A 112,496-nucleotide genomic window follows, 5' to 3' on the forward strand; every position below is an offset into this window, starting at 1 on the left:
GAGCCGGTCCACATGCCGGCGAGCAGCGGCAGCGCCAGAATCAGCAGGATGGTGATCACCATGATCACCGGATCCACGGCGATGTCCGCGAGCAGCCGTCGGGTGTCCGGGTCCAGCGCCGCCCAAAAGGTGAGGTTGAACGGCGTCATGAACATGGCGGCGGTGCTGGTCACCGCCGTCATGCTCACCGAGAGCGCGGCGTTGCCCTTCGCGAGCCATACCAGGAAGTTGGAGACGTTGCCGCCCGGGCAGGCCGCGATCAGCATCATGCCCAGCGCCACGCTGGGGATCGGGTCGATGAGTTGCACCAGCAGGAAGGTGGCCGGCGGCAGCAGCAGGAGCTGGGTGGCGATGCCCACGAGCGGACCCCGCGGCGCCTTCGCCACCGCCCGGAAATCCGACAGGCGCAGATCCAGCGCCACCCCGAACATCAGCAGCGCCAGGATGATGTTGAGCGCGAGCAGACTGGCGGGCTCGAAGTCCAGCCTGATGGCGTCGAGGGCGGGATCCACGCGGGCGGCTCAGCCGCTCAGCCTACCGGCTCCCCGTGCATCTCCTTGAACTCGGTCAGCCCCGGCGCCATCAGGTGGGCCATCGGGTCCACGTCCACGTGGATCACCGCCGGCCGGCCGGACTCCATCGTGCTCCGGAGCACGCCCTCCAGCTCCGCCGGGTCGGCCACGCGTTCGCCGATGGCGCCCATGGCCTTCGCGACATCGTCGAAACGGGTTTCCTCGAAATCCGTGTTGATGGTGGAATCGGCGTCGATGCCCATGGCCTGGCGCAGCTGGCCGATGCCCACCGTCTGGGTGAGCTTCACCATCCCCCACTGCTTGTCGCAGAGCACCACGTACACCAGCGGCAGCTTCTCGCGCACCGCGGTCTCGACCTCCTGCATATGCATGGCCATGGCGCCGTCACCGATGATGCAGACCACCGGACGATCCGGGCACGCCGTCTTCACGCCGAGCGCCTGGCCGACGCCGGCACCGAGCATGCCGAACTTGAAGGTGGAGTAGACCGCATCCGGCCTCGCGTTGCGGTAATAGTGCGCGCACCAAACCGCCGTGTTGCCGCCGTCGATCACCAGCATGCCGTCGTCGCCGAACACTTCCCGCGCCTTGGCCGGCACGTGGGCCGGATGCATGGGCGAGGTGTCCGAGGCGAGCACGGCGTCCAGCCCGGCGCGGACTTTCGCGCGTGCCTCGGCGAGTTCCGCGATGGCCTGACCGCGCGCGGTGATCAGGCGATCGGTCACCGGCTCGCGCTCGAGCTCCTCGGCCAGGGCCTGCAGGAATACCTTGACGTCTCCGACGATGCCCAGGTCCACCGGCCGGTTGCGGCCGATGATTTCCGGGTCGATGTCCACCTGGATGGTGCGCTTGGGCACCTCCGGGTCCGAGCCGCCCCAGAAGCGGCCGCGGCCCCACCAGTCGGTCTCGCCGACCCGGGAACCCAGGATCAGGAACAGGTCGCTGCGGCCGCGTGCCTCGCGGGCCACATCCAGAGTGCTGTTGGGGATGGCGAGCGGGCTGGACTCGTCCAGCGCGCCGCGGGCGCCCCAGCTGACCGTGACCGGCGCCTGCAGCAGATCGGCCACGGCCTGCAATTCTTTGGCGGCTTCCGCGTGCACGATCCCGGTGCCGCCGTGGAGCATCGGCAACCGGGCTTCGCGCAGCATGTCCGCCGCCGCGCGCACCTGATCGGGATCGACCGCCAGCGGCGTCACCGGCCGATAGCTGGGCGGCTCGCGCAGGAAGTCGGCGGGATACTCCGCCGGCCCGTTCATCAGGTTCTCGGGTACGTCCAGGTGGACGACACCGGGACGCCCGATCCAGGACATGCGGAACGCCTCCCGCGCCAGTTCCGGCAGCCGGTCCGGTGTGGCCACCGCGCCCGACCACTTGCTCATGGGCGCCGTCGTTCCCACCTGGTCGAAATACTGGAACGTGCCGCCCCGGTCGGGGTAGGCGAGACCGGTGCGCCGGCAGCTCGTGATCAGCAGCACCCGGTTGCCCTCGCCCTGCTCCACGGCCACACCGGGCAGGATGTTGGCGACGCCGGGACCGTTGCTGGCCATGCATACGCCGAGCCGGCCCGTGGCGCGGGCGTAGGCGCCGGCCATATGGGCCGCCGTGGATTCATGCCGCGGCGAGACCAGGCGGATGCCGTACTTCTGGAACGCGGTGTAGAAGCCGAGATAGGTGCCGTCCACGATGCCGAAGATCGTGTCCACCCCCTCCTTCGCCAGCATGGCGGCGAGCACCTCGCCGCCGATCATCTGTTTCGTCGCGGGTGATTGCGCGTCGTTCATTGTGTCCCCCTAAATAATTCATGTAGGAGGGCCTTCAGGCCCGATTGTCTGATGGATCGGGCCTGAAGGCCCTCCTACAGCCCGATATCGAATCGGGGATAAATCCCCTCCTACAGCCTTAGCGCGCCGTCCACCTCGATGCAGCGGCCGTTGACGTAGTCGTTCTCCAGGATGAACTGCACCGCGTGGGCGATCTCGTCCGGGTCGCCCACCCGGCCGGACGGTATGCCTCTCGTCAGCTTCTCGCGGGCCTCCGGCTTCATGGACATCACCATCTCCGTACCGATGAAGCCCGGCGCGATGGAGGCGGCGCGGATGCCGTAGCGGGCGAACTCCTTGGCCCACACGACGGCCATGGCCTGCACGCCCGCCTTGGTGGCCGAGTAGTTCACCTGACCCATGTTGCCGGCGCGGGAGATGGAGGAGATGTTGATGATGCAGCCCTTCGACCCGGTGGCGATCATCTTCGCCGCTGCCTCCCGGCCGCACAGGAACACGCCGGTCAGGTTCACGTCGATGACCAGCTGCCACTGATCCAGGGTCATCTTGGAGACGAGTTCGCCGTCCTTGACCTTCAGCGTCAGCGCGTCCCGGGTGATACCCGCATTGTTCACCAGCCCGTGCAGCGCGCCGAAATCGCTCCCGATGTCCTCGAACAGCGCCACCACCGACTCCTCCTCGGCGACATTGGCCTTGTACACGGCTACCCGGGACGAGCCGGCCTTCTCGCATTCAGAGGCGGTCGAATTCAGGGCGTCCTCGTCCAGGTCCACCAGCGCCAGCTTCGCGCCGCGGGCAGCCAGGCGGAGAGCCATCGCGGCGCCGAGTCCGCGCCCGCCACCGGTGATCGCAATGGTCTTGTCTTTGAGGTCCATGGGGATGATTGCTCCTCGTTGTCGTTATCGAATGCGTGTGGTTCAGCCGAAGACGTACTCGCCGGGCGCGTCGCGCAGCGGGCGGTAGCCCTTGCGCGGTGCGCCAATGGACGGCGGCTTCACCCGGCTGGTGGTCTGCGCGTCCAGCCACGCGTCCCACACCGGCCACCAGGAACCGTCCTCCGGCGGCGTCTCGGCCAGCCAGCGATCCGGCGCGATGTAGCTCTCGCCCGGTGCGTGGGTGCGCAGGCGGTAGCGGCGCCGCGGATGGCTGGGGCCGCTGATGATACCTGCATTGTGGCCGCCGCTGGTGAGCAGGAAGGTCACCTCGGCATTGGTCAGCCGGTTGATCTTGTAAACCGACTTCCACGGCGCCACGTGATCGGTCTCCGTACCGACGACGAACAGCGGCACGTCGACGGCGTCGAGGTGCACCTTCTCGCCCTCCACCTCGAAACGCCCCTCGGCCAGATCGTTGTCCAGGTACAGCCGGCGCAGGTACTCGGAATGCATGCGCGGCGGCATGCGGGTGCCGTCAGCGTTCCAGGCCATGAGGTCGTTCAGCTGCGGCTCCTTGCCGAGCACGTAGCGATCGACCGCGGGCGCGTACACGAGATCGCTCACCCTGAGCGCCGCGAAGGCGCCGCCCATGTTCTCGACGCCGAGATAGCCCTGCTTCCACATGAAGCTGTCGAGGAACGAGACGATGCTGTCGGAGAGGAACAACCGGATCTCGCCCGCCTCGCTGAAATCCGCCTGCGCGGCGAAGATGGTCAGCGACTTCAGCCGCTCGTCGCCGTCCCGGGCCATCTTCGCTGCGGCGACATAGGCCAGCGTGCCGCCGATGCAGTAGCCGACCAGGTGGATCTTGCGCCGCGGCACGACGGCGCTCACCGCATCCAGCGCTGCCATGATGCCGAGATTCAGGTAGTCGTCCATGCCCAGGTCCCGGTCGGCTTCGGTCGGGTTCTTCCAGGAGATCATGAACACCGTCTTGCCCTGCTCCACCAGGTAGCGGACCAGCGAGTTCTTCGGCGAGAGATCCAGGATGTAGTACTTCATGATCCACGCGGGCGTGATCAGCACCGGCTCGGCGCCCACCTCCCCGGTCTGCGGCGTGTACTGGATCACCTCGATCAGGCGGTTCTCGTAGACCACCTTGCCCGGGGTCACGGCCACACTCTCGCCCGGCCGGTAGGCCTCCACGCCCGGCGGTGGCTGGTTGCGCGCCTTGCGCAGCTGATCGTCGACCAGGTTGCGCGCGCCGCGCAGCAGATTACGGCCGCGTTCGGCGACGGTGGTCTGGATGACCTCCGGATTCGTGAGCGGCACGTTCATCGGCGAGGCCAGGCTCAGTATCTGCTGTGCCATGAACGCGACCAGCTGCTCGCGGGACCGGTCGACGCCGTCCACCCCGGTGGTGGCCTCGTGCCACCAGTCCTGGCTGAGCTGATACCCCTGGGCCATCACGTTGAACGGCCAGCGCTGCCAGGCCTCGCCCTGCATACGCCGCTCCGTGATTCGCGCCGGCGGCTCACCGCCGCGGCCGAACATGGCCTTGAGATTGTAGATGCCCAGCTGGACGGTCTTGCGTATGAAGCTCTGGGTGAGCAGCGCGACCTTCCCGGGCGAGAGCGAGAGATGCACCAGCCAGTCCAGATACGCCAGCGAGAGTTCCACCGGCGACATGCCCCGCGTGGCCCGGGCGATCAGCGAACGCACCTCCCGGTCCAGTTTCTGAGCGTCCTGCCTGCCGAGCGGCTGATATTCCCTGACGAAATCGTCAAGTGATGCCGCGAGCGAGGTCCCTTTTTCTTCTTCGCCACCGTTGTTCGCCATGGTCCCGACCCCCGGATCGTGCACAAAAAGGCTCGCCCGATGCTACAGGCTTCTTGCGCTGCAGCAAGTCGGGTAAACCGAAACGTGTTCTCTTATGGCCGTCATGCGGTGGCGTGAAGGGGCTGCCGGTCAGCGACGCCTGCTGACTGGTGCCAGACCTACCGGCTACGGGCGCGTCAGCGGATGGGTAAGGGTTGTGGGGTCGTCCTTGATGCAGCGGAGGCATCGATGGGCATGTAGGAGGGCTTCAGCCCCGATCAGCGCTCGACCAGCTCAGGCGAAGATCGGGCCTGAAGGCCCTCCTACGTGGTTATTTCACCGTGTGGCGGGTGCCTGGTTCGGGCGGGTCCTCCGGCGGGCCGGCGAAGCACTGCGCCATGGCCATCCAGCGGACGGCGGTCTCGCCCTTCACGTCGAGACTCGTGTCGGCCACGTTGCGGGTCTGGGTCACCACCTGGCAAAACTCGGTGGCGTCACCGGCCACGTAGTTCACGTCGCTCGGCTCATTGAATTCCCAGACGGCGCCGGAGGGTGCATCGAGGCGGACGAAGGGCGGCTGCTCCGGTATCTCCAGGCCCCGGTTGCGGAAGGTCCAGCCGAAGGTGTTGACGCCGAGGACGGCGATGTTCCTGATGCCGTCGGTATCCCGGCGCACGACGCCGAGTTCGTCGTAAACCTCCTGGCCGTGAGCCCAGGTTTCCATGTGGCGGGCCGTGATGGCCGAGCGCACGCTCATGTCCGGCCCTGCCCATTGCACCCGGGCCTTCGGATCGGCCTCGCCGAAGCGCTCGCACATGGGCAGGTAGAACTCCCGCCAGTCCTCCAGCAGCGCGCGGCCGGCCAGCTCGCCGCGCCATTCCCGCTCGAAGGCCCGCATGCCGCCTTTCTGTGCCGCGGCCATCACTTCGGCCAGGAACTGCCGGAACGCCTCCGGGTCCGCCAGCGACAGCGCCGCCGCCCGGTTCCAGAGGTGCAGGTGGCCGATGACGTCGTCGATGGTCCAGTCCTTGAACTGTGTGCGCCGCGCGAATTGCTCGTCGGCCAGCGGCGCCAGCAGCTGGTAAAGCGCCTCGCTCTCGTCGCGGAAATCGATCACCTGCTGGAACATGACTGCCTCCCCGTCGCCGGTTGCCTTCAGTTGTCCAGGAAATCGCCGAGCCGCTCGTAGGCGGCGAGGAAATCCTCCTGAAACTCCTGTACCACGGCGCGCACTGACTTCTCCTGATTCATGAGTCCGACGCCCTGGCCCACCCAGTAGGTGGCGAGCTCGCCCGCGCCGGCGTGACCGCCCTGGGCCAGCTTGTCCAGCTTCCTGAGCGCCGGCTCGCTGACCAGGGACTGCAGTGGCATGGGCAGGGGCGGCGGGCTGTCGCCGGACTCCCAGGCGTCGGTCCACGGCGAGCGCAGCTGACGGGAGGGTTTGCCCGTGCGGCTGCGCGAGCGCACGGTATCCCGGGAACTCGCCTTCAGCATCTTCTCCTTCACCACCGGGTTGGTCTCGGCCTCGGCCGTGGTCAGCCACACAGAGCCGGTCCAGGCGCCGTCCGCGCCCATAGCCATGCAGGCGGCCATCTGGCGCCCGGTGACAATACCGCCGGCGGCCAGGATGGGCACGTCGCTGATGGGGCGCACCGCCTCGCAGACCTCCGGCACCAGCACCAGGGTGGAGACGTCGCCGCAGTGGCCGCCCGCCTCACCGCCGGCCACCACGAGGATGTCGACACCGGCGTTCACCTGGCGGATGGCATGCTCTTTCGCGCCCACCAGCGCCGCGACGGCCACGTCATGCTGCTTGCCCATGTCGAGCATGATCTGCGGCGGCACGCCCAGTGCGTTGGCGATGAGCTTGATGGGATGCGAGAACGCCACTTCCAGCAGTTCGCCGGCGCCACCTTCCTGCAGATTCTTCGCGAAGCGCACGTGCTCGCGGCGCCCGTCCTCGAGGTCCTCGGTGGAGATGTCACGGCTCGCGAGCAGGCCTGCGGCGAACTGTTTGTGCGCGTCGGGCACGGCGGCGAGCAGCTGGTCCTCGTCGACGGCCTGACCCTTGCCCTCCACCTTGTTCGGCACGATCAGGTCCACACCGTAGGGCTTGCCGTCGACGTGTTCGTCGATCCAGGACAGTTCCTCCTCGAGCCGGTCGGGCGGTAGCGTCACCGCGCCGAACACGCCCATGCCGCCGGCACGGGAGACGGCCGCCACCACGTCGCGGCAGTGGCTGAAAGCGAACAGCGGGAATTCGATACCGAGTCGCTCGCACAGGGCTGATTTCATAGATTCCTCCAGTAAAGCAAGGGTCGCCGGCGGCTCAGGCCGCGTCGTCGTCCGCCGGCTCGATCTCCAGGATCAGTTCGTCGGCCGCCACCTGCCGCCCGGCCTCGCAGTGCACGGCGGTCACCACGCCGTCGATCTCCGCGCATACCTCGTGCTGCATCTTCATGGCTTCCAGCACCAGCAGCCGGGTACCCCGCGTGACCGTCGCGCCGGGCGCAACCGCGACCTCGGTGATCAGCCCGTGCATGGCGGCGGTGACCCGGCCGCCGCCGGACTCCTCTGCCGCCGCGACGCTCTCTCTCAGATTCTCGAACGCGGCGGCGCGACCGTCCACCGACAGGTGGATGAACCCCGGTCGGGACAAGTGGAACAGCACGTCGACGATGCGGTGGTCGATGGCAATACGCGCCCGGTGCGCCTCGCGCTCAAGGATGCGCAGGCGCCACTCTCCGTTCGCGCCGGTCACCGTCACAGTGCCCTCGGGTGAGGAGCTGACGGCGAGATCGACCGGCTGGCCTTCCAGCTCGTAGCGGTAGCGCGATACCAGCCGGCCAGCGCTCGACCAGCCGAGCAACTTGGACGATACGCCGACGCTGGCCGCCAGCGCGGCCTCACCGGCAAGGGTGTATTCCAGCAGCGCCGCGACGGCGGCATCGACTGGCCGCGGACCGCCGCCGAAGACGCCCTCGCCCTGCTCCTCGAGGAAGGCCGTGGTGGCCCGGCCCTCGGCGAAGTCCGGCTGCCGCAGCACCTCGATCAGAAAGTCCCGGTTGTTCGCCACGCCGAACAGGGCCGTGCCCTCCAGCGCGCGGATGAGGTTCATACGGGCGGCGTCCCGGGTTTCGCCATGGCTGATGATCTTGGCCACCATCGGGTCGTACCAGGGCGAGATCTCCGAGCCGGTCGCGACGCCGGCATCCACCCGGATGCCCTCGCCCGACGGCGGCAGCCACAGTTCGATGCGGCCGGTAGACGGCATGAAGCCCCGTGCAGGGTCCTCGGCGTACAGGCGCACCTCGATCGCGTGACCCTGCAGCGCGACCTCGTGCTGCTCGACACCGAGCGCGCGCCCCTCGGCCACCCGCAACTGCAGCGCGACCAGGTCCAGGCCCGTCACCATCTCGGTCACGGGGTGCTCTACCTGCAGCCGGGTATTCATCTCCAGGAAGTAGAACTCGCCGGACGCGTCCAGCAGGAACTCGACGGTGCCGGCGCCCCGGTAGTCGATGCTGCGGGCCGCGTCCGCCGCCGCGGCGCCCAAGGCCTCGCGCAGTTTCTCCGTCATCACCGGACAGGGCGCCTCCTCCACCACCTTCTGATGGCGGCGCTGTACGGAGCAGTCCCGCTCGCCGAGATGGATGACGGCATCGTGGTCGTCGGCGACTACCTGTATCTCCACGTGCCGGGCGTCGACCACCGCCTTCTCCAGGATCAGCTCGCCGGAACCGAAGGCGCTCTCCGCCTCGCTGCGGGCCAAGGAGAGGGCGGATGCCAGGTCCGCCTCGCGCTCGACCCGACGCATGCCACGGCCGCCGCCGCCGGCGGCCGCCTTCACCATGACGGGATAGCCGATGTCACGGGCGGCGGCGGCGAAGGCTGCATCGCCCTGGTCCTCGCCCTCGTAGCCGGGTACGCACGGCACACCCGCTTCGATCATGCGCCGCTTGGCCGCCGCCTTGTTGCCCATCAGTTCGATGGCCTCCGCCGGCGGCCCTATGAATGTGAGTCCCGCGGCGGCGCAGGCACGGGCGAAGTCCGCGTTCTCCGCCAGGAAGCCGTAGCCGGGATGCACGCCGTCGGCCCCGGCGGTCTCCGCCGCACGCAGAACGGCCTCGATGTTCAGGTAGGACTCGGTAGCGGGTCCCGCGCCGATGCACTCGGTGACGTCTGCCAGGCGCACGTGGGGCGCGTCGGCATCCGCCTCGGAGTACACTGCGACGGCCCGGCGCCCGGTCGCCTGCACCCCGCGGATGATGCGACAGGCGATCTCGCCCCGGTTGGCGATGAGGATGCGCTCGAGCGTCACGGCGACCAACCCGGTTTGCGCTTCTCGACGAAGGCGGCCACGCCCTCGCGGCCCTCGTCCCCCAGCATGCACTCGGCGAAGCGCCGGGCGGCGAGATCGGTCATGGCCTCGGGGTCCAGCCTGACTGCCGCCCGCGCCAGTTCCTTGGTCACGGCGATCGCGCCGGGCGCGCAGCGCAACACGTCGGCGCGGATCACGGCCTCCAGGGTCTCGAGTTCGTCGGCGTCGTTGGCGAGGAAATCCGCGATGCCGATGTCCCTGGCGCCGGCTCCGTCGAATTCCGCGGCGGTCAGCATGATGCGCCGCGCGGCGGCCAGACCAATCCGCCGCACGACATAGGGCGCGATCTGTGCCGGCGGGATGCCGAGACGCGCCTCGGTCAGCGCAAAGCGGGCGTCCCGGGTGACCACCACGACGTCACCGCCGCACACTATGCCGAGGCCGCCGGCGACGGCCGCGCCCTCCACCAGCATCACCACCACCTGGGGCATGGAGTCCACCAGCGCGAACAGCTCGCCGCCCCGGCGGCTGGCCGCGGCCACGTCGTCGGCGCTCTGGCCGCCGCCCTGGAATACCGCGCGGAAGCCTTTCACGTCGCCGCCGGCGCAGAACATGCCGGCCCGGCCGCGGACGGTGATGCCGCGCACCGCACGGTCATCGCGCACCGCTTCCAGCACCGCGATCAGCTCCTCGATCATCTCGGCGGATAGCGCGTTCCTCGCCTTCGGCCGGTTCAGCCAGATGGTGAGCCAGCCGCCGGCGAGTTCCAGGTCGAGGTTTTTCGTATCGGGCAGGTCGCTCATGGTTACATCCTCGCGATACCGAAGCTGTTGGGTTTCACCGTGCGGTTCCTCGCCTCCCACACCGTCTCGAGCATGAAGCCGAGCGTGCGGCGGCTGTCCCGGGGATCGATCATGCCGTCATCCAGCATGTGGCCGGAGGTGTAGAAGGCGCTCGACTGGGAATCGAAGTGCTCGGCCAGGCGCCGCTCCTGGGCCTCGACCTCCGCCGGGTCCAGTTCCCGGCCCTTCGCCTTCGCCGCCGCCCGGGTGACGATGGACATGGTAGTGGCGGCCTGGTCGCCGCCCATGACGCCGGTGCTCGCGTTCGGCCAGGTCATCAGGAAGTCCGGGTCGAGGCCGCGGCCGCACATGCCGTAGTTGCCGGCGCCGTAGCTCGCCCCGATCATCAGCGTCAGACGCGGCACCGAGATGTTGGTCACGGCCTGGATCATCTTCGAGCCGTGCTTGATCATGCCGCCCTGCTCGTAGTGCCTGCCCACCATGTAGCCGGTGGTGTTCTGCAGGAAGACCGCCGGCAGGTCGGACTGGTCGCACAGCTGCAGGAACTGAGTGGCCTTGGTGGCGCCGTCCGGATCGATGGGCGCATTGTTGGCGAGGATGCCGCAGGCCTGGCCGTGGATCTCCGCCTGCACGCAGACCGTGCCCGCGCCGTAGCGGGGCTTGAAGTCCAGGAAGTCCGAGCCGTCGACGATGCGGGCGATGACTTCCCGCACCTCGTAGGGCCGGCGGTAGTCCAGCGGCACGATGCCGGCGATCTCGTCCGGGTCGTACAACGGCTCGGCGCCATCGCGCGCCGGCGGCCGCGCGCAGCGGTCGTTCCAGGCGAGGCGGGCCACCACCTCGCGGGCGATGAGCGCGGCGTGGGCATCGTCCTCGGCCACGTACTCGACCAGGCCCGATACCGTCGAGTGCATCTCGGCGCCGCCCAGTTCCTCGTCGGTGGCGATCTCGCCGGTGGCGGCCTTCAGCAGCGGCGGCCCGGCCAGGAATGCCTTCGCCCGGCCGCGCACGGCGATGACGTAGTCGCTCAGGCCGGGCATGTAGGCGCCGCCGGCCGTCGACGAGCCATTCAGGATGTTGACCACCGGGATGCCGGCCGCGCTCAGGCGCGCGAGATTCGCGAAGAAGGTGCCGCCGCCCAGGAAGCCACCCACCTTGTACTGCATGAGGTTCGCGCCGGCGCTCTCGACGCTGTGCACGAAGGGCAGCTTCTGGGCCAGCGCGATCTCCTGGCCGCGCAGGATGCGGTAGGCAGTGGGCTCGGTGAGCGAGCCAGCCTGGATGCCGGAATCGCTCACCGAGACCACGCAGCGCACGCCCGCGATGAAGCCGATGCCGACGATCACGTTACCGCCGGGCAGCGACTTGTCCTCTTCGCTCGTGTCGTAGAGGTAGCCGGCGATGTTGCCGATGGCGAGGAACGGCATACCGGGATCGAGCATGGCCGACAGGCGTTCCCGCGGCGTGAGCTGGCCGCGTTCCTCGAAGCGGGGCCGGCGCTTTTCCGAGATTGCCGCGCCGCGCGCGTTCAGCGCCTCCAGCTTTTCGATCAGGCCGAGCATGCCGGCACGGTTGTCGGCATAGCCGTCGGCGGCGGTGTCGATGCGGGAGTGATAGAGGGGCATGTCAGAGCGTCTCCGCCAGCGTGGCCGGCACGGGGATGGGGTGATCCAGCAGGACCTGAGCGTAGCCCTTGCCCTGGGGGTCGTTCCGGAGGCTCGCCACGCCGCCGCCGCCGAGCACGTCGTGTAACAGGAAGTTCACGGCGCTCGAGCCGGGTAGCAGGAAGCGCTCGACCGGGCCCGTGAGGAAGTGGGCAAAGCGGGCCGCGACCGCCTTCTCGGTGAGGGCCGCCCAGATGTACGGCAGGTGCTCGGGCCGGCGGGCGATGATGCCGATGTTGGCCTTGTCGCCCTTGTCGCCGCTGCGGCCCCAGGCGAGCTTCACCAGCGGCACGTCGACGGTGTCGCCGGCAAGATCGGGCGCAGCCGGCCACGCCGGCCGACGAATGGCATCGGCATCGAACGGGCCGCCGGGCGGCGGTTTCACGCGACCGGTGGCGCCGTCGACGTCGACGGTGACGGGCACGTCGCTCTTCGGGTAGAGGAAGGAGTACAGGCGCACCACGGGAGAGGGCTTCGGCCGGCCGCCGCCGGAGAACAGCGTGAGCCCCGGCGGCGCGCTGAGCGCCGCGCCGATGGTTTCCTGCAGCAGCGCGCCGACGCCGCGCGGGTCCGCGTGTTTCGCGGCGATCTTCAGCGTGACCTCCCGGGCGCCGGCGATGCGCCGCGCGGCGCCGTAGTGGCTCTCGTCGCCGAAGACTTCCACGAGGGTCTCGGTGTAGTCGTCCATGCCCTGTTGCTCGAGACGGCTGCGGGCGCGGGCGAGTGCGGCGTCCGCATAGGCGCGTGCCTTGCGCTCCGCATCGAAGCCATAGAAGAACAGGAGCTGGCCGCCGCGGTAACCGTCGGCGTAAGTCGCGCTCACCTTGTAGGTGTCGCTCGGCGGCCTGCCGCGGGCGCCACTGACACGCACCCGGTCCGGGCCGGCCTGCTCGAGGGTTACACCGGAGAAGTCGCAGATCAGGTCCGGCAGGACGTAGGCCTGCGGGTCGCCGATCTCGTAGAGCATCTGCTCGGCGACGGTGCCGATGCTGACCAGGCCGCCGGTGCCGTCAGGCTTGGTGCAGACGAAGCTGCCGTCGGGCGAGATCTCCGCGACGGGATAGCCGATGTCCGCGATGCCGTCAGCCACCTGTTCCCAGTCGGTGAAGTTGCCACCGGTGGCCTGGGTACTGCATTCGAGGATGTGACCGGCGACGCTGGCGCCGGCCATGGCGTCGTAATCGTCCGGCGGCCAGCCGAACTCGTGCAGGCAGGCAGCCAGCGTGACGGCGCTGTCGACCACGCGGCCGGTGACGACGATGTTGGCGCCGGCGTCCAGCGCGGCGGCGATCGGCAGCGCGCCGAGGTAGGCGTTCACGCTGGCGATACGCTCGGCCGGCGGCAGCGGCGCGCCGGAGAACATTTCGCGGATGTCTATTTCGGCGAGGTCGGCGATGCGGTCGGTGAGGTCGTCGCCGCGCACGACGCCGACCTTGAGATCGAGGCCCGCCTCTTTCACCAGCGCACGAATGGCATCCGCACAGGCATCCGGGTTCACGCCGCCGGCGTTGGAGATCACTTTCACGCGCCGGCGCCCGATCTCGGTGAGGTTCGGCCGGATGACGGCGGAGACGAAGTCGCTGGCGTAGCCGCGCTCCGGGTCGGCGCCACGGGCACGGGCCATGATCGACATGGTGATCTCGGCGAGATAGTCGTAGACGAGGTAGTCGACCCCGGCGGCGAGCAGCTGCGGGGTGGCTATCGAGGTCTCGCCCCAGAAGCCGACCGCACCGCCGATGCGCAGGATGTCCTTCGCCATAAGCCCCTCTGTCCGGCGCTCTGCAGCCGGCTCCGGTTGACTATGAAAGCAATTCAGTATAAATGAGTCAAGTTCATTATTGCTTTTTCAGGCTGGATGCGAGCATGAGTGACGCCGAGCCAAGGACGCGCCGTGAGCGGGTGGAAGCGCGCGAGGAGGCCATCATCGTGGCGGCGCACGAGGTGTTCCGGGAACACGGCTTCGACGGCGCACGCATCGCGGAGATCGCCAGGCGGGCGGCGGTCGCCGAGGGCACGATCTACCTCTACTTCAAGAATAAGGAAGCGCTCCTGCACGCGGTGGTAGGCACGTTCTACGAGCGGCTGACGGCGAGTGCGGAGGAAGGCGTGCACGGGCTCGCGGATACGCGCAAGCAGCTCGAGTTCCTGGCCCGCCATCACATGATCAGCTGTCTGTCGGAGTGGCGCATCATCGAGCTTGCGATGGCGACCTACCGGCAGATGTCGGAGTACGAGAGCTCCGGGTATCTGCAGTTCAACAAGACCTATGTGGCCGTGTTCGACCATGTGATCCGCGAGGGCATGAACCGAGGCGAGATCCGCAAGGACATCCCTATCTGGAATATCCGTGACCTCTTCTACGGCGCGCTCGAGTACTCGTGCCGCACCTACCTGCTGCGGGGGCACGCGGCCGATGACCTGGTTGAGATCGCGAGGAACGTCCAGCGCCTCATGCACATGGTCTGGCAGGGCATCGCACACGTCGGCGAAGAGCCGGCCGGCCACGCAGACCTGGAGGCGATCACCCGCCGTCTGGAAGCCATAGCCACCCGCCTGGAATAAGGAATAGGTGCCGGACCGAACTTTTGCAACTTTTCCAAGTTATTCCGGAAAGGCGTCTGGCGCCCCGAAGAACGCTCCGGCTCCAGAGAAACGCAAGAAAGTTGCAAAAGTTCGGTCCGGCACCCTCTACTTCTTGATTTCGCGTTTCAGGGTTTTTTGCAGCGTGTCGCCGTAGGGCGGTCGGATGCCGATTAGCTTCGCGACGCTCACCTTCGCCTGGCGATAGATCGCCTTGCGGTGGCTGAACTCCCGGAAGCCGTCGATCCCGTGATACGCACCCATGCCGCTCGGACCCACGCCGCCGAACGGCAGGTCCTCGTGACCCACGTGCCAGATCACATCGTTCAGCGTCACGCCGCCCGACGTCGTGCGCTCCAGCACCTCCCGCTCCTCGTCCCGGTCGCTGCCGAAGTAGTACAGCGCCAGCGGCCGCGGATGATCGTTCACATAGTCGATGGCCTCGTCGATCCCCCCGTACGTCATCAGCGGCAGCAGCGGGCCGAAGATCTCGTTCTTCATCACCGCCATATCGTCGCTGACCTGCTCGATGAACATCGGCGGTATCTTGTGGCTGCCCTGCTGGTGCGCGAAGTCCTCGCCCGCGGGATTCAGCTCCACGATCTTCGCGCCCTTCTCCTTCGCGTCCGACACATAGCCCTGCAATCGCGTGTGGTGCCGCTCGTTTATCACCGACGTGTACTCGTCGTTCCCGAGGATCTTCGGATACATGTCGACGGCCACCTCCTGCATCGTCTTCAGCAGCTCGTCGTGCCGGGACTCCTGCACCAGGATGTAGTCCGGCGCCAGGCAGATCTGACCGGCATTCATCAGCTTGCCGAGCATCACATTCTCCGCCGCCTGGCGGATATCCGCCGTCTTCGAGATGATCACCGGCGACTTGCCGCCAAGTTCCAGCGTCACGGGCGTCAGGTTCTTCGCCGCGGCCGCCATGACGTGGCGCCCCACCTCCGTGGCGCCGGTGAACTTCAGGTGGTCGAAGGGCAGCGTGGAGAACGCCTTGCCCACCTCCGGGCCGCCAAGGAAGAACGCAAGCTCGGTCTCGTCGAAATACTTGGCGGCCAGCTCCGCCATCAGGGCCGAGGTGCGCTCCGTGAACTCCGACGGCTTCACCATCACCCGGTTGCCGGCCGCGAACATGCCGGCCAGCGGCATGAAGGTCAGATTCACGGGGAAGTTCCACGGACTGATGCAGCCGACGACGCCCTTCGGCTGGAAATGCACCCTCGCCTTCGCGCCCAGCAGCGGCAGCGGGAAGTCCAGCTTCCGCTTCTCCGGCTTCATCCACTTCTTCACATTCTTGCGCGCATGCTTCAGCGCGCTCACCGACGACATGATGTCGGTCATCATCGACAGCGGCCGCGGCCGGCCGCCGAAGTCCGTATCCATCGCGGCCACCAGATCGTCCTTGTTGTCGATCACGAGATCGATGGCGCGGTTCAACCGATCGATACGGGTCTCGACGGGAACGAAGCCCTCCTCGAGGAAGGCGCGGCGTTGTTTCTCCAGGACCGCGAGCATGTCCTCACGGGTGGGCTCGGACGTCTTGGCACGGATCTGATCTGCGACGGCGCTCATGAGTTCTCTCCTGTTGCGGCCAGTAGCGAGGAGGTGTGGCCAGTCGCCGCAGCTGGCGGCGAGTCGCGGCGAGTTGCGTGCCGGCGACGCCCGCGGCGGGTGCCGGCGGCACCGTTCCCCTGCATCGGCACTACCCCTCTGTTACTCCGATCATACCGCCCGAGCCACCGCTTTTCAGCTGCGCGGCCGATGGCAGCGGCGAGACGATGCGCTAACATTGCGCCCCGTTCCGGAACGAGCGAGAGCAGACAGTGCCCCAGGACAGAACTCCCGTCATCGTCGGTGCCGGCCAGTACACCCAGAAAGACGTGGCTCCCGAGGACGCCCTGCCGCCTGTGCGCATCGCCGCCGAGGCAGCCCGCGCCGCCCTGGCCGCCGCGGGCGCGAAGGGCAACCTGGCCGCCGCCCTGGATACCATCGCCGTCACCCGCACCTTCTCCGACTCCACGCCCCGGCGCAGTCACGACCACGGCCGCGCCACGAACCCGCCCCGCAGCCTTGCCCGGCACCTCGGCGCGGATCCCGCGCGTGCCGTCTACTCCGAGGCAGGTGGCGAGGTACCCCAGCGCTACGTCAACGAGTACGCCGGGATGATCGCCAGCGGCGAGGCGGACGCCGTGCTGCTCGCCGGCGGCGAGGCGATGGCCACCGAGAAGGCAGCGCGCCGGGCCGGCCTCACCCTGAACTGGCAGGAAGAGGTGGAAGGCCAGCTGGATGACAAGGGCTTCGGCGTCATGTTCGTCGACCCCCGGGAACTCGCTCACGGGATCGGCTTCCCGGTGCAGACCTATCCCCTGTTCGAGCAGGCCATCCGCGGCCGGCGCGGACACCGCATCCGCGACCACCTGGCCGCCATGGGACGGCTGCTGAGCCCGTTCACCGCGGTGGCCGCCGACAACCCCTACGCCTACTTCCCGCGCCGGCGCAGCGCGGAGGAGATTGCCACGCCGTCCGGCGAGAACCCCTTCATCGGCTTCCCCTACACGTTGCTGATGAACGCCCGTGACGGCGTCGACCAGGGCGCGGCGCTGGTGCTCACCTCCGCGAGCAAGGCCGACGAACTCGGCATCCCGGAGGACAACCGCGTGTACCTGCACGGCTGCGCCGACCTGCGCGACAAGCTGCTGGTGGGCGACCGGGTCAACTACCACAGCTCTCCCGCGATCCGGCTGGCCGGTACCGAGGCGCTGGCGATGGCCGGCATCGGCATCGACGATATCCGCTATCTCGACCTCTACAGCTGTTTCCCGTCCGCGGTGGAGGCGGCGGCCGAGGCATTCGGCATCGCCGAAGAAGACTCGCGCGGCCTCACGCTCACCGGCGGCCTCCCGTACTTCGGCGGCCCGGGCAACAACTACACCATGCACGCCATCGCCGAAGCCTGGGCGCGCTGCCGCGACAACCCGGGCGAGTACGCGCTGGTGAACGGCAACGGCGGCTATCTCACCAAGCACTCCATCGGTGTCTACTCCACCCGGCCGATCGAGCGCGGCTGGCAGCGACCGGATGCCGCCCCCCTGCAGCAGGAAATCGACGCCATGGAGAGCCCGGGCCGGGAGCACAGACCCGAAGGCAGGGGCACCATCGAGACCTACACGGTGGTGTTCGGGCGGGAGGGCGCCGAGCGCGGCATCGTCATCGGCCGACTGGATGAGAGCGGTGCCCGATTCATCGCCAACACGCCGGCCGATCCGGCACTGCTGACGCGCATGGTTGACGAGGAGTTCCTGAGCCGGGGCGGCAGCGTGTCCGCGGGCGACGTGGTCAACACGTTCACGCCCGACTAGTTCACGTGCGGCTGACAGCGCCCGGCAGGGCGGGTTAAATCCTGCTCATCGGCCGTCGGGTGCGGTCGCGCGAAACACGGTCGCCGGCGCTCCGGTCCGCAGCGAGTACGACACCCCGGCAGGCGCGAAAAGGCTCTCGCCGCGGGCGAGTCCGAGCAACCTGCCGCCGCTCTCCAGCGTGAGGTCGGCATCCGCGGCAGTCACGATCAGGATGTCAGCACCGTGCGCGCGTCCGCCGTGCCACTCGCCGCCGGACGGCAGGTCGATGCGGCGCAGCTCGAACTCCTCGGCCGGCGTGCGGTAGACCGCCTCCACGCCATCCCGCTCGCCTCGGATCACCTCCGCCTCGCCGCCCTCGAAGGTGACCACGTCCAGCAACTCGTCCACGTCTACATGCTTCGGCGTCAGCCCGCCGCGCAGCACGTTGTTGGAATTGGCCATGAGTTCCATGCCGGTGCCGCGCAGATAGGCGTGCAGGTTGCCCGCCGGCAGGTAGATGCCCTCGCCGGGGGCGAGCCGTACCAGGTTCAGCAGCCACAGCGAGAACAGCCCCCGGTCGTGATGGCCGTCCCGCGAGAACTGCCGATCCGCCTCCAGCGTCCAGTAACCACGCTCGCGGGGATCCGACGGGGCCTCGCGGCGCAGCCGCTCCAGGAGCGGCGCCAGCGCGGCATCCACGACGCCCTGTCCCGAAGTCATCAGCCGGCGGTAGAGCGACTGCAGCCCGGCGGACGTCGGCTCGAACTCCGTGAACAGCGGCGCGAACTCGGGCACCTCCGCTGGCAGAGCCGCGATCTCCGCCAGCGGCCGAAAACCCCGCAGCGCAAAAAACTCCGTCAGCGCCACCAGGGCCTCGGGCTTGTGGTTGGTGTCCTTGTAGTTGCGATGGGGCGCCGAGAGGGGAATCCCGCAGGCCTCCTCGCGCGCAAAGCCTTCCTCGGCCTGCGCCCGCGTCGGATGCGCCTGGATGGACAGCGGCACCGCCGCAGAAAGTACCTTGAACAGATAGGGCAGCTCGCCGTAGCGACGCGCCGCGGCCTCGCCGAGCACCCGGCCGGGGCAGGCGGCCACCAGGCGGTCGAGCCCAACAGTGCCGGAGCCCAGTTCCACCTTGGAGGGCAGCTCCGGATGGGCGCCCAGCCAGAGCTCGGCGTAAGGCTTGCCGTCCGCGTTGGGCTCGCCGATCAGGCCCGGGATCAGATCGGTGCTGCCCCAGGCATAGTGCTGCACGCCGCCGTGCAAACGCAGGACGCCCGGACCCTGGCAAAAATCAGTCAGGTCTCTCATCGCCGGCGCTCTTGCCACCGCTCTTGCCACCGCCATTGCCGCCACTCTTGCCGGCAGCCTTGCCAGCGGCCGCCGGCTTCTTCGCGGACTCGTCCGCGGGCTTCGTGTGCAACCGGTTCATCGCCTGCTGCATGCCCTTCTCGAACAGCGTCGGCATCACGTCGGCGGCCCGGTCGACGGCCTCACGGATCAGCCGCTCCTCACCGGCCGGCGCGCGCCGCAGTACGTAGTCGGTGACCTCGTCCCGGTGGCCCGGGTGGCCGACGCCGATGCGCAATCGCGGATACTCCGGACCGATGTGCCGGGAGACATCCCTGAGACCGTTGTGGCCGCCGTGGCCTCCACCCTCTTTCAGCCGCACGTTGCCGGGCGGATGGTCCAGCTCGTCGTGGGCCACCAGGATCTCGCCAGGCTTCAACCGGTAGTAGTCCATGAAGGCGCGCACCGGCCCGCCGCTGCGGTTCATGTAGGAGTGCGGCTTAATCAGCCACAGCTCGCCGCCGTCCACCCGCACGCGGCAGGCCTCGGCGTCGAAGCGCTTGTGATAGGCGAAGCTGCCGCCGTGGCGCCGGGCCAGCTCGTCGACGAACCAGAAGCCGGCGTTGTGGCGGGTGTCTGCGTAGCGGTCACCCGGATTGCCGAGACCGACGATCGCCTTCACGGGAGGATAGTCCATGACTTCGGCATGTTAGCGCGATTCCCCCGGTGCACAAGAAGTACGCACAAGAAAAAGGCCGCACGCAGCGGCCTTTTCCGTGGAGACGAAGTGAGCGGATCAGTCTTCCTTCGAAGACCCGCCCTCGTCCTCGTCCTGTTCCTCTTCGCCGACGCGCGGCACTTCGCCCGCCTCCGGCTCTTCGCCTTCCTCGCCTTCCTCGCCTTCCTCTTCCTCGATGACCTGGCGCGGCATGTGGATCGAGACGATCACCTGGTCCTCGGCGTCTTCCTGGGCCAGCTCGACGATCTCGACACCCTCGGGCACCTTGATGTCGGAGAGATGCAGCATCTCGTCCATGCCGAGTTCGGCCACGTCCACGTCGATGTACTCGGGCAGGTCCTTCGGCAGACAGCTGACCTCCACCTCGTTGTACTGGCGGAACAGCACGCCGCCTTCCAGCTTCACGCCCTTCGCCGACTCCTCGTTGAGGTAGTGGATCGGGACGTTCATGCGGATGGCCTCGCCGGCGACGATGCGCTGCAGATCCAGATGCAGGATCTTGTTCTTTGCCGGGTGGCGCTGGATGTCCTTGAGGATGACTTCCTGAGCCTTGTCACCCACCTTGACGGTCAGCACGCTCGAGTAGAAACGCTCGCTCTCGGACTGCTGCAGGACCTTGTCGTGGTCCAGGGTGATGGCCCTTGGCGGCCGGTCGCCGCCATATACGATTGCGGGGAGCTTACCTTCGCGACGCAGGCGGCGGCTCGCACCTTTTCCCTGGTCTTCCCGGTAGTCCGCAACCAGATCGTACTCTTCGTTCATGAGCTTTCTCCGGTCGGATGAAAATTCGCCGGTAAGCCTTGCGACCAGGCCCGCCGGCGGACCCCTCCACGAGGGGCCGCGAATAATACCGGAAGCCGGGAGCTTTGTGTAGGAGGGCCTTCAGGCCCGACCTCGCTAGTCGAGGTACAGCGAGCTCACCGACTCCTCGTCGCTGATGCGGCGGATGGTCTCGGCCAGCAACTCCGCCGTGGAGAGCTGGCGGATGCGGGTGCAGGCGGCGGCTTCCTCGGACAGCGGGATGGTGTCGGTGACCACCATCTCGTCCAGTTCGGAGTTGGAGATGCGCTCCACCGCCGGGCCCGAGAGTACCGGATGGGTAATGTAGGCGACCACACGCACGGCGCCCTTCTCCTTCAGCACCGACGCCGCCTGGCACAGGGTGCCGGCGGTATCCACCAGATCGTCGATCAGCACGCAGGTCTTGCCGTCGACGTTTCCGATGATGTTCATCACCTCGGCCACGTTCGCGCGCGGCCGGCGCTTGTCGATGATGGCAAGATCCGTGTCGTCCAGCCGCTTGGCCAGGGCCCGGGCGCGGACCACGCCGCCGACGTCCGGCGAGACCACCACCTTGTTCGGGTATTTCTGCTTCCAGGCGTCACCGAGCAGGATGGGCGAGGCGTAGACGTTGTCCACCGGGATGTCGAAGAAGCCCTGGATCTGGTCGGCGTGCAGGTCCACGGTCAGCACCCGGTCCACGCCGGAAGTGGCGATGAGTTTGGCCACCAGCTTGGCGGTGATCGGCACCCGCGAGGCCCGGGGCCGGCGGTCCTGGCGGGCGTAGCCGTAATAGGGGATGACGGCCGTGATACGCGACGCCGATGCCCGGTGGCAGGCGTCCACCATCACCAGTAGCTCCATGAGGTTGTCGTTGGAGGGTGGGCAGGTGGGCTGGACGATGAATGTGTCCCGGCCGCGGATGTTCTCGAGTATCTCGACGCTGGTCTCGCCGTCGGAGAACTTGCCCACGTGGGCCTTCGCCAGGGGTATGCGGAGATGACGTGCGATATCGGCCGTCAGCTGGGGATGCGCGTTCCCGGAGAACAGCGCCATACTGCGAATATCCACCCGATCCTCCCTTTGCCCGTCTGTGACTCTTTGTTATTGCTCTTGTTGACGGGCGCAGTGCCTCTATGCCCGGCGACGATGGCTGGGGTGGCAGGATTCGAACCTGCGAATCACGGGATCAAAACCCGTTGCCTTACCGCTTGGCTACACCCCAGAAACCCGAACGCCGCCGGCCGCGCCGACGCGCGCATTGTCCCGAGCCTCCCCGGGGGTGTCAACGCGCCACCTCAGCGCACCGCGCCGGCGCCGAAATTCCACTCCTTCACCACGATGGTGAGGCGGATATCCGCGCTGCGGGCCCGGATCCGATAGGGCAGCATCACCCCGGCCGCGGCGCGGTAGTCCGGATACTCCACCCGCCAGCCGGCCTGCTCCAGCCGGGCCAGCCATCCCTCCGCCGCCACCTCGGTGTCCGCCGGGCGGGCCGGGTCCGGCAGTCCCCGGAGCCACCAGGACAGGCTCGCCACGGGGATGGACCAGCCGTAAATCTCGCGCAGCTCCTCCTCCGGCCGGGTCAGGGCCACGGTGCTGCCGTCGGAGGCGGTCAGGATCAGCCCGTACGGGCCGCCTTCCAGCCGGATGCCGCCGGCGCCGAGCGGACCGCGGATGGACACCGTGACGTCGCCATTGTCCTGACGCCAGTCGAGACTGCCGCTCTCGGCCTGGTCGCCGGCCACCAGCGCGATGCGCCCGCCGGCACGCCAGGTGTCCACCGCACCCAGCACCTCCCGGCGCTGCTCCCAGCCCTCCAGCGGCGGCAGGGTCAGGGTCGGCCGGGCCGCACAGCCCGACAGCAGAACGCCCACGATGCCGAGCGCAGCCAGTGCGGGCAGACGGGGCACGGCGGGATCAGCTCTCCGTGGACTCGGACGCTTCCATCAGACGCTGCAGCGTGTCGCGCAACGGTTCGCTGCCGGGGAATTCGTCGTAGGCCTCCTGCAGAATCTCGCGGGCCTCCGCACGCCGGCCGAGGACCCAGAGAGTCTCGCCGAGGTGGGCGGCCACCTCCGGGTCGCGGATCATGTCCCAGGCCCGTTCCAGATACGGCAACGCTGCCTCGGGCTCGCCCTGGCGGAACAGCACCCAACCCATGCTGTCGATGATGGCGGCGTTTTCCGGCTCCTTCTCGAGAGCGCGCTCAATGAGTTTGCGCGCCTCCTTCAGCCGGTCGGTGCGGTCCGCCAGCGTGTAGCCGAGCGCATTCAGCGCCGTGGCGCTCTCCGGGCGCAGTGCCAGCGCCTCCCGATAGCCCTCGACGGCGGCATCCGTCTCGCCGCGGGCAAGCTCCACCTCGGCGCGGCTCAGCAGCAGCCCGAGTGACGGCGGTTTGGCTGCCAGTATCTCGTCGTAGGCGTCCAGCGCCTCCTCGTAACGCTCCATGGCTTCCAGCAGCTGGGCTTCGGTGAAGCGCACGTCCAGCGCCTGGCGGGGATTGCGCCGGGCGAACCGCTCCAGCTGGGACAGCGCGCCGTCCGCCTGACCCAGACGGGTCAGGATCACACTCACCCGCTGCTGGGCGGCGAGTTGCAGGCCGCCTTTGCCCACCTGGGCGTACAGGCGCATGGCCTGCAGCCAGTCCTCGCGTTCCTCGGCGATCGTGGCCAGATAAAAGAGTGCCTCGTGGGTGTGCTCGCCACTCTTCAGCACTTCCGAGAAATCCGTCCAGGCGGCTTCGTAGTCACCCTGCTGCAGGCTGATGAGTGCCGTGGCACGCCAGGCATCGGCCTGCCCGGGCTCGTCCTGCAGCATCCGGTTCACTACGGTGCGCGCCTCGTCGGGCCGGTCCGCGCCGGCGAGGAACAGGGCGTAATCCAGCCGCAGGTCCAGATCTTCGGCATCGGCCAGCGGCGCGGCGGTCTCCAGCGCCGCCTCGGTCTGCTCGTCCGCCTCCAGCGCGCGGGCCAGCAGCAACGTGGCGCGGGGTTCCTCCGGCGCGAGTCCCCGGGCCCGCCTGGCGTAGGCGATCGCGGTCTCCGCGTCATCGGCGCGCAGGGCGGCGCTCGCCGCGGTAGCCTGGGCGTAGGCATTGTCTTCGTAGGCGTCGGCGAGGCGTTCGGCCACCGCGAACGCATCCTCGGGGTGGCCTTCCTCCATCAGTACCGTGACCAGCTCGCGGAACGCGGCATCGTCGGCGCCGTCGGCGGCCGCAGCCTCTTGCAGGTGCCGAGCCGCCTCTTCCACCTGCTGGTGCTGCAGCGCCAGACGGCCGGCGCAGCGCCGGGCCTCGGCGTCCTGCGGCGCGAGCTCCACCCAGCGCCGCGCAGCCTCGTAGGCGACGCGATCGTAGCCGTAGTCGAAGGCCGTCCGGGTCGCCTGGCTTGCGGTCTCTACCGACTCCCCGGCCCGTGCCGCCTTCAGGTATTCTTCGACCCCCGTGGCGTTCTCGCCCCGCTGCAGGGCGATCTCGGCCATGAGTATGTGGTAGGTTCGATCCTGCCCGTCGGTGGACTCGGGGGTCGGTTGCGGGGTGCCGGCGCAACCCGCCGCAAAGGCGGCCAGAAACAGAATCTGCAGCGTGGCGAGGGCCGGGACCCCGCCTCGACGCGGGAGGGTATGTGTGTCTAGCATTCGGAAATCCCTGTCGGTGACCCGGTGGGCCGCTTCGGGCAGATCACCGGCAGTTCGCTTATCATAAGCGCTGCGTGAACCAATCCGAATTATTGATTCCTTCAGATGCCGTTTTTCATCCTGGGCATTAACCATAACACGGCCCCGGTCGATATCCGTGAGCGGATCGTGTTCGACGAGACCGTGCTGCCCGATGCGCTGAGCGAATCGGGTTCGCTGCCCGGCGTCCGCGAGAACGTGATCGTCTCCACGTGCAACCGCACGGAGATCGTCTGCGACCTGGAGAGCGAGGCCGAGATCGGTCTCGTCGAGTGGCTGCACAACTTCCACGGCATGGACGACCGCCTGGCAGAGTGCCTGTTCCAGGCTCGGGACGACGCCGCCGCCCGGCACCTGTTCCGCGTGGCCTGCGGGCTGGACTCGGTGATCCTCGGCGAGCCCCAGATCACCGGTCAGCTGAAGGACGCCTTCCGCCACGCCCAGGGCCATGGCCGCGCCGGGCCACGGCTCACCCGGCTGTTCCAGCACGCGTTCTCGGTGGCGAAGAAGGTACGCACCGACACCACCATCGGCTCGAGCCCCGTGTCGGTGGCCTATGCCGCCGTGTCGCTCGCCCGCCAGATCTTCTCCCGCTTCGACAAACACACGGCGCTGCTGGTGGGCGCCGGCGAGACCATCGAGCTGGTCGCCCGCCACCTGCACGGCCACGGCATCGGCCGCCTGTTCATCGCCAACCGCAGCCTGCCGCGGGCGCGCGCGCTGGCCGCCGAGTTCGGCGGCTTCGCCCTGCCGCTCTCCGAGCTGCCCGGCACCCTGCCCGAAGCCGACATCATTATCAGCTCAACGGCGAGCCCCGACCCGCTCATCACGGCTGCCGATATGAAACGGGCGCTGGAACTGAGGAAGCGCAAGCCTATCTTCGCCTGCGACATCGCCGTGCCCCGGGACATCGAGCCAGAGGTCGGAAATTTCGAGGACGTCTATCTCTACACCGTCGACGACCTGCAGGGCGTCATAAACGACGGCCTGCAGAGCAGGAAGGCGGCCGCCGACGAGGCCGAGCGCATCATCGAATTCGAACTGGAGCGCTTCCGCAACGCCGAGCGGGTGCTGGATGCCGTGCCCATCATCAAGTCCATCCGCGGCCGCGGCGAGGAGCTGAAGCAGGAGGTGCTCGAGCAGGCCATTCGCCGGCTGTCGAATTCGGGCGACCCGGAGGCGGCGCTCCGGTATCTGGCCTCCACGCTCATGAACAAGATGCTGCACAAGCCCAGCGAGCGGCTGCGTCAGGCCGGCGAGGAGTCCGACGAGGCCATCATGCTCTCGGCCCGCGAACTCTTTGGTCTGAACGACGACAAGAAGAATCGCTCCTGAGGCCGGCCGCAGCGACGGCCGTTCCCCGTGAAAGACAGCATCGAACAAAAGCTCCAGGGTCTCGCCGACCGGTTCGAGGAACTCGCCGGACTGCTCGCCGACCCGGACGTCATCGCGGCACAGGACCGCTTCCGTGACTACTCCAAGGAGTACGCGCAACTGGAGCCGGTGATGTCGTTGTTCCGCAGCTACCGTGAGCTCGTGGACGACCTGACCGCCGCCGAGGAGATGGCGAAGGACGCCGACGCCGACATGCAGGCGATGGGCCGCGAGGAAATCGAGCGCCTGGAAGAGGAACGAGAGAGTCTGGAGCGCGAACTCGAGCTCGCCCTGGTGCCGAGAGACCCGAAGGACGAGAGCGACGTCTACCTCGAGATCCGCGCCGGCACCGGGGGCGACGAGGCGGCCATCTTCGCCGGCGATCTCTTCCGCATGTACTCCCGCTACGCGGAGGACAAGGGCTGGCGCGTCGAGGTGCTCTCCGCCAGCGAGGGCGAGCACGGCGGCTACAAGGAGATCATCTGCAAGGTGAGCGGCCGCAACGTCTATGCGCAGATGAAGTTCGAGTCCGGCGCCCATCGGGTGCAGCGGGTGCCGGAGACCGAGTCCCAGGGGCGCATCCATACCTCCGCCTGCACCGTGGCCGTGCTGCCCGAGGCGGAGGAAGTGGGCGAGATCGACATCAACCCCTCGGAGCTGCGCGTGGATACTTACCGGGCGTCGGGAGCCGGTGGCCAGCACGTGAACAAGACCGACTCCGCCGTGCGCATCACCCACCTGCCCACAGGCATCGTGGTGGAGTGTCAGGACGAGCGCTCCCAGCACAAGAACCGGGCGCGGGCGCTGTCGCTGCTGCAGGCGAAACTGGTGGCCGCCGAGGAAGAGGCACTGGCCACCGAGCGGGCCGAGACCCGCAAGCTGCTGGTAGGTTCCGGCGACCGCTCCGAGCGCATCCGCACCTACAACTATCCCCAGGGCCGGGTGACCGACCACCGCATCAACCTGACTCTCTATAAACTGGACGAAGTGCTGCAGGGCAGCCTGGACCCGATCATCGACCCGCTCACCCGGGAATACCAGGCCGACCAGCTGGCAGCCCTGACGGAACACTGAGGAACCGCATCGCCATGGACGCGCGGCAGCTCATCGACGCCATCGGCACCACGCCGCTGATCCGGCTGAATCGCGCGTCCGAGGCCACCGGCTGCGAGATTCTCGGCAAGGCCGAATTCATGAACCCGGGCGGCTCGGTGAAGGACCGGGCGGCGCTCGGCATGGTGCGCCGCGCCCAGGCCACGGGGGAACTCAAGCCCGGCGGCACCATCATCGAGGGCACCGCCGGTAACACCGGTATTGGATTGGCCATGGTCGGCAATGCGCTGGGCCATCCGAGCATTATTGTGATGCCGGATACCCAGAGTAGGGAGAAGATCGACGCGCTGCGCGCCTACGGCGCCGACGTTAGGCTGATCCCCGCCGTGCCTTTCCGCAACCCGAACCACTTCGTCCACGTCTCCGGCCGCATGGCCGAAGACATGAACGCCAAGGAACCCGGCAGCGCCTTCTGGCCGAACCAGTTCGACAACACCGCCAACCGTGACTACCACGCCGAGACCACCGGCCCGGAGATCTGGGACCAGACCGACGGCGAGGTGGACGCGTTCATCTGCGCCGGCGGCACCGGCGGCACGCTGGCCGGCGTCTCGCAGTACCTGAAGGCCTGCAAGCCGGAGGTGAAGATCGGGCTCGCCGACCCCGGCGGCTCCGGGCTCTACCACTACTACACCGAAGGCGAGATCCGCATCGAGGGCAGCTCCATCACCGAGGGCATCGGCAACTCGCGCATCACCGCCAACCTCGAAGGCGCCGAGATCGACCTGGCCTACCGGATCATGGATCAGGTGGCCATCCCGCTCGTCTACGACATGATCCGCGAGGAAGGCCTCGTGCTCGGCGGCTCCAGCGGCATCAACGTGGGCGGCGCCATGGCCATGGCGCGGGAGCTGGGCACCGGCCACACCATCGTCACGGTGCTGTGCGACGGCGCCATGCGCTACCGGGAGCGGCTGTTCAACCGCGCGTACCTGGAGTCGAAGGGCCTGTCATTGCCTGACTGGCTGGAGACCCTGTAGGAGGGCCTTCAGGCCCGATCCCGATTATGAACTACGCCTGGCACGACCTCATCGGCAACGCAGGCGTCGCGCTCATCATCCTCGCCTACCTCCTGCTGCAGCTCGACCGGCTGAGCAGCACGGCGCTCACGTATTCGGTGATGAACGCGCTGGGCGCCGCGCTGGTCATCATCTCGCTTTATTTCGACTTCAATCTGTCCGCATTCGTCATCGAGGCGTTCTGGGTGGTGATCAGCCTGGTCGGAATCGGACGCTGGTGGATGAAAAAGGCAGGCGAGGCACCCTGACGGATCGTAAACTGTGACGAGAACGATCGCGCGATACTCAGATCAGCTCCGGGGACGATGATCTGCGCGATGAGTGTGAGTCAGTAGCGCCGCACAGGATGCGGTCTGGCCCGTGACCGCGGCAGTTGCCGGGAGGTTATCGCCATGCAAACACACGAGAAGATCAGCTACGTCGAGTTTCCCGCCAGGCATCTGACCGCCACCAAGGCATTCTTCGAACGGGTGTTCGGCTGGTCTTTCGTCGACTATGGCCCCACCTACACATCGTTTTCGGCGGCAGGTCTCGACGGCGGGTTCTACGAGGCTGACGTCGCCGCATCGACGGACAACGGCAGTGCCCTGATCGTCCTCTACAGCGAGCGTCTGGAGGAGACCCAGGCCAAGGTGGAGGCGGCAGGCGGTCGAATCGTCAAACCCATATTCTCTTTTCCCGGGGGGCGCCGGTTCCACTTCACCGAGCCTAGCGGAAACGAGTTCGCGGTCTGGGGAGAGGACGCGGACGCGTGAAGGTCATCTTCTACGTCGCTGCGACTCTGGACGGATATACCGCCGGACGGTCCGGCAGCTTGGACTGGTTCGCGTGCGTGCAGGGTTCGTGACCCGGCGCGTGATGCCGCTCTGCCTCCACCCATTATTCGTAGCTTGTGGTACTTTTTGCCTATGGCGCACTTGGTTTCCTCATAAAAGTACTTTGATCCGGCTTCGGGCCAATTTGAGGATGACGATGGATCCGTGAAACTCCTCGGCCATAACAAAGTGCAAGCCGATGATCTACTCGTTGCTGCGATACTCGGTGCATTGAAGAGCGAGGCAGCATTTTCTGATGTTGAATTGAGGCAAATACTTGATGAGTGGTCATCAGAGCCACTTTATTTGCGTTCACCTTTCCAGGAGGAGTCAATCATGAAGAACTTCAAAACAGTAATGTTGTCCGTTATGTGCATCGTCGCTGGATACTTTCTACTGCTACCGACACAAGGGTATACGCATTGCCAGATTCCCTGTGGAATATACGATGACGCTGCCCGGGTTCAGTCAATGCTTGAAGATGCAGCTACCGTTGAAAAATCCACTAAGTTGATTGCAGAGTTGTCCGGAAAGTCTGACGCGCAATCTCGAAATCAAATGGTTCGCTGGATCATGAACAAAGAGCAACATGCTCAAAAGATTATTTCTACGATCAGTGATTATTTTCTGACGCAACGTGTAAAAGCCGATCAAAAGGATTATGCAGAGCGTTTGGCAAAACACCACGCTGTCATAGTTGCGGCAATGCAAGCCAAGCAGAACGCGGATGGCAAATACGCGAAATCTTTAAAGGAGAGTATCGAAGCCTTGCGAACATACTATCCTGAGCATGAACATGCCGAATAACCCGTAGTCGACCTCGACTAACTTTGATTCTCCCTCTCGGATCTGCAGCTCCAGCGGCGTACTGACGGCAATCACCCGTAAGCTATACTCTGCGCTCGCAGGGAGAGAGGGATCGGCCCATGTCCGCCGACGGAACGGTACTGCACAACCTGATGCACCGGCGCGTGCCGCAGATCGTCGGCATGTACATCGCGGCGTCGTGGCTGGTCATCGAGCTCGGCGACTGGGTCACCGAGCGTTCCGCCCTGCCGCCGAGCCTGACCTCCTACGTGTTCGTCGCCATGCTCGTGATGCTGCCGGCGGTGATCCTGTTCGCCTACAACCACGGCGCACCGGGCAAGGACCGCTGGACTCGTACTGAGCAGGTGTTCATTCCGCTGAACGCCGCGGTCGCCGTCGGCATACTCTACTTCACGGGGCCTTCGCTGCTGGTGGAGGCGGCGACAGAGACGGTGCAGGTCACGGACGAGACCGGAGCCGTCCGCGAGTTCGAGGTGGCCCGGCAGGGCTATCACCGGGAGGTCGTCGCATTCTTCTGGGAGAATCAGTCCGGAGACAGCGAGCTGGACTGGCTGAGCTACGGCCTGCCGTTCATGCTCGCCCACGACATGAACCGGGTATCACCGGTAATCACCGTGGAAACGCCGCTCGACTCCACCTCCATGAAGAGCGAACTCCGGGACCGCGGCTACGACACGCTGCGCGACGAGCCACCCGCACTGCGGGTACAGATCGTGAGAGACCGCCGCAGCGCCGCGTTCGTCACCGGCAGTTTCAGGACCGACGGCGATACGCTGATCATCACAGCCACGCTGATCGACGCCGAGTCCGGCGACGAGATCGGCACCCACACGGTGTCTGCCGACGACTGGCTGGCCGGCGTCGACGACGTCAGCGAAGCCCTGCTTGATTACCTGGACGTCTCGCCGGGCGAGAACCGCAGCGACGACCCGATCGCGCAGCATCTCAGCGACTCACTCGAGGCGGTGCGTCACTACACCACCGGCCTGGTCGCGATCGGCCTGAACAACGACTTCGAGCAGGGCATCGCCGAACTGAGCCAGGCCCTCGAGGATGACCCCAACTTCGCCGAGGCCAGCGGCGAACTCTCGGTGTCCCATTACCTGGCAGGCGACATCGAATCCGCCCGGGCAGCGGCCGCAGCGGGCCTCAGGAACAGCTACCGTCTCTCTGAGGCCAGCCGCTTCGTGCTGAGAGCCAACCGTTACGTCTTCGACGGCGATTACGAACGCGCCCTGCGGGTGCTCGACATGTGGACGGAGGTGCAGCCGAACAGCACCAAGGCCTACGAGCAGCAGGCCCGGCTGGCACGGCTGCAGGGCGGCGACGCGGGGCTCGCGAAGGCGCGAGCCGCCTACGACCGGCTGCTGGAACTCGACCCGCTGGCAGTCGGGGTCTATCGGCAGATGGCCGGCCTGGAGCAGCAACGAGGCGACTACGAGGCAGCCGCAAATTACCTGCGGCTGTACCTGGAGAGCCGGCCGGACAGCGCCGGCGCCCACCAGCAGCTGGCCGCCGTCTACCAGGCTGCCGGCGAGCTCGACAAGGCCCGGGCATCGCTCGAGGATGCCGCCGTGCTGGCGGACGACCCCCGCGCCTCGGAGCTGGCGCTGGCCCGCATCGAGGCGGCCCGGGGCGACTACGCCGCGGCGGAACAGCGTCTCGCCGCGCAACTGGGCGACTCGCTCAACCCGGAACAGCGGGTCGAAGTGCTCAGCGCCCAGACGGAGATCGCGCTGGTGCGCGGGCAGATCGAACGTGCGCTGGCGCTGCACGCGGAGATCATCGAACTCAGCAGGACATTCGTGCCGCCGATGGTGCGCCTGATCAACCTGGAGAACCAGCGCTCCAGCCTGCTGCTGCTGCTCGGACGGTTCGACGAGGCGCTCGCGAACGCCGACGCGATTTCCGCACAGCTGCAGCCGCCCTTCGACTCGTTCATGAACTTTACCTACACGGAAATCCACGCGCGCACCGACGACCGCGAGGCGTTCCGGGAGCGTGCGGCGATGAGCCGGCAGTCGATAGGCCAGTACCCCGAGGTCTTCAAGTCGTTCATCGCCACCGAGACCGCGAAGATCGCGATCTGGGACGGAGACTTCGAGACGGCCATCAGGGAAGTGGACCGCGCGCGGGAACTGCTGGACAAGTCCATCCTGCAGGTGCTGGTCGGCAACCTCAGTTCGTCGTCGGTCTACGTCGCCATCGCGGAGCTGTACCTGGAGGCTGGTGCGCCGGATAAGGCGCGCAACGTACTCGAACGAGTGCTGAAGGTATTCCCTGCCTACGGTTTCGCCAAACTGACGCTCGCCAAGCTCCATATCGGCGAAGGTGACCCGGCGACCGCGAGGCCTCTGTTGAAATCCGCGCTCGAAGTCTGGTCGGCTGCCGATGCCGACTACGTGCACCGGCAGGAAGCGGAGGAGTTGCTGGCTGCGCTGTGATCCCCGGTGACGCTGAGCGTTCCGCGCCGCGCCACGATCACGAACTGCGCCGCGCAGTCCCGGCGTGAGGTGCGCATAGAGCAAGTTCGGCTGACCGGCCAGGCTGCACTCGACATCCCGGTCAGCCACGTGGAGCGATGACCGACGGTGCTGAGACTGGCACTATCCCGACAATGAGCCTCATCGAGATACTCGCCCTCTTCGGCATCATGGCGTCGCTTGCCGCCATACCGAGCGCCAGTGTCGCACTCGTCGTGACGCGGTCGGCGACGTTGGGTGTGGGTAATGGGGTAGCGGTTTCCGCGGGAATCGTTCTGGGTGACCTGGTCTTTATCGGGCTGGCGGTGTTCGGTCTGTCCGTACTCGCAGAGACCCTCGGCAGCCTGTTCCTGGTCATCAGGTATCTGGGGGCGATATACCTTCTCTGGCTTGGCTTTTCGCTGCTGAGGACGAAACACGGGACCACCGTGCCGGCAAACACCGGTAACGCACGTGCAAGTCTCGCCGCCAGCGTTCTCGCGGGCTTTGCTCTGACCCTGGGAGACGTCAAGGCCATCCTGTTCTATCTCAGCCTTTTTCCCATTTTCGTTGACTTGTCTGCGCTTCAGGCCGGAGACGTGGCGACGATCATGTGCATCACGGTCGCGAGCGTCGGCGGCGTGAAGATGCTGTACGCGCTATCGGCGCGAAAGCTCGCGATGATGGCGAAAGAACTGAAGTTCGAGAGCGCCGCCAGGAAGACGGCGGGAACCATCATGGTCGGGGCCGGGAGCTATATCATTGCGAAAGCGTGACTGTGCGCAGCGGGCGCGCCCGTCCGCGCCCTCATGCGGGGCGGATGTGAATGGACGCTGAGTACAGCGCGATAGCCCGTCGCCTCGGCATCGGATCCGTATCACTCGTCGCAGCCTTGCTTCTGATGTATGCCATCACGCTCGCTGCCGGCTTCGCTTCGCTCGAGTCCGCTGACCAGCCGATCGGCGATCCGTATTTCACGCTGCTGGAGGTTCTGATCCTCCTGATGACGCCTGCGATGGTCCTGCTGATGGTCGCGGTTCATGCTTGGGCGCCCGCGCGACGGAAGGCGCTCAGCCTCGCAGCGGCGATCTTCATGGCCATTGCGGCGGCGCTTACCTGCGCGGTGCACTTCGCGATCCTGACTCTGAGTCGGCAGGCGGAGTTTGCGGCGCACGAGACTCTGCCGCTCCTGCTCTCGTTCGAGTGGCCTTCGCTGGCATACGCCCTGGACATCCTGGCGTGGGACGTGTTCTTCGCGCTCTCGATGCTGCTCGCCTCCACCGTGTTCAGCGGGAGTCCGCTGGCGCTCTCGATCAGGGCGGCCATGCTGCTGAGCGGGGGCCTCGCCCTGGCGGGTCTGAGCGGTGTCGTGACCGGCAATATGGCGCTCCGCAACATCGGCATCGCGGGCTATGTGGGCGTGTTCTTCATCGTCGTGCTGCTGCTGGGCGGACTGTTTTACCGCAGCGTAACGGTGCAGGCCGAGGACACGCGACGGCCCGGCGCCGAAGCGTGACGTCCTCCCGCAAGGTAAGCTGGGGCGTCCGTCCCGCTGTCGGGGCCGCTCGAGGAGACACGTCATGAAAATTCTGCGCGTGATTCTTGCCGTCGCCGCCGGTGTGTTCATCGGCGGAATCGTCAACATGGCGCTGGTGATGCTGGGATCGGCGATCGTGCCGGCCCCCGCAGGCGTGGATGTCACGAATGCCGAGTCGGTCGCGGCATCCGCTCACCTGTTTCAGCCAAGGCATTTCCTGTTTCCCTTCCTCGCGCATGCCGTCGGCACGCTGGTCGGCGCCATCGCGGCGCATCTCTTCGCCGGCAACCACCGCAACGCCGCCGCGTGGGCCGTCGGCGCGGTGTTCTTCGCGGGCGGCATCGCGGCGGCGCGGATGATACCGGCACCGACCTGGTTCGTGGTCGCCGACCTCGTGCTGGCGTATTTCCCGATGGCGTTCGCGGCGACGAGGATCGGTAGCGCCGTCAAACAGGCGGTATGACTGCACGCCGCCGCGTCCTCGCCTTCGCGGTCGACTGGCTGGTCGTGGTCATGTGGGCCGGCGCCCTGTTCGGCGCGGTCATGGTCGCGAGCGATTTCGCGCCGCCGCGCCCGGCCGATCCCTGGGCCGCCCAGATGATCGGCTTCGTCACGATGACACTCCCGGTAACGCTCTACTTCGCCCTGTGCGAGAGCTCGCCGATGCAGGCGACCCTCGGCAAACGCGCGCTCGGGCTGCGGGTGGAGAGCGGGTCCGGCAAGCGGCTCTCCGTCGGCGCGGCCCTGCTCCGCAACGCCGCCAAGTTCGCGCCCTGGGAGTTCGGTCATACCGTGGCGCAACAGGCCGTCTATTCCGGGGAAGGCGGCTTCCCGGCCTGGGTGTGGGTGCCGGCTGCCGTGGCAGTGGCCGGGCCCGTCTGGTGGCTGGTCACGCTGTCGACCAGCGGACGCACGCCCTATGACCGCTGGTCCGGCGCGCGGGTGTTGCCACGGTAACCGCTCACTGGCCGCCGTTCGCCGGGGACAAACGGATCCTCCTGACCTCCGGTAACGGTCCGGCCTGTCCGCAACGGGGTATACTCGGGCACACGCGGCACCTGATCGCTCAGGCGCCGGGCAAAATAATCAACAACAAACAGGGACTAATCCTATGCATATTCGCAAGTTATCGCCGGCGGTATTGCTGGCTTTCGCCTTCGCCCTGCCGCTATCCGTAGCGGCAGACAATCACGAATCACCGCCGCCGCTGACCGATGTCTGGATCATGGTGCCGAAGCAGGGAATGGAAACGAAATTCGAGGCGGCTCTCAAGGCCCATGCACAGTATCGCGTGGACCAGGGTGAGTCCGCCGAGTGGACGATCTATACGCCCGTCGTCGGCGACAAGATGAACATGTACCAGATCCGCTCCTGTTGCCACGACTATGCCGGCATCGACACGATCAACGCCGAGGCGATGGAGAAGGGCCTGTCGGCGCACTGGAACAAGAACGTGCACCAGTACGTGGACCACTATCACCACTACCTCGAGCGCAACGACTGGGAACACAGCCACATGCCCGAGGACGCCGGCCCATTCCGCTACTATTGGGTCACCAGCTGGAAGTGGAAAGTCGGCGCGGGCCAGGGTCCGGACGATGCTCGCAAGCGCTTCAGTACCATCGCAAAAGAACAGGGCTGGGCCGATGAGGATCATCAATGGCTCTGGCTGTCGCGGATCGGCGGTGAACCGACTCTGATGCTGGTCACCCCCGCGGAGAACTGGGCGGATATGGAACCGTCGGATCCGTCCTTCTACGAGTTCCTGGCCGGGAAATTGGGCTCGTCGGAGGCCGCCGACGCTCTGTTTGCCGAGTTCGAGTCGGGATTCACCGATTCCAGCGATACGGTCTGGATGGAACGCGATGATCTGAGTGCATCTGCCGAGGACTGATCGACCGGACTGACCAATCCACTGGCATCGCCGGGAGCCCGTACCGTGCCGTGACGCAACATACGGCAATCCACGCGGTACCGCTCCCGGCGAGTCTACCTTGGGAGCCGACAGCGAGGCCATGTTCGAGTGACGAGGCCGGACGACAGGATACTGATCTTCGGCAACTCCGGCTCCGGCAAGTCGACGCTGGCCCGGCAGCTGGCCGATGAGGGGGGCCTGGCGCATCTGGACCTGGACACCCTCGCCTGGCTGCCGGAGCCTCCCCCGCGGCGGGCGCCACTCGCGGATTCTGCTCGGCAGATCGAGGCATTCATCGGCCGTCATGCCGGCTGGGTCATCGAGGGCTGTTATACGGACCTGCTGGAGGTGGCCGCACCGTTCGCCGCCAGGGCGGTGTTCCTGAACCTCGACGTGGAGCGGTGCGTGGCCAATGCGAGGAATCGCCCGTGGGAGCCGCACAAGTACGAGAGCAAGGCAGCGCAGGATGCGAACCTCGACATGCTGATCGGCTGGATCCGGGACTACACCGAACGGGACGACGTGTTCTCCTACCGCGCGCATCGGGATTTCTACGAACGCTTCGCCGGCGAGAAGCGGATGTATACCGACAATCTGCGACGGGACTTGCCGCAACCGTAGGCTGATGACTACCCGCAACTATCGGATTATCGCCGTCGCGGTCCTCGGGATATCCCCGGGCCTGCTGATCGCGCCGCCGCAGCCGACGGCAGCCGGCGAAGCGGACAAGACGGTCACTGCCGAGCGTTCCTACCAGCGCTGGAGCCGTGCGTATCAGCTCAGGCCCCGACGCCCCACGGACCCGCTGCGCGAAACGAACATCTCGGACAACGAGGTGCGGCAGATCGAGCAGGCGACGAGGGCGGTCTTCCCGACCGCACTCGTCAACATCTCCGGCGTCACCAGCGGGTGTCCGTGCGAGGACGGACCGGACTGCACCGACCAGGTCTGGGTCGTGGCATGGCACTCGGAGGAGTCTCACGGCCTGAAGCTTTCCCTGATCGGCGGAGAATGGGTCATCGGCCCCGTTCAGCGCTGGTGGCTGCAGTACGAGTCACTGGGAGACCGATACGATGCACTCGGCGCGCTCGACACCGAGGAGAAGTGGGCCGCCGCGCGCGGCCTCATGCGGGAGCGCATGAGCCTGATCGAATCCTTCCCCGAGTGCGAACCCGGACCGGCTCGGGCCGGGGAACAAGATGACCGGGGATAGCGCGAACCGGGTGCGACTCAGGCTGAAGGTGGTACCCGGCGCCAGCAGCGCGGGCGTCGTCGGCTGGCTGGGTCCGGTGCTTAAAGTCCGCGTGACGGCACCGCCCGAGAAGGGCAAGGCGAATGCCGCCGTGACCGCACTGCTCGCCGCGCAACTCGGCCTGCCCCCGGCCGGCCTCAGGATCGTGTCGGGTGGCGGCTCGCCGAGCAAGGTCGTCGAGATCGAGGGGGCGAGCGAGGCGGATGTCCTGCGGCAGCTCGGCAAGGCCGGCGACTGAGCAGCCGTTCAGTCGGGCTCGCCCCGTTTCCGCTTCAGCGCCGTGACCTGCCTGACCTGTTTGGCGAATTCCCGGTCACTGCGCCGAGTCTCCGCGAGCGTAGCCGTGTGGCGTGCGCTCTCGCGCTGCAGTTTCCGGTAGTTCTCCAGCCGGCGCTCGTCCAGCTGCCCGGCCGCGATCGCGTCACGCACTGCGCAGCCGGGTTCCGACCCGTGGCTGCAGTCGGCGAACCGGCATTGCCGGGCCAGCGACTCGATTTCCTCGAACACCGCGCCCAGCGCGCCACCGACGTCGGCGACCTTCAGCTCTCTCATGCCTGGCACGTCGATCACGACGCCTCCGTCCGGCAGCCGATACAGCGACCGGGAGGTTGTCGTATGACGCCCCTTCTTGTCGTCTTCACGGATGGTTGCCGTCGCCGCCACACCCCCGCCCATGAGCGTGTTCAGTATCGTCGTCTTGCCGACACCGGACGATCCCACCAGCGCCACCGTCGTCCCCGGCTCGATCCAGGCACGGAGTTCGCCGAAGGATGCTGCATCCAGCGCGTTCAGCGTGACGACGGGGATGCCCGCCTGCACGCTCCGGGCCCGGACCGCGTAGGAATCCGCATCCTCCGCGAGGTCCGTCTTGGTCAGCACGACGACGGGCTGCACGCCGGCCTCCCTGGCGAGCGCCAGATAGCGCTCCAGGCGTGATTCCCTGAACTCTTCGTTGCAGGAACTGACGACGAACAGGATGTCGACGTTCGCGGCGATCAGCTGCAGCTCGGCCTTTGCGCCAGCGGCGACGCGCCGGAAGAGGCTCTTGCGCTCCAGCACGCGGTCGATCCTCGATCCGCCGCCGGAGAGCACGACCCAGTCCCCGACGGTCGGCCGGTCCTCCGGTGGAGCCGACGGGTAGTCGGCGGGCAGCGGCAGCGTCTTCTCGCCGGCACCGTCCACGACTCGGAGCACCGACCGCTGCACCTGAGAGACCCGCGCGATGCGGCCATCCTCCAGTTCCTCCACCGTCGTGTGGGCGACGAAGAAGGGGGTCAGGCCGAGGTTCTGCAATTCGCTGTTCATGGGAAGTCCCGGGATAATGGCGGCATATTAGCGCTTGTGCGATGCTCCCGACACACAGGCCGGGGACCCGATGATCGAATTCAGAGACCTGCGCGCATCGGACCAGTCGGCCCTCTGGGACTGGCTGCACATCGCTTTGTGGGACCCGCCGCCGGCCGGCCTGCGGCCCAGCGAGGTGCTCGACGATCCCGGCGTGCGCATCTACGCCGAAGACTGGGGGCAACCGACCACCGATATCGGCGTCGTCGCGGTGGTGGACGGCAGCGACGCCGGCGCCTGCTGGATGCGCGTGCTGCCCGAGGGCGTCGGCCTGGCTTCCATCGACGACACGACGCCGCAGCTCGGCATCGCGCTCGAACCGCCGTATCAGGGCCGAGGCCTCGGTGAGCCGCTCATGCGCGAAGCACTCGGCCGCGCGTGGCGAGCGGGCCACGAAAAGGTATCCCTGACCGTGCATCCCGAAAACCCGGCCATCCCGCTCTACGAGCGCTGCGGCTTCGAGAAGGTCGAGATCCGCCGCGGCTATCACCTCATGGTCGTGACCCGGCCGTAGTCACGTCATCACCAATGGAGGAGTCCATCATGCACACCGGATCCTGCCTCTGCGGCGCCGTCACCTTCGAGGTGGCCGGCGAGCTCGCCACGCCGGAAGCCTGCCACTGCTCCCAGTGCCGCAAGCAGTCGGGCCACTACTGGGCGGCAACCGAGGTCCCGAGCAGCCGTGTCACCCTCCGCGGCGAGGACCACCTGACCTGGTACCAGGCCTCGGAGAAGGCGCGGCGCGGCTTCTGCTCCAGCTGCGGGTCGTTCCTGTTCTGGGACGCGATCGGGAAAGAGGAATTCGGCATCGCCATGGGTGCCTTCAACGGCCCGACCGGCGTGAAACTCGGCCTGCACATCTTCGTGGCCGATAAGGGCGACTACTACGAGATCGGCGACGGCCTGCCGCAGAATCCGCAATGACTACCACGCTGACGGGCTTCGTCTGCCCGGATGCCGGTAAGTAGTACTCCGGAGTTTGTCGGTGGCGGCGGCCTTCTAGACTTTTCGGTGCAATTCACCGTCAAGGCAAGGAGTCGCTTCACATGGAAACGAAATGCTTACCGATCGCGACACTCCTCCTGGGATTCGCTGGCGCCGCCACGGCCCAGACGGCCGACGAACCCGTCGAACCCATCCGCCCGCCGCAGGAGATCAATCTCGCCCAGGCCGAGCTCGGCAAAAAGCTGTATTTCGATCCGCGACTGTCGAAGTCCGGTTTCATCTCCTGCAACTCCTGCCATAACCTCAGCATGGGCGGTACCGACAATCTCAAGACATCCATCGGCCACGGATGGCAGGAAGGGCCGATCAACTCGCCGACGGTGTTGAACTCCAGTCTGAACGTCGCCCAGTTCTGGGATGGGCGCGCGGCAGACCTCAAGGAGCAGGCAGGCGGCCCGATCGAGAATCCCAAGGAGATGGCGTTCAGTCATACGCTCACTGTCGACGTGCTGGCTTCGATCCCCGGGTATGTCATCGAGTTCGAGCAGGTATTCGGTAGCGAGAAGATCACAATCGACCAGGTGACTCAGGCGATCGCAGAGTTCGAGAAGACGCTGGTAACGCCGAATTCGCCGTTCGACCTTTGGCTGCTGGGGGAGGAGGACGCGATCACCGAGTACGAGTTGTCCGGGTACCAGCTGTTCAAGCAGAGCGGCTGTGCCGGCTGCCATTACGGCGAGGCCATGGGCGGCACCTCGTTCCAGAAGATGGGTATCGTGGAGCCTTATATGACCGAAAATCCTGCCGTTGGACGTGCCGCGGTCACCGGCAAGGATGCAGATCGATTCCTGTTCAAGGTGCCGACCCTGCGCAACGTGGAACTGACGTATCCGTACTTCCACGACGGCGAGGCGGAGACGCTCACCGAAGCCGTCGACATCATGGGCCGGCTGCAGCTGGGTCGGAAGTACACCAAGGACGAGAACGCCAGGATCGTCGCTTTCCTGCGGACGCTGACCGGCGATCAGCCTTCATTCCAGCTGCCGAACCTGCCGCCGTCCACGGATGAGACGCCGAAGCCCACGCCGTTCGAAGATTGAGGGTAGGAGGGCCTTCAGGCCCGAAAGCGTATCGCGCCTGAAGGCGCTCCCACAGGGTGCCTGTAGGAGGGGCTTTAGCCCCGATTCTTCTAATGTATCGGGCTAAAGCCCCTCCTACGAGTCCCTCCTACATCGTCAGCGCCTGTTTCAGGTCCGCGATCAGGTCGTCCACGTCTTCGACGCCCACCGACAGCCGGATGAGGGTGTCGCTGATGCCCAGCGCCTCGCGCTTGTCCTTCGGTATGGAGGCGTGGGTCATGATGGCCGGGTGCTCGATCAGGCTTTCCACGCCGCCCAGGCTCTCGGCCAGGGCGAACACCTCGCAGCGCTCGAGGAATCGGCGGGATTCCTCCAGGCCGCCCTTCATGAAGAAGGTGACGATGCCGCCGCCCCCGCGCATCTGCCGCACGGCCAGTTCGTGCTGGGGATGGCTCGCGAGCCCCGGGTAGACCACCTCTTCCACTTCGCCGCGGCCGACCAGCCACTCGGCGATGGCGCTCGCGTTGTCGTTGTGACGCTGCATCCTGAGTGCCAGCGTCTTCACGCCGCGGAGCGCGAGAAAGCTGTCGAACGGTCCCGCAATGGCGCCCACCGAGTTCTGCAGGTAGGCGAGGCGCTCCGCCAGCTCGTCGGTCGCGGCCACGGCGATGCCGCCCACCATGTCCGAGTGGCCGCTGAGGTACTTGGTGACGGAGTGCACGACGATGTCGCAGCCGAGTGCGAGCGGCTGCTGTCCCCAGGGCGTGGCGAAGGTGTTGTCAGCCACCAGCAGGCAGTCGTGTTCCCGGGCAATTGCCGCCACCGCCTCGATGTCCACCAGCTTCAGCAGCGGATTGCTGGGGCTCTCCAGCCACAACATGCGTGTCTCCGGCCGGACGGCGGCGCGGATGGCGTCGCAGTCGGTGAAGTCGACGAAATCGAAGTCGAGATTCGCGGAGCGCTTGCGCACGCCGTCGAACAGCCGGAAGGTGCCGCCGTAAAGGTCGTCCATCGCCACTACGTGTGAGCCGGCATCCAGCAGTTCCAGCACCGTGGCAATGGCTGCCATGCCCGAGGCGAACGCGAATGCGCCCGCGCCGCCTTCCAGGTCCGCCATGCAGCGCTCCCAGGCCGCTCGGGTCGGGTTCTGGGTGCGCGAGTACTCGTAACCCTGGTGTTGGCCGGGGCTCGATTGCACGTAAGTGGAGGTGGCATAGATCGGCGGCATGATGGCGCCGGTGGAGGGATCCGGCGACTGGCCGGCGTGGATGGTCCGCGTCGCGAAGCCGTGCTTCCTGTCGCTGCTCATGTCGTCGCCACCTGTCCGCTCTGCTTGCGCAGGTAATTGAGTACGTCCGATCGGGTGATCAGGCCCAGGAACTCGTCGCCGTGGGTGATGGCCGCGTAGGGCTGCACCTGCAGCATCGCCACCAGATTGTCGACGCTGGTGTCCTTGTCGAGCCGGATGAAGGCAGTCTGCATGGCGTCAGCCACCGCCGCATGCATCAGCTCCGGATGGCCGAAGACAAAACGGATGATGTCGTCCTCCGTGAGCACACCCACCAGCCTGCCCTCCTCCATCACCGGCAGCTGCGAGATGCCCGCGTTGCGCAGCCGGTTGTGGGCGGTGGTGACCACGTCGGATGGACCCACCGTGATGGTGGCCTGCTCGCCGTGCAGGCGGCCGACGAGGTCCCGCAGGTCGCCATAATGTTCCCGGCTGATGAAGCCGTTGTCCTCCATCCAGAAGTCGTTGTAGAGCTTGGAGAGATACTTGTTGCCGGTGTCGCAGGCGAAGGCGACGACACGCTTCGGCCCGGTCTGCGCGCGGCAGTAACGCAGCGCAGCCGCCAGCAGCGTGCCGGAGGACGACCCTGCCAGGATGCCCTCCTGCAGCAGCAGCTCTCGGGCCATGGCGAAGGACTCGGCATCCGGGATGGTATAGGCCGCATCCACGTCGGAGAGATCGCAGATGGACGGGATGAAGTCCTCGCCGATGCCCTCGACCAGCCAGCTGCCTTTCTCGCCCAGCTCGCCTGTCTCCACGTAGTCCGCCAGCACGGAGCCCTCGGGATCGGCCAGGATCATCTTCACGCCGGTCTCGTGCTCACGGAAGTACTTCGACATGCCCGAGATCGTGCCGCTGGAGCCGACACCCACCACGACCGCGTCGAGGTCGCCGTCCATCTGCTCCCAGATCTCCGGTGCCGTCGTCCGCTCGTGGGCCAGTGGGTTGTCCGGATTGCCGAACTGGTTGATGAAGTAGGCACCCCGCTCGTCCGCGATACGCTTGCCGAGGTCCTGGTAGTACTCCGGGTGGCCCTTGCCGACGTCCGAGCGGGTGAGTATGACCTCGGCGCCCATGGCGCGCAGGTTGAAGATCTTCTCCTGGCTCATCTTGTCCGGCAGCACCAGCACCAGGTGATAGCCTTTCTGGGCGGCCACCAGCGCGAGCGCGATGCCCGTGTTGCCCGCCGTCGCCTCCACGATGGTGTCGCCGGGGTTCAGGTCGCCGCGCTTCTCGGCCTCCTCGATCATGGAGATACCGATGCGGTCCTTGATGGAGCCGCCGGGGTTGGCGAGTTCGAGCTTCAGGAACAGCCGGCAGGGGCCGGTGTCGAAACGGCTCACCTCGAGCATCGGCGTGCGGCCCACCATTTCCAGCACGTTCGAATAGATTTTCATCAGGGCTTCCCCTTCCGGAATGGGCGCCATTCTACGCCATGAGTACGCGGCGGCTAGCCGGCCGGCCGCCCGGCCGGTAGCATGCGCCGCCAGAGCGGGAGCGCGGCGGACACCGCGGCCGGGGTGGCACATGAAAGAGCGCATGAACAATGGGGCGGACGACATCGGCGGCTGGCTCAGGCGCGCCCGGGCGGCACTGACGGACGTCTCGGACAGCCCGGCGCTGGACGCTGAGCTGCTGCTCGCACGCGCCCTCGGCCGCGACCGCAGCTGGCTGATTGCACATCGGGACGATGCGCCCGACGCCGGGGCAAAGGCACAGGCCGATGCGTGGCTGGCCCGTCGCCTCAAGGGCGAGCCGCTGGCCTACATCACCGGCACGCGGGAGTTCTGGTCGCTGGAACTCGCGGTGACGCCCGCCGTGCTTATCCCGCGCCCGGACACCGAGATCCTGGTGGAACGAGCGCTGGAGCTTATCCCCCCCGACGAAGGCTGCCGGGTGCTTGACCTCGGCACCGGCAGCGGCGCAATAGCCATCGCCATCTCCAGCGAGCGGCCAACGGCCGAGGTGACGGCGGCGGATGCCAGCGCGGAGGCGCTTACCGTCGCCCGGCGCAATGCAGCCCGGCTCGTGCACGGGCGCATCCGTTTCGTCGAGAGCGACTGGTTCGAAGGCCTCGGCGACGAGCGCTACGACCTGATCGTCGCGAACCCTCCCTATGTCGAGGAACACGACCCGGCCCTTGCCGACGCGGGCATCGCCTTCGAACCCCGGCGCGCACTCGCAGCCGGCGCGGACGGGCTGGACGAAATCCGGCGCATCGCGACAGGCCTGCCCGCCCACCTGGCATCCGGCGGACGGGCCCTGATCGAGCACGGTGCCATGCAGGCCGCGGGCGTTGCGGGTATGCTCCGGGCCGAGGGTCTGGAGGTCGTCGCCTGCCGGCGGGACCTCGCGGGCGCCGACCGCGTCACGGAAGTGCAGCTCCCGGACGCCTGACAACCAGCAACAGGAGAGAGCGAGTGGTCATTTTCGAGACGAGTCTGGGCGACATCCGGATAGAGCTGATGACGGAGGAAGCACCCGTCACTACGGAGAACTTCCGCCGTTATGTGGAAGAGGGCTTCTACGACGACACCATCTTCCACCGCGTCATCCCCGGCTTCGTCATCCAGGGCGGCGGCCACACCGAGGACATGAGCCGCAAGCCGACCCGCGACCCGATCACGAACGAGGCCGACAACGGCGTGAAGAATCTGCGCGGCACGCTGTCGATGGCCCGAACGCAGGACAAAGACAGCGCCACCTCCCAGTTCTTCATCAACCTCAAGGACAACGCGTTCCTGGACCACGGCTCGCGCGACTTCGGCTATGCCGTGTTCGCGAAGGTGGCCGACGGCATGGACGTGGTAGACAAGATCGCGGCCGTCGAGACAGGCAACCGGGGCGGGCACAGCGACGTGCCCGTGGAGCCGGTGAAGATCGTCTCGGCGCGCCTCGAAGGCTGAGGACCAGGCCTTGAGCACACCGCTGCGTTACGCGCGGCACCTGCCGCTCACCGGGTTCGGTGCCGAGGGGCAGCGACGGCTCGCCACCACCCGAGTGCTGGTGATCGGCATCGGCGGCCTCGGCTGCCCGGTCGCGACCTATCTCACCTCCGCAGGCGTCGGCCAGCTGGTGCTGAACGACTTCGACACCGTCGACGAAACCAACCTCGCCCGCCAGTTCCTCTACAGCGCTGACGACATCGGCAAGCCGAAGGTGGAGATTGCCGCCGCCCGACTGCACATCATCAACGGCGCCGTGCGCCACGAGATGATCGACCGGCGGCTGGAGGGCGAGGCACTGGCGACTGCCGTCCGGGACGCAGACGTGGTCGTGGACGCCAGCGACAATTTCGCCACGCGTTTCGCCGTGAATGCGGCCTGCGTGGCCGCGCGAACGCCGCTGGTGAGCGGAGCCGCCATCCGCTACGAAGGTCAGCTGGCCGTCTTCACGGACTACGACAACCAGCCCTGCTACCGCTGCATCTACGAAGAGGCAGACGAGTCCCTGGAGGACTGCCAGGGCAACGGCGTGTTCTCCCCGGTGCCCGGCTTCATCGGCCTGGCCATGGCCGGCGCCGTCATGAAACTCGTGGCCGGCCTGCCCGTGCACGCCGGCGAGCTGGCACTCTACGACGCCATCACCGAAGAATGGCGGCGCATCCGCCTGCGCAGGCGCCCCGACTGCCCGGTGTGCGGCGGCCTCTGACCGACCCCGCAGCGGAACTCGTTGGCGCCTAGTCGGCGGCTTCGATCGCGGCCTCGAGCTGTTTCCCGGCGTCCGCGACGGCCCGTTTCACGCAGCGGGCGGTGCCCTGCACGCCCTCGCGCGTGACGGGGAACATCTGGTTCAGCCGCTCGCAGGCCCGTTCCGCGGTTTCCCGAATACGGCCGCGCAGCTGCTCGACGTCCTTGTGCCGGGTGAGATCGAGATCGGCGAAGCTCACCTGCCGGCTCAATTCGATGATTTCGGTCTTGGGCTGGCCGGGTCCGGCGGGCTCGACGGTGCGACGCTCGATCGGCGCCCGCACCACCACGATCTCCTCGATCACGTCGGCTTCATCGCCCTGGGCATACGCCGGCGTCACGACGGCGCCCGTCGCCAGGACTGCCGCTGCCGGCAGCAGCGCGCTCAGTGTCAGATACCGGTGAATCCTCATCTTTCCCTCCTTGGGGTTGGTTACTGCCCCTCATCTCCACTGTAAGTCCGGGAGCGCGATGAGGGTCAATAGGGGATACTGACTAGGCACCGGTTCGGCACGGTATACTGCCGCCCTTCCAATGAGCCGAACACCGGAGGAATTCATGCTTCGTCGTCGCCTGCTGCCAGTATTCGTTCTCGTCGCAGCCGCCGCGGCCGGCGTTCCTGCCGCCTCTGTCGCCGCCACCAAACTCGTCCACGCCGGCACGCTGCTGGCGGTGCCCGGCCAGCCGCCGGAGCGCGAGCGGACCCTCGTGATCGTCGACGAGCGTATCAGCGAGGTGAGGAACGGCTACGCAGACCCCGCCGACTTCGAGGGAGAAGTCGAGGTGGTAGACCTGAAGGACTATTTCGTGCTGCCCGGCCTGATGGACATGCACGTACACCTGCAAGGCGAGCTCGGCCCTGAGAACGACAGCGAGGCGCTGCGTCTCTCGCCCCAGCAGTTACAGATGCGCAGCGTCATGTACGCCATGCGCACCCTCGAGGCCGGTTTCACGACGCTGCGCGACGTCGGCAGCTCCGAGCAGGAGATGTACGCGCTACGCGACGGCATCGAGAACGGCTGGATCGAGGGGCCGCGCATCATCGCCGCCGGCGGCGTCGGCATCACCGGCGGACACGCCGACGTGAGCGGCATGAAGCCGGAACTGATGGAGTTCTACACGGATGCCTCGATTTGCGACGGCCCCTACGACTGCCGCCGCGCCACCCGCGATGCCATCAAATACGGCGCGGACCTGGTCAAGATCACCTCGACGGGCGGCGTGCTGACCGACCGCGCCACCGGCACCGGCCAGCAGATGGAGATGGACGAACTCCGCGAGGTGGTGCAGGCCGCCAACCGCATGGGCCGCAAGGTGGCCTCTCACGCCCACGCGGCCGAGGGCATCATCGCCGCCCTCGAAGCCGGTGTGGACAGCATCGAGCATGGCACCTACGTCAACGACGAGGCCATCGCCCTGTTCCGCGAGACCGGCGCCTACCTGGTGCCCACGCTGCTGGCCGGCGCCACGGTGAAGCAGATGGCCGAGGAGTCGGATTTCATGCGTCCTGCCATCCGCGAGAAGGCCATCCGTGTCGGCCGGGAGATGAAGAAAAACTTCGGCAAGGCCTACCGGGCTGGCGTGAAGGTGGCCTTCGGCACCGACAGCGGGGTATCCAGGCACGGCGACAACGCGCAGGAAGCCGTGCTCATGGTGGGGGCCGGCATGAGCGAGGAAGACGTGATCGTGGCCGCCACCGTCAACGCCGCGGACCTGCTCGACATGACGGACGACCTCGGCACGCTCGAGACGGGAAAGTACGCCGACATCATCGCGGTTGACGGCGCGCCGCTGGACGAGATCGCCGAACTGCTGGACGTCGACTTCGTGATGAAGGGCGGCAAGGTATTCAAGACGCCGTAAGCGACTGTCCGGCGAGATGTGGCGCCGTTACCGCATGGTGACCGCGACCTTGCCCGTCGCCTTGCCGGACTTCCAGTACTCGATGGCAGCCGGGAGCTCGTCCAGGGAGAACGTCCGGTCGACCACGGGCGTCAGCACGCCGTCTCGCATCAGTTCGCCAAGGCGGACCGCATCGTCCCGTGTCATGTAGGCAAGCATCGTGCCCACCTGCTGGTCGACGAACGGCGACATCAGCGCGGAATCGATCATCGGTTTGAGCGGCGCGAACCAGTCGCCCTTGGGACCGCCCACGATCACCAGCCGGCCATCGGGCTCGAGGACCCGCGTATTCGCCCGTACGGAACGGTTGCCGACGAGGTCGATTATGACGTCGTAGCGACGCTCGCCGTCCGTATAGTCCTGCTGCCGGTAATCGATGACGTGATCGGCGCCGATGGATCGCACCAGGTCCATCTTTCCTGCGCTGCAGACGCCGGTGACCTCGGCGCCCATGGCGTGGGCGATCTGCACGGCGAAGGTGCCGACGCCACCGGACGCGCCATTGATCAGGACCGCCTCGCCGGGCTCCAGCGCACCGTGATCCCGCAAAGCCTGGATAGCGGTAAAGGCCGCGATGCCGACGGTAGCCGCCTGCTCGAAGGAGACGTTCGCCGGCTTTGCCGCTACGGCGCCGTTTTCGCGGACGGTGAGATATTCTGCGAACGACCCGGCTGCGCCGCCGAAAACTTCGTCGCCGGACGAAAATCGCGTCACATCCGCCCCGACCGCCACCACGGTCCCCGAGAAATCCGCGCCGAGCCGTATGTCATCCGGCCGGCTCAGCCCGGTCATGAGCCGCATGAAATAGGGCGAGCCTGTCATGAAATGCCAGTCGTAGGGGTTGATGGCTGCGGCGGCCACCCTGACCAGCAACTCGTCGTCGGCCGGCACCGGCCGACCGCGCCGCTCCAGGCTGAGCACCTCGGTAGTGCCGTAACATCGATAGACCCATGCCCGCATTGCGTCCCCGGCCTCGGAACCCGGCGGCGGCGTCGGGCAAGACGCCTCGTGGCTGAGCATGAAAGCGATGGCCGCCACCGTAACGACGAGAACGGCGACCGTTCCCGTCAGGATCTTGTAGCGGAGTTTCATGCGGCTCTCCCGGGCGACCACGAAAGGGGGGACCGCTGCATTCTAGCCCCTTCGAGACGAAAGGAGTAACGGCACCGGCGGCGGGAGGCGACCACGCCTGAAGAAAAGCCTAGTCCGGCGTCAGCACGAACAGCCCGTACTGCTGGTCGCTGACCACGAGATTGCCCGACGGCAGCCAGGGGTAGACGCTCCAGGCGCCTGAGAACTCGACTGCGTCGTCGTCCGGGTAGGTATCAAAGTACGCGATCTCCTGCAGCTCTCCGGCGGCGAGATCGCCGAATTCCAGTATGCGCAGGCCAGACGCGTAATTGGCCTGGTAGACCCGGTTGCTCCGCACGTAGAGGTTGTGGTCGATGGAGCGGGTCGGCGCCTCGTACGCAAACAAAAAACGGGGCGCATCGAGGTCCGAGACGTCGAACACATGGGTGCGCGTGGGAACGCCGCGGCGCGAGTCACGAGGCTACCCTCGTGAAGAAATCCGCGGTCTTCGCATCCGTGGGATAGAACGCTTCGATGCGGAGTTCGTCGGTCGTGACGTCCTGAGGCGTGCCGAAGGTCGACATGACGGAGAACAGGCTGAGCTCCAGGCCGTCTATGTTCAGCTCGAGGGGCAGGACGGGCAGCAGACTCTCCAGCACCGGACCCCCGTCCGCGACCGGCCCCGCCAGCTCGAGCAGTCGCGAGAACCAATTCTGCACTTTCGGGTCGTCGGTCGCCATCGCCTCGCTGCGCAGCCGGCGCACGAACGCCGGGATGACCTCGTCCCAGTTTACGATGAAGCGCCTGAGCCCCCGCGGATGCACGGTCAGGAGCGCGAGGTTCAGCGCGTCGTCGACGGCGACCTCCTCGATCATCGTCCCCGGATCGCCCCCCGCGCCCAGCAGCCTCTCCGCCGCCCGGTTCTGCATCCGCACGTTCCAGAGGCGGTCCACGACCACGGCCGGCAGCGGCTCATGGTGATCCAGGATGCGCTTCAGCGCCTGCAGCACCGGCTGCATGACCCGCTCGTCGAGCCCGCTTTCTCCGTATACCGGCGCGTAGCCGGCGGCGCGCAGCAGGACGTTGCGCTCGCGCAGCGGGATTTCCATGGCATCCGAGAGGCGCAGCACCATCTCGCGGCTGGGCGTACTGCGGCCCGTCTCGAGCCAGCTCACGTGGCGTTGCGAGACGTCCGCGGCCAGCGCAAGATCCAGCTGCGAGAGCTTCCTGAAACGGCGCCACTGGCGGCAGAGCGACGGAAAGTTCCGGGCTTGAACAGACGGCATAAGCACTCCCCCCGGAGCGTGACTATCCCCGCCGTGCCCTGCCGGTTCAATAACCTGCGAGGTAATTGCGGTCATCCACTCCCCCGAAGAGCATAGCGCGAAACTCAACCGAGGAGCGCGCAATGAACGATCGAATAAGGCATGGCCGAACACTTGCCACCGTCCTGCTGATCCCGTTCGGCCTGATTTCGGCTTACGCCGTGTACCGGGTCGGCTATACCGGCATCCTCGCCCATGCGCTGGACGGCCCGGCAGGCTGGCAGCTTGCCGCGGATCTGGTCGTCGCGCTGGTGCTGGTTCTCGCCTGGCTGATACCGGCGGCCCGACGCGAGGGCCGCAGTCCGTGGCCGTGGGTGGCCGTGACACTTTTGCTCGGATCGTTCGGTCCCCTGCTCTACCTGGTCACCGCGAAAGAGGGGCGGTCCGGGGCCGGCTGAACAGCCGGCGGGAGACGCGGCGGGACGTCGTTGTCAGTCGTCCCCGTCTGCGCGTCCGTAGGTGCGGACGAGGATGGCGAGCGGCGCGAAGACCACCAGGACAGCCGGCGCGCCGAACTGCGCATACAGCGCCTCCATGTCGCGCCAGACCATGGCCGGCAGCAGGATGGCGGCTAGGCCGAGCCCCACCCCGAAGCAGGTGCGGAGGAAATTGGTCAGCAGGACGGACAGAGGGGTGTGCGACGGTTCGTCGCCGCAGGACGAGAGGCGTTGAGCGGGGCCGTTAATCGCCATGGCGATGTCCGAGGCCGGGAGAGCGATGTCGACTTTCGTGGCGCATGGGACCCTGTATACCGCGGACGGCGTCGTCGATGCTCTGCACTGTTTCACAATTCGCGCCGATCCCCCGGTGACGGCACGACGAGACCGGCGATGGTCGCCGCCCGGAATCGGAATATCCGCTCGAGCTGGCGCCGCACCAGCGGCAGCAACGGCCCGGCCAGCGGGTGCCCGGGCAGTCGATAGGTGACCCGGTCGGTCATCCGCGTGCCGCCCTGCGCCGCCTCGAAAACATGCTCGTGGAACCAGGTGTGATAGGGCCCGCGCAGCTGCTCGTCGGCGAAGCGATGCGGCGGATCCCACACGGAGATGCGGCTGTGCCAGCCGAACGGCACGCCCCACAGGCGCAGGCGATACTCGAACAGTGTGCCCTGCTCGATCTCCACCGGCGTCGGCGTCACGATGCGGAAGCCGAGTTCGGGCGGTGTGATGCGCTCGAGGTTCTCGACATCGGTGAAGAAGGGAAACACGTCGGCGACCGGCAGGCGGAACCAGGTCTGAGTCTCCAGCCGATGCTCACCGCGGCCGAGGCGCGTGTGCCGGATGGCTGGGTTATAGTCGGTCGTCGGATGCGCTGGCTTCATACCGGGAGTGCTGCGGACGGATGGAAGGCGGGGAACTCATGATCCTCGGCAAATTGCTGCTGACGTTCGGCGTTCTGTTGGGCGCACCGCTGTGGCAGTTGTACACCTTGAGAAAGGAGCGGCTCCGCCGCAGCAAAGGTACAGGGAGCCCGGTCGCCAGCGCGGTCTCGAATGCGAGACCGATGCGCTCCGGCTGACGAACGGCGCCATCAGGCGGCCTCGTCCTCCGTGTCCGGCTCGTAGCCGAGAGAGGGCGCGAGCCACCGCTCGGCCTCCGCGAGGCTCATACCCTTGCGCCTTGCGTAGTCCGCCACCTGGTCGCGGCCGATCTTGCCCACCGTGAAGTAGTGCGCCTCGGGGTGGGCGAAGTACAGACCGCTCACCGAGGCCGTCGGCAGCATGGCCATGGACTCGGTCAGCCGCATGCCGATGCGCTGCTCGACTTCCAGTACCTGCCACAGGGTCAGCTTCTCGGTGTGATCCGGGCAGGCGGGATAACCCGGCGCCGGGCGGATGCCCCGGTATTCCTCGGCGATCAGTGCGTCGTTGTCGAGTGACTCATCCGGCGCGTAGCCCCAGTACTCCCTGCGCACCCGCTCGTGCAGATACTCGGCACCTGCCTCCGCAAGACGGTCCGCAAGCGCCTTCAGCATGATCGAGGAATAGTCGTCGTGGTCGGCCTCGAAACGTTGCACGTGCTCGTCGATGCCGAAGCCGGCGCTCACGGCGAAGGCGCCGACATAGTCCTGCCGGCCGCTGTCCGCCGGGGCGACGAAATCCGCCAGACACTCCTGGGGCTGGTCGTCGCGCTTCTTCTTCTGCTGGCGCAGGTGATGGAACCTCGCCAGCGGTTCCGCACCGCCGGCTTCCGGATAGATAGCAATGTCGTCGCCCACCGAGGCCGCCGGGAAGAAGCCGATGACCGCGCGGCACTCCAGCCAGTCCTCGTCGATGATGCGCAGGAGCATCGCGCGGGCATCGGCGTACAGCGAGCTGGCCGTCTCCCCCACTTCCGGGTCGTCGAGGATGGCGGGGAAGCGGCCGCGGAACTCCCACGCGTTGAAGAACGGCATCCAGTCGATGTAGTCGACCAGCGTCGCCAGCGGTATGCGCTCTAGGGTGCGCACCCCCAGCGCGTCGGGAGCGGGCGGCCGGTAGCCCTGCCAGTCGATCGCGTGACGCCGCCGACGGGCGTCCGCCAGGCCCAGCTCCGGTGCCTGCCGGGTCTTGCCCGCATGCATCTCACGCCGCCGCGCGCAGTCGGCCTTGATCTTCTGCACGAAGGCGTCACGCCCCTCGCCCACCAGCGACTGGGCCACGCCCACCGAGCGCGAGGCGTCCTTCACGTAGATGACCGGACCCTCGTAACGGGGATCGATCTTCACCGAGGTGTGCGCCGGCGACGTGGTCGCGCCGCCGATCAGTAGCGGGACGGTGAAGCCGAGGCGCTGCATCTCGGAGGCAACGTTCACCATCTCGTCCAGCGAAGGCGTGATGAGGCCGGACAGGCCGATGATGTCGGCGCCTTCCCGGCGCGCCGTCTCCAGGATCTTCTCCGCCGGCACCATCACGCCGAGATCGATCACCTCGAAGTTATTGCACTGGAGCACGACGCCAACGATGTTCTTGCCGATGTCGTGGACATCGCCTTTCACCGTGGCCATGACTATCGTGCCGTTGGAGCGCGACTCGCCGTCCTGCTCCTCCTCGATATAGGGGATCAGGTGGCCCACCGCCTTCTTCATGACGCGTGCCGACTTCACCACCTGCGGCAGAAACATCTTGCCGTCACCGAACAGGTCGCCGACCACGTTCATGCCGTCCATGAGCGGGCCCTCGATCACGTCCAGCGGCCGGGTGGCTGCGAGCCGCGCGGCTTCCGTGTCCTCGATGACGTATTCGTCGATGCCCTTGACCAGCGAGTGCTCGAGACGCTTCTCCACCGGCCACTCGCGCCAGCCGAGATCGGTCGTCGGCTTCCGGCCGCTGCCGTCGCCCCGGTATTTCTCCGCGATCGCCAGCAGGCGGTCGGTGGCGTCGTCGCGGCGGTTCAGCACCACGTCCTCGACCGCCTCGCGCAGTTCGCCCGGCAGGTCCTCGTAGATGGCGAGCTGGCCCGCGTTGACGATGCCCATGTCCATACCGGCGCGAATGGCGTGATACAGGAACACGGAGTGGATGGCCTCGCGCACCGGATTGTTGCCGCGGAACGAGAAGGAGACGTTGGAGACCCCGCCGCTCACGAGCGCATGCGGCAGTTCCGCCTTGATGCGGCGGGTCGCCTCGATGAAGGCGATTCCGTAGCCGTTGTGCTCCTCGATGCCCGTGGCCACCGCGAAAATGTTCGGGTCGAAGATGATGTCCTCGGCCGGGAAGCCGACCCGTTCCGTCAGTATCCGGTACGACCGCTGGCAGATCTCGAGCTTGCGCTCCACCGTGTCAGCCTGGCCGTCCTCGTCGAAGGCCATGACAATGACCGCCGCGCCGTAGTCGCGCACCCGCCGGGCCTGCTCGACGAACTCCGCCTCGCCCTCTTTCAGGCTGATGGAGTTCACGACAGGCTTGCCCTGGATGCAGCGCAGTCCCGCCTCGATGACGCTGAACTTCGACGAGTCCACCATGATCGGCACCCGGGCCACGTCGGGCTCGGACGCGATCAGATCGAGGAACGTGACCATGGCCACCTCGGAGTCCAGCATGCCCTCGTCCATGTTGACGTCTATGACCTGGGCGCCGTTCTCCACCTGCTGTCTGGCCACGTCCACGGCCGTTGCGTAATCGCCGGCCTCGATCAGCTTGCGGAACTTCGCGGAACCCGTGACGTTGGTCCGCTCGCCCACGTTCACGAACAGGTCGTCCGGGCCGATGTTCAGCGGTTCCAGTCCGGACAGGCGGCACTCCGGCGGGATCTCCGGCACGGCCCGTGGCGGGATGCCCTCGATGGCCTCGCGCAGGCGGCGGATGTGCTCCGGCGTGGTGCCGCAGCAGCCGCCGACCAGATTCACCAGCCCGGACTCCGCGAACTCGCGCACGACCGCAGCCATCTCCTCCGGCGTCTCGTCGTACTCGCCGAACTCGTTGGGCAGTCCGGCGTTCGGATGCGCGCTCACACGCGTATCGGCCACCCGCGACAGCTCGGCGACGTAGGGCCGGAGATCGGCGGCGCCCAGTGCGCAGTTCAGCCCGATCAGGAATGGCTGGGCGTGGCGCACCGAGTTCCAGAACGCCTCGGTGGTCTGGCCGGACAGGGTGCGGCCCGAGGCATCGGTGATGGTGCCGGAGATCATCACCGGGATGCGGCCGCCGCGCTCCCGCTCGATCTCGCGGACCGCATACAGCGCGGCCTTCGCATTCAGCGTATCGAAGATGGTCTCCACCATCAGGAAGTCCGCGCCGCCTTCCATGAGCGCGCGCGCCGCCTCGGCATAGGTCTCCACCAGTTCGCCGAAGCGGATGTTGCGCTTGCCGGGGTCGTTCACGTCCGGCGACAGGGACGCCGTGCGATTGGTCGGCCCGAGCACGCCGGCGACAAAGCGGGGACGGCCGTCGGCGGCCTCGAACTCGCCGGCAACGTCCCGGGCCAGCCGCGCCGCGGCCACGTTCAGCTCGCGCACGAGAGATTCCATGCCGTAGTCGGCCTGCGAGGGAGCGTTGGAGTTGAACGTGTTCGTCTCGATCACGTCCGCGCCGGCCTCCAGGAAGTCACGGTGGATCTGACGGATGAGCCCGGGCCGGGTCAGCGTCAGCAGATCGTTGTTGCCCTTGAGATCACGCTCCCAGTCGACATAGCGCTCGCCCCGATAGTCTTCCTCGGACGGGGAATGGCTCTGGATCATGGTGCCCATGGCACCGTCCAGGAGCACGATGCGCTCGGCGAGCAGTGCCTCCAGGCGTTCGAATCGGGTGCTGCTCATGGTCAGGCCGCCGTCGCGCGCTGCGGACGCACGCCCAGCGCATGGCAGATGGCGTAGGTCAGCTCGGAGCGGTTCAGGGTATAGAAGTGGAATTCGCGCACGCCGTAGCGCTCGAGTTCGCGGGCCTGCTCGATGGCCACGCTGGCGGCGATGAGCTGGCGCGTCTCCTCGTCGTCGTCCAGACCGTCGAAGCGGTGCACCAGCCAGTCGGGCACCGTCGCCCCGCAGCCCTCGGCGAAGCGTTGCAGCTGGGGGAAGCGGGTGATCGGCAGTATGCCGGGAACGATCGGCGCGGTGACGCGTGCAGCCGCGCAACGGTCGCGGAAGCGCAGGAAGTCCTCGATGTCGAAGAAGAACTGGGTGATGGCGCGGCTTGCGCCGGCGTCCAGTTTTCGCTTCAGGTTGTCCAGGTCGAAGGCGGCGGACGGCGCCTCCGGATGCACCTCCGGATAGGCCGCCACGGAGACGTCGAAGTCGGCCACCCGCTTCAGACCTGCCACCAGGTCCGCCGCGTAGGCATAGCCCTCGGGATGGGGCGTGTAGCCGTCACTGTCCTTCGGCGGGTCGCCCCTGAGTGCCACGATGTGGCGCACGCCGATGTCCCAGTACCGGCGGGCGATGTCGTCGATCTCGCCACGGCTCGCACCGACGCAGGTGAGGTGCGGCGCCGCCGTCAGGTCGGTCTCGCGCAGGATGCGGCTGACGATGCCGTGGGTGCGCTCCCGGGTGGAACCGTCGGCGCCGTAGGTGACGGAGACGAAGCGGGGGCGCAGCGGCGCGAGCCGCTCGATCGAGCGCCACAGCGTCTGCTCCATCTTCTCGCTGCCAGGCGGGAAGAACTCGAAGGAGACCGCGACGTCCGGGACGCTACCTCCGGCAGCCGGCCCGGGTGTGATGGGTGTCTGTGTCATTGCCATGATTTCATTGATCCTTGAGTTCCGGATCCTTCAGTCTCGATCCTTCGGTTTTCGATCTTTCAGGCGACCTGCCGTTGTGCCGACGTTGCGACGGAAACCAGCCAGGCCGGCTGTCGCGCCGGCACCGGGCGCGGCCGGCCGAGGGCGAGTCCGGCTTCTCCGGCCAGCCGGGCGATCCAGCGCGCCCGGGCCTCGGCGGAGGCTCCAACACTCTCTTCGGCCGAGCCGCCTGCGAGCGGCTCGATCAGGAGCAGCCGCCCGCCGGGCGCCAGCACCCGCGCGGCCTCGGCCACCGCCTGCTCCGGGGTGCGCGAATGGCCGAGTACCTCGTCCAGGATGACCGTGTCGAACGTGTCGTCGGCGAAGTCCAGCCGATGCGCGTCGCCGGCACGGATGGTGCAATTGCCGAGACCGGCCACGGCCAGTTCGGCCCGCGCCTGACGGCGCAGGTCGCCGTCGATGTCGACGCCCACCGCCCGGCTGGCGCGGCGGCCGAGCAGCTTGAGCATGCGCGCGCTGCCGGTACCGATATCCAGCAGGCGACCAACCGGCGCCGTCAGCACCGTATCCAGCACGGCCCGGTGCAGCCCGCGCTCCGCCTCGGTCAGCGGCGCTGCTTCCGGCTCGACGGCCGCCCGCCGCTCGGCCTCCGCGAGTTCCGCATCCCGGGCGAGCTCCGGCGCCTCGGCCGGCACCAGTTCCAGCAGCTTGCGCACGCGCACGGCGCCGGGGCCCGAGGCGGGGGTGCGGTAGTAGATCCAGTGGCCGTCCCGGAAACGTTCCAGCAGGCCCGCTTCGCAGAGCAGCTTCAGGTGGCGGGAGATGCGCGGCTGACTCTGGCCGAGCACACGCACCAGCTCGGAGACGGTGCTCTCCCCCCGATGGCACAGCGCCAGCAGACGCAGGCGGGTGGGCTCGGCCACCGCCTTCAGCGCTCGCAGGGTTTCCTCGAAGGGATCCGCCACGGTAGGCTCCAAAAGATTCAATATATAAAGATATCTTTATCTTTATTGCCAACCAGTCTAGCGCACCTTCCCGGCGCTGTCTCGACCAATTTGAAATAAGGGGGATAAAAGGGCGACGGAGCGCGAAGGGCCCGCGCCGCGTCAGTGGATGCGGGACGATGCCCGCTGGCCGCCGACAGAGAACAGGCGCTCGACGTCGATCGCGTCGAGCCGGCGCTCCCGGTTGCAGAATTCGCAGGTGGCCCGGATCTCGCCCTGCTCCTCCAGCGTCTCGCGCACCTCATCCTCACCCAGCAGGCGCAGCGCACGCTCGACCCGCTCGATGGAACAGCGGCACTCGAACCGGGTAGTGCGCGGCCGAAAGGCCCGCACGTCGTCTTCGGCGAACAACTTGCCGAGCAGCTCCGTGCCGATGCCGCCCCGCATCTCGTCCAGCCTCAGCGTATCGGCCATGAATCCCAGGCGCCGCCAGTCATCCTCCGGCAGGGGCGCCGCCGCGTCGGGCACCCGCTGCAGCAGCAGCCCGGCTGCGCAGTCTCCGTCGGCCATCAGCCACAGGCGGGTCGGCAGCTGCACCGAGCGCTCGAAGTAGCCCTCCAGGCAGGCGGCGAGCGACTCGCCGCTCGCATCGACGATGCCCTGGTAGCGGTCGGCCAGCACGCTCGACTCCACCGTCATCGCGCAGCGCGCACCCCGCGAGAGTTCCGCGAACCCGGCCTCCGGCGACACGTCCCGCGCCAGCGCCATGCCGCGCAGGTGCAGCTCGTTGGTGGACTGGACGACGAGCAGCTCGAGCGGCCCGTCGCCGGAAAGCTGCAGCGTGAGCTGGCCGTCGAACTTCAGCGAGTTGGCGATGAGCGCGGCGGCCGCGCTGGCCTCGCCGAGGACCCGGCCGACCGGCGGCTGGTAATCGTGGGTGCCGGACAGCTCCCGCCAGGTCTCGGCGAGATGCACGAGCGCACCGCGCACCGGCAGATGCTCGAACAGGAATGGTTGCAGCACGTCCCGGCTCAACGCGCGTCAGTCCCCATCCAGCGCGGCTTTCAGCAGGCGATTGACCTCGCCGGGGTTGGCCTTGCCCTTCGTTGCCTTCATCACCTGGCCGACGAAGAACCCGATCACCTTGGTCTTGCCGCCCCGGTATTGCTCCACCTGCTCCGGGTTGGCGGCCAGCACTTCCTGCACGATGCGCTGTATCTCGCCGCTGTCGGTAATCTGCTTCAGCCCTTTCGCCCCGATGACCGCGTCCGCATCGCCCTCGCCCGCCCACATGGCCTCGAAGACCTGCTTGGCGAGCTTGCCGGACAGGGTGCCGTCGGCGATGCGATCGAGCAGTTGCGCCAGACCGGCCGGCACGATTCGGCTCGCCATGATATCCAGGCCGTCCCGGTTCAGCGCCGCGGAGAGTTCGCCGAGCACCCAGTTGGCCACGGCCTGGCCGTCGCTGCCGCCGGCGGCCGCCACCGCCTCGAAATAATCGGCGAGCGCCGGGGAACCGGCCAGCACCACGGCATCGTCCGCCTTGACGCCGTATTGCTCGCCCAGCCGCCGGCGCTTGGCATCCGGCAGCTCCGGCAGGGTCTCCCGTACCGTCTCGATGAGCGCCTCGTCGATCTCCACCGGCAGCAGGTCCGGGTCCGGGAAATAGCGGTAGTCGTTGGCCTCTTCCTTGGTGCGCATCGGCCGGGTCTCGTCCCGCTCGGCATCGTACAGGCGGGTCTCCTGCACGACGGCGCCGCCGTCCTCCAGCACCTCGATCTGGCGCTCCACCTCGAAGTTGATCGCGCGTTCGAGGAAACGGAACGAGTTCAGGTTCTTCAGCTCGGTGCGGGTGCCGAGCTTCTCGTCCCCGCTGCGCCGCACGGAGACGTTGGCATCGCAGCGGAACGAGCCCTCCTGCATGTTGCCATCGCAGATGTCGAGATAGCGGACCAGGGTGTGCATGGCCTTCATGTAGGCCGCGGCTTCCTTCGCCGAGCGCAGCTCGGGCTCGGAGACGATCTCGAGCAGCGGCGTGCCCGCCCGGTTCAGGTCGATGCCGGTGAGGCGCTCGAAACCCTCGTGCACGGACTTGCCGGCGTCCTCCTCCAGGTGCGCCCGGGTGAGGCCGATGCGGCGCACCTCGCCGTCTTCCGTGACAATCTCCAGCGAACCGCCGGTGACGATCGGCAGCTCGTACTGGCTGATCTGGTAGCCCTTCGGCAGGTCAGGATAGAAGTAATTCTTGCGGGCGAAGACGCTGCGCGGCGCGATGGTGGCGCCGACGGCCAGACCGAATTTCACCGCCATCGCGACCGCACCCCGGTTCAATACCGGCAGCACGCCCGGGTAGCCCAGATCCACCAGACAGGCCTGGGTGTTCGCCTCCGCGCCGTAGCGGGTGGGCGCGCCGGAGAAGATCTTGCTCTCCGTCGCGAGCTGCGCGTGGATCTCCAGGCCGATGACCGTCTCCCAGCTCATGGGCGCCTCCTCACTCGTAGTGCGCCGGCGCCCGCCGGTGCCAGTCGGTGACGCCCTGATACTGGTGCGCGCACGCGAGCAGGCGCTCCTCGCCGAACGCCGGTCCTATCAGCTGCAGGCCCACCGGCAGCCCGCCGGAGAAACCACAGGGGACCGACAGGCAGGGCAGCCCCGCCAGATTCGCGCCGATGGTGTAGATGTCGTTCAGGTACATGGTGATGGGATCGTCGGTCTTCGCGCCCAGTTCGAAAGCCGGCGTCGGCGTGGTCGGCCCGGCGATGAGGTCCACGTCGGCGAAAGCGCGGCGGAAATCCTCGCTGATGAGCTGGCGCACTTTCTGGGCCTTCAGGTAATAGGCGTCGTAGTAGCCGGCGGAAAGGACGTAGGTGCCGGTCATGATGCGGCGTTTCACCTCCGCGCCGAAACCCTCGGCCCGGCTGCGACAATACAGATCCATGAGGTCCTTCGGGTCTTCGGCGCGATAGCCGAAGCGCACGCCGTCGAAGCGCGACAGGTTGGACGAGCACTCGGCCGGCGCCACGACGTAATAGGTGGGCACCGACAGGCCGATATTCGGCAGGTCGATCTCCCGCACGCTCGCCCCGAGGCCTTCCAGCTCGCCGATGGCCGTGCGCAGCGCCGCCTCGTTGTCGGCCTCCAGGCCGTCGTCGAAGAACTGGCGCGCGAGCCCGACGGTGAGGCCCTCCAGCGGCTGATCCAGCCCGGCCACGTAGTCCGGCACCGGCTCGTCCACGGAGGTGGAATCCCGCGGATCGAAGCCGGCCATGGCACCGAGCAGCAGCGCCGCGTCCTCCGCGCTGCGGGTCAGCGTGCCGGCCTGGTCCAGGCTGGAGGCGAACGCGATCATGCCCCAGCGGGAGACCCGGCCGTAGGTGGGCTTCAGCCCCGTAATACCGGTCAGTGCCGCCGGCTGACGGATGGAGCCGCCGGTGTCCGTGCCGGTTGCCGCCGGCACCAGCCGCGCGGCCACCGCCGCGGCCGAGCCGCCGGAGGAGCCGCCGGGCGAGCGCGCCGTATCCCAGGGGTTGGCGACCGGGCCGTACCAGCTGGTCTCGTTGGACGAGCCCATGGCGAACTCGTCCATGTTGGTCTTGCCGAGCATGATGACGCCGGCCGCCTTCAGCCGCTCGACCACCGTGGCGTCATACGGAGAGACGAAGTTGTCGAGCATGCGCGAGCCACAGCTGGTGCGCACGCCGGCGGTGCAGAAGATGTCCTTGTGGGCGATGGGCAGGCCCTCGAGCGGACGCGCCTCGCCGGCCGCACGGCGGCGGTCGGACTCGGCGGCAGCAGCCCGCGCCTCGTTCCCGGTCACCGTAATGAAGCTGTTCAGCGTGCCGTCGTGGGCGCCGATACGCTCGAGCAGCGCGTCGACGAGTTCCGCGGCGGTGAACTCGCCCGCCTCGAGCGCGTGCCGTATCGCGGCGAGTGACAGCTCATGCATGGTCGTGACTCGGCAAAGGTTGGACGATGATTCTTCCGGACAGTCTGACTGGATCGTTTGGATCGCGCAGCCGCCGACCCGTACGGCGACAGCTGTTCGCCGACCCTTATTCTATGACCCTGGGCACCAGATACATGCCGTCGGCCACCGCCGATGCGTTCTTCTGATACTCGTCCCGATCGACTCGCTCCGTCACTTCGTCCGGGCGCAGCCGCTGGATCTGGTCCAGTGGGTGGGCCATCGGTTGCACCGAATCCGTGTCTGCCTGTTGCAATTGGTCCACGAAATCGACGATGCTGCCCAGCTTGTCGACGAAGTCGGGTATTTCCGCCTCGTCGAACTCCAGTCGCGCGAGAGTCGCGATATGTTCCACTTGCTCTCGAGTCAGGGACACCGCAAGGCTCCGGTCTGTGACACGTGTATCGTTGTCGATAGGGTCGGCACCTGCCACCGCAGCGCCAAACAGGAAATGATACACGCCGTCTTGCCCAATGTCGTCCCCGTTGCTAGAGTAGCTTTTTGCCTTGATCCGCGGGATTTTGCCCGACAATGCTGAAGAGTCTTCTGGGTTATTTCTCCAACGACCTTTCCATCGATCTCGGGACAGCGAACACACTGATCTATCTCCGCGGGCATGGCATCGTGCTCAACGAGCCGTCGGTAGTAGCCATTCGGGAAGAGTCCGGCCGCGGCGGCCGGAGCGTGGAGGCCGTCGGTACCGAAGCCAAGAGTATGCTGGGGCGCACGCCCGGCAACATCACCGCAATCCGTCCGCTGAAAGACGGCGTCATCGCTGATTTCACCGTGACGGAGAAGATGTTGCAGCACTTCATCAAGAAGGCGCACGGCAACCGCTTCTTCGCGCCGAGCCCCCGGGTGCTGGTGTGCGTGCCCTACGGGTCCACCCAGGTAGAGCGTCGGGCCATCCGAGAGTCCGCCGAAGGCGCCGGCGCCCGCAAGGTCTATCTCATCGAGGAACCGATGGCGGCGGCCATCGGCGCCGGCATGCCCGTGCACGAGGCGCGCGGCTCCATGGTGCTCGACATCGGCGGCGGCACTTCCGAGGTGGCCGTGATCTCCCTGAACGGCATCGTCTATGCCTCCTCCGTGCGGGTGGGCGGTGACCGCTTCGACGAGGCCATCACCAATTATGTACGCCGTAATTACGGCATCCTGATCGGCGAGGCCACGGCCGAACGGATCAAGCACGAGATCGGCTCCGCCTATCCCGGCCAGGAGGTCAAGGAGATCTCGGTGAAGGGCCGCAACCTGTCCGAAGGCGTGCCGCGGAGCTTCACGCTGAACAGCAACGAGATCCTGGAAGCGCTGCAGGAACCCCTGCAGGGCATCGTGGGAGCCGTGAAAGAGGCGCTGGAGCAGACCCCGCCGGAACTCGGGGCCGACGTGGCCGAGCGGGGCATCGTCCTCACCGGCGGCGGCGCCATGCTGAAGGATCTGGACAAGCTCCTCATGGAAGAGACCGGGCTGCCCGTGGTCATCGCCGACGACCCGCTGACGTGCGTGGCACGCGGCGGAGGCCGGGTGCTCGAACTCATGGACGAGCACGGACCGGCCGTCTTCGGCCTGGACTGAGCCGTCCGTGAGCGCGGCGGCCGCATCGACCGTCGCCGCCCAGTGAACAGCCCTGCACGGCCGGCGGCCGGGGAACCGGAGCCCGGCGGCACGGAAGGCCGGCGGGCAATCCCGGACCCTTATATCATCCGTATTATCCCTATCATGCTTATCATTCAGGGGCATGGCGACAGCTCAGTCTGACACCCAGCGAAGAACGGCACCGATGCGCTCGCTCGGCGCCCGTACGCTGGCGCTCGTGCTGCTGAGCGTCATCGCGCTGGTGGTCGACCACCGGGAGAATCACCTGGACGCCGTGCGCCGGGCCATCGCCACCGCCATCTATCCACTGCAGGTCATCGTCGCGCTGCCCGCCGAGGCATTCGGATGGGCCCGCGAGAGCGGCATCAGCCGCAGCGATCTGCAGCGGGAAAACAACCGGCTGAAGGCCGAACGTCTGGCCATCCGCGCCAAGCTGCAGCAGATGGCGGCGCTGGAATCCGAGAACGCGCGGCTGCGCCTGATGCTGCAGACCACTACCCGGGTGGGCGACCGGGTGCGGGTGGCCGAGATCATGGCCGTCGACGCTAACCCCTACCGCCACGACATCGTCATCGACAAGGGCCGCCGGCAAGATGCCTACGAGGGCCAGGCCATCATCGACGCCACCGGTGTCGTGGGCCAGATTATGCACGTCGGCCCCTTCACCTCCGAGGCCATGCTGATCAGCGACCCCGATCATGCGCTGCCGGTGGAAGTGAACCGGAACGGGCTGCGCACCATCGCCGTCGGCACGGGCGAGTACAACCGGCTCGATCTGCCGTTCCTGCCGAACAATGCCGACATCCGGCCCGGCGACCTGCTGGTCACCTCCGGGCTCGGCGGTGCCTTCCCGGCAGGCTATCCGGTGGGCGAGGTCACCGAGGTCACGCCGAACCCGGCCGAGTCCTTCGCCACTATCCGCGCCCGGCCCGCCACTGCGCTGAACCAGGTGCGCGAGGTACTGCTGATCTGGCCGGGCGAACCGGAGACGCAGGTGGCGGACGAATCCGGCGAGGACGCGGCCGGCGCCGCGGACCCCGCGGGCGAAGCGGCGACGGAGGCGGCCGATGAGTGACGCCGTGGCCCTGGAACGCTGGCCGGTGTGGTTCTGCCTGCTGGCGGCGCTGCTGCTCTCCATCATGCCGCTGCCGGAGCTCGTCGAACCGTTCCGGCCGGACTGGGTCGCGCTGACGCTGATCTACTGGGCCCTTGCCTTCCCGCGGGTGTTCGGGTTGCTGACCGCCTGGATCAGCGGCCTGTTGCTCGACGTGGCGCAGGGCACGCTGCTCGGTCAGCATGCGCTGGCGCTGACCGTGATGATCTACTTCCCGCTCCGATTCCACCTGCGTCTGCGGGTGTTCCCCATCTGGCAGCTGGCGGCTACGGTGATGGCCCTGCTCGCGCTGTACCAGTTCATCCTGTTCTGGATCAACGGAACCGCCGGCGTCGCATCCGATCTCATGGACTATTGGGGTTCCGTCATCATCGGCGCACTGCTGTGGCCGCCGCTGATGCTGTTCTTCAACGGCGTGCGCCAGCAGATGACGGTGACGAGGTAGACGATGCGCAGACGCGCTCCCATCAAGGACTCGGGTGCCGAGCAGCGGATGTTCCTGAACCGCGTGATCCTCGCGGTGGTGGTCGCGCTCGGCCTGATGGGGCTCGTCGTCGGCCGCCTGGTCCAGCTGCAGGTGATCGAGCATGAGTATTTCGCGGACCTGTCCCAGGGCAATCGCATCCGCATCGAACCGGTGCCGCCCACCCGTGGCCTGATCTACGACCGGCGCGGCGTCATCCTGGCCGAGAACGTGCCCACCTACCAGCTCGAGCTCGTGCCCGAGCAGGTGGAGGACGTGGATGCGACCCTGGCCGCGCTGATCGAGGAGGGACTGCTGGCCGAGGAGGACCTGCCCCGCATCCACACGCTGCTGGGCACGAACCAGCGCTTCACGCCCATTCCGCTGCGCTACCGGCTGGAGGAAGAGGAGCTGGCGCATTTCGCCATCGCGCGCCCGCGCTTCCCGGGCGTCGACATCCGCGCGCGACTGATGCGGCACTACCCTTTCGACAGCGCCGCGGTGCATGCCGTCGGTTACGTCGGCGGGCTGAGCAAGGAGGAGCTGGAGCGGCTGGAAGACCCGGCCGCCTACGCGGGCACCACCCAGTACGGCAAGACCGGCATCGAGCAGCGTTTCGAGGAGCTGCTGCACGGCGATGTCGGCCACCGTCAGGTGATCGCCAACGCGCGCGGCCGCATGCTCGGCCAGGTGCCCGGCGAGCAGCCCCGGCCGGGCGCGAACGTCTATGTCAGCCTGGACATCGAGCTGCAGCTGCTCGCCGAAGAGGCCATGGCCGGCAGACGCGGCGCGGTGGTGGCACTGGACCCCCGCAACGGCGAGGTGCTGGCGCTGGTTAGCACGCCCGGCTTCGACCCCAACGCATTCGCTGCGGGCCTGAAGCCCGCGGAGTTCCGTGCGCTGAGCACCCACCCGGACCAGCCGCTGTTCAACCGGGCGATCCGCGGCCGCTACCCGCCGGGCTCCACCATCAAGCCCATGCTCGGCTTCGCCGCGCTGGAGGAGAGTGTCTCCGACCTGGACCACAGCCTGCGCTGTTCCGGCCATTTCTCGCTGCCCGGCAGCACGCACCGCTACCGCGACTGGAAGACCCACGGCCTCGTCAACCTGCACGACGCCATCACCGAATCCTGCGACGTGTACTTCTACGAGATGTCGACCGAGCTCGGCATCGACACGATGCACGACTATCTCACCCGCTTCGGCCTTGGCAACCGCACGGGCATCGACATTGCCGGCGAGACCGCGGGCGTCGTACCGTCCCGGGCCTGGAAGCGGGAGAAGTTCTCCAGCCGCGCCAACCAGGTCTGGTTCCCGGGCGAAACGGTCATCGCCTCGATCGGCCAGGGCTACATGCTCACGACGCCGCTGCAGCTCGCCGTGGCGACCGCCGCCGTCGCCACGCGCGGCGAGCGCTACCGGCCGCACCTGGCGCTGGGCTGGGAACACCCGCTGGACGGCGAGTTCCATCCGTTCGAGCCCGAGCCGCTCCCGCCGGTTGGCATGCACGACCCCCTGCACTGGGAGGTGGTCATCAACGCCATGCGCGACGTGCTCCAGGGCGAGAACGGCACCGCGCGGGCGGTGGGAATGGATGCGCCCTACCCGATGGCCGGCAAGAGCGGCACGGCCCAGGTGTTCAGCGTGGGCCAGGACGAGGAGTACAACGAGGACGAGATCGACGAGCGGCTGCGCGACCATGCCCTGTTCATCGCGTTCGCCCCGCTCGAGGAACCCCGCATCGCCGTATCGGTCATCGTGGAGAACGGCTCCAGCGGCAGCCGGGTGGCCGCGCCCATCGCCCGCGCCATGATGGACAAGTGGCTGCTGGAGGAGCGCGGCCAGACCGCAGCCCGGGGTCGGCAGCCCATCCCGCCCGGCGAGGCGCCGGTGGCGAACGCCGCGCCGACGGAGGACTGACCGATGGGTACGTTATTCCGTGAGAATGCCCTGTTCGCGGAGCGCCGCCCCCTCGGCGGCATCGGTCAGCTGCTCGCCAACCTGCACCTGGACGGCCCCCTGCTCGCCGGGCTGGGCGTCATCTGCGGGTTCGGTCTGTTCGTGCTGTACAGCGCCGTGGGACAGAACCCGGACCTGCTGCTGCGCCAGATCATACGCCTCGGACTCGCCATGCTGGCGCTCGTGATCGTCGCCCAGCTCTCGCCGGCGCTGCTGCGGCGCTGGACGCCCTGGGGTTATCTCGCCGGACTCACCCTGCTGGCCCTGGTACTGGTGCTCGGCGAAGTAGGCCAGGGGGCGCAGCGCTGGCTGGACATCGGCGTGCGCTTCCAGCCGTCGGAGATCATGAAACTGGCGGTGCCGATGATGGTCGCCGCATTCCTGCACGACCGGCCGCTGCCGCCGCGGCTCGGCCATCTCGTCGTGATCGGCGCCATGATCGTCCTGCCCGCCCTGATGATCGCCGTGCAGCCCGATCTCGGCACCGCGCTGCTGATCGTCGCGGCCGGCGTGCTGGTGGTGCTGCTCGCCGGCATGTCGTTCGGCCACATCCTGGCACTGGGCGCGCTCGCCGTCGCCACCATGCCGGTGCTGTGGCACTTCATGCACGACTACCAGCGCCAGCGGGTACTCACCCTGCTCGACCCCCAGAGCGACCCCCTCGGCGCCGGCTACAACATCATCCAGTCCAAGATCGCCATCGGTTCCGGCGGACTGTTCGGCAAGGGCTGGACCAACGGCAGCCAGGCCCAGCTCGAGTTCCTGCCGGAGAAGGACACCGATTTCATCTTCGCCGTTCTGTCCGAGGAATTCGGGCTGCTGGGGGTGCTGGCGCTGCTGACGATGTACCTGTTCGTGGTCGCCCGCGGCCTTTACATCGCCGCCAATGCCCAGGACACCTTCTCGCGGCTGCTGGCCGGCAGCATCAGCCTGACCTTCTTCGTCTACGTATTCGTGAATACGGCCATGGTCTGCGGCCTCATCCCGGTGGTGGGCGTGCCGCTGCCGCTGGTCAGTTTCGGCGGTACCTCCATGGTGACGCTCATGGCGGGTTTCGGTATCCTCATGTCCATCCACACCCACCGCAAACTCCTGCCTCGGTAGGTCCACGACAGATGTACAGACGCTGCCAGGAAACGCCGGACAGGACATGCGCCCAGTGATCCGCTCTCTCTGCCTGCTCTCCGCTCTCGCGGCCCTCGCGGGTCTGACGGCTTCGCCGGCCCGGGCGCTGGACACTTCCCGCGCGGACGTGGCCATGTTCATCGACGAAGTGGCCGAGCGCCACGGCTTCGACCGGGCCGAGGTCGAGCGCACCCTGGGCGCTGCCGAGACGCAGCAGCCGATCCTGGACGCCATCAGCCGGCCGGCGGAGAAGGTGAAGCCCTGGCACGAGTACCGCGCGATCTTCCTTACCCCGGAGCGCATCGAGGCCGGCGCCGCGTTCTGGCGCGAGCATGCCGAGGAGATCGCACGCGTCGGCCGCGAGACCGGCGTGGACCCGGAGATCATCGTCGCCATCATCGGCGTCGAGACCTACTTCGGCCGCATCACGGGGCGCTACCGGGTGCTGGACGCACTGGCGACACTGGCTTTCGACTACCCGCCGCGCAGTCCGTTCTTCCGCAGGGAACTCGAGCAGTTCCTGCTGCTGGCGCGCGAGGAGCGGGTCGACGTCGATACCGCGCTGGGCTCCTATGCGGGCGCCATGGGCGCGCCCCAGTTCATGCCGTCCAGCTATCGGGCCTATGCGGTGGACGCGAGTGCGGACGGGCTGCGCGACCTCTGGACGGACTGGAGCGACGTGTTCGGCAGCGTCGCAAATTATCTCAAGGCCCACGGCTGGCGAGCCGGCGAGCCGGTCTTCGTCCGCGCCACCACCGGTTCGGCCTGGTCCGGCGAGCCCGCCGGCGACAAGGGGCTGGACACGGACACCACGGTCGCCAGGCTGAGCGCCGGCGGCATCGTCTTCTCGACGGCGCTGCCCGGCGAGGCAGCCGCGCGGCTGCTGCGCATGGAGGGCGAGGACGCCGAGCAGCTCTGGGTGGGTTTCCACAATTTCCACGTGATCACCCGCTACAACCGCAGCGCCATGTACGCGCTGGCGGTGTGGCAGCTCGGCCGGGAGATCGCGCTGGCCGTCGCGGACGGAGCCGGTGATGCGCAGACCTGAGCTCAGGACGGCGGCGGTGATGGCGGCGGCCTTAGTGGTGGCCGCCTGCACCGGCACCGGCCCCCGGCAGGACGGCCCGCCGCCGGCCGCGCGGGCCGACGTCCGCGTGCCGCCGACCATACCGGCGCCCGAGCCGAAGAGCCGCTACGGCAATCCGGATTCCTACGAGGTCTTCGGCAAACGCTACCATGTGCTGGCCACCGCCGACGGTTACAGGGAACGCGGTGTCGCCTCCTGGTACGGCACCAAGTTCCACGGCCGTCGCACCTCCTCCGGCGAGCCCTACGACATGCACGCGTTCACGGCCGCCCACAAGACGCTGCCGCTGCCCACCTGGGTGGAGGTGACCAACCTGCGCAACCGCCGCAGCATCCTCGTGCGGGTCAACGACCGGGGCCCGTTCGTCGCCAACCGCATCATCGATCTCTCCTACGCGGCGGCGCAGGAACTCGACATCGTGGGGGACGGGACGGGGCTGGTGGAGGTACGCGCGATCACGTTCGACGGCGCCGCCACCGGCGACATCATGACGGCGGCCGCCCCGGCTGCGGCGCCGGCCGAGAGCCTCCCGCCCGAGGACGCCGCCGCCCCGGCGCCTGCGGCGGGACAGACGGGCGACGCGCCGGTACTATATGCGCAGGTCGGCGCTTTCAGCCAGCGCGAGAATGCCGAGCGCATGCACGGCAGGCTGCTGGCCAACGACTTTCCCGATGCGTTCATCTTCGAGGACAGGACCGAAGAGCGCCGGCTGTACCGGGTGCGGGTGGGGCCGATCCCGTCGGTGGAAGCCTATGACGCCACCGTCGCCAGGCTCGCTTCCCTCGGCATCGACAGCGTCCACATGATTATCGAATAGACTGTGCCATGAGCTTCATACAGCCCCCGACGGCGCGCGGACGCCGGCGCGCCAATCTCCTCTTGTCGATCGTCGTCCCGATCCTGTGCTTCCTCGCGCCGCTGCCGGCCGCGGCGGCGCTCCCGGATATCCCCATACCCGCCCCACCGCAGCTGAACGCGGCGAGCTACGTACTCGTCGACGCAGACAGCGGCACGGTGCTCGCAGATCGGGAGGCGGGCAAGCGGGTGGCGCCGGCGAGCCTGACCAAGCTCATGACCGCCTACGTGGTGTTCCATGCGCTGCGCGACGACCTCATCACCCTCGAGGAGGAAGCCGCGGTCAGCCGCAAGGCCTACCGCACGCCCGGCTCCCGCATGTTCATCGAGATCAACTCCCGCGTGAGCATCCAGGACCTGCTGATGGGCATGATCGTGCAGTCCGGCAACGATGCGAGCGTGGCGCTCGCCGAGCACATCGCCGGCTCCGAGGAAGTGTTCGCCGAAATGATGAACCGCTACGCCCAGGAGCTGGGCATGCTTGGCAGCCACTTCGAGAATGCCACCGGCCTGCCCGGCGAGAACCATTACACGACGGCGCGCGACATGGCCACGCTGGCCCGCGCTCTCATCAACGACTTCCCGGAGTACTACCGCTGGTACTCGGTGCGGGAGTTCACCTACAACGAGATCACCCAGCGCAACCGCAACCGGCTGCTCTGGCGCGACCCGACCGTGGACGGCTTCAAGACCGGTCACACGGACGCCGCCGGCTACTGCCTGGTGGCCTCCGCGGTGCGGGACGACATGCGGCTGATCTCGGTGGTGATGGGATCGCCGAGTTCGCGGGTGCGCACCGATGCGAGTCAGGCCCTGCTCAATTACGGCTTCCGCTTCTTCGAGACCCACCGGCTGTTCGCCGCAGGCGACGTCGTGGAGACGGCGAAGGTGTGGAAGGGCGCCGTCGAGGCCGCTCAGCTGGGCGTCTCCCGCGACCTGTTCGTCACCATTCCGCGGGGCACCTACGACAGGCTGCAGCCGCTGGTGGAGATGCCGGCGACGGTGATCGCCCCGGTGGCCGAGGGCCAGACGCTGGGCGAACTGCGCATCGAGCTGGACGATCAGCTGCTGGCTGCGATGCCACTGGCCGCCCTCGCCCCCGTCGCCGAAGGCACGTTCTGGCAGCGCCTCAGCGACGAGGTCATGCTCTGGTTCGAATGAGGACGCGCCCGGTGGGCGCGCGCGTGGACGATGGCTGAAATACTGCCCAATGTGTGGCTCGACGGGGATATCGTCCCGGCCGCGCAGGCGCGGATATCACCCCTGGACCGGGGCTTTCTCTTCGGCGACGCGGTCTACGAGGCCATGCCGGTGTGCGGCGGCTGCGTAGTGGGCGAGTCCGGGCACCTGGCGCGCCTGGACCGCAGCCTGAGCGCCATCGGCATCCGCAACCCGGCCGACGAGTCCGGCTGGCGGCGCATATTCGCGCGTCTGGTGGAGGCCAACGGCGGCGGCGACATGTTCCTGTATCTGCAGGTGAGCCGCGGCGCCGATGCCGGCCGGGATCACCGCTTCCCGGCGGACACGGAACCGACGGTGCTGGCCATGGCCATGCCCTGGCGGCCGCCCAGGGAGACCGATTATCCGACCGGGGTGAACGCCGCGCTGGCGCCGGACCAACGCTGGGCCCGCTGCGACATCAAGTCCAACTCGTTGCTGGCCAACGTGCTCGCGCGCCAGGAGGCCGCGGAACGCGGCGCGGCGGAGGCCATCCTGCACCGGGACGGCTGGATCACCGAAGGGGCCGCCAGCACGATAGCAATCGTCACCGGCGACACCCTGCTGGCGCCGCCGCCGGATCCCTCGGTGCTACCGAGCGTGACGCTGCAGCTGGCCTGGGCGGTCGCCGAGTCCGAGGGCATCCCGCGCGCGCGGCGGCGCTTCACGGTGCAGGAGCTGCTGGAGGCCGACGAGGTCATCATGCTCGCCAGCAGTCGGGAACTCGTGCCCGTGGGCCGGGTCGATGACATCACCATCGGCACGGGCGCGCCGGGGCCGCTGTGGCGGCGCCTGTTCCGCAGCTACCAGCAGACACACCACGGGCAGAGAGCCGAGACCCATGCATGAGGACAGCCTCCTCGAGTTCCCCTGCGATTTCCCCATCAAGGTCATGGGCAGGGACGAGGACGACGACTTCCGCAGCGAGGCCGTGGCCATCGTCGAGGCGGAAGTCGGGCCGCTGCCCGCCGGCGCGGTGACCACCCAGCCGAGTCGCAACGGCCGTTTCCTCTCCGTCACGGTCACCGTGCGTGCGGAGAGCCGCGCGCAGCTCGACTCGCTGTACCGGCGGCTGAGCAATCACGAGCGGGTGCTGGTGGTCCTGTGACGGCTGAACCGGTCATCGCCCGCGACGGCGGCCGCACACTTGCCGTGCGGCGCCTGGGCCGGCGCGACTACGAGCCGCTCTGGCAGGCGATGCAGCGGCACACCGACGAACGCGACGCCGACACGGGCGACGAGATCTGGTTCACCGAGCACCCGCCGGTCTTCACGCTGGGCCTCGCCGGCAGCCGCGAGCACGTCCTCGCGCCCGGGGACATCCCGGTGGTGCACATCGACCGGGGCGGCCAGGTCACCTATCACGGCCCGGGGCAGCTCATGATCTACCCGCTGATCGATATCCGCCGCGCCGGCATCGGGGTGCGCCGGCTGGTCTGCGCACTGGAGACCGCGGTGATCAGGATGGTGGCGCCGTTCGGCGTCGAGGCGGCGGGCCGACGCGACGCACCCGGCGTCTACGTGGACGGCCGCAAACTGGCGAGCATCGGCCTGCGTATCCGCCGCGGCGCCAGCTACCACGGCATGGCACTGAACGTGGACATGGACATGGAGCCCTTCTCCCGGATCAACCCCTGCGGCTACCAGGGCCTCGAGATGACCGACCTGGCGCGTCTGGGCGGACCCGCCGACCTGGATCAGGTGGCGGACCTGCTGCTCGAACCGCTGTGCGAGGAACTGGGCTTCGGAGCACCCGCCGCAGAGTAGGCCCCGCCCCGGGACCCTCTGCGTCCTAGCGCGCCAGCCGCCGGCGCATCGCCGCCAGGCGGGCCGGCGTGCCCGGATCGTGCCAGGCACCCGTGTAGAGTTCGCCGCGGACCCGCCCGGCGGCCGCGTGCTCACGGATGAGCGGCGCGAGCGGGAAAATGCCCTCCTCCACACCGTCGAAGAATTCCGCCCGATAGCGGCCGATGCCCGAGTAGGTATGGCGCCGGCCGCCGCCGCCCACCAGGCCGCCCTGAAGGGAAAAGTCGCCCCGCGGGTTGTGCTCCGGGTTCGGCACCAGCACCAGCCACGCCACTGCATCGTCCAGGGGCGGCATTCGGCCGAAGTCGTAGTCGGTATAAATATCGGCATTCACGACCCAGAACGGCTCGGCGCCCAGCAGCGGCAGCGCCCGGCGGATGCCGCCGCCGGTGTCGAGGGCCGTCTCTCCCTCCGCGCTGAAGACAAGGGTGACGCCGTAGCGGCTGCCCTGCCCCAGCCTGTCGACGATCTGCCCGCCGAGCCAGGCCAGGTTGATCACAATCTCCGTGACACCGGCGCGGGCCAGCGCGCGGATGTGGCGCTCGATCAGCGTCTCGCCGCCCGCCTCCACCAGCGGTTTGGGCACGGTGTCCGTCAGCGGCCGCAGCCGCTCGCCGCGACCGGCCGCCAGGATCATTGCCCGTGTCGTCCGCGTCGCGCTCACGGGGCGCGCCCCGGCAGCGCGGGCAGCACCCGCTCGGCAATCAGGGCGCAGAGCCACTCGAGTTCCGGATAGTCGGCGCGGAGCTCGGCCACGTAGGCGAGCGTGCGGGGCACGTCCGCCAGGTAGCCGGGCTTGCCGTCCCGGTGCCAGAGCCGGGCGAAGATGCCGGCCGCCTTGAGATGTCGCTGCACGCCCATCAGGTCGAAGGCGCGCAGGAACCCCCCGTCTTCGTCGCCGGCCTCGTCGCCGGCGCGCAGACCCGCGGCACGCGCCTCCTGACGGTACACGTCCACCCAGGCAAGGACCCGCTGCCGCGGCCAGGTGATATAGCAGTCCTTCAGCAGCGAGACCAGGTCGTAGGTGACGGGGCCGTGCATGGCATCCTGGAAATCGAGGATGCCGGGCGGTTCGGCGGTCACCATGAGGTTGCGGGAGTGATAGTCCCGATGGACGAATACTGCTGGCTGGGCCACGGCGTTCGCGGCGAGCCGCTCCGTGACCTCGCGCCAGGCGGTCGCATCGGCCACGGACCAGTCGAGCCCGAGGTGCCGCTGGCAGAGCCAGTCCCGGAACAATGCCATCTCCGTATGCAGGAACGCATGGTCGTAGGGCGGCAGCTCGTCCACATGGCGGGCGCCGCCGCGCTGCAGCCGCACCAGCGCGCGGATGGCGGCTCCGTACAGTCGGTCGGCCTCGCCGGGCTCTGCCTCGAGGCGGTGCAGATAGAGCTCGTCGCCGAGATCGGTGAGCAGCAGGAATCCGGCATCGAGGTCAGCGTGCAGGACCCGCGGTGCCGTGAGCCCGATGGCCTGCAGCCAGCCGGCGATCCGCAGGAACGGTTCGCTGTCCTCGCGCGCCGGCGGCGCATCCATCGCGACGTAGCTTTGACCGCCGCTCCGTACCCGGAAGTAGCGGCGGAAACTCGCATCGGCCGATGCCGGCCGCAGGTCGTCGACGGTCATCCCGCAGTCGCGGACGAGCCATTCCTCGAGCTCGCGAAGCCTGTCGTCACGCAATGCCGGGGTACTCCGTTACGGGACCGCCACGGGGCCCTGAGGCCGCGCCAGCCGGCGGATCGGCCGGTTTGATGGGGTCGGGAAACTGTGCGAAGGTAGCAAAAAATCACGAGCGAGTTCATCCCACCTTGCTGCCCAGTACGCTCCGCCTCGCCGCAATGGCCTGCCTGCTCGTTGCGACCTCTCTGCCTGCGCGCGCGCAGGATCGGCTGGACTGTCAGGCGGACCCGGTGGCGGCCCCGTCCGCCACGGACGCCGCCACGGCCGATGTCTCGACGGAGACTGCTGATCCCGAAGCCGGCGACAAGGAGCTGCGGCTGCAGGCCGGCGCGGCCGAGCTCGCGCTGGGCGGCGGTGCCTCGCTGAGCGGTGGCGTGAGGCTGCAGCGCTCCGGCTTCCTGCTGGAGGCCGAGCAGGCCGACTATGATCCTGCCCTGCGTGCCCTCAGCCTCGCCGGCGCCGTTCGCTACGGCGGGCCCGACGCGGACGTGGAGAGCGACCTCGCCCGCTTCAGCTACGACGAGGGCCTGATCCGCTTCGAGGACGCCCGCTTCGGCCTCGCCGCCCGCAGCTCCCGCGGCGAGGCCGGGCTGCTGCAGATCGAACGCTCCGGGCTACTTACTCTCGAAGACGTGAGCTACACCACCTGCCCGCCGGGCAAGGACGACTGGCAGCTGCTCGGCGATCGCATCCGGCTGGATACGGCCGAGGGCGTGGGCACCGCCCGCGACGTGAAGCTGGAATTCCAGGGCGTGCCGATCCTGTACGCCCCATGGCTGTCTTTCCCGATCAGCCCGGCACGCAAGTCCGGCTTCCTGATCCCGGACATCGGCAGCAGCGGGCGCAACGGCACGGACGTGAGCGTCCCCTATTACTGGAATATCGCCCCGAACTACGACGCCACCATCACGCCGCGGCTGCTGACCCGGCGGGGCCTGCAACTCAACACCGAGCTGCGCGTGCTCACCGGCTCGAGCGACGGCACGGCCGACCTCGAGTATCTTCCCGGCGACGACGAGACCGGCGAGGACCGCGTCTACCTCCGCCTGGCGGATCGCACCATCATCGCCGACCGGTGGCGGGCGCTTCTGGACGTGCGCAACGTCTCCGACGACAACTATTTCGAGGATCTGGGCGGCAGCCTCAGCGAGGCCAGCACCACCCACCTGAACCAGAGCCTGCGCTTCGACTACCCGGGCCGACACTGGTACCTCGCCGCCGACTTCCGCATCTTCCAGACCATCGATTCGACCATCACCGCAGAGGAGGAGCCCTATCGCCAGCTGCCGCGGCTGATCGCCTCCGGCGACTGGCCATCGACGGGAACGGGACCGTCGTGGGGCATCGACTCGGAGCTGGCCTATTTCGACCGGGACGCCGGCGTCACCGGCTGGCGGCTGAACGCCCGGCCCCGTTTCGAATACTCGATCGAGCGGCCCGGACTGTACCTGCGCCCCGGCATCGAGGTGGACCACACGGCCTACGGCCTCACCCAGACGGCCCCGGGAGACGGGGACGCCCCGAGCCGTACGGTGCCGCTGTTCAGCGTGGACGCCGGGGCCACCTTCGAGCGGAACATCGACGATCGGGGCTGGATACAGACGCTGGAGCCGCGGGTGCTGTACGTGCACGTGCCCTACACGGCCCAGCAGGACCTGCCGGTATTCGACACCATCGAGCCGGACCTGAACCTGGTTCAGGTCTTTCGCAAGAACCGCTTCGTCGGGCCGGACCGGCTGGCCGATACCGACCAGATTGCCCTGGGCGTGACCACGCGCCTGTTCGACGCGGCCACCGGCCGCCAGCTGCTGCGCGCCACCATCGGCCAGACCCGCTACCTGAGCGACCAGGGCGTGACCCTGCCGGGGCTGGATCCCGTCTCCGCCGACTCGTCGGACTACATCGCCGAGCTCGGCTTCGACGTGTACGGCAACTGGAACCTGGACCTCGGCCACCAGTGGAACTCGGACACCGACACGACCACGCGCTCGGAGATCCGGCTGCAGTACCGCCCGGAGGACGACCGGGTGCTCAATTTCTCCTACCGTTTCCGCCGCGGCTCCATCGAGCAGGCGGACGTGTCATGGAGCTGGCCGATGGGCGAGCGCTGGAATCTCGTCGGTCGCTACAACTACTCCCTGCGCGATGACACGACGCTCGAGCGCTTCGTCGGTGTGGAGTACGAAAGCTGCTGCTGGAGCATCCGGCTCGTCACCCGCCGCTACATCAGCCGCCGGGACCGCACCGCCGATTCGTCCATCGCCATCCAGCTGGAACTGAAGGGCCTGACCAGTGTCGGAGACCCTGCAGACGAGCTCCTGGAACGTGGTATTCTGGGCTATTCACGTGACTGAACACTCTCACGCCCCTTTCATTCCTATGTACAGAACCGTATCCCTGACAATCTCGTTCGGGGTCCTCGCCTTCCTGCTCCCGGCGCTGGCCGGCGCCCAGGACAGCGAGCGCCTCGACAGCATCGTGGCCGTCGTCAACGAGGGCGTCGTGCTGGAGAGCGAACTCGACACCCAGACCGAGCTGGTGCTCGCGCGGCTGCAGGAACAGAGCGTCCAGCTGCCGCCTCAGGAGGTGCTGCGCGACCAGATCCTCGAGCGGCTGATCATCGACCGCATCCAGCTCCAGCGGGCCGAGCGCATCGGCATCCGCATCTCCGACGAGATGCTGAACAGCGCGCTGGCCGACGTCGCGCGGCGCAACAGCATGTCCTTCGCAGACCTGCCCGCGGCGCTGGCAGCCCAGGGCATCGACTACACGATGTACCGGGAGGAGATGCGCGACCAGCTCGTCCTGGAACAGCTCCGCCAGGTGGACGTGATGAGCCGCATCAACGTCTCCGACCGCGAGATCAACCGCTGTCTCGAGAACCTGGAGGCCAACGTGGGCGCGAACTCCGAGTTCGACATCTCCCACATCCTGATCAGCGTGCCCGCCAATGCCACCGCGGACCAGTTTCGCGAGGCCGAGGTGGAGGCCCGCCGGCTGTACGACGAGCTGCAGGACGGCGCCGACTTCGCGAAGGCGGCGGTGAGCTATTCCGACGCCCAGAACGCGCTGGAAGGCGGCAACCTGGGCTGGCGCAAGGGCACCCAGCTGCCCACCCTGTTCACCGGCGTCGTCGAGAACCTCTCCCCCGGCGAGATCGCCGAGCCCATACGCAACGCGAGCGGCTTCCACATCATCAAGCTGAACGACGCGCGCGGCGCCATCGCCCGCAGCGAGGTTAACCAGTCGCGCATCCGCCACATCCTTGTCCGGCCCGACGAGATCGTCGACGATGCCACCGCGCGCCAGCAGCTCGTCGAACTGCGCGAGCGCATCCTGGCCGGCGAGAGCTTCGGCGACCTGGCTCAGCTGAACTCGGCCGACCCGGGATCCGCGGCCGAGGGCGGCGATCTCGGCTGGACCTCGCCAGGTACCTTCGTGCCCGAATTCGCCGAGGTGGCGGACTCGCTCGAGATCGGCGAGCTGAGCGAACCGTTCCGCTCCCGCTTCGGCTGGCACATCCTGGAGGTCACCGACCGCCGCGTCTACGACAACACGGCCGAGGTGCGAGAGCGCAACTGTGTGAACAGCATCCGGGCCGGCAAGCTGGAGGAGGAGACTCAGCTGTGGCTGCGGCGCATGCGCGACGAGGCCTTCGTCGACAAACGAATCTGAGGCGGCCGTGGCCGCCGCACCCCCACGACTGGTGCTGACGGCCGGCGAGCCGGCCGGCATCGGGCCCGACATCTGCCTCATGCTCGCGGCGGGGCCGCTGCCCGCGGAGACGGTGCTGGTCGGCGACCGGCGCCAGCTGGCCGGGCGGGCCGCCGCGCTGGGCATCGACGTGGTGCTGCCCGAGTACCAGCGAGGCGAACCCCGACGGGGCGGCCATACGCCCGGCGATATCCCGGTGATGTCGTTCCCGCTGCCGAATATCGAGTGCTGCGGCACGCCGGACCCGGCCAACGCCAGCGCGCTGCTGGCCGGGCTGGAGTGGGCGGCCCGAGCCTGCCTGGACGGCGAGTTCGACGCCCTGGTGACCGCGCCCCTGCAGAAGAGCGTCATCAACGAGGCCGGGCTGTCCTTCAGCGGCCACACCGAGTTTCTGGCCGAGGCCACCGGGGCACCGCTGCCGGTGATGATGCTCGCCACCGACGAACTCCGCATCGCGCTGGCGACCACCCACCTGCCGCTGGCCGACGTCCCGGCGGCGATCACGGCCGAACGTCTCACCCAGGTCATCGACGTGCTGCACGGCGACCTGCGCCGGCGGTTCGGCATCGAGCAGCCAAAGATCCGGGTCTGCGCCCTGAATCCGCATGCCGGCGAGGCGGGCCACCTGGGCCGCGAGGAGATCGACGTGATCGGGCCGGCGCTGGACGAGCTCCGGGCACGGGGGGTCGCCATCGAGGGCCCGGTCTCCGCCGACACCGCTTTCCTCGACACCGCCGGCAAGGCCGATGCGGTGCTCGCGATGTACCACGACCAGGGTCTGCCGGTCATCAAGTACGCCGGCTTCGGCAAGGCCGTTAACGTCACGCTCGGCCTGCCCATCGTGCGCACTTCGGTGGACCACGGCACCGCCCTCGGGCTGGCCGGAACCGGCCGCGCCGACGCGGCCAGCCTCGGTGTCGCGCTGCGCTACGCCGCCGAGCTCGCCGGGCGCGGCGGATGAGAGCACGTTGAGGCACCGGCCGCGCAAGCGCTTCGGCCAGCACTTCCTGCGCGACCCCTCCGTCGTATCGCGTATCGTCGCGGCGATCGGACCCGCCGGGGGCGACCACCTCGTGGAGATCGGCCCCGGCGAAGGCATCCTCACCGCGCCGCTCGCCGCCCTGCCGGTCAGGCTGGACGCCGTGGAGATCGACCGGGACCTGGCAGCGGCACTGCGTTTGCGCTACGCCGGCGCCGCGAACGTCACCCTGCACGAGGCCGACGCCCTGAAATTCGATTTCGCCGCGCTGGGCGAGGGTCTGCGCGTCGTCGGCAACCTCCCCTATAACATCTCGACCCCGTTGCTGTTCCACCTCGTGGAGCAACGCCGGGCGATACGCGACATGCACTTCATGCTGCAGAAGGAGGTCGTGGACCGCATGGCGGCCACCCCCGGTGGCAAGCAATACGGTCGCCTCACGGTGATGCTCGCCTGCTCCATGGTGGTCGAGCGCCTGTTCGACGTGCCGCCGGAGGCTTTCAGGCCACCGCCCCGGGTGCAGTCCAGTGTGGTCCGGCTCGTGCCCCGCGCGCGGCAACTCGAGATCCGCGACGAGAGCCTGTTCGCGGCACTCGTGACCGGCGCGTTCTCGCGTCGGCGCAAGACGCTGCGCAACGCGCTGGCGGCATGGCTCACCGCCGAGGACATCGCCGAGGAAGGCATCGACCCGACGCTGCGACCGGAACGGCTCGCGCCGGAGGAATTCGCCCGACTCGCCAACCGGGCACTGCGCGAGCGGGACGATGCGCTAGAATGACGACCCGAACGAGACGCCGACCTGACTTTCCGCAGCGAGAGACCACCAGCCGAGAGGCCATGAGCGACAAGCCGAATCACCGCATCAGCGTGGACGTGAGCACCAACTTCCTGGACGAGCAATCGGAACCGGAGCTGGACCGCTACGTCTTCTCCTATACGATTACCATCGCCAATCAGGGCGAGGTGGCCGCCGCTCTGCTCAGCCGGCACTGGATCATCACGGATGCCAACGGCAAGGTACAGGAGGTACGCGGCGACGGCGTCGTGGGCGAGCAGCCTCATCTCAATCCGGGCGAGCAGTTCCGCTACTCCAGCGGCACGGTGCTGGAGACGCCCGTGGGAAGCATGGAGGGCAGCTACCAGATGCTGGCAGACGACGGCGTGCGCTTCGACGCCCCCATCGCGCCATTCACCCTGGCCGTGCCGGGTCTGCTGCACTAGGCGGACGGGCGGCCGCGACAGCGGAAACCGTACCATGGCGGTCTATGCCATCGGCGACCTGCAGGGCTGCTACGACCCCTTCCGGCGCCTGCTGGATAAACTGGACTTCGACCCGGCCCGGGACACGCTCTGGCTCGCCGGCGACCTGGTAAACCGGGGACCGAAATCGCTGAAGACCCTGCGTTTCGTCCGCTCCCTGGGCGACGCTGTCGTGACCGTGCTGGGCAACCACGACCTGCACCTGCTGGTGATCGCGCACGAGCGCACCGCCGCCAAGCGCTCGGCCTCACTCGCCATGAAACCCATCCTCCGCGCCCACGACCGCGACGAGCTCATCGACTGGCTGCAGCACCGCCCGCTGGTGCACTACGACGCGGGTCTGGACACAGTGCTCGTCCACGCAGGCGTGCTGCCGGCCTGGGATCTCGACACCGTGCTGGCCCTGGCCGCCGAGGTGGAGGCGGTACTGAGAGGTCCGCGCCCCTCGAAATTGCTGGCGCATCTCTACGGCGACGAGCCCGACCGCTGGCGCGACGACCTGCACGGCGTGCCGCGGTGGCGCTTCATCGTGAACGTCCTGACCCGCATGCGCATGCTCACGCGCAAGGGCAGACTCGACTTCGACTACACGAGCCCGCCGGAAGACGCACCGGCGAAACTCACGCCCTGGTACCGGGCACGCGACCGGGCGCTGGCCGGCACGCGCATCGTGTTCGGGCACTGGTCGGCGCTCGGACTGCTGAACGAGCCGGACCTCGTCTGCCTGGATACGGGCTGCGTGTGGGGCCGGGCCCTGACGGCGCTGCGCCTGGACCGGGACGCGAAGCCGGTGAAGGTAAAATGCCGCGGCCAGTCGCGCTAGAATCCCCACGTGGAAGACGACGACAGGGCCATCAGCACGAGCGCGGCGCCGCCGCCGGTAGGCGCGTACCCTCACGCCCGGCGCGCCGGGGGGCTCCTGTTCCTGTCCGGGCTCGGCCCGCGGGACCCGGCCGGCGGCGAGATACCCGGCGTCCACCGGGATGAGGGAGGCCGCGTTGTGGATTACGACATCGAGGCCCAGTGCCACGCCGTATTCCGTAACGTGAAGAGCGTACTCGAGGCCGCGGGCTCCGGCTGGGAGCGGCTCGTCGACATCACCGTTTTCCTGACCGACATCGAGCGCGACTTCGACACCTTCAATCGAATCTACCGGGACTACTTCCCGGGCGAGGGTCCCTGCCGGACCACCGTCGAGGTGAACAGGCTGCCGACGCCCATCGCCATCGAGCTGAAATGCATCGCGGCTCTGTAGAACGCGTGACGGGGCATGCGAGGAGCTGCGCCGGGAGAGAGGCATGAAACCGCTCACCGCCTTCAATTTTCGCGACTGGATCGACGCCAACCGGGAGGCGCTGCGCCCGCCGGTGTGCAACAAGCAGGTCTTCGAGGACGGCGAGTTCATCATCATGGTGGTCGGCGGCCCGAACTCCCGGGACGACTACCACTGGGACGAGGGCGAGGAGTTCTTCTACCAGCTCGAGGGCGACATGCTGCTCCGGACCATGCAGGACGGCGAGCGGGTGGACATCCCCATCCGGGAGGGCGAGATCCTGCTGCTGCCGCCGCGGGTGCCCCACTCCCCCCAGCGCTATGCCGACACGGTGGGGCTTGTGGTCGAGCGCAAGCGCGCGCCCGAGGAACTGGACGGCTTCATGTGGTTCTGTAACGCGTGCGACACGAAGCTGTACGAGGAATTCCTGCACGTGGACGACATCGTGAAGCAGCTGCCGCCGGTCTTCGAGCGCTTCTACGGCAGCGAGGAGAACCGCAGCTGCCCGAACTGCGGAGCCGTCATGCCGCCGCGCTGAACCCGTGAAGATCGATATACACACTCACGTGCTGCCACCGGACTGGCCGGACCTGAAGGAACGCTATGGCTACGGCGGCTTCGTGCAGCTGGAGCACCACGGGCCCGGCTGCGCGCGCCTGCTGCTGGATGGCAAGAACTTCCGCGAGGTCCAGTCCAGCTGCTGGGACCCCGGCGTGCGCATCGACGACTGCAATGCCACGGGCGTGGACATGCAGGTGCTCTCCACCGTTCCGGTCATGTTCAGCTACTGGGCCAAGCCCCGGGATACCGCCGACCTGGCTGCGCTGCTGAACGACCACATCGCCGCGCTGGTCGAAGCCCATCCCCGGCGTTTCCTCGGCCTCGGCACGCTGCCGATGCAGGATGCGGAACTGGCGGTCCGCGAACTGGAACGCTGCCTGGAGCTCGGACTCCACGGCGTGGAGATCGGCACTCACGTGAACGGCTGGAACCTGGACGACGAGCGGGTATTCCCGGTCCTCGAGGCCGCCGCCGAGCTCGGCGCCGCCGTGTTCGTGCATCCGTGGGAAATGCTGGGCCGCGAACGCATGAACCTGTACTGGCTGCCCTGGCTGGTCGGCATGCCGGCGGAGACGGCGCTGTCGGTCTGCTCGCTCATCTTCGGCGGCGTGTTCGAGAAGCTGCCGACACTGCGCGTGGCATTTGCCCACGGCGGCGGCGCCTTCCCGGGCCTGATCGGACGCCTGGAGCACGGTTTCGCCGTGCGGCCCGACATCGTCGCCGTGAAGAACACGGTGCCGCCCTCGGAGTATCTCGGCCGCTTCTACGTGGACTCGCTGGTGCACGACCGGCGCATGCTCGAGTACATGATCGAGCTGTTCGGTGCCGAGGCCATCGCCCTCGGCAGCGACTACCCCTTTCCGCTCGGCGAGCACCACCCGGGCGCCCTGATCGAATCCATGGACCTCGCGGCGGAGGTTCAGGACCGACTGCTCGCCGGCACGGCGCTGGAGTGGCTGGACGTGGACCGGAGCCGTTTCCAGTGAGCGCGGCATTCGAAGAGGCCCGGCGACTGGACGCGGCCGATGCGCTGGCCGGCTTCCGGGAGGAGTTCGTGTTCCCGGAGCGTATCGACGGCCGCTCGCCCGTCTATCTCTGCGGCAACTCCCTCGGCCTGATGCCGCGCCGCGCGGCCGACGCGGTGCGCGCGGAACTGGATGCCTGGGGCCGCCTGGCCGTACGCGGTCACGCCGAGGGCGACAACCCCTGGCTGCCGGCGCACCGGCGCGCGGCCGAGCCGCTGGCCGCGCTGGTGGGCGGTACACCCGGCGAAACCGTGGCGATGAACACGCTGACGGTCAATCTGCACCTGCTGATGGCGAGCTTCTACCGGCCCGAGGGCGAGCGGCGCTGCATCGTGATCGAATCCGATGCGTTTCCTTCCGACCGCTATGCCGCCGCTTCCCAGATCGCCTGGCACGGCCACGACCCGGAGCGGGACCTGCTGGAGTGGTACCCGCCGGAAGGAGGAAACGGCCTGTGCACGGGGGACCTGGCCGCGCTGCTGGAACGCCGCGGACGCGAGATCGCACTGCTGCTGCTGCCGGGCGTGCAGTACTACACCGGCCAGTGCCTGGACATGGCGGAGATCTGCCGCCTGGCGCAGCGCCACGGCGTCACGGTCGGCCTCGACCTCGCGCATGCCATCGGCAACGTGCCGCTGTCCCTGCACGACTGGGGCGCGGACTTCGCCGTGTGGTGCAGCTACAAGTATCTGAACGGCGGCCCGGGCGCGATCGCCGGCGCGTGGGTCCACGAACGGCACTGCCGCGACCGCAGCCTGCCCCGGCTGCTGGGCTGGTGGGGCCACGAGGAGAGCACTCGCTTTCGCATGACGAAGGATTTCACGCCTGCCCCGGGCGCGGACATCTGGCAGCTCAGTAACCCGCCGGTGCTGGCGCTGGCACCCGTGATTGCCTCGCTGGAGCTGTTCGAGGCTGCGGGCATCGGCGCGTTGCGCGAGAAGTCCCTGGCGCTGACCGGTTATCTGCGCCGTCGGCTCGAGGAGCGTTTCCCCGGCGGCTTCGGCATCCTCACGCCGGAGGATCCGCGCGGTCACGGCGCCCAGCTCTCGCTGGTAGTGCGTGGCATGGGCCTCACGGGCCGGGACCTGTTCAAGAACCTGGAGCGCCTGAACGTGATCACCGACTGGCGCGAGCCGGACGTCATCCGCGTGGCCCCGGTGCCGCTGTACAACTCCTACGCGGATATCGAGGCCTTCCTCGAACGCCTCGCCGAGGCGGCCGCCATGACACAGACGCTGGCATGAGCGACCCAACCCTGCACGGGGCCGGCGACACCGGCGAAAATCCCGTCGCCATCCTGGGCGCGGGCCTGACCGGCTCGCTGCTGGCCATCCTGCTCGCCCGCCGCGGCCATGCCGTGGACCTCTACGAGCGCCAGCCGGACCTGCGCACCCACAGAGCCCAGGGCGGCCGCTCGATCAATCTGGCCCTGGCCGCCCGCGGCCTGCGGGGGCTGGCCCTGGCCAGCCTGACCGAGGCCGTGGAACCGCTGTTGATGCCCATGTCCGGGCGCCTGTTGCATCAGGAGGACGGCGGGCTCGACTTCCAGCCCTACGGTCAGCACGAGGGCGAGGAGAACTACTCCGTCTCCCGCGCCGACCTCAACCGCGTACTGCTGGATGCCGCCGAGGCGGCCGGCGCGCGGCTGCACTTCAGCGAAGCCTGCAGCAGCATTGACCTCGAGGCGCGCCGGGCCACGCTGCGCCACGAGGAGACCGGTGCCGAGCGGCAGATCTTCATGGCGCCCCTGATCGCCGCCGACGGGGCCGGCTCGGTCGTGCGGCGCGCGCTGGCCGATGCCGGCCACATCGGCGCCAGCGAGTCCCTGCTGGCCCACGGCTACAAGGAACTCACGATCCCGCCGGGCGACGACGGCGGATTCCGCATCGACCCGGGCGCGCTGCACATCTGGCCGCGGGGCGGCTTCATGCTGATCGCGCTGCCGAACCCGGGCGGCGACTTCACCGTGACGCTGTTCCTGCCCAACGAGGGCCCGGAGAGTTTCGCCTCGCTCGACGACGAAGCGTCCGTGCAGGCGTTCTTCGAGCGCCACTTCCCGGACACGCCGGCGCTCATCCCCGATCTCGCGGAGCAGTTCGCCGCCAATCCGGTCGGTATCCTCGGCACGGTGCGCTGCGAGCCGTGGAACCTGGGCGGCGACGTGCTGCTGGTCGGCGACGCCGCCCACGCCATCGTGCCGTTCCACGGCCAGGGCATGAACGCGGGCTTCGAGGACTGCGCCGAGTTCTGCCGGCTGCTGGACGGCGGCTGCGAAGACCGCGAGCGGCTGTTCGGCGAGTTCAGCCGGCTGCGCCGCCCGAACGCAGAGGCCATCGCCGACATGGCGCTGGAGAATTACGTGGAGATGCGCGACACGGTGCGCGACCCCAGCTTCCACCTGAAGAAGGCGCTCGCCTTCGAGCTAGAGCGCCGTTGCCCGGACCGTTTCGTACCCCGCTACTCCATGGTGATGTTCCATGCAGAGATCCCCTACGCCGAAGCGCTGGCCCGGGGCGAGGTGCAGGCACGGCTGCTCGACGAGCTGACCGCCGACGCGGATTCCCTGGCCGACGTGGACCTGGCGCTGGCCGAGCGTCTCGTCAGCGAGCGGCTGGCGGCGCTGCCTTGCGCTCCAGCGTGAGGTAACTGTAGCCGAGTTCGCGTTCCTCGCCGCCGGGGAAGTCCTGCCGCTCCGCCGCGCGCCAGTCGGCGTTGTCCAGGGACGGGAAACGGGTGTCGCCCTCGAACGGGCGGTGCAGGCGGGTAAGGTAGATGCGCCGTGCCAGCGGCAGCGCCTCGCGATACAGCGCCGCGCCGCCGATCACCATGACCTCGTCCGCGTCCTGCGCCAGCGCGAGCGCGGCGTCCAGCCCGTCGGCCGCTTCACAGCCCTCGGCGGAGAAACCGGGCCTGCGGCTCAGCACGATATTGCGCCGGCCGGGCAGCGCCCGGCCGATGGACTCGTGGGTGCGGCGACCCATCACGATCGGCTTGCCCATGGTGATGTCACGGAAGCGGCGCAGGTCCTCCGGCAGGTGCCAGGGCAGGCGGTTGTCGACGCCGATCACGTCGTTGGCGGCAGCGGCCACGACGAGCGAGACGACGGGTGTGGCGGACACCCGGGACACGTCAGACGGCCACCGGCGCCTTGATGTGGGGATGGTGGCGGTAGCCGCGGATCTCGAAGTCCTCGTAACGGTAGTCGAACAGCGTCGGCGGCCGGCGCTTCAGCGCCAGCGTCGGCAGCGGCAGCGGCTCGCGCGTGAGCTGCTCGTCGGCCTGGTCCAGGTGATTCAGATACAGGTGGCAGTCGCCGCCGGTCCAGATGAAATCGCCCACGTCGAGATCGACCTGCTCGGCCACCATGTGGGTCAGCAGCGCGTAGGAGGCGATGTTGAACGGCACGCCCAGGAAGATGTCGGCACTCCTCTGATAGAGCTGACACGAGAGCCGCCCCTCCGCCACGTAGAACTGGAAGAAGGCGTGGCAGGGGGCGAGCGCCATGCGGTCGAGTTCGCTGACATTCCAGGCACTCACGATGATGCGGCGCGAGTCCGGATCGCTCTTCAGCTGCTCCAGCACCCGCGACAGCTGGTCGATATGGCCACCGTCCGGCGTGGGCCAGGACCGCCACTGCGCACCGTAGATCGGACCGAGATCGCCGTTCTCGTCGGCCCACTCGTCCCAGATCGTCACCCCGTTCTCGCGCAGGTAGGCGGTATTGGTGTCACCCTGCAGGAACCACAGCAGTTCGTGGATGATGGAGCGGGTATGCAGCTTCTTGGTGGTGACCATCGGGAAGCCCTCGCGGAGGTCGAAGCGCATCTGGTGGCCGAACACACTGAGGGTACCCGTGCCGGTACGGTCGTCCTTGCGCACGCCCTCCTCGCGCACCCGCCGCGTCATCTCCAGATACTGTCGCATCCGTCAGCTCCCCGCCTTGCGGCCGCCGGCCTCGCCGTGCCGGCACCCGTGCCGATAGGCCAGCGCGAGCACAATGACCCCGGCAACGATCATCGGTACGCTGAGCACCTGGCCCCTCGTGAGCCAGCCGAAGGCCACGTACTCGCCGTGATCCGGCAGGCGGACGAACTCCACCGCGGTGCGGAAGATGCCATAGAACAGCAGGAACAGACCCGAGACCGCCATGGTCGGGCGCGGGCGTGCCGAGTAGACCCACAGGATGACGAACAGCACCAGCCCCTCCAGCAGCGCCTCGTACAGCTGGGAGGGGTGCAGCACCTCCGGACCCGGCCGGAAGCCCTGGAACACGTCGTCGGGGACCCGGAAGCCCCAGGGCAGATCCGTGGGTCTGCCCCACAGCTCGCCGTTGATGAAGTTGCCTATGCGCCCGGCGCCGAGACCGATGGGGGCCAGCGGCGCCACGAAATCCGTCATCCGCCAGAAGCCGTGACCCACCCGCCGCCCGAGCAGCCACACGGCCACCATCACGCCGATGAGGCCGCCGTGGAAGGACATGCCGCCTTCCCAGATCTTGAACGGATACAGCGGGTCCCGCGCCCACTCGCCGAGCCCGTAGAAGAAGACGTAGCCGATGCGCCCGCCGAGCATCACGCCCAGCGCGCCGTAGAAGATCAGGTCGTCGACCTGCTGCGGAGTGATAGGCGCGTCCGCCCGCCGCGCGCGGTGCCGCGCCAGCAGCCACGCGGCTACGAAACCGACCAGGTACATCAGCCCGTACCAGCGCACACCGAGGGGACCGATGGAGAAGATGACGGGATCGATGCGGGGGTATTCGAACATGGCGGCGTAGTCTAGCACCGGGCCGGGGCATCCTCACCTCGCCGACGCGTGCGTTATAGTGGCCGGCCACGCGAAGTGAGGTGAACGCAATGGCCACGCCCGAAGGCGGCCGGGAGACCAATCGCCTGGCCGACGAAACCAGCCCCTACCTGCTGCAGCACGCGGACAACCCGGTGGACTGGTACCCCTGGGGCCCGGAGGCACTGGAGACCGCCCGGGAGACGGGCAGGCCGATACTCCTCTCCGTGGGCTATTCCGCCTGCCACTGGTGCCACGTCATGGCCCACGAGTCCTTCGAGGACGAGGACACCGCGGCGCTGATGAACGAGCTGTTCGTCAACGTCAAGGTCGACCGTGAGGAGCGGCCGGACATCGACCGCATCTACCAGATCGCCCATCAGCTCATCGCCCAGCGCGCGGGCGGCTGGCCGCTGACCATGTTCCTCACGCCCGAGGAGCAGCTGCCGTTCTTCGGCGGCACCTATTTCCCGAAGGAACCCCGCCACGGTATGCCGGCGTTCCGCGACATCCTGAAACGGGTGGCGGAGTACTTCCGCCAGAACCCGGAGGAAGTGCGCCGCCAGGGCCGTCAGCTCGCCGACATCTTTCCCCGGCTGGACCCGGAGCCCGCCGAGGGCATCGTGCTGGACGACACGCCGCTCGCGAAGGCGCGCGAGAGCCTCGCGGAGCGTTTCGACGATCGCTACGGCGGTTTCGGCGACGCACCCAAGTTCCCCCATCCCGCCACGCTGGAGCGGCTGCTGCGTCACTGGCGGGCCAGCGCCGGCGACGACGAGCCGGACGTGCAGGCACTGTACATGGCGGCGCTCACCCTCACCCGCATGGCCGAGGGCGGCCTCTTCGACCAGCTCGGTGGCGGCTTCTGCCGCTATTCGGTCGACGCGCAGTGGCTTATTCCCCATTTCGAGAAGATGCTCTATGACAACGGCCCGTTGCTCGCGCTCTATGCGGAACTCGGACTGGCAGGCGGAGATGTGGAGATGAGGCGAGTGGCCGGCGAGACCGCCGACTGGATGCTGCGCGAGATGCGCGCGCCCGGCGGCGGCTTCTACTCGTCGCTGGATGCCGACTCCGAGGGCGAGGAAGGCCGTTACTACGTGTGGACGCCCGAGACGGCGCGCGAGGCCGCCGGCGACGACGACTTCGCCCTCGTCGCCGCGCATTTCGGCCTGGACGAGGCACCCAACTTCGAGGGCCGCTGGCACCTGTACGTGCGAAGGCCGGTGGAGCGCCTGGCCGAGGAGCGCGGTGAGGACGCGGAAGCTCTGCGCCAGCGCATCGACCGGGCCCGCGACGCCATGCTGGGCGCCCGCGAGCGGCGCGTCCGACCGGGCCGCGACGAGAAGATCCTGACGAGCTGGAATGCGCTGGCCATCCGCGGCCTCGCCATCGCGGGCCGCGCCCTCGCCCGCGACGATCTCATCGATGCCGCGGCGGCCGCCGCGGCATTCCTGCGCCGGGAACTCTGGCGCGACGGCCGTCTGCTCGCAACCTACAAGGACGGACGCGCCCGCTTCCCGGCCTACCTGGACGACCATGCCCTGCTCGCCGATGCACTGCTGGAGCTCGCGCAGGCACGCTGGGACGCCGATCACCTCCGCTTCACCATCGAACTCGCGGAGCTATTGCTGACGCACTTCGAGGATGCCGGCAACGGCGGCTTCTTCTTCACCGCCGACGACCACGAGGCCCTCCTGCACCGTTCGAAACCCCTGGCCGACGAGGCCGTCCCGTCCGGCAACGGCATCGCCGCCCGCACGCTGCTGCGGCTCGGCTTCCTGCTCGGGGAGGAGCGCTACGTCGCGGCCGCCGAGCGCACCCTGCGGGCCGCCTGGCAGGCCATGACGGAGTATCCCCACGGTCACGTCAGCCTCATCACGGCGCTGGAGGAATACCTGCAGCCGCCGGAGATGGTCATCCTCCGCGGCGACCCCGCCGAGATCGGACGCTGGTCGCGCAACGCCGCCGGTATCTACGCACCGCGGCGCCTGGTGTTGGCGATACCGGCAGCGGAGAAAGACCTGCCCGGCCATCTCGCCCTGCGCGAGCCGGCGGAGGACGGCCCGGTGGCCTACGTCTGCGAAGGCACCCGCTGCTCGCTGCCCGTCACCACCTGGCCGGCCCTGGCCGCCCTCCTCGGCCACAAAAGCTGATTCGTTCTTTTATGGCCGGGAGGATCGGTCAGTCAGCAACGCCTGCTGACTCGTGCCAAACCTCTCGGCTGCGGGCCCGTCAGCGGGTGGATAAGGGTTGCGGGGTCGTCCGGACCGACTGGAGCCATGACGGCGGGAAGGAGGTCTGGCCGAAGCGAGCGAGGACAGGACGTCCGAGTGAGCGTCCCAGCAACCCTTATCCACCCGATGACGGGCCAGCGCCAGAAGAAAGCCGGATCGGGCCTGAAGGCCCTCCTACCGGTCAGCGGGGGAGGTTCTCCAGGAACTCGCGGACCGCAGCACGCGCCCAGGCCTGGGCCGCCGGATGGCGGCTGGCCCGCGGGCCGGCCACATTCACGGTGCCGATGCCGTGCCCGGCCACGAACTCGCCGATGCGCCGGGCGGCCTCGGCCGTGTCCATCTCGTGGGCGTCCAGCAGCAGGTAGGGCTTGTGTTCGCGGCGGCAGTAGGCGACCGTCAGTTCGGTGCCGCCTTCCAGTTCGGAGAAGAAGATTACGACGGTGCCGTCGCTGTCCTGCACATTCTTCAGGGTGCGGGCGGGATAGTCCGCGTCCGGCAGTTCGCGCATCGGGAAGAAAGGCGGTATGGCGCCATCCTCGGCCTTGCGGCCCGCGGGACACCAGCCGCCGCAGGGCACGCCGCGGTCCAGCGCCGCGATGAGCGCGCCCCTGTCCACACCCGTCTGCCCGCCGGAGACGATCCTGATCTGCCGCTTGTTCACGGCACCATGATACGGCCGCACCGGCCGCCGGCAACAGGAACGGGGTCAAAAAGCGGTGATCTCGATGCCGGTCCTGGGTGTCACCGCTCCCCGGGGCCCGGCGAAGCGCACCGGTACGGACTCGAGCCGCAGCCCGGCGTTGCGCTGGACGGCGAAGTGCAGGTGCGGCCCGGTGGTGTAACCGGTGTTGCCGGAATCGGCGATGTACTGGCCGCGGGCGACCCTCTCGCCGGGCCTTACCCGGATGGAATCCCAGTTCAGGTGGGCGTACACCGCCATGGTGCCGTCGTCGTGGACGATGCGCACCAGGTTGGCCCGCGGCAGATCCCGCTCCCGGTCCGTGCCGCCGGTGAAGTGCCGGGCCGCCACTTCGAACACGGTGCCCGCACGGGCCGCATAGACGCCCGTGCCGACCGGCACCGCGACGTCCACGGCGTGGCGGCTCGCGAGGCTGTCGTGGGTGCTCGTGTCCGGCCAGGCCTGAGTGACGCGATGGCGCGTGGCCGTAGCGAACGGGAAGCGATACAGCACGGTCGGATCGTGACTGGCGGCCGGGTCGCCCGGCAGCGATTCGTAGCGGAAACGGAAACGCCCGGGCATCGCCGGGTCCACGCGGTCCAGGCCGAGCACCACGGAACCGGTGCGCGCAGGTATGGTCGTTCGCACGTCGCGCTCACCCACCGGCTCGAGGTTGTCGAGATCCATCGCGGCGAGGACGAGCTCCACGGCCACGTGACGGCGATTCTCGGCAATGACCTCGAAACCGCCGTCGGTCTCACGCCGGCGGATCACCAGGCCGTCGTCCGACGAGGACGCCAGCGGGCGCACCTCCACGTCCTCCGCGGCAGCGGGACGCCGGTCGGTGTAGACCCATTGACCGTCGTCGCCCCGGTACTTGTACAGCGTATCGCCGGCCGTCGCGGCGGCCGGCAGGGCCAGGGCGAGGAAAACCACGCCGAGGCCCAGGCGATCAGCCCAGCGGCCGGCGCTCCCAGCCATCACCGGTGCGCCGGATCTCGTACGCCGGCCAGTATTGCTTGTCGAGCTTCAGCGTGATCACCTCGACGGCCCGATTCCAGTTCACCGTTTTCAGCCGCACCGACTCCCGGTGCTCCTTGCCGCGGACGGCCTCCAGGAAGGCATCGAGATCCGGGGTGGGCCGGCCGTCCACCTCGACGATGCGCCGCCCGGCCCACAGGCCGTAGCGCGTGGCCGGCGAGCCGTAACTGAAGTAGGCCACATAGACGCCGCTGGGCTCGATGCCACGCTGGGCGGCCATCGCCCGATGCGGCTTCTGCAGCAGGGCGCCGGCCCACATCACGGCCCGGTCGATGCCCGTGCCGTCCAGCGCGACCGTGGCCACTTCCAGCTCGCGCACACTGTCTCGCCGCCACACGGCGAGCCTGACCGAGGCTTTCTGGGTTGCCCGCTCCACGTCGCGGAAGGTATTCACCACCTGGTCGTCGATACTGAGGAGGATATCGCCGTTGTTGAGCAGACGGGCGGCCGGCGAGCCGGCCACGAGACGCTTGACCTGCAGGGCGCGGCGCTGCTCGGGATGGTGGCGCTCCAGCCGCGCCGCCCATTCCTCCGGCAGGCCCAGCTTGCGGGCCGCGGCGAGCGGCAGGTAGGCCAGCTCCGCCTCCAGCGAATAGAGCGTGCCGCCGGAACGGACCAGATCCACGAATTCCTGTACCAGGTCGGCCGGCACGCCCTTGTTGATCTGGCTGGTCTCCCCGCCACCCTGATAGGCGAAGCTCGACCACAGCGAAACCACCCGGCCCCGCTCGTCCGCCAGGACTCCGTCCACCTGATCCGGCGCATTCACGACCGTGAGCGCCTCCAGGTTGGTATCCCTGAAGCGCAACGTACGGGACAGCGGCAGGACCAGCGCATCGACCGAGGCCACCCGGGTCTGCTGATGCACGAGCCGGTGATCCGGCTTCAGGCCGACCACCCAAACCGGATCGCCCGGCTCGGCCGGCGACGCGTTGAATCGGGCGGACCGGACGGGCGTGTCGCCGATCAGCGCGGGATCGTAGGAGACGACGGTCAGGTTGTGCAGCGGATGGACGTACTCCACCCGGCCGGGCACTTCGAGAGAACCGGCGAAGGTAATGTGGACGTCGCCCATCGCCACCGGCACCGTATTGCGGTCGACGACGACCAGGCCGCGCTCGGCGTCGACCACGAGGCCGGTGCCGTAGTAGTGCCGTTCGGCGACGCCCGAGATGGTATAGGGCAGGTCGAAGTTCACCAGCACCAGCGATGGCGACAGCACCTCGGCGCGGCGGTCGTCGTGGGGCGGAAAGCGGGTGCTGGCCACCGCCGGCGGTTCCGGCGGCGGGCCGGCCGCCAGCTCCCGGCAGGGCCACAGGCCGGTGTCGTCGTCGCGCCTGCAGCGCTTCGAAGGGAACCAGCGCCGGTCGATACGCAGCGAGCGCAGCTGGCTGGTGCGCGGGTCCTCCAGGCTCACGAAACGGATGGAGGTACGCTCCCCGTCGCCCAGGCCGTCCAGTACGGACTCCAGGTCGTCGAGGTCGCTCACGGGCTGCGAATCCAGCTCCGTGATGACCGCTGCACGCGGGATGGCGGAATTGCTGAGCACATAGCCCGGGTTGGCGACGTACACGCCGTCGACCGGGCGGTTGTAGTGGCGCGCCTGCTGGTAGGAAAGCCGGTGGACCACGGCATCACCGAACTCGATGTACTCGTCGGGCGTGATGGCGTGCAGATCCTGCACGCGGACGTCGTGCTCGATCACGCTGCCGCCGCGGCGCAGCTCCAGCCGCACGGTCCCGCCCACGCTGTCGTCCAGCACGGTGCTCAATGGCACGAACTCGGTGACGATCTCCCCGTTCAGCCGCACCAGCACGTCGCCCACCTCCAGCAGGCCGTCGGCAGGCGAGTCCGGTAGCACTTCGGCCACCGTCAGCATACCGGTCTGCTCCGGATGCGCCGCCCGCGCCGCGGCTTCCGTCTCCGGGTCCAGCCCGAGCCGGCCGAGTTCGTCGTAGGGCCTGCGCACGAACACCGTCTGCAGCGTGCCGCGGCTGACGGGTTCGCCGGCGCGGATGAGTTCCAGCGCCCGCTCGATACGGTCCAGCGGCAGGAAGAAACTGGAGGCTGCGCTCGAATTGGCGCCGGCGTTCAGCGCGACGACGCGGCCTTCGATGTCGATCACCGGCGAGCCGGACGAGCCGCCGGACGTGCCGGACGCCGCCTGCAGATAGAAGGTATTGAAGTCGTTGTACTTGCCGCGGCCGTACTCGGGCGCCTGGCGGTCGAGCCGGGCGATGGTGCCGGCCAGGATCGAGAGTTGCTCACCGGCGTCGTTGCCTACCACGCGGATCTCGCGGCCGGTGCGGGCGCCTGCCGGCGAGAGCTCGAGCTCGGCCGGCTCGATGAAGCGCAGGGCGTCCGGGTCGTAGCTGAAGAATCCGAAATCGTGGACGGGATCCCGGTAGACCGGCGTGAGCGGCACCTCCTCGTTATTCAGGAACACGGCCTCGGCCACCACCGGTCCCGGCGTCACCACGTGGCGGTTGGTCAGGATCAGCCCCCGCTCCGCGTCCACCACGAATCCCGTCGCCTGGGTCGAGGTGTTCCAGTCGGTATCGAACGCGCGGGTGGCATCTACCCGGATGGAGACGACCCCCGAGGAGATGCGCTCCAGCGTGTCTGTCCACGCCTCGCGTTCGGCCGCGAACAGGGGCGGCGCGAGGACCAGGGCCAGCAGTGTGATGACGGTGATACGCTTCATGAGGCTCCTGATAAGGCTTGCGGCGACGGCTGCGGAAGCGCCGCATTGTGGCAGATCGCAATCATCTGAGTCCGGTACTGGCGCGCAAAGTTCCGCGCCGCCGGGCAGCGCCGCTGCGCGACACGCGCTCCGGCTCTGCGTTCAGGCCGCGTCAGGCCGCGTCAGGCCGCCAGACCAGGTCGAGTTCCTTGGCCGCCTTTACGTCGTCCAGACGGCGTACCGGCGTCGTGTACGGGGCGCCCTGTACGCGCTCGGCGCCGCCGCTCGACTCCTCGGCGATGGCGACCATCGCGTCCACGAAGCCGTCGAGCATCTCCTTCGACTCGGTCTCGGTGGGCTCGATCAGCAGGCACTCCGGCACCAGCAGCGGGAAGTACGTGGTCGGCGCGTGATAGCCGTGGTCGAGCAGCGCCTTGGCGAAGTCCATGGCCGTGACGTGCAGCGTCTTCGCCTGCCGCTTCAGGGTCACGATGAACTCGTGGCTGGCACGGCGGTCCGGGAAGGCCAGGTCAAAGCCCTCATCGCGCAGGCGCGCCAGCAGGTAGTTGGCGTTCAGCGTGGCGAACTCGGCGATGCGACGCATGCCGTCGCGGCCGACCATCCGCATGTAGACGTAGGCCCGGAGCAGGACGCCCGCGTTGCCCATGAAGCCGGACAGCCGGCCGATGGTCTCCGGCAGGTCGCGCTCGTCCAGCCAGCGGTAGCGCACGCCCGTCGGGGTCTCCTCCCGGCCGACGATGGGGATGGGCAGGTAGGCGGCGAGCCTGTCGCCGACGCCCACCGCACCGGAGCCCGGCCCGCCGCCGCCGTGGGGCGTGGAAAAGGTCTTGTGCAGATTCATGTGGATGACGTCGAAGCCCATGTCGATGGGTCGCACCTTGCCGAGGACGGCATTCAGGTTGGCGCCGTCGTAGTACATGAGCCCGCCCGCATCGTGGACGATGCGCGAGATCTCCAGGATGTGCCGTTCGAACACACCCAGCGTCGACGGATTGGTGAGCATGATGCCCGCCGTCTTCGGCCCCACGGCCTCGCGCAGCGCGTCCAGGTCCACGTCGCCGGTGTCGTCCGTGGGCAGCTCCACCACTTTGCAGCCGCACATGGTAGCCGTGGCGGGGTTGGTGCCGTGGGCGGCGTCGGGCACCAGGATCTCGTTGCGCTCGTGGTCGCCGCGGGCGCGATGGTAGGCCTGGATCATGGCGACGCCGGTGAATTCGCCCTGGGCACCCGCCATCGGCGTCAGCGAGACTGCTTTCATGCCGGTAACCGCCTTCAGCATGTCCTGCAGCTCGTACATGCACTCGAGGAAACCCTGGCCGTGGGAGGCGTCGCCGTAGGGATGGCGGCCGAGGAATTCCGGCAGCATCGCCAGCGTGTTACAGGCCTTGGGGTTGTACTTCATCGTGCACGAACCCAGCGGGTAGAAGTGGGTGTCGATCGAGAAGTTCTTCTGCGACAGCCGGGTGTAGTGACGCACGGTCTCCAGTTCCGAGACGGCCGGCAGCGAGGTGGGCGTCTCGCGCAGGAACTTCTCCGGCAGCGCCGGGCGCAGCCGCTCGCCGGCGGGCGCCTGGGCCTTGGCGCGGCGGCCCGGCCGCGAGCGTTCGAATATCAGTGTGTCGCTCATCGTTGTCCTCGTCCTCGTCTCACTGTTCGAAGCCGAGCGCTCTCAGCGCCGCCTCGTAGTCGGGTTCGTCGCCGATGTCGTCGACCAGCTGGCGATGCACCACCGTGTCGTTCTCGTCCAGCACCAGCACTGCGCGGGCGAAGAAGCCGGCCAGCGGGCCGTCCTCGATCAGCACGCCGTAGTGCTCGCCGAATCCTTCCGAGCGGATGGCGGACAGCGTCTCCACTCCCGCGAGTTCGCATTCCCGGGCGAAACGCTGCTGGGCGAAAGGCGTGTCTACCGAGATCATCAGCATCACGATATCCTCGTGTTGCCGCGCGTGGCCGTCGAAGACCTGCACGGACTGTCCGCACACCGGCGTGTCGATGCTCGGGAAAATGTTCAGAACCTTGCGCCGTCCCTGCCAGTGGGAGAGGTGCAGGTTGCGAAGGTCGCCGTCCACGAGCCGGAAGTCGGGTGCCCGCGACCCGACGGCGGGGAGATCGCCGGCCGTGTTCCAGCGCTTGCCGCGGAAGGTGACGCCCGCCATCGTTCAGCCGGCGGCCCGCGCCGCGCTTCCGGCGCCGAGCACGTCGGCCATCGCCCCGGCGTAACGGCGGATGTCCCCGTCGGTCTTGGTCTCGGTGGCGCACACCAGGAGCACGTCGCCCAGCTCGGGATAGTCTGCGCTCACGTCGTAGCCGCCGAGCACACCGCGGGCGGACAGATCGGCCAGCACCGGCGCCACGGGCCGATCCAGTCTGAGCAGGGCCTCGTGGAAGTACGGCGTGTCGAACGCACTCTCGACACCGTCGATGGCGGTCAGCGCATCGCACAGCGCTGCCGTGCGGTCATGGCACTCGGTGGCCACCCGGGCCAGGCCGTCCTCGCCCAGCAGCGACAGATAGATCGTGGCCGCCGTCACCATCAGCCCCTGGTTGGTGCAGATGTTGGAGGTCGCCTTGGAGCGGCGGATGTGCTGCTCACGGGCCTGCAGCGTCAGTGTGAAACCCGGCTTGCCGTCCAGGTCCACGGTGCGCCCGACGATGCGGCCGGGCATCTGCCGCACGAACTTCTTGCGCACGGTCATGAAGCCGAAGTAGGGGCCGCCCGAGGACAGCGGCACGCCGAGGGGCTGGCCCTCGCCGCAGACGATGTCCGCGCCCTCCTCGCCCCATTCGCCGGGCGGCCTCAGTACCGCCAGCGAGGTGGGGTTCACCACGGCGATCACCAGCGCGCCGAGTGCCCGGGCCCGATCGGTCAGCTCGTCCATGTCTTCCAGCGTGCCGAGGAAGGACGGCTGCTGGATGACCACGGCCACCGGCGGCTCGCCCGCTTCGGCCAGTGCTTCCAGCCGGGTGAGGCCGGTGGCGGGATCCAGGGGCAGATAATCGAACTCCAGTCCCTGTGTGCCGGCGATCGCCTCTGCGACCTTGCGATAGACCGGGTTCACGCCGGCGGCCAGCAGCACGCGCCGGGATTTCGCCCTGCGGTTGGCGCGCACGGCCATCAGGGCCGCCTCGGCGAGTGCCGAGGCGCCGTCGTAAAGCGAGGCATTGGAGACGTCCATGCCCGTGAGGCCTGCCATCATGGTCTGGTATTCATAGATCACCTGCAGCGTGCCCTGACTCGCCTCCGCCTGATAGGGCGTATAGGCACTGTAGAACTCGCCGCGGGTGGTGACCTCCCAGACCGCCGCCGGGATGTGATGCTCGTAGGCGCCGGCGCCGATGAAGCATAGCGGCGAGCCGTCCCGCGCCGCGCGCTCACGCATCAGCCGGCTCACTTCCATCTCGCTCAGCGCGTCCGGGACGCCGGGCAGCGCGTCGATGACCAGCTCTGCCGGGATCTCCTCGAACAGCCGCTCGATGGAATCCACGCCGATGGCGTCCAGCATCGCGCGTATGTCTTCCTCAGTATGCGGGATGAAAGGCATCTTCGTCTCCGTTGCTCAGTCTTCCGCCTCGGCCAGCAGCTGTTCGTACGCTTCCGCGTCCATCAGGTCGTCCAGTGCCGCCGGCGATGCGGGCGTGAGCCGCGCGATCCAGCCGTCGCCGTAGGGGTCGCTGTTCACCTTCTCCGGCTCGTCCGCCAGCGTGCCGTTGACCTCGTCCACAGTGCATTCGAACGGCGCATAGACATCCGATGCGGCCTTCACCGACTCCACCACCGCAATGCCGTCGCCCGTCCCGGCGCTGTCACCCTGCTCGGGCAGTTCGACGAAGACCAGGTCGCCCAGCGACTCCTGGGCGTGATCCGTTATCCCGAGGGTCACGGAGCCGTCGTCCTCGAGGCGGATCCACTCGTGGTCTTTCGTATATTTCAGGTCGCCGGGTACTTCGCTCATCTCTCTTCCTCCTGGCCGGCGTGTCGCCGGATGTCGTCTGGTCCGAATAGCGCTGTCAGACTTTCACCTCGCCGTTGCGCACGAACGGTGGCCTGACGATGCGCACGGGCAGGTGCCGCCCGCGGATATCCACCGTCAGAGGCTCTTCCGCCCCGTCATCGATGCGGGCGAGCGCGATCGATCCGCCGACGGTGGGCCCGAAGCCCCCGCTGGTGATCTCGCCCACGGTCGCCCCGTCGGCGAGGACCGGCTGGTGGTTGCGCAGCACGCCCCTGCCCTCCAGCACGAGCCCCACGAGACGGCGCGGCACCCCGCCTTCCTTCTGCCGCTCCAATGCCGTCCGGCCGATGAAATCCCGCCCGGGCGGGTCGAACGCCACGGTCCAGCCGAGATTCGATTCCAGCGGCGTCGTCGTCTCGTCCATGTCCGAGCCATACAGGTTGAGGCCGGCCTCCAGCCGCAGCGTGTCGCGCGCGCCGAGGCCGCAGGGCTGCACGCCGGTGGCAGCCAGCGCCCGCCACGCGGCGACCACCGTGTCGCCTTCCGCGAGAATCTCCCAGCCGTCTTCGCCGGTATAGCCCGTGCGGGCGACGAAATAGTCGCCGTACTCTCCGGCGGTGAAGGGCTTCATGGCCAGCGCCGCCTCGCGCCGGTCGGCAGGCAGCAGGGCGGCGGCTTTCTGCCGCGCCTCCGGCCCCTGCACGGCCAGCATGGCCAGATCCGCGCGCTCGGTGATCTCGACGGCGCCGCCCCCGGCCTGTCGGCGCATCCAGGCGATGTCCTTCTCCCGGGTGGCGGCGTTGACCACCAGGCGGCAGTCACCCGGCCCGCGGTGATAGACGATCAGGTCGTCCAGCACCCCGCCGTCCTCGTTCAGCATGCAGGTATACAGGGCCCGGTTCGTGCCCTCGATCTTGCCGATGTCGTTCGCGAGCAGTCGGGCCAGGAAATCCGTGACCCCTTCGCCGGCGAGATCGACGACGGTCATGTGGGAGACGTCGAACATACCCGCCGACTCCCTCACGGCGCGATGCTCCGCGAGCTGCGAGCCATAGGCAAGCGGCATGTCCCAGCCGCCGAAGTCCACGATACGGGCGCCGGCATCGACGTGCAGGGGGTAGAGCGGTGTGCGATTGCCCATGCTGGCTCCTCCGTTGACAGGAACGCGACGGACGTGGTCGTCCATCGCCCCTCTGTCCGGTTACCTGAGAGATCGGGCGGGCCTCGCGATTGGCCTTCCGCCGCACACCTTCGGTGGGCCGTTACCGGCCACTCTCCAGAGCCAATCAGCGTCCGCAGTCCCTATGCCTGAGCGTTTCCGGGCAAGTTGCGCCTTCGGCGATCCGGTCGTGCCGGATACTCTCCCGCGGAGCCTGTCGATCGGGCTTCGGATCATAACGTATCCGCCGACCGGGTGACCAGCGGGCACGGTGTCACAGTGGCAGCGCGGAAGTGGACTTCTTTTGCTTCAGCACGAAACTGGTGTTGGCCGTCTGCACCCCGGTGAGCCGGAGGAGCTTGCCGCTCAGGAAGTCCTCGTAGCCCTCCATGTCCCGGGCGACCACCTTGATCAGGTAGTCGTACTGGCCGCTCATCGAGCAGCATTCCTGCACCTCGTCGCAGCGGCGGATCATGTCGTCGAACTCCCGGATGGTGTCGGGATGATGATCCTCCAGTGAGATCTGCACATACGCGAGGACCGGGAAGCCGAGCTCCTGGCGTGAGAGCCGCGCCACGTATTGCTCGATGACGCCCGACTCCTCCAGCCGCCTGACCCGTCGCCAGCACGGCGACGGCGACAGCCCCACCTCCTTCGCGAGCTGCTGATTGGAGATGCGGGCGTCGCGCTGCAACACCGCGAGAATCCGGCGATCGTAGCTGTCCACGGGTAGTAAATTCCTTTTACTGGCTCTGTTTGAAAAGAATATTGCCTCTATGACGCTGTAGAATGCAAATTCGAAATTGATTTGCGTCTATTGAGAGTTATTCTTTTCCTGGATACAAGCAACGGTAGCATCATGGGCAAAGGAATCACCTATACCGCGAAGACACCGAACGCCGACGGCCTGATCCAGTACACGGACGGGGAGAATGCCGTCTGGCGTGAGCTGATCACCCGCCAGAAGCAGGTACTGCCCGAGCGGGCCTGTCGCGCGTTCGTCGAGGCGCTGGACGTGCTGGACCTGCCCGAGGACCGGGTACCCCAGTGTCCGGAGGTCTCCGCCGTGCTGCGCGAATGCACGGGCTGGGGTGTGAAACCGGTCCCCGCGCTCATACCGCTGGACGAATTCTTCTCGCTGCTGGCGAACCGGATGTTCCCGGCGGCCTCGTTCATCCGCGCTCCCGAGGAACTGGACTACCTGGAAGAGCCGGACATCTTCCACGAGATCTTCGGCCACACCCCCCATCTCACGGACAGCCGGTTCGCCGCCTTCACGGAGGCCTACGGCAAGGCCGGTCTGGCAGCGAGCGACGCCGACCGGGAGATGCTGGCGCGACTCTACTGGTTCACCGCGGAGTTCGGCCTGATCGAGACCGACGAGGGGGTACGCAGCTACGGCGCGGGCATCTGCTCCTCGCCGGGCGAGACCCGCTATGCGGTGGAGAGCGACGAGCCGGAACGCGTACCCTTCGATGCGATCGAGGCGCTGCGCACCCCCTACCGCATCGATATCTACCAGCCGCTGTACTTCGTGCTGGAGAGCTTCGACCAGCTGTTCGACCTTGCCAGGAGCGATCTGCCGGCGATGATCCGCGAGGCGCGCAGACTGGGCGACCGGCCGCCGAAATTCCCGCCGATCCCCGAGGCGAAGAGCGCCTGAACAAAGAATGCAGGAGGGGCTTAAGCTCCGATTCGAAAGATGGATCGGGGCTGAAGCCCCTCCTACAGGGTCCCGTGCGCCGGGAAACGCTCACGGGCGAACGCTGCCCGCTCCACCGGCGTCGCCGCCGCATCGTAGTCCCGATCCACCGTCTCCAGACGGGGCCGCAGGCCGGCCCGGTTGGCCAGCTGGATGTTGAGCCCGGGCCGCGCGTTCATCTCCAGGATCAGCGGACCGAGATCCCGGTCGAGCACCATGTCCACGCCGACGTAGCCGAGGCCGGTGACATCGATGGCCCTGGCCGCCGAAGTCAGGATGAAGTCCCACTCGGGGATCCTGAGGCCGGCGATGGGATGATAGGTGTCCGGATGCTCCTCCACGATCTCGTTGCCGCTGACGCCGTCCAGCGTGACGCCGCCGGCCATGTCGATGCCCGCGCCGACGGCGCCCTGGTGCAGGTTCGCCTTGCCGTGTGACGCCTTGGTGGGCAGACGCACCATGGCCATCACCGGATAGCCCCGGTAGGTGATCACCCGGATGTCCGGCACGCCCTGGAAACTGACCTGCTCGAACAGCGGATCGAACTGCACGCAGTATTCGATCAGCGCCGTGTCCGGCTCGCCGGTCAGGCTGTACTGGCCGCCGACGATGTTCGAGATGTGGAAATCCAGGGTATCGCCGTCCCAGATCTGTCCGTCCACCAGCCGATAACGGTCGCGCCGGCGGCCCGACACGACGACGATGCCGTCGCCGCCGCTGCCGTGAGCCGGCTTCACCACGAAACTCTGGTGATCACCCACGATCTCCGGCACGCGCCCCGTATCGCCCTGGTTGTCGATAACGCCGTAGAGTTCCGGCACCGCCATTCCTGCCTCGATGGCGAGCTTCTTCGTGAGCACCTTGTCGTCCACCCGCGGGTAATAGCGGCGCTGGTTGTTCTCCATGATGAACCGGGCGTTGCGCTGGTTCAGGCCGAGGACGCCGGCCTTGCGCAGTGCCCGGGCCCTCGCAGCGGGATTGAAAAGACGCAGGCTCATCGCTCCAGCACGCCGCGGAAGCGCGCGAGTTCCACCAGCCGATAGCCGGTATAGCGGCCGGAAAGCAGCACGAGCGCGAGCACGATCAGCAGCAGCTCGGGGAACGTGAACACGAGGTGCTGCAGCCAGTCTATGCCCATCGCCAGATAAGCGAGCGCCGCCACCACCAGGCTGCCGAGTCCGGCCTTCAGGGCATCCCTTGGTCCGCGCTCCTCCCAGATCACGGACATGCGCTCGATCGTCATTGCGATGATCACCATGGGAAACAGCGCAACCGACAACCCGGTCTCGATGCCCAGCTTGTGGAAGACGATACTGATCAACAGCATCAGCAGCACGACGACGATCAGCACGGCCGTCAGCCGAGGCACGAGCAGCAGCCGAAGACGTTCGAGCAGAAAGCGGATCGACAGCCCGAGGGATACCAGCAGGGTGAACAGCAGAATGCCGCCGATCAGCTGCGTCTCGCGAAACGCGAGCGCGATCAGCACCGGCATGAACGTGCCGAACGTCTCCACGCCGACGAAGTTGCGCATCAACACCATCACGAGCGCGCCGATCGGGATCATAAGCAGCACGGCGTAGACTGCCTGAGTGCGGATCGGCAGGCTGAACAGCGAGAATTCCACCAGCCGGGAGCGTCGCTTCTCGGCCCGCTGCCCCGCCACCTCCAGGGTGTCCAGCTGGTTCTGCTGCGTGGCCAGGTTGACTTCGAGCCCGCTGCCGCCCTGCACGGTCGCCAGCTGCTGGGTGCCCCGCCACCAGACCAGGTAGTCGTCGGGCAGGCCCTCCTCGCCCGTACGGGGATCGAAGTTCACCCAGCGAAAGCCGTCGTGGATCTCCAGCCAGGGGATGATCTCGGCCTGGCGGCTCTGGCCGCTCAGCATGATGCCGCGCATCATGCGCGCGGGAATGCGCGCTGCAGCGAGTATCTTCGTGACCGTCGAGACGAATCCGGCGCGGGTCTCTGACAGGCCGAGCAGCAGCTCGACGTTCTGCCCCGGCGAGGGATCGTTCAGGCGGTGCAGCAGCTCGGCGGTGAACGAGGCCGGGTCCGCCGACTGTTCGCGCACCTCGTCCACGAGCACCTGCATCGCCGTGTTGAAAGGCTCCTCCAGCGTGGGCGGCGGCGGGAACGGCGGCGTCGTGTCCGACTGGCGGCTGGTCGGGTCCTCGTACAGCACGGCGCGGTAATAGAGCGTCTGCGGACCGTCGGCGCGGCGAATCGCCCACTGCGCCTCGCGGCCACCGCTGTCGAAATTGACGCTGAAGCCGTAGCCCTTGGATACCGAATTCTCGGTGAGCAGCGTGTAACCGGGCGTGAGGGTCGGCAGCTGCAGGGTGGCCTTGATCGAACCCGGGCCGCCGATGAAGCTGACCGCCGCCTCGACGGTCCAGACGGTGGTCTGCTGGTCCTCGACGACAGGCAGGCCCAGCATCTGCCATTTATAGACGAACATCGACAACCCCGCCGCGGTGAGCAGCGCGGCGATGAGGATGAGATAACGTCTGCCCATGTCGCTCGCGCGGCCGTCAGGCCGTCTCCGCCAGTCCCGTGGCGTGGCGCACGGCCATGCGCTTCAGGGGGCCGATGCGGTTGAAAAGACGCATGCCGCCCCTGCGAATCCGGGCCACGGCCGGCGCCTCCACGCCGAAGAAACGCTGCAGCGCATCGAGGAACAGCAGCGTGCGCATGTTCTCGCCCTTGCGCGCGCGCTCGTAGCGCCGCAGCACGGGCCGGTCGCCGGGATCCTCGCCGCCGCGCCGGGCCGCTGCGATACAGCGCGCCAGTTCGCCGGCGTCGCTGAAACCCAGGTTCACGCCCTGACCGGCCAGCGGATGCACCGCATGGGCCGCGTCGCCGGCCAGCACCAGCCGATGGCCGACATAGTCCGGGGCATACGAGGCGGCCAGCGGGAAGCTCCCCCTCGGACCGGCCACCGTGAGCGTGCCGAGCACGCCGTCCGTGGCCTCGGTCAGGCGCGCGCCCAGCTGGTCGTCGTCGAGGGTCATCAGCTGCTCGCACTCCGCGGTTGCGGTGGACCAGACGACCGAACAGCGCCCGTCGCCCAGCGGCAGCAGTGCCACGGGCCCGGTCGCCAGGAAGCGCTGCCACGCGGTCCGGCAATGGTCGCGCTCGGGCCGCACGTGGGTCACGAGGGCATCCTGGGGATAACGCCGGCTGCGCACCGGCAGTCCCGCCAGCCCGCGCACGGCGGAACGGGCACCGTCCGCACCCACGACCAACGCGGCATCGACGCAGCCGCCGTCGGCGAGCACGAGCCTGGCCGCGCGCTCGCCCGCCTCGAATCCCTCGACCCGGGCGCCGAAATGCCAGCGCAGCCCGGCTTCCTCGCGGCCCAGCGCGCCGTAAAGCGCGTCCCGGACCAGCTCGTTCTCCACGATGTGTCCGAGTTCCGGCAGGCCGAGTTCATCGGCGCCGAAGCGCACGGCATCGCCCCCGTCAGCGCTGCCGCGGGCATCCCAGACGCACATGGCACCGTAAGTCCCCAAGCGTGTTCGCTCAACCGCCTCCCACGCGCGGCAGCGCGCCAGCAGCGCAGCCGAACCGGGTGAGATGGCGGAGACACGCAAACCGACGTCGGCGCTCTCGTCGAAGGCCGGCGGGACGCCGGCGTCGATCACGGCGAGGCGGAGGGAGTCGTCTGCCCGGCGCAGCAGGCCGGCCATTGCGAGGCCGACCATGCCCGCTCCCACGATGGCAACGTCGACCTCCGGCCTCACCTGAGCGGCACCCCCCGTGACAGGCGCGGCAGGCGCCCGGCCAGCCCCATGGTATGCCGCGCAAAAGCCCGCTTTGCGCCGGGGATGATATCGAGGCCGAGCATGCCGATGCCGCGGGCGGCACGGGCGGTCTCGCGCTCGCTGCCGAACAGCCGCACCAGGCCGTCGGTGAAGCCCACCACCTTGCGCTGGTCCCCGCGGCGCCAGTCCGCATAGCGCGCGAGCAGCGCGGAGCTGCCCGGGTCGCCGCCCTCGGCGATGGCCTCGGCGATGAGGTCGGCCAGCGCCGCGACGTCACGCATGCCCAGGTTGTAGCCCTGCCCCGCCACCGGATGCAGCCCGTGCGCCGCATTGCCGATGGCGACCACACGTCCCGCATGCAGACGCTCCGCGCGGGTGAGCGAGAGCGGATAGGCCACCCGCCGGCCCACCCGGCTCAGACGGCCGAGACGCCAGCCGAAGACCGCCTGGAACTCCGCCAGGAAGGCCTCGTCGTCCAGTGCCGTCACCCGCTCCGCCTCCGCGGGCGGCAGCGTCCAGACGAACGCGCTGCGGCCCTCGCCGAATGGCAGCAGCGCCACCGGTCCGTCCTTGGTGAAGCGCTCGTAGGCGACATTGTCGTGGGAACGGGACGTTGCCAGATTGCCGGTGATGGCCACCTGACCGTAGGGTCGCTCCCGCATGCCGATGCCGACGGCGCTACGCACCGCCGATCGCGCTCCGTCCGCCGCGACCAGCAGGGCGGCCTCCAGCCGTTCCTCGCGCTCGCCGTCCTCCCAGGCCACCGTGGCGGTCACCGATTGGTCGGTTTGCGCCACGGCGGCGATCCGGGCGGGGCGATACAGCTGCGCTCCGCCCTCGTCCGCCAGGCTCGCGAGCAGGGTCCGTCCCAGCACCCGGTTCACGACGACGTAGCCCAGAGCCTCCACTCCCTGCTCTTCCGCCTCGATGCGGCAGAAGCCGAAGCTGCCTCGATCAGAGACGTGGATAGCGCGAATGGGCGTGGCCCCCTCCGCGATGGCAGGCCACAGGCCCATGGCGGTGAACGCCCGCTGGCTGGCTCGCGACAATGCGGTGGAGCGGTCGTCGAAGCTCGGCTGGGAGGCCGCCCCGGGCTCCACCGGCTCGACGACGGCCACGCGCAGGTCCAGTGGCGCCAGCGCCCGCGCGAGGCTCGCGCCCACCATGCCGCCGCCCGCGATGATGATGTCGTATCGCTCGGTCACGGTCTCATCCGGACGCCATGAGCGCCTCGACCTCGTCGGCGTCCTTGGCCAGCCCCTTCGACAGCACGTCCGGGTCGTCCCGGGTCACGGCTACGTCGTCCTCGATGCGAACGCCGATGCCCGCGTAGCGTTTCGGAATGCCGCGCTTCGCCGGAATGTAGATACCCGGCTCCACGGTGGTGACCATGCCCGGCTCCAGTACCCGCCATTCGTCGCCCACCTTGTAGTCACCGACGTCGTGCACGTCCATGCCGATCCAGTGACCCGTGCGGTGCATGAAGAACGGCTTGTAGGCCTCGTCCTTCATCAGTCGCGGCACACTACCGTCCAGCAGCTTCAGCTTTTTCAATCCTTTGGTGATCACGCGCACGGCCGCGTCGTGAGGATCGTTCCAGTGATTGCCGGCGCGGGTCTTGTCGATGGCGGCGAGCTGGGCCTCCAGCACGATCTCGTAGACGGCCCGCTGCTCCGGCGTGAAACGCCCGTTTACCGGGAACGTGCGCGTGACGTCCGAAGCGTAATAGTCGTACTCGCAGCCGGCGTCGATCAGCAGCAGGTCGCCATCGGCCAGTTCGGCCGCGTTGTCCGTGTAATGGAGAATGCACGCATTCGCACCGCCGCCCACGATGGGCGGATAGGACGGCTCCGCGCGCCGGCGGCGGAACTCGTGCAGGAACTCCGCCTCGACCTCGTACTCGTGCATGCCCGGCCGCGTCACCTGCATCGCCCGCTTGTGCGCATCCACGGCAATCTTCGCCGCTTTGCGCATGGCGGCGATCTCCGCGCGGCTCTTGTACAGGCGCATGTCGTGCAGCAGATGATCCAGCGCCACGAATTCCTGCGGCGTGTGGCCGCCCATCTTCACCGTGCGGCGCAGGGTGTTCACCCACTCCGTGACCCGCTGATCGAAGTCCTGATAGATGCCCATGGTGTAGAAAACCCGCGGCTTCGCCTCCATGAGACCGGGCAGGATGTCGTCGATATCGGCCACCGGGAAAGCGTCATCGGCGCCGTAGGTCTCGACCGCGCCCTCCGTGCCGGAACGATGCCCGTCCCACTGCTCGCGTTCGGCGTCGCGCTCGCGGCAGAACAGCACGAATTCGCCCTGCTCGCGCTCCGGCACCAGCACCGTGACGGCTTCGGGCTCGGCGAAGCCGGTGAGGTAGTAGAAGTCGCTGTCCTGCCGGTAGCCGAACTCCACGTCGCGGCTGCGATGGCGCAGGGGCGCGGCAGGCAGGATGGCGATGGAATCGCGGCCCATCATGCGCATCAGCTGGCGGCGACGTCTGGCGAATTCTTTCGGATTCATAAGGTCCTGTCGGTCAGTCGGGTCGGCGCCCCGGGGGGCGTGAGAGCGCATTGTACCGGAGCGGGATGCGCCCCGGCGCGGCCGCTACTGGAGCCCGGACGGCGCCTCGTGCCGGTCGCCCCGGAAAGCAGCCAGCTCCAGGTAGAAAAGCTGGACGGCCACGCGCAGATACTCCACCAGCTCGGCCCAGGCCTCCTCGTCGCCTTCCACGCCCTCCTCCGCGTCTTCCGCCTCGCCGGCCGTCGCCCGCGTCATCTCGCTCAGGTCGGACAGCAGCTCGGCGAGGGGTTCCTGTCTGAGTCGGTCCGCGAGTGCCGGGCGGCTGCCGGCCTCTCCGAAGCCATGGAGGAACCCCTGGGTCCAGTGCGCCATCGCGCCCGCTCGCTCGCCCATCGGCGCCCGGTCGCCCGGCAGCAGCGGCGCGAAGCGGAAGGAAGGATCTTCGAGTTCCGCGGCGGTCTCGCTCGCGATGCCCAGCAGAGCCCTGCGTGTGTCCGCCGGCACTGGTTCGTCCCCGAACAGGCTTGCTACCCAGCGCGGTCCTGCATGGCTGCCGTGCAGGCAGACGAGACTGCACAGCGTGCCGTGGGCCTCCGGGGCATCACAGGTCGCCCCCGCCGCAGAAAGGGTCTCGTCGAGCCTCGTGTGGATGGCGTTCGGGTGGTTCGGCATATGGGTTCGAGGTCGTGGTCGGGCGTTCTGGTCCGAAGACTGATTCGACGAAACGGGCTGCGGCGGACTGCGCGCAGCCTGGACGCCATCCTAACACTGCCGCCGCCGCGGCAACTCCAATACGGGACACCGTCAATTGACCGGATTCCCGCTCACTACTATATTGCCCCCATGAGCGATCAGGTACATCAGGCGTTCGCGCACGAACTGAAGCGTCTGGAGAAGCGTCTGGACGAACTCGTGGCGGTCTGCAATCAGCTCCGCGAGGAGAACCGCTCGCTCCGCCACCGCCAGGACACGCTCATCGAAGAGCGGGCGAGCCTGCTGCAGAAGAACGAGCAGGTGCGCGCACGCGTCGAAGCCATGATCGGCCGGCTGAAGTCCATGGAGCACGGCGCCTGATGCCGCGCCCGGAACAAGGCCGCAACGGGTAGACGATGATGGACGAAATGTATGCCCACGTGAGCGTGCGTATCCTGGAGAAGGAATACCAGGTATCGTGTCCTGCGAGCGAGAAATCGGATCTGCTGGACAGCGCAGAGATGCTCAACTCGAAGATGAAAGAGATCCGCGACAGCGGCAAGGTTGTCGGTACGGATCGGATCGCCGTCATGGCAGCGCTGAACATGGCGAACGAACTTATCAAGGCGCGTGCCCGCGACGATGCGCTCGAGGGCAACGTGGCCGGACGTATCAGGGCGCTGTCCGACAGGGTGGAGGCTGTGCTGGGCGACAGCCGCCAGCTCGACTTCTGAACCCGGGCCGCCGCTGGCGGTCATAGAATAGTTACGGCACCTCCTGCAGTGTTCGACACCGGCTGAGAAGCCTTTCGACCCTAACTATCAACGTCGGGGTCAAAAGCCTGAAGGCAACTTTGCGCAGATCCGCGATACGGCGGAAAGCCTGCGTTGTCTCGGCCGACCCCACCTTACGCTCTGGTTCGAGAGCGACGGCTGGTGACGGCACAGGCGGGAGGTGCCACCTCTCTCCCTCAGGACAGGGGCCCATGCAGGCCGAGCGCGCAAGACACAGGCAAGCCGGACAGCGGGCCCGCCTCGCACTCGACGACGCGACGCGCGCGCGTCATTCGGCCGCCATCTGCCGCCATCTCTCAAGCAGCCCGCTCTGGCATGCCGCGCGGCGCATCGGCCTGTACTTTGCCGCGAGCGCCGAAGTGGACGTCAGCGACCTGTTCGTGCAGGCGTTCGTTACCGGCCGCGTCGTCTACGTACCGGTGGTCGGCGACACAGGCCTCATGCACTTCGTCCGCCTGTCACGGGACGCGACACTCGTCCGCAATCGGTATGGTATCTGGGAACCCGAGCGCGCATCCGACGCCTTCCCTGTGCGCCAACTCGACCTCGTCGTCACACCGCTCGCCGCGTTCGACGATGCAGGAAACCGCATCGGCATGGGCGCCGGGTACTACGACCGGTGCTTCTCCTTCCTGCGTAATCGCCGATACTGGCTGCATCCGAAACTCGTCGGCGCCGCCTTCTCGTGTCAGCGAGTCTCTGCCATACACGCCGCCGCATGGGACATTCCGCTGTTCGCAGTCGCAACCGAGAACGGCATGCATCGCTTCCGATACTGACGTTGCATCGATCACATCGCATCGATCACATCACATCGATGCCGGCGACGAACAACTTCATCGCTACACCAATGCTGTTCGTGCAGCAGTGTGCGTGTCGGGAAACTTGCTGGAATTTTCAGTGTTTATGTATATACTCAACGCCGGGTACCCCGACACGGAGATGACATATGGCTACTACAGCTAGATCGAAAAAGAAGACGACGCGAAAGAAGAAGACAGCGTCGAAGCGCAAGACGACTGCGCGTAAGGCACCGGCAAGGAAGAAGGTGTCGAAGAAGAAGACCACTGCGCGTAAGACTGCAGCGAAGAAGAAGCGCACCGTGAAGAAGAAGGCGACCAAGAAGAAAGCAACGAAGACGAAGGCCATCAAGAAGAAAGCCGCCAAGAAAAAGCGGACCGTGAAGAAGAAGACCAAAAAGAAAGCGACCAAGAAAAAGGCCGCCAAGAAAAAGCGGACCGTGAAGAAGAAGACCAAGAAGAAGGCAGCCAAGAAAAAGGCCGCCAAGAAAAAGGCGACCAAGAAGAAGGCCGCCAAGAAAAAGCGGACCGTGAAGAAGAAGACCAAGAAGAAGGCGACCAAGAAAAAGGCCTCTAAAAAGAAGGCCAGCAGAAAGAAGGCTAGCAAGAAGAAAGCTAGCCGGAAGCGCTGAGCGCAGTGGGAATCGGTAAGTAGCCCAGAGCCTTACCGGTCGCTGACACTCTCCGCCGGGAGACGTGCAGCGATGGAATCCCGACTTAAGGAATGTGCCCGCTCCGGCGGGCACATTCCGTTAGTGCACGGGGATGGCGTAGCGGCCGGGGTCGGTGGTACAAGAGACCGGCAGACGACGGCCGCCCCGATGCCGACCCCACGGACAACCAACCAAGCCGGGAACCGCGATGGACCAGACAGAGAAGAAACGCCAGGCCGCCCGTGCGGCGCTCGAATACATAGAGATGGGCACCGCCCTCGGCGTCGGCACGGGCTCCACCGTCAACGAACTGATCGAGTTCCTGCCGGAGGTAGCCGATCGCCTCACCAGTGTCGTCTCGAGTTCCAGCGAGACGACTCGACGCCTGCAAGCCAAAGGCATCGAGGTCAGTGAACTGAACAGTGTCGGCGATCTGGACCTCTACATCGACGGCGCGGACGAGGCCACCAAGCACTTCCATCTGATTAAAGGTGGCGGCGGCGCGCTCACCAGGGAGAAAGTAATCGCCGCTGCCTCGCGGAAGTTCGTGTGCATCATCGACGACTCGAAACTCGTCGGCATGCTCGGCGGTTTCCCGCTGCCGATCGAGGTCATCCCGATGGCGCAGGCCTATATCGCGCGGCAGATCATCCGCTACCGCGGACAGCCCATCTGGCGCGAAGACTTCGTGACCGACAACGGCAACCACATCATCGACGTGCACAATCTCTCCATCGCCAATCCGGTGGAGATGGAGACGCGGTTCAATCAGCTGCCCGGCATCGTGACGGCGGGGCTGTTCGCGCATCGGCCCGCCGACGTGCTGCTGGTCGCGGGGCGCGACGGCGTGCGCACGATGCAAAGGTAATGACCGCAGGAAACGAAGGGCCGCATCCGCGAAGTCCCCACCAAAAACAAAAGGGCCCCTGACGGGGCCCTCTTGTATTTGGCTGGGGGACCAGGATTGACTCGGGCCTTTGCGGCCCTCGCCCTGCGGGCGGCTCGCAACGCTCGCCGTCTGTCGGCCCGCAGGCGGGCCTCGGTTCGAACGAAGGGCCTCATCCGCGAAGTCCCCACCAAAAACAAAAGGGCCCCTGACGGGGCCCTCTTGTATTTGGCTGGGGGACCAGGATTCGAACCTGGGTTCTCGGAGTCAGAGTCCGATGTCCTACCGCTAGACGATCCCCCAATAACCCTGTCGCGCGGCCGCAATCAACGCTTCGAGAACTGGGTGGCTCGGCGGGCCTTGCGCAGGCCGACCTTCTTGCGCTCCACTTCGCGCGCGTCACGCGTCACGTAACCGGCCTTACGAAGGCCACCGCGCAGAGACTCGTCGTACTCCATCAGCGCCCGTGTCAGGCCGTGGCGGATGGCGCCGGCCTGGCCGGTGGTACCGCCGCCGATCACGGTAACGTCCACGTCGAAGCGATCCTCGAGCTTGGTCAGCTCCAGGGGCTGACGGACGATCATCCGCGCCGTCTGGCGACCGAAGAACTGATCCAGCGGACGCTTGTTGACCGTGATCCTGCCCTCGCCGGGCTTCAGGAAGACCCGTGCCGTGGAGGTCTTGCGTCGGCCGGTACCGTAAAACTGCATATCACTCATGTTCTGTTCCCCGTGCCGCCGGCTCAGATATCGAGCTCGATCGGCTGCTGTGCGCTGTGCTGATGTTCCGGTCCCGCATAGACCTTGAGCTTGCCCATCATCTGACGGCCGAGACGGTTCCTCGGCATCATGCCCTTGACTGCCGACTGAATCACCCGCTCGGGTGCCTTGTCCAGCATCTGTTCCAGCGAGCGGGACTTCAGGTTACCGATGTAGCCCGTGTGATGGTGGTACATCTTGTCTTTCAGCTTGTTACCGGTCACCCGCACCTTTTCGGCGTTGACGATGATCAGGTAGTCGCCGGTATCCACGTGGGGCGTATATTCCGGCTTGTGCTTGCCACGCAGCCGCCGAGCGACCTCGGTGGCGAGGCGGCCCAGGGTCTTGCCCGTGGCATCCACGACGTACCAGTCGCGCCGCACTTCGGCCGGTTTTGCAGAGAAGGTCTTCATCAACAGTTACTCAAATGTCGTCCGGTAATCCGGTTCTGGTTGAAATCCGGCTCCCGTCGGGGCCGGAGGCCGTCGGCGCGGCACGGAAAATGCTCGTGCCAACGACGAAAAGCGCGAAATTATAGCCTCCGCCGGAGGGCGATGCAATGGCGGCTGCCGCTCCGGTCAACGAGCCCCTGGCCGCAGATCCCCCGGCCCTCACGACCGGGAAACTCGTCCTGGAGCCCTAGAACTCGTACTCCAGGGCGATGGCCGTGAACGTGTCCGTCTTTTCGCTGCCCACGGGCACGGAGGTGTTACGGCGGATGGTGTAGGAGGCCTTGAGGGCGAGCTCGCCGATCAGGCTGGCCTTCACCTCCGTCACCGATTCCATGAAAGTGTTCTCCGCGCCGGACTCGACGAGGAAATCCTGGCCGAATTCCGCATTTTCGCTCAGCTTCAGGGTATAGTCGAGAGAGCCTCGCAGGATGGTTTCGTTCTCCGAGGTCCCGTCTCGCAGGTCCGACTGGCGCAGACCAACGCCGGCCTCCCCGTTCAGGGTCTGGCGATCGCTGTGCAGGATGCGCCGCCCGTAGCCGACGGTCTCGGACATCTGCTGGTCGTAGCCGCTGAACTTGTCCTTCTGCCAGCGCACGCGGCCGAAGACATAGTTGAACTCACTGAAGGCGTATTCGCTCTTCCAGGCGGCGAGATAGGCCTCCGCCGTGGTCTGCTCGTCCTGCTGGGCGCCAACGGCCGAGACCTGCGCCAGATGGTCCCAATTGCCACTCGTGTACCCGACCTCGGCGGCTGCGGAAACATTCAGCGTCTCGGAGTTACCGGTCGTCGAGAGGTAGCCCAGGCTCGCCTTGCCGCTCCAGGGGCCCTCGTCCTGGGCGTGGCCGGGGGCGGCGGCAAGAAGCGTCAGCAACGACAGGGCCGACGCGAGTGTCTTGTTGTTCATTGGTCTTGCTCCGTAAGCTCCGTCCTGCGCATCTCCGGTCCAGCCCGGCGATCCATGCGCAAACCGCGCGCAATCCTAGGTCAAC

At 67.7% G+C, this 112,496-nt stretch carries 111 protein-coding genes, 2 tRNA genes, 1 other RNA gene, 1 pseudogene and 1 riboswitch (1 of these 116 cut by a window edge); of the genes and pseudogenes, 57 read left to right on the forward strand and 58 right to left on the reverse strand.

Going from position 1 to position 112,496, the window contains the following annotated elements; translation table 11 throughout:
* The 10 genes from ACJMKX_RS07745 to ACJMKX_RS07790 all read right to left on the reverse strand — a co-directional run.
* A protein-coding gene (locus ACJMKX_RS07745; RefSeq protein ID WP_405223381.1) for a bile acid:sodium symporter family protein crosses the window boundary here: on the reverse strand, positions 1-512 show its 5' portion. Its footprint begins 472 nt before the window's first position; 512 of the gene's 984 nt are visible here — the first part of the coding sequence; its start codon is at positions 510-512; the stop codon falls past the left edge of the window.
* A gap of 17 nt (positions 513-529) precedes the next feature.
* Positions 530-2,314: a thiamine pyrophosphate-binding protein gene (locus ACJMKX_RS07750; protein WP_405223384.1), complete on the reverse strand. Its 1,785-nt coding sequence runs from the start codon at positions 2,312-2,314 to the stop codon at positions 530-532.
* 110 nt (positions 2,315-2,424) lie between these two features.
* Complete coding sequence (locus ACJMKX_RS07755) at positions 2,425-3,189, reverse strand: SDR family oxidoreductase (protein WP_405223386.1); 765 nt, start codon at positions 3,187-3,189, stop codon at positions 2,425-2,427.
* Positions 3,190-3,231: 42 nt separating this feature from the next.
* Positions 3,232-5,028 (reverse strand): PHA/PHB synthase family protein, encoded by a 1,797-nt coding sequence (locus ACJMKX_RS07760; RefSeq protein WP_405223389.1) that lies wholly within the window; start codon positions 5,026-5,028, stop codon positions 3,232-3,234.
* A gap of 310 nt (positions 5,029-5,338) precedes the next feature.
* The gene (locus ACJMKX_RS07765; protein WP_405223392.1) at positions 5,339-6,136 is read right to left on the reverse strand and encodes a TIGR03084 family metal-binding protein; all 798 of its coding nucleotides are present in this window, start codon (positions 6,134-6,136) and stop codon (positions 5,339-5,341) included.
* A 26-nt stretch (positions 6,137-6,162) separates the two neighbouring features.
* Entirely contained in the window at positions 6,163-7,302 is a 1,140-nt protein-coding gene (locus ACJMKX_RS07770; RefSeq protein ID WP_405223395.1) for an NAD(P)H-dependent flavin oxidoreductase, read from the reverse strand.
* A gap of 34 nt (positions 7,303-7,336) precedes the next feature.
* Complete coding sequence (locus ACJMKX_RS07775; protein WP_405223800.1) at positions 7,337-9,328, reverse strand: acetyl/propionyl/methylcrotonyl-CoA carboxylase subunit alpha; 1,992 nt, start codon at positions 9,326-9,328, stop codon at positions 7,337-7,339.
* Positions 9,325-10,131, reverse strand: coding sequence for an enoyl-CoA hydratase/isomerase family protein (locus ACJMKX_RS07780; protein ID WP_405223398.1), 807 nt, complete (start codon positions 10,129-10,131; stop codon positions 9,325-9,327). The genes ACJMKX_RS07775 and ACJMKX_RS07780 overlap by 4 nt, the downstream gene beginning before the upstream one ends.
* Before the next feature lie 2 nt (positions 10,132-10,133).
* Positions 10,134-11,756 carry an acyl-CoA carboxylase subunit beta gene (locus ACJMKX_RS07785; protein ID WP_405223401.1) on the reverse strand — a complete coding sequence of 541 codons (1,623 nt, stop codon included), beginning with the start codon at positions 11,754-11,756 and terminating at the stop codon, positions 10,134-10,136.
* Between the two features lies 1 nt (position 11,757).
* Positions 11,758-13,554: an acyclic terpene utilization AtuA family protein gene (locus ACJMKX_RS07790; RefSeq protein ID WP_405223404.1), complete on the reverse strand. Its 1,797-nt coding sequence runs from the start codon at positions 13,552-13,554 to the stop codon at positions 11,758-11,760.
* Positions 13,555-13,658: 104 nt separating this feature from the next.
* Here ACJMKX_RS07790 and ACJMKX_RS07795 point away from each other — a divergent pair, with 104 nt between their 5' ends.
* On the forward strand, positions 13,659-14,357 hold the full coding sequence (locus ACJMKX_RS07795; RefSeq protein ID WP_405223407.1) for a TetR/AcrR family transcriptional regulator: 699 nt from the start codon (positions 13,659-13,661) through the stop codon (positions 14,355-14,357).
* A 126-nt stretch (positions 14,358-14,483) separates the two neighbouring features.
* On the opposite strand, the gene ACJMKX_RS07800 is transcribed toward ACJMKX_RS07795, so the two are convergent.
* Positions 14,484-15,953: a coniferyl aldehyde dehydrogenase gene (locus ACJMKX_RS07800; protein ID WP_405223410.1), complete on the reverse strand. Its 1,470-nt coding sequence runs from the start codon at positions 15,951-15,953 to the stop codon at positions 14,484-14,486.
* 251 nt (positions 15,954-16,204) lie between these two features.
* On the opposite strand from ACJMKX_RS07800, the gene ACJMKX_RS07805 reads away from it, so the two are divergent.
* The gene (locus ACJMKX_RS07805) at positions 16,205-17,740 is read left to right on the forward strand and encodes an acetyl-CoA acetyltransferase (protein ID WP_405223413.1); all 1,536 of its coding nucleotides are present in this window, start codon (positions 16,205-16,207) and stop codon (positions 17,738-17,740) included.
* Between the two features lie 45 nt (positions 17,741-17,785).
* On the opposite strand, the gene manA is transcribed toward ACJMKX_RS07805, so the two are convergent.
* The 7 genes from manA to ACJMKX_RS07840 form a co-directional block, all read right to left on the reverse strand.
* Entirely contained in the window at positions 17,786-19,027 is a 1,242-nt protein-coding gene (gene manA / locus ACJMKX_RS07810) for a mannose-6-phosphate isomerase, class I (RefSeq protein WP_405223416.1), read from the reverse strand.
* The gene (gene pth, locus ACJMKX_RS07815; protein ID WP_405223419.1) at positions 19,011-19,703 is read right to left on the reverse strand and encodes an aminoacyl-tRNA hydrolase; all 693 of its coding nucleotides are present in this window, start codon (positions 19,701-19,703) and stop codon (positions 19,011-19,013) included. The genes manA and pth overlap by 17 nt, the downstream gene beginning before the upstream one ends.
* A gap of 99 nt (positions 19,704-19,802) precedes the next feature.
* The gene (locus ACJMKX_RS07820) at positions 19,803-20,507 is read right to left on the reverse strand and encodes a 50S ribosomal protein L25/general stress protein Ctc (RefSeq protein WP_405223421.1); all 705 of its coding nucleotides are present in this window, start codon (positions 20,505-20,507) and stop codon (positions 19,803-19,805) included.
* A 135-nt stretch (positions 20,508-20,642) separates the two neighbouring features.
* Complete coding sequence (locus ACJMKX_RS07825) at positions 20,643-21,581, reverse strand: ribose-phosphate diphosphokinase (protein WP_405223802.1); 939 nt, start codon at positions 21,579-21,581, stop codon at positions 20,643-20,645.
* 94 nt (positions 21,582-21,675) lie between these two features.
* A tRNA-Gln gene (locus ACJMKX_RS07830) sits at positions 21,676-21,750 on the reverse strand.
* Positions 21,751-21,823: 73 nt separating this feature from the next.
* The gene (gene lolB, locus ACJMKX_RS07835) at positions 21,824-22,438 is read right to left on the reverse strand and encodes a lipoprotein insertase outer membrane protein LolB (RefSeq protein ID WP_405223424.1); all 615 of its coding nucleotides are present in this window, start codon (positions 22,436-22,438) and stop codon (positions 21,824-21,826) included.
* A gap of 7 nt (positions 22,439-22,445) precedes the next feature.
* On the reverse strand, positions 22,446-24,164 hold the full coding sequence (locus tag ACJMKX_RS07840; protein ID WP_405223427.1) for a tetratricopeptide repeat protein: 1,719 nt from the start codon (positions 24,162-24,164) through the stop codon (positions 22,446-22,448).
* Positions 24,165-24,269: 105 nt separating this feature from the next.
* On the opposite strand from ACJMKX_RS07840, the gene hemA reads away from it, so the two are divergent.
* The 16 genes from hemA to ACJMKX_RS07920 all read left to right on the forward strand — a co-directional run bounded on the left by hemA (position 24,270) and on the right by ACJMKX_RS07920 (position 36,756).
* Positions 24,270-25,538 carry a glutamyl-tRNA reductase gene (gene hemA / locus ACJMKX_RS07845; RefSeq protein WP_405223429.1) on the forward strand — a complete coding sequence of 423 codons (1,269 nt, stop codon included), beginning with the start codon at positions 24,270-24,272 and terminating at the stop codon, positions 25,536-25,538.
* A gap of 27 nt (positions 25,539-25,565) precedes the next feature.
* Complete coding sequence (gene prfA, locus ACJMKX_RS07850) at positions 25,566-26,651, forward strand: peptide chain release factor 1 (RefSeq protein ID WP_405223431.1); 1,086 nt, start codon at positions 25,566-25,568, stop codon at positions 26,649-26,651.
* Positions 26,652-26,665: 14 nt separating this feature from the next.
* Positions 26,666-27,670, forward strand: a complete 1,005-nt coding sequence (locus ACJMKX_RS07855; RefSeq protein WP_405223434.1) for a cysteine synthase A — start codon at positions 26,666-26,668, stop codon at positions 27,668-27,670.
* Positions 27,671-27,696: 26 nt separating this feature from the next.
* Positions 27,697-27,957: a CBU_0592 family membrane protein gene (locus tag ACJMKX_RS07860; protein WP_405223437.1), complete on the forward strand. Its 261-nt coding sequence runs from the start codon at positions 27,697-27,699 to the stop codon at positions 27,955-27,957.
* A 144-nt stretch (positions 27,958-28,101) separates the two neighbouring features.
* Positions 28,102-28,464, forward strand: a complete 363-nt coding sequence (locus tag ACJMKX_RS07865; RefSeq protein ID WP_405223440.1) for a VOC family protein — start codon at positions 28,102-28,104, stop codon at positions 28,462-28,464.
* Between the two features lie 225 nt (positions 28,465-28,689).
* Positions 28,690-29,331: a superoxide dismutase, Ni gene (locus ACJMKX_RS07870; protein ID WP_405223443.1), complete on the forward strand. Its 642-nt coding sequence runs from the start codon at positions 28,690-28,692 to the stop codon at positions 29,329-29,331.
* A gap of 119 nt (positions 29,332-29,450) precedes the next feature.
* Positions 29,451-31,796, forward strand: coding sequence for a tetratricopeptide repeat protein (locus tag ACJMKX_RS07875; protein ID WP_405223446.1), 2,346 nt, complete (start codon positions 29,451-29,453; stop codon positions 31,794-31,796).
* A 6-nt stretch (positions 31,797-31,802) separates the two neighbouring features.
* A complete protein-coding gene (locus ACJMKX_RS07880) occupies positions 31,803-31,937 on the forward strand; it encodes a hypothetical protein (protein WP_405223449.1) in 135 nt (44 codons plus the stop codon).
* Positions 31,934-32,590 carry a LysE family translocator gene (locus ACJMKX_RS07885; RefSeq protein ID WP_405223452.1) on the forward strand — a complete coding sequence of 219 codons (657 nt, stop codon included), beginning with the start codon at positions 31,934-31,936 and terminating at the stop codon, positions 32,588-32,590. The genes ACJMKX_RS07880 and ACJMKX_RS07885 overlap by 4 nt, the downstream gene beginning before the upstream one ends.
* Positions 32,591-32,640: 50 nt before the next feature.
* Complete coding sequence (locus ACJMKX_RS07890; protein WP_405223455.1) at positions 32,641-33,330, forward strand: hypothetical protein; 690 nt, start codon at positions 32,641-32,643, stop codon at positions 33,328-33,330.
* 64 nt (positions 33,331-33,394) lie between these two features.
* Positions 33,395-33,814 (forward strand): hypothetical protein, encoded by a 420-nt coding sequence (locus tag ACJMKX_RS07895; protein ID WP_405223457.1) that lies wholly within the window; start codon positions 33,395-33,397, stop codon positions 33,812-33,814.
* Positions 33,811-34,308 carry an RDD family protein gene (locus ACJMKX_RS07900; protein WP_405223460.1) on the forward strand — a complete coding sequence of 166 codons (498 nt, stop codon included), beginning with the start codon at positions 33,811-33,813 and terminating at the stop codon, positions 34,306-34,308. Before ACJMKX_RS07895 ends, ACJMKX_RS07900 begins: the two co-directional genes overlap by 4 nt.
* 154 nt (positions 34,309-34,462) lie before the next feature.
* Positions 34,463-35,245 (forward strand): hypothetical protein, encoded by a 783-nt coding sequence (locus tag ACJMKX_RS07905; RefSeq protein WP_405223462.1) that lies wholly within the window; start codon positions 34,463-34,465, stop codon positions 35,243-35,245.
* Between the two features lie 129 nt (positions 35,246-35,374).
* Positions 35,375-35,887, forward strand: a complete 513-nt coding sequence (locus tag ACJMKX_RS07910; protein ID WP_405223465.1) for an AAA family ATPase — start codon at positions 35,375-35,377, stop codon at positions 35,885-35,887.
* A 4-nt stretch (positions 35,888-35,891) separates the two neighbouring features.
* A complete protein-coding gene (locus ACJMKX_RS07915; protein WP_405223467.1) occupies positions 35,892-36,479 on the forward strand; it encodes a hypothetical protein in 588 nt (195 codons plus the stop codon).
* On the forward strand, positions 36,466-36,756 hold the full coding sequence (locus tag ACJMKX_RS07920; protein ID WP_405223469.1) for a DUF167 domain-containing protein: 291 nt from the start codon (positions 36,466-36,468) through the stop codon (positions 36,754-36,756). Before ACJMKX_RS07915 ends, ACJMKX_RS07920 begins: the two co-directional genes overlap by 14 nt.
* 8 nt (positions 36,757-36,764) lie before the next feature.
* On the opposite strand, the gene rsgA is transcribed toward ACJMKX_RS07920, so the two are convergent.
* Positions 36,765-37,823 carry a ribosome small subunit-dependent GTPase A gene (gene rsgA / locus ACJMKX_RS07925; protein WP_405223471.1) on the reverse strand — a complete coding sequence of 353 codons (1,059 nt, stop codon included), beginning with the start codon at positions 37,821-37,823 and terminating at the stop codon, positions 36,765-36,767.
* Between the two features lie 70 nt (positions 37,824-37,893).
* Here rsgA and ACJMKX_RS07930 point away from each other — a divergent pair, with 70 nt between their 5' ends.
* The 3 genes from ACJMKX_RS07930 to ACJMKX_RS07940 all read left to right on the forward strand — a co-directional run bounded on the left by ACJMKX_RS07930 (position 37,894) and on the right by ACJMKX_RS07940 (position 39,907).
* Entirely contained in the window at positions 37,894-38,376 is a 483-nt protein-coding gene (locus ACJMKX_RS07930; RefSeq protein ID WP_405223473.1) for a GNAT family N-acetyltransferase, read from the forward strand.
* A gap of 29 nt (positions 38,377-38,405) precedes the next feature.
* On the forward strand, positions 38,406-38,786 hold the full coding sequence (locus tag ACJMKX_RS07935; protein WP_405223476.1) for a GFA family protein: 381 nt from the start codon (positions 38,406-38,408) through the stop codon (positions 38,784-38,786).
* 122 nt (positions 38,787-38,908) lie between these two features.
* The gene (locus tag ACJMKX_RS07940; protein ID WP_405223479.1) at positions 38,909-39,907 is read left to right on the forward strand and encodes a cytochrome-c peroxidase; all 999 of its coding nucleotides are present in this window, start codon (positions 38,909-38,911) and stop codon (positions 39,905-39,907) included.
* Between the two features lie 127 nt (positions 39,908-40,034).
* Here the strand turns inward: ACJMKX_RS07940 and ACJMKX_RS07945 are convergent, their stop codons facing one another.
* Both ACJMKX_RS07945 and ACJMKX_RS07950 read right to left on the reverse strand, forming a co-directional pair.
* On the reverse strand, positions 40,035-41,195 hold the full coding sequence (locus ACJMKX_RS07945) for a cystathionine gamma-synthase (protein WP_405223482.1): 1,161 nt from the start codon (positions 41,193-41,195) through the stop codon (positions 40,035-40,037).
* Positions 41,192-42,571 (reverse strand): pyridoxal-phosphate dependent enzyme, encoded by a 1,380-nt coding sequence (locus tag ACJMKX_RS07950; protein WP_405223484.1) that lies wholly within the window; start codon positions 42,569-42,571, stop codon positions 41,192-41,194. The genes ACJMKX_RS07945 and ACJMKX_RS07950 overlap by 4 nt, the downstream gene beginning before the upstream one ends.
* Before the next feature lie 130 nt (positions 42,572-42,701).
* On the opposite strand from ACJMKX_RS07950, the gene prmC reads away from it, so the two are divergent.
* Genes prmC through ACJMKX_RS07965 form a run of 3 tightly spaced genes read left to right on the forward strand, consistent with a single transcriptional unit; the run spans position 42,702 to position 44,825 of the window.
* Positions 42,702-43,571, forward strand: coding sequence for a peptide chain release factor N(5)-glutamine methyltransferase (prmC, locus tag ACJMKX_RS07955; RefSeq protein WP_405223486.1), 870 nt, complete (start codon positions 42,702-42,704; stop codon positions 43,569-43,571).
* Positions 43,572-43,594: 23 nt separating this feature from the next.
* Positions 43,595-44,080 carry a peptidylprolyl isomerase gene (locus ACJMKX_RS07960; protein WP_405223488.1) on the forward strand — a complete coding sequence of 162 codons (486 nt, stop codon included), beginning with the start codon at positions 43,595-43,597 and terminating at the stop codon, positions 44,078-44,080.
* Between the two features lie 10 nt (positions 44,081-44,090).
* A complete protein-coding gene (locus ACJMKX_RS07965; RefSeq protein ID WP_405223490.1) occupies positions 44,091-44,825 on the forward strand; it encodes a HesA/MoeB/ThiF family protein in 735 nt (244 codons plus the stop codon).
* 28 nt (positions 44,826-44,853) lie between these two features.
* On the opposite strand, the gene ACJMKX_RS07970 is transcribed toward ACJMKX_RS07965, so the two are convergent.
* On the reverse strand, positions 44,854-45,276 hold the full coding sequence (locus ACJMKX_RS07970) for a UrcA family protein (RefSeq protein WP_405223492.1): 423 nt from the start codon (positions 45,274-45,276) through the stop codon (positions 44,854-44,856).
* Between the two features lie 145 nt (positions 45,277-45,421).
* On the opposite strand from ACJMKX_RS07970, the gene ACJMKX_RS07975 reads away from it, so the two are divergent.
* A complete protein-coding gene (locus ACJMKX_RS07975) occupies positions 45,422-46,726 on the forward strand; it encodes a metal-dependent hydrolase family protein (protein ID WP_405223494.1) in 1,305 nt (434 codons plus the stop codon).
* Positions 46,727-46,753: 27 nt separating this feature from the next.
* Here the strand turns inward: ACJMKX_RS07975 and ACJMKX_RS07980 are convergent, their stop codons facing one another.
* The 3 genes and pseudogenes from ACJMKX_RS07980 to ACJMKX_RS07990 form a co-directional block, all read right to left on the reverse strand.
* Positions 46,754-47,857 carry an NAD(P)-dependent alcohol dehydrogenase gene (locus ACJMKX_RS07980; protein ID WP_405223496.1) on the reverse strand — a complete coding sequence of 368 codons (1,104 nt, stop codon included), beginning with the start codon at positions 47,855-47,857 and terminating at the stop codon, positions 46,754-46,756.
* 109 nt (positions 47,858-47,966) lie between these two features.
* A pseudogene (locus tag ACJMKX_RS07985) lies at positions 47,967-48,296 on the reverse strand (choice-of-anchor B family protein); the annotation flags it as partial.
* Positions 48,297-48,309: 13 nt separating this feature from the next.
* A complete protein-coding gene (locus ACJMKX_RS07990) occupies positions 48,310-49,122 on the reverse strand; it encodes a helix-turn-helix domain-containing protein (protein ID WP_405223498.1) in 813 nt (270 codons plus the stop codon).
* Positions 49,123-49,244: 122 nt separating this feature from the next.
* On the opposite strand from ACJMKX_RS07990, the gene ACJMKX_RS07995 reads away from it, so the two are divergent.
* Positions 49,245-49,559: a hypothetical protein gene (locus tag ACJMKX_RS07995; protein ID WP_405223500.1), complete on the forward strand. Its 315-nt coding sequence runs from the start codon at positions 49,245-49,247 to the stop codon at positions 49,557-49,559.
* A 33-nt stretch (positions 49,560-49,592) separates the two neighbouring features.
* Here the strand turns inward: ACJMKX_RS07995 and ACJMKX_RS08000 are convergent, their stop codons facing one another.
* A complete protein-coding gene (locus tag ACJMKX_RS08000) occupies positions 49,593-49,853 on the reverse strand; it encodes a hypothetical protein (RefSeq protein ID WP_405223502.1) in 261 nt (86 codons plus the stop codon).
* A 92-nt stretch (positions 49,854-49,945) separates the two neighbouring features.
* Positions 49,946-50,482, reverse strand: coding sequence for an SRPBCC family protein (locus ACJMKX_RS08005; protein ID WP_405223504.1), 537 nt, complete (start codon positions 50,480-50,482; stop codon positions 49,946-49,948).
* Between the two features lie 20 nt (positions 50,483-50,502).
* On the opposite strand from ACJMKX_RS08005, the gene ACJMKX_RS08010 reads away from it, so the two are divergent.
* Positions 50,503-50,679, forward strand: a complete 177-nt coding sequence (locus ACJMKX_RS08010) for a hypothetical protein (protein ID WP_405223506.1) — start codon at positions 50,503-50,505, stop codon at positions 50,677-50,679.
* A 12-nt stretch (positions 50,680-50,691) separates the two neighbouring features.
* Here ACJMKX_RS08010 and metH read toward each other — a convergent pair whose 3' ends face one another.
* The 7 genes from metH to gatC form a co-directional block, all read right to left on the reverse strand.
* Positions 50,692-54,396, reverse strand: coding sequence for a methionine synthase (metH, locus tag ACJMKX_RS08015; RefSeq protein WP_405223508.1), 3,705 nt, complete (start codon positions 54,394-54,396; stop codon positions 50,692-50,694).
* Between the two features lie 2 nt (positions 54,397-54,398).
* A complete protein-coding gene (gene metF, locus ACJMKX_RS08020; protein ID WP_405223804.1) occupies positions 54,399-55,307 on the reverse strand; it encodes a methylenetetrahydrofolate reductase in 909 nt (302 codons plus the stop codon).
* A 65-nt stretch (positions 55,308-55,372) separates the two neighbouring features.
* Positions 55,373-56,278, reverse strand: coding sequence for an ArsR/SmtB family transcription factor (locus ACJMKX_RS08025; protein WP_405223510.1), 906 nt, complete (start codon positions 56,276-56,278; stop codon positions 55,373-55,375).
* 141 nt (positions 56,279-56,419) lie between these two features.
* Positions 56,420-57,280: an Hsp33 family molecular chaperone HslO gene (hslO, locus tag ACJMKX_RS08030; protein ID WP_405223512.1), complete on the reverse strand. Its 861-nt coding sequence runs from the start codon at positions 57,278-57,280 to the stop codon at positions 56,420-56,422.
* Positions 57,281-57,298: 18 nt separating this feature from the next.
* Positions 57,299-58,738, reverse strand: coding sequence for an Asp-tRNA(Asn)/Glu-tRNA(Gln) amidotransferase subunit GatB (gene gatB, locus ACJMKX_RS08035; RefSeq protein WP_405223514.1), 1,440 nt, complete (start codon positions 58,736-58,738; stop codon positions 57,299-57,301).
* A 10-nt stretch (positions 58,739-58,748) separates the two neighbouring features.
* Entirely contained in the window at positions 58,749-60,203 is a 1,455-nt protein-coding gene (gene gatA / locus ACJMKX_RS08040) for an Asp-tRNA(Asn)/Glu-tRNA(Gln) amidotransferase subunit GatA (protein WP_405223516.1), read from the reverse strand.
* Between the two features lie 106 nt (positions 60,204-60,309).
* Positions 60,310-60,597, reverse strand: a complete 288-nt coding sequence (gene gatC / locus ACJMKX_RS08045; RefSeq protein ID WP_405223517.1) for an Asp-tRNA(Asn)/Glu-tRNA(Gln) amidotransferase subunit GatC — start codon at positions 60,595-60,597, stop codon at positions 60,310-60,312.
* A gap of 155 nt (positions 60,598-60,752) precedes the next feature.
* Between gatC and ACJMKX_RS08050 the strand changes: the two genes are divergently transcribed.
* From ACJMKX_RS08050 to lipB, 11 genes are all read left to right on the forward strand, one after another.
* The gene (locus ACJMKX_RS08050) at positions 60,753-61,796 is read left to right on the forward strand and encodes a rod shape-determining protein (protein ID WP_405223519.1); all 1,044 of its coding nucleotides are present in this window, start codon (positions 60,753-60,755) and stop codon (positions 61,794-61,796) included.
* 205 nt (positions 61,797-62,001) lie between these two features.
* The gene (mreC, locus tag ACJMKX_RS08055; protein WP_405223521.1) at positions 62,002-62,892 is read left to right on the forward strand and encodes a rod shape-determining protein MreC; all 891 of its coding nucleotides are present in this window, start codon (positions 62,002-62,004) and stop codon (positions 62,890-62,892) included.
* Positions 62,885-63,376, forward strand: coding sequence for a rod shape-determining protein MreD (gene mreD, locus ACJMKX_RS08060; protein WP_405223523.1), 492 nt, complete (start codon positions 62,885-62,887; stop codon positions 63,374-63,376). The genes mreC and mreD overlap by 8 nt, the downstream gene beginning before the upstream one ends.
* A gap of 3 nt (positions 63,377-63,379) precedes the next feature.
* A complete protein-coding gene (gene mrdA / locus ACJMKX_RS08065; RefSeq protein ID WP_405223525.1) occupies positions 63,380-65,314 on the forward strand; it encodes a penicillin-binding protein 2 in 1,935 nt (644 codons plus the stop codon).
* Between the two features lie 3 nt (positions 65,315-65,317).
* Positions 65,318-66,457 (forward strand): rod shape-determining protein RodA, encoded by a 1,140-nt coding sequence (gene rodA / locus ACJMKX_RS08070; protein WP_405223527.1) that lies wholly within the window; start codon positions 65,318-65,320, stop codon positions 66,455-66,457.
* A gap of 46 nt (positions 66,458-66,503) precedes the next feature.
* Positions 66,504-67,526: a lytic murein transglycosylase B gene (gene mltB, locus ACJMKX_RS08075; protein WP_405223529.1), complete on the forward strand. Its 1,023-nt coding sequence runs from the start codon at positions 66,504-66,506 to the stop codon at positions 67,524-67,526.
* Entirely contained in the window at positions 67,513-68,382 is an 870-nt protein-coding gene (locus ACJMKX_RS08080) for a septal ring lytic transglycosylase RlpA family protein (protein WP_405223531.1), read from the forward strand. The genes mltB and ACJMKX_RS08080 overlap by 14 nt, the downstream gene beginning before the upstream one ends.
* An 8-nt stretch (positions 68,383-68,390) precedes the next feature.
* Complete coding sequence (locus ACJMKX_RS08085) at positions 68,391-69,581, forward strand: D-alanyl-D-alanine carboxypeptidase family protein (protein ID WP_405223533.1); 1,191 nt, start codon at positions 68,391-68,393, stop codon at positions 69,579-69,581.
* A 30-nt stretch (positions 69,582-69,611) separates the two neighbouring features.
* Complete coding sequence (locus tag ACJMKX_RS08090) at positions 69,612-70,487, forward strand: aminotransferase class IV (protein WP_405223535.1); 876 nt, start codon at positions 69,612-69,614, stop codon at positions 70,485-70,487.
* Complete coding sequence (locus tag ACJMKX_RS08095) at positions 70,480-70,746, forward strand: YbeD family protein (protein WP_405223537.1); 267 nt, start codon at positions 70,480-70,482, stop codon at positions 70,744-70,746. The genes ACJMKX_RS08090 and ACJMKX_RS08095 overlap by 8 nt, the downstream gene beginning before the upstream one ends.
* A complete protein-coding gene (gene lipB / locus ACJMKX_RS08100; protein WP_405223538.1) occupies positions 70,743-71,405 on the forward strand; it encodes a lipoyl(octanoyl) transferase LipB in 663 nt (220 codons plus the stop codon). Before ACJMKX_RS08095 ends, lipB begins: the two co-directional genes overlap by 4 nt.
* 25 nt (positions 71,406-71,430) lie before the next feature.
* Here the strand turns inward: lipB and murU are convergent, their stop codons facing one another.
* Entirely contained in the window at positions 71,431-72,081 is a 651-nt protein-coding gene (gene murU, locus ACJMKX_RS08105; RefSeq protein WP_405223806.1) for an N-acetylmuramate alpha-1-phosphate uridylyltransferase MurU, read from the reverse strand.
* Positions 72,082-72,104: 23 nt separating this feature from the next.
* Positions 72,105-73,070, reverse strand: a complete 966-nt coding sequence (locus ACJMKX_RS08110; RefSeq protein WP_405223808.1) for an aminoglycoside phosphotransferase family protein — start codon at positions 73,068-73,070, stop codon at positions 72,105-72,107.
* A 284-nt stretch (positions 73,071-73,354) separates the two neighbouring features.
* On the opposite strand from ACJMKX_RS08110, the gene ACJMKX_RS08115 reads away from it, so the two are divergent.
* From ACJMKX_RS08115 to ACJMKX_RS08165, 11 genes are read left to right on the forward strand one after another with little or no spacing between them, the layout of a single operon-like run.
* Complete coding sequence (locus tag ACJMKX_RS08115) at positions 73,355-75,478, forward strand: LPS-assembly protein LptD (protein ID WP_405223539.1); 2,124 nt, start codon at positions 73,355-73,357, stop codon at positions 75,476-75,478.
* Between the two features lie 25 nt (positions 75,479-75,503).
* Entirely contained in the window at positions 75,504-76,799 is a 1,296-nt protein-coding gene (locus ACJMKX_RS08120) for a peptidylprolyl isomerase (protein ID WP_405223541.1), read from the forward strand.
* 7 nt (positions 76,800-76,806) lie between these two features.
* A complete protein-coding gene (gene pdxA / locus ACJMKX_RS08125; RefSeq protein ID WP_405223543.1) occupies positions 76,807-77,799 on the forward strand; it encodes a 4-hydroxythreonine-4-phosphate dehydrogenase PdxA in 993 nt (330 codons plus the stop codon).
* A gap of 7 nt (positions 77,800-77,806) precedes the next feature.
* Positions 77,807-78,595, forward strand: a complete 789-nt coding sequence (rsmA, locus tag ACJMKX_RS08130) for a 16S rRNA (adenine(1518)-N(6)/adenine(1519)-N(6))-dimethyltransferase RsmA (protein ID WP_405223545.1) — start codon at positions 77,807-77,809, stop codon at positions 78,593-78,595.
* A gap of 59 nt (positions 78,596-78,654) precedes the next feature.
* Positions 78,655-79,038 (forward strand): Co2+/Mg2+ efflux protein ApaG, encoded by a 384-nt coding sequence (gene apaG / locus ACJMKX_RS08135; protein ID WP_405223548.1) that lies wholly within the window; start codon positions 78,655-78,657, stop codon positions 79,036-79,038.
* 34 nt (positions 79,039-79,072) lie between these two features.
* Positions 79,073-79,900 (forward strand): symmetrical bis(5'-nucleosyl)-tetraphosphatase, encoded by an 828-nt coding sequence (locus ACJMKX_RS08140; protein WP_405223551.1) that lies wholly within the window; start codon positions 79,073-79,075, stop codon positions 79,898-79,900.
* A gap of 9 nt (positions 79,901-79,909) precedes the next feature.
* The gene (locus ACJMKX_RS08145) at positions 79,910-80,332 is read left to right on the forward strand and encodes a RidA family protein (protein ID WP_405223553.1); all 423 of its coding nucleotides are present in this window, start codon (positions 79,910-79,912) and stop codon (positions 80,330-80,332) included.
* Between the two features lie 43 nt (positions 80,333-80,375).
* The gene (locus tag ACJMKX_RS08150; RefSeq protein ID WP_405223555.1) at positions 80,376-80,888 is read left to right on the forward strand and encodes a 3-hydroxyanthranilate 3,4-dioxygenase; all 513 of its coding nucleotides are present in this window, start codon (positions 80,376-80,378) and stop codon (positions 80,886-80,888) included.
* A 4-nt stretch (positions 80,889-80,892) separates the two neighbouring features.
* Entirely contained in the window at positions 80,893-81,897 is a 1,005-nt protein-coding gene (locus ACJMKX_RS08155) for an amidohydrolase family protein (RefSeq protein ID WP_405223557.1), read from the forward strand.
* Positions 81,894-83,180 carry a kynureninase gene (gene kynU, locus ACJMKX_RS08160; RefSeq protein ID WP_405223559.1) on the forward strand — a complete coding sequence of 429 codons (1,287 nt, stop codon included), beginning with the start codon at positions 81,894-81,896 and terminating at the stop codon, positions 83,178-83,180. The genes ACJMKX_RS08155 and kynU overlap by 4 nt, the downstream gene beginning before the upstream one ends.
* Positions 83,177-84,577 (forward strand): FAD-dependent oxidoreductase, encoded by a 1,401-nt coding sequence (locus tag ACJMKX_RS08165; protein ID WP_405223561.1) that lies wholly within the window; start codon positions 83,177-83,179, stop codon positions 84,575-84,577. The genes kynU and ACJMKX_RS08165 overlap by 4 nt, the downstream gene beginning before the upstream one ends.
* Here ACJMKX_RS08165 and ACJMKX_RS08170 read toward each other — a convergent pair.
* The 3 genes from ACJMKX_RS08170 to lgt are packed head-to-tail and all read right to left on the reverse strand — an operon-like array spanning position 84,537 to position 86,700.
* Entirely contained in the window at positions 84,537-85,055 is a 519-nt protein-coding gene (locus tag ACJMKX_RS08170) for a dihydrofolate reductase (protein ID WP_405223563.1), read from the reverse strand. The genes ACJMKX_RS08165 and ACJMKX_RS08170 overlap by 41 nt on opposite strands.
* 10 nt (positions 85,056-85,065) lie before the next feature.
* A complete protein-coding gene (gene thyA / locus ACJMKX_RS08175) occupies positions 85,066-85,860 on the reverse strand; it encodes a thymidylate synthase (RefSeq protein ID WP_405223564.1) in 795 nt (264 codons plus the stop codon).
* Between the two features lie 3 nt (positions 85,861-85,863).
* A complete protein-coding gene (gene lgt / locus ACJMKX_RS08180; protein ID WP_405223810.1) occupies positions 85,864-86,700 on the reverse strand; it encodes a prolipoprotein diacylglyceryl transferase in 837 nt (278 codons plus the stop codon).
* Positions 86,701-86,789: 89 nt separating this feature from the next.
* Between lgt and ACJMKX_RS08185 the strand changes: the two genes are divergently transcribed.
* Entirely contained in the window at positions 86,790-88,874 is a 2,085-nt protein-coding gene (locus ACJMKX_RS08185; protein WP_405223566.1) for a thioredoxin domain-containing protein, read from the forward strand.
* 262 nt (positions 88,875-89,136) lie between these two features.
* Here ACJMKX_RS08185 and ACJMKX_RS08190 read toward each other — a convergent pair whose 3' ends face one another.
* The 9 genes from ACJMKX_RS08190 to ACJMKX_RS08230 form a co-directional block, all read right to left on the reverse strand.
* Positions 89,137-89,616, reverse strand: a complete 480-nt coding sequence (locus ACJMKX_RS08190; RefSeq protein WP_405223568.1) for a putative molybdenum carrier protein — start codon at positions 89,614-89,616, stop codon at positions 89,137-89,139.
* 45 nt (positions 89,617-89,661) lie between these two features.
* The gene (locus ACJMKX_RS08195) at positions 89,662-90,615 is read right to left on the reverse strand and encodes a M23 family metallopeptidase (RefSeq protein ID WP_405223570.1); all 954 of its coding nucleotides are present in this window, start codon (positions 90,613-90,615) and stop codon (positions 89,662-89,664) included.
* The gene (locus ACJMKX_RS08200) at positions 90,587-93,379 is read right to left on the reverse strand and encodes a trypsin-like peptidase domain-containing protein (RefSeq protein ID WP_405223572.1); all 2,793 of its coding nucleotides are present in this window, start codon (positions 93,377-93,379) and stop codon (positions 90,587-90,589) included. Before ACJMKX_RS08200 ends, ACJMKX_RS08195 begins: the two co-directional genes overlap by 29 nt.
* A gap of 151 nt (positions 93,380-93,530) precedes the next feature.
* Positions 93,531-95,006 carry an aminomethyl-transferring glycine dehydrogenase subunit GcvPB gene (gcvPB, locus tag ACJMKX_RS08205; RefSeq protein ID WP_405223574.1) on the reverse strand — a complete coding sequence of 492 codons (1,476 nt, stop codon included), beginning with the start codon at positions 95,004-95,006 and terminating at the stop codon, positions 93,531-93,533.
* Between the two features lie 19 nt (positions 95,007-95,025).
* Entirely contained in the window at positions 95,026-95,535 is a 510-nt protein-coding gene (tpx, locus tag ACJMKX_RS08210) for a thiol peroxidase (RefSeq protein WP_405223576.1), read from the reverse strand.
* Between the two features lie 3 nt (positions 95,536-95,538).
* Positions 95,539-96,921, reverse strand: coding sequence for an aminomethyl-transferring glycine dehydrogenase subunit GcvPA (gcvPA, locus tag ACJMKX_RS08215; RefSeq protein ID WP_405223578.1), 1,383 nt, complete (start codon positions 96,919-96,921; stop codon positions 95,539-95,541).
* 15 nt (positions 96,922-96,936) lie between these two features.
* Complete coding sequence (gene gcvH / locus ACJMKX_RS08220) at positions 96,937-97,332, reverse strand: glycine cleavage system protein GcvH (protein ID WP_405223580.1); 396 nt, start codon at positions 97,330-97,332, stop codon at positions 96,937-96,939.
* A gap of 55 nt (positions 97,333-97,387) precedes the next feature.
* A complete protein-coding gene (gcvT, locus tag ACJMKX_RS08225; protein WP_405223581.1) occupies positions 97,388-98,473 on the reverse strand; it encodes a glycine cleavage system aminomethyltransferase GcvT in 1,086 nt (361 codons plus the stop codon).
* Between the two features lie 145 nt (positions 98,474-98,618).
* A riboswitch (glycine riboswitch) is annotated at positions 98,619-98,709 on the reverse strand.
* Between the two features lie 56 nt (positions 98,710-98,765).
* Entirely contained in the window at positions 98,766-99,218 is a 453-nt protein-coding gene (locus ACJMKX_RS08230) for an Lrp/AsnC family transcriptional regulator (RefSeq protein ID WP_405223583.1), read from the reverse strand.
* Between the two features lie 132 nt (positions 99,219-99,350).
* On the opposite strand from ACJMKX_RS08230, the gene phhA reads away from it, so the two are divergent.
* Complete coding sequence (gene phhA / locus ACJMKX_RS08235; RefSeq protein WP_405223585.1) at positions 99,351-100,154, forward strand: phenylalanine 4-monooxygenase; 804 nt, start codon at positions 99,351-99,353, stop codon at positions 100,152-100,154.
* Positions 100,155-100,216: 62 nt separating this feature from the next.
* On the opposite strand, the gene ACJMKX_RS08240 is transcribed toward phhA, so the two are convergent.
* The 6 genes from ACJMKX_RS08240 to ACJMKX_RS08265 form a co-directional block, all read right to left on the reverse strand.
* Entirely contained in the window at positions 100,217-101,191 is a 975-nt protein-coding gene (locus ACJMKX_RS08240) for an alpha-L-glutamate ligase-like protein (protein WP_405223587.1), read from the reverse strand.
* The gene (locus ACJMKX_RS08245) at positions 101,188-102,708 is read right to left on the reverse strand and encodes a UUP1 family membrane protein (protein ID WP_405223589.1); all 1,521 of its coding nucleotides are present in this window, start codon (positions 102,706-102,708) and stop codon (positions 101,188-101,190) included. Before ACJMKX_RS08245 ends, ACJMKX_RS08240 begins: the two co-directional genes overlap by 4 nt.
* Positions 102,709-102,724: 16 nt before the next feature.
* Positions 102,725-103,936, reverse strand: coding sequence for a UbiH/UbiF/VisC/COQ6 family ubiquinone biosynthesis hydroxylase (locus tag ACJMKX_RS08250; RefSeq protein ID WP_405223591.1), 1,212 nt, complete (start codon positions 103,934-103,936; stop codon positions 102,725-102,727).
* Positions 103,933-105,162: a 2-octaprenyl-6-methoxyphenyl hydroxylase gene (gene ubiH, locus ACJMKX_RS08255; RefSeq protein ID WP_405223593.1), complete on the reverse strand. Its 1,230-nt coding sequence runs from the start codon at positions 105,160-105,162 to the stop codon at positions 103,933-103,935. The genes ACJMKX_RS08250 and ubiH overlap by 4 nt, the downstream gene beginning before the upstream one ends.
* 4 nt (positions 105,163-105,166) lie before the next feature.
* Positions 105,167-106,471, reverse strand: coding sequence for a Xaa-Pro aminopeptidase (gene pepP / locus ACJMKX_RS08260; protein ID WP_405223595.1), 1,305 nt, complete (start codon positions 106,469-106,471; stop codon positions 105,167-105,169).
* Between the two features lie 84 nt (positions 106,472-106,555).
* Entirely contained in the window at positions 106,556-107,143 is a 588-nt protein-coding gene (locus ACJMKX_RS08265) for a UPF0149 family protein (protein WP_405223597.1), read from the reverse strand.
* A 171-nt stretch (positions 107,144-107,314) separates the two neighbouring features.
* Here ACJMKX_RS08265 and ACJMKX_RS08270 point away from each other — a divergent pair, with 171 nt between their 5' ends.
* The 6 genes from ACJMKX_RS08270 to rpiA all read left to right on the forward strand — a co-directional run bounded on the left by ACJMKX_RS08270 (position 107,315) and on the right by rpiA (position 110,279).
* Entirely contained in the window at positions 107,315-107,545 is a 231-nt protein-coding gene (locus ACJMKX_RS08270; protein ID WP_405223599.1) for a TIGR02449 family protein, read from the forward strand.
* A 35-nt stretch (positions 107,546-107,580) separates the two neighbouring features.
* On the forward strand, positions 107,581-107,898 hold the full coding sequence (locus ACJMKX_RS08275) for a cell division protein ZapA (protein WP_405223600.1): 318 nt from the start codon (positions 107,581-107,583) through the stop codon (positions 107,896-107,898).
* Positions 107,899-107,935: 37 nt separating this feature from the next.
* A non-coding RNA gene (gene ssrS, locus ACJMKX_RS08280) (6S RNA) lies at positions 107,936-108,122 on the forward strand.
* Positions 108,123-108,149: 27 nt separating this feature from the next.
* Positions 108,150-108,737: a 5-formyltetrahydrofolate cyclo-ligase gene (locus tag ACJMKX_RS08285; protein WP_405223602.1), complete on the forward strand. Its 588-nt coding sequence runs from the start codon at positions 108,150-108,152 to the stop codon at positions 108,735-108,737.
* Positions 108,738-108,907: 170 nt separating this feature from the next.
* Entirely contained in the window at positions 108,908-109,390 is a 483-nt protein-coding gene (locus ACJMKX_RS08290; RefSeq protein WP_405223604.1) for a hypothetical protein, read from the forward strand.
* Between the two features lie 229 nt (positions 109,391-109,619).
* Positions 109,620-110,279 carry a ribose-5-phosphate isomerase RpiA gene (gene rpiA, locus ACJMKX_RS08295; RefSeq protein ID WP_405223606.1) on the forward strand — a complete coding sequence of 220 codons (660 nt, stop codon included), beginning with the start codon at positions 109,620-109,622 and terminating at the stop codon, positions 110,277-110,279.
* Between the two features lie 247 nt (positions 110,280-110,526).
* On the opposite strand, the gene ACJMKX_RS08300 is transcribed toward rpiA, so the two are convergent.
* The 4 genes from ACJMKX_RS08300 to ACJMKX_RS08315 form a co-directional block, all read right to left on the reverse strand.
* Positions 110,527-110,600 (reverse strand) — tRNA-Gln (locus tag ACJMKX_RS08300).
* Positions 110,601-110,623: 23 nt separating this feature from the next.
* Entirely contained in the window at positions 110,624-111,016 is a 393-nt protein-coding gene (rpsI, locus tag ACJMKX_RS08305; protein ID WP_405223608.1) for a 30S ribosomal protein S9, read from the reverse strand.
* 23 nt (positions 111,017-111,039) lie between these two features.
* Positions 111,040-111,468: a 50S ribosomal protein L13 gene (gene rplM, locus ACJMKX_RS08310; RefSeq protein ID WP_405223610.1), complete on the reverse strand. Its 429-nt coding sequence runs from the start codon at positions 111,466-111,468 to the stop codon at positions 111,040-111,042.
* 226 nt (positions 111,469-111,694) lie between these two features.
* Positions 111,695-112,411 (reverse strand): DUF481 domain-containing protein, encoded by a 717-nt coding sequence (locus ACJMKX_RS08315; protein WP_405223611.1) that lies wholly within the window; start codon positions 112,409-112,411, stop codon positions 111,695-111,697.
* Positions 112,412-112,496 lie beyond the last annotated feature (85 nt).

The sequence above is a fragment of the Lentisalinibacter sediminis genome, from assembly GCF_040706615.1.
Lineage (GTDB): Bacteria > Pseudomonadota > Gammaproteobacteria > Steroidobacterales > Woeseiaceae > Lentisalinibacter > Lentisalinibacter sediminis.

Coding starts and splice junctions, on each gene's coding strand:
- ACJMKX_RS07750 (WP_405223384.1), bottom strand. CDS start 2,314: ATGAACGACGCGCAATCACCCGCGACGAAACAGATGATCGGCGGCGAG.
- ACJMKX_RS07755 (WP_405223386.1), bottom strand. CDS start 3,189: ATGGACCTCAAAGACAAGACCATTGCGATCACCGGTGGCGGGCGCGGA.
- ACJMKX_RS07760 (WP_405223389.1), bottom strand. CDS start 5,028: ATGGCGAACAACGGTGGCGAAGAAGAAAAAGGGACCTCGCTCGCGGCA.
- ACJMKX_RS07765 (WP_405223392.1), bottom strand. CDS start 6,136: ATGTTCCAGCAGGTGATCGATTTCCGCGACGAGAGCGAGGCGCTTTAC.
- ACJMKX_RS07770 (WP_405223395.1), bottom strand. CDS start 7,302: ATGAAATCAGCCCTGTGCGAGCGACTCGGTATCGAATTCCCGCTGTTC.
- ACJMKX_RS07780 (WP_405223398.1), bottom strand. CDS start 10,131: ATGAGCGACCTGCCCGATACGAAAAACCTCGACCTGGAACTCGCCGGC.
- ACJMKX_RS07785 (WP_405223401.1), bottom strand. CDS start 11,756: ATGCCCCTCTATCACTCCCGCATCGACACCGCCGCCGACGGCTATGCC.
- ACJMKX_RS07790 (WP_405223404.1), bottom strand. CDS start 13,554: ATGGCGAAGGACATCCTGCGCATCGGCGGTGCGGTCGGCTTCTGGGGC.
- ACJMKX_RS07795 (WP_405223407.1), top strand. CDS start 13,659: ATGAGTGACGCCGAGCCAAGGACGCGCCGTGAGCGGGTGGAAGCGCGC.
- ACJMKX_RS07800 (WP_405223410.1), bottom strand. CDS start 15,953: ATGAGCGCCGTCGCAGATCAGATCCGTGCCAAGACGTCCGAGCCCACC.
- manA (WP_405223416.1), bottom strand. CDS start 19,027: ATGAGAGACCTGACTGATTTTTGCCAGGGTCCGGGCGTCCTGCGTTTG.
- pth (WP_405223419.1), bottom strand. CDS start 19,703: ATGGACTATCCTCCCGTGAAGGCGATCGTCGGTCTCGGCAATCCGGGT.
- ACJMKX_RS07820 (WP_405223421.1), bottom strand. CDS start 20,507: ATGAACGAAGAGTACGATCTGGTTGCGGACTACCGGGAAGACCAGGGA.
- ACJMKX_RS07825 (WP_405223802.1), bottom strand. CDS start 21,581: ATGGCGCTGTTCTCCGGGAACGCGCATCCCCAGCTGACGGCCGATATC.
- ACJMKX_RS07840 (WP_405223427.1), bottom strand. CDS start 24,164: ATGCTAGACACACATACCCTCCCGCGTCGAGGCGGGGTCCCGGCCCTC.
- hemA (WP_405223429.1), top strand. CDS start 24,270: ATGCCGTTTTTCATCCTGGGCATTAACCATAACACGGCCCCGGTCGAT.
- ACJMKX_RS07855 (WP_405223434.1), top strand. CDS start 26,666: ATGGACGCGCGGCAGCTCATCGACGCCATCGGCACCACGCCGCTGATC.
- ACJMKX_RS07860 (WP_405223437.1), top strand. CDS start 27,697: ATGAACTACGCCTGGCACGACCTCATCGGCAACGCAGGCGTCGCGCTC.
- ACJMKX_RS07865 (WP_405223440.1), top strand. CDS start 28,102: ATGCAAACACACGAGAAGATCAGCTACGTCGAGTTTCCCGCCAGGCAT.
- ACJMKX_RS07875 (WP_405223446.1), top strand. CDS start 29,451: ATGTCCGCCGACGGAACGGTACTGCACAACCTGATGCACCGGCGCGTG.
- ACJMKX_RS07885 (WP_405223452.1), top strand. CDS start 31,934: ATGACCGACGGTGCTGAGACTGGCACTATCCCGACAATGAGCCTCATC.
- ACJMKX_RS07890 (WP_405223455.1), top strand. CDS start 32,641: ATGGACGCTGAGTACAGCGCGATAGCCCGTCGCCTCGGCATCGGATCC.
- ACJMKX_RS07895 (WP_405223457.1), top strand. CDS start 33,395: ATGAAAATTCTGCGCGTGATTCTTGCCGTCGCCGCCGGTGTGTTCATC.
- ACJMKX_RS07900 (WP_405223460.1), top strand. CDS start 33,811: ATGACTGCACGCCGCCGCGTCCTCGCCTTCGCGGTCGACTGGCTGGTC.
- ACJMKX_RS07905 (WP_405223462.1), top strand. CDS start 34,463: ATGCATATTCGCAAGTTATCGCCGGCGGTATTGCTGGCTTTCGCCTTC.
- ACJMKX_RS07915 (WP_405223467.1), top strand. CDS start 35,892: ATGACTACCCGCAACTATCGGATTATCGCCGTCGCGGTCCTCGGGATA.
- ACJMKX_RS07920 (WP_405223469.1), top strand. CDS start 36,466: ATGACCGGGGATAGCGCGAACCGGGTGCGACTCAGGCTGAAGGTGGTA.
- rsgA (WP_405223471.1), bottom strand. CDS start 37,823: ATGAACAGCGAATTGCAGAACCTCGGCCTGACCCCCTTCTTCGTCGCC.
- ACJMKX_RS07930 (WP_405223473.1), top strand. CDS start 37,894: ATGATCGAATTCAGAGACCTGCGCGCATCGGACCAGTCGGCCCTCTGG.
- ACJMKX_RS07935 (WP_405223476.1), top strand. CDS start 38,406: ATGCACACCGGATCCTGCCTCTGCGGCGCCGTCACCTTCGAGGTGGCC.
- ACJMKX_RS07940 (WP_405223479.1), top strand. CDS start 38,909: ATGGAAACGAAATGCTTACCGATCGCGACACTCCTCCTGGGATTCGCT.
- ACJMKX_RS07945 (WP_405223482.1), bottom strand. CDS start 41,195: ATGAGCAGCGACAGGAAGCACGGCTTCGCGACGCGGACCATCCACGCC.
- ACJMKX_RS07950 (WP_405223484.1), bottom strand. CDS start 42,571: ATGAAAATCTATTCGAACGTGCTGGAAATGGTGGGCCGCACGCCGATG.
- prmC (WP_405223486.1), top strand. CDS start 42,702: ATGAAAGAGCGCATGAACAATGGGGCGGACGACATCGGCGGCTGGCTC.
- ACJMKX_RS07970 (WP_405223492.1), bottom strand. CDS start 45,276: ATGAGGATTCACCGGTATCTGACACTGAGCGCGCTGCTGCCGGCAGCG.
- ACJMKX_RS07975 (WP_405223494.1), top strand. CDS start 45,422: ATGCTTCGTCGTCGCCTGCTGCCAGTATTCGTTCTCGTCGCAGCCGCC.
- ACJMKX_RS07980 (WP_405223496.1), bottom strand. CDS start 47,857: ATGAAACTCCGCTACAAGATCCTGACGGGAACGGTCGCCGTTCTCGTC.
- ACJMKX_RS07990 (WP_405223498.1), bottom strand. CDS start 49,122: ATGCCGTCTGTTCAAGCCCGGAACTTTCCGTCGCTCTGCCGCCAGTGG.
- ACJMKX_RS07995 (WP_405223500.1), top strand. CDS start 49,245: ATGAACGATCGAATAAGGCATGGCCGAACACTTGCCACCGTCCTGCTG.
- ACJMKX_RS08000 (WP_405223502.1), bottom strand. CDS start 49,853: ATGGCGATTAACGGCCCCGCTCAACGCCTCTCGTCCTGCGGCGACGAA.
- ACJMKX_RS08005 (WP_405223504.1), bottom strand. CDS start 50,482: ATGAAGCCAGCGCATCCGACGACCGACTATAACCCAGCCATCCGGCAC.
- ACJMKX_RS08010 (WP_405223506.1), top strand. CDS start 50,503: ATGGAAGGCGGGGAACTCATGATCCTCGGCAAATTGCTGCTGACGTTC.
- metH (WP_405223508.1), bottom strand. CDS start 54,396: ATGAGCAGCACCCGATTCGAACGCCTGGAGGCACTGCTCGCCGAGCGC.
- metF (WP_405223804.1), bottom strand. CDS start 55,307: ATGACACAGACACCCATCACACCCGGGCCGGCTGCCGGAGGTAGCGTC.
- gatB (WP_405223514.1), bottom strand. CDS start 58,738: ATGAGCTGGGAGACGGTCATCGGCCTGGAGATCCACGCGCAGCTCGCG.
- gatA (WP_405223516.1), bottom strand. CDS start 60,203: ATGCATGAGCTGTCACTCGCCGCGATACGGCACGCGCTCGAGGCGGGC.
- ACJMKX_RS08050 (WP_405223519.1), top strand. CDS start 60,753: ATGCTGAAGAGTCTTCTGGGTTATTTCTCCAACGACCTTTCCATCGAT.
- mreC (WP_405223521.1), top strand. CDS start 62,002: ATGCGCTCGCTCGGCGCCCGTACGCTGGCGCTCGTGCTGCTGAGCGTC.
- mreD (WP_405223523.1), top strand. CDS start 62,885: ATGAGTGACGCCGTGGCCCTGGAACGCTGGCCGGTGTGGTTCTGCCTG.
- mrdA (WP_405223525.1), top strand. CDS start 63,380: ATGCGCAGACGCGCTCCCATCAAGGACTCGGGTGCCGAGCAGCGGATG.
- rodA (WP_405223527.1), top strand. CDS start 65,318: ATGGGTACGTTATTCCGTGAGAATGCCCTGTTCGCGGAGCGCCGCCCC.
- mltB (WP_405223529.1), top strand. CDS start 66,504: ATGCGCCCAGTGATCCGCTCTCTCTGCCTGCTCTCCGCTCTCGCGGCC.
- ACJMKX_RS08080 (WP_405223531.1), top strand. CDS start 67,513: ATGCGCAGACCTGAGCTCAGGACGGCGGCGGTGATGGCGGCGGCCTTA.
- ACJMKX_RS08085 (WP_405223533.1), top strand. CDS start 68,391: ATGAGCTTCATACAGCCCCCGACGGCGCGCGGACGCCGGCGCGCCAAT.
- ACJMKX_RS08090 (WP_405223535.1), top strand. CDS start 69,612: ATGGCTGAAATACTGCCCAATGTGTGGCTCGACGGGGATATCGTCCCG.
- ACJMKX_RS08095 (WP_405223537.1), top strand. CDS start 70,480: ATGCATGAGGACAGCCTCCTCGAGTTCCCCTGCGATTTCCCCATCAAG.
- murU (WP_405223806.1), bottom strand. CDS start 72,081: ATGATCCTGGCGGCCGGTCGCGGCGAGCGGCTGCGGCCGCTGACGGAC.
- ACJMKX_RS08110 (WP_405223808.1), bottom strand. CDS start 73,070: ATGACCGTCGACGACCTGCGGCCGGCATCGGCCGATGCGAGTTTCCGC.
- ACJMKX_RS08120 (WP_405223541.1), top strand. CDS start 75,504: ATGTACAGAACCGTATCCCTGACAATCTCGTTCGGGGTCCTCGCCTTC.
- apaG (WP_405223548.1), top strand. CDS start 78,655: ATGAGCGACAAGCCGAATCACCGCATCAGCGTGGACGTGAGCACCAAC.
- ACJMKX_RS08140 (WP_405223551.1), top strand. CDS start 79,073: ATGGCGGTCTATGCCATCGGCGACCTGCAGGGCTGCTACGACCCCTTC.
- ACJMKX_RS08150 (WP_405223555.1), top strand. CDS start 80,376: ATGAAACCGCTCACCGCCTTCAATTTTCGCGACTGGATCGACGCCAAC.
- ACJMKX_RS08165 (WP_405223561.1), top strand. CDS start 83,177: ATGAGCGACCCAACCCTGCACGGGGCCGGCGACACCGGCGAAAATCCC.
- thyA (WP_405223564.1), bottom strand. CDS start 85,860: ATGCGACAGTATCTGGAGATGACGCGGCGGGTGCGCGAGGAGGGCGTG.
- lgt (WP_405223810.1), bottom strand. CDS start 86,700: ATGTTCGAATACCCCCGCATCGATCCCGTCATCTTCTCCATCGGTCCC.
- ACJMKX_RS08185 (WP_405223566.1), top strand. CDS start 86,790: ATGGCCACGCCCGAAGGCGGCCGGGAGACCAATCGCCTGGCCGACGAA.
- ACJMKX_RS08195 (WP_405223570.1), bottom strand. CDS start 90,615: ATGGCTGGGAGCGCCGGCCGCTGGGCTGATCGCCTGGGCCTCGGCGTG.
- ACJMKX_RS08200 (WP_405223572.1), bottom strand. CDS start 93,379: ATGAAGCGTATCACCGTCATCACACTGCTGGCCCTGGTCCTCGCGCCG.
- gcvPB (WP_405223574.1), bottom strand. CDS start 95,006: ATGAGCGACACACTGATATTCGAACGCTCGCGGCCGGGCCGCCGCGCC.
- tpx (WP_405223576.1), bottom strand. CDS start 95,535: ATGGCGGGCGTCACCTTCCGCGGCAAGCGCTGGAACACGGCCGGCGAT.
- gcvPA (WP_405223578.1), bottom strand. CDS start 96,921: ATGCCTTTCATCCCGCATACTGAGGAAGACATACGCGCGATGCTGGAC.
- gcvH (WP_405223580.1), bottom strand. CDS start 97,332: ATGAGCGAAGTACCCGGCGACCTGAAATATACGAAAGACCACGAGTGG.
- gcvT (WP_405223581.1), bottom strand. CDS start 98,473: ATGGGCAATCGCACACCGCTCTACCCCCTGCACGTCGATGCCGGCGCC.
- phhA (WP_405223585.1), top strand. CDS start 99,351: ATGGGCAAAGGAATCACCTATACCGCGAAGACACCGAACGCCGACGGC.
- ACJMKX_RS08240 (WP_405223587.1), bottom strand. CDS start 101,191: ATGAGCCTGCGTCTTTTCAATCCCGCTGCGAGGGCCCGGGCACTGCGC.
- ACJMKX_RS08245 (WP_405223589.1), bottom strand. CDS start 102,708: ATGGGCAGACGTTATCTCATCCTCATCGCCGCGCTGCTCACCGCGGCG.
- pepP (WP_405223595.1), bottom strand. CDS start 106,471: ATGAATCCGAAAGAATTCGCCAGACGTCGCCGCCAGCTGATGCGCATG.
- ACJMKX_RS08265 (WP_405223597.1), bottom strand. CDS start 107,143: ATGCCGAACCACCCGAACGCCATCCACACGAGGCTCGACGAGACCCTT.
- ACJMKX_RS08270 (WP_405223599.1), top strand. CDS start 107,315: ATGAGCGATCAGGTACATCAGGCGTTCGCGCACGAACTGAAGCGTCTG.
- ACJMKX_RS08275 (WP_405223600.1), top strand. CDS start 107,581: ATGATGGACGAAATGTATGCCCACGTGAGCGTGCGTATCCTGGAGAAG.
- ACJMKX_RS08285 (WP_405223602.1), top strand. CDS start 108,150: ATGCAGGCCGAGCGCGCAAGACACAGGCAAGCCGGACAGCGGGCCCGC.
- ACJMKX_RS08290 (WP_405223604.1), top strand. CDS start 108,908: ATGGCTACTACAGCTAGATCGAAAAAGAAGACGACGCGAAAGAAGAAG.
- rpiA (WP_405223606.1), top strand. CDS start 109,620: ATGGACCAGACAGAGAAGAAACGCCAGGCCGCCCGTGCGGCGCTCGAA.
- rpsI (WP_405223608.1), bottom strand. CDS start 111,016: ATGAGTGATATGCAGTTTTACGGTACCGGCCGACGCAAGACCTCCACG.
- rplM (WP_405223610.1), bottom strand. CDS start 111,468: ATGAAGACCTTCTCTGCAAAACCGGCCGAAGTGCGGCGCGACTGGTAC.
- ACJMKX_RS08315 (WP_405223611.1), bottom strand. CDS start 112,411: ATGAACAACAAGACACTCGCGTCGGCCCTGTCGTTGCTGACGCTTCTT.